Genomic DNA, 115,343 nt, shown 5'->3' with positions numbered 1-115,343 from the left:
ACCACTCCGTACCGCAGTCATCGGCTTCGGCCTCTCAGGCCGGGTCTTCCATACGCCGTTCCTCGAAGCCAGCGGCGAATACTCGCTGGACTTCATTGTCACCGGCAACCCCGAGCGCGCCGTCCTCGCCCGCGCAACCTACCCGGATGCGGAAGTCCTCGCTGGCACGCAGGAGCTGTTCGGCCGCGCCGCCGACCTGGACCTGGTGGTCATCGGAACCCCGCCCGCCAGCCACTTCGCGCTCGCAGGCACTGCACTGGAACTCGGGCTGAATGTAGTGGTGGACAAGCCGTTCGTTCCCACATCCGCCGAAGGCGAGACGCTGATTGAGAAGGCACGGCAGGCCGGCGTCGTACTCTCGGTCTTCCAGAACCGGCGTTGGGACTCGGATTTCCTTACCCTCAAAAAACTGCTTGCCGACGGCGGGCTCGGCCAGGTGCATATCTTTGAGTCGCGTTTTGAGCGGTGGAAGCCGGCGGGCCTGCGGGCTTGGAAGGCGACTGCCGGGACCGCCGAGGGCGGGGGCATCCTCTCGGATCTCGGCTCGCACTTGATCGACCAGGCGCTGCAACTCTTCGGTCCCGTCGCCACGGTCTATGGCGAGACCGCCCGACACACGGACGCTGGTGCCTCGGAAGCGGATGAGGACGCGTTTGTGTCCCTGCTGCACGAGTCCGGCGTGCGCTCGCGGCTGTCCATGAACCTGATCTCCGGGCTGCCGGCGCCGCGCTTCCATGTGCTCGGCTCCAAAGCCGCCTTCACCAAGTGGGGGACGGACGGGCAGGAGGCAGCGCTCGACGGCGGTATGTTGCCTTCCGCGGCAGGGTACGGCGAGGAGCCGGAAGAGACCTGGGGGGCCACCGGTGTGCCCGGCGAGGTGCGGCCGGTCAAGGCCGAGCGCGGGGCGTATCCGGAGTTCTACCGGCAGCTGGCCGCCAGCATCACGGCCGGCGCGCCGGTACCGGTGGACCCGGCGGAGTCACTCGCCGTCGTCAGGATTATTGAGGAGGTCCACCGGCAGAACCGGTCGCGCTAGGGCCGTCAGGTCAGCCGCTCTTTCGGGGCCCGGGTCTTGGCCGGGTCACGCTCGGCGAGGCCGCCGATGACGTCTTCAATCTTGCCCATCACGGCATCGTCCAGCCGCACGCCGGCAGCGGCCACATTGGAGACCACCTGCTCCGGCCGGGACGCTCCGATGATTGCGGAGGCGACATTGGGATTCTGCAGGACCCAGGCAATGGCCAGTTGGGCCATGGTCAGCCCGGCTTCCTCCGCCAGCGGCGCCAGTTGCTGGACGCCTTCGAGCACGTCGTCGGACATCCAGCGCTCGATCATCTGGGCGCCGCCCTTTTCATCCGTTGCGCGGCTCCCGGCAGGTGGTTCGGCGCCCGGCAGGTACTTGCCGCTCAGCACTCCCTGGGCCATCGGCGACCAGACGATCTGAGAGATACCCAGCTCCTCGGAGGCGGGAATGACCTCGCCCTCGATGACCCGCCACAGCATGGAATACTGCGGCTGGTTGGAGATCAGCTGGATGCCCAGCTCCTTCGCGAGCGCGTGCCCGGCGCGCAGTTGCCCGGCGTTCCACTCGCTGACACCGATGTACAGTGCCTTGCCCGCGCGGACCACGTCGGCAAAGGCCTGCATGGTCTCCTCAAGCGGGGTTTCGACGTCGTACCGGTGGGCCTGGTAGAGGTCCACATAGTCCGTTTGCAGCCGGCGCAGGGACCCGTCGATCGATTCCATGATGTGCTTGCGCGACAGCCCCGTGTCGTTGTGCCCCTTGGGTCCGGTGGGGAAGTACACCTTGGTGAAGATCTCCAGCGACTGCCGCCGTTCGCCCTTCAAAGCGGCGCCGAGGACTTCCTCCGCGGCGGTGTTGGCGTAGACGTCGGCGGTGTCGAAGGTGGTGATGCCGGCGTCCAACGCCGCCCGAACGCATTGCGTTGCCGTGTCGTTTTCCACCTGCGAGCCGTGGGTAAGCCAGTTGCCGTAGGTGATTTCGGATATTTTCAGGCCGCTGTTGCCCAGGTATCTGAATTCCATGCTGCCCAGACTAGTGCCAAAGTACGACGCCGGGCCGTAATTCAGGCGATATCGCCGGCTTTGTGAGGGAAGAGGACACGCGCCACTCTCCGCGCCGCGTCCTGCGGGTCGGCCGGCAGATCCGCCGGCAGGTTACCGCTGAGCCACAGGGAAGCGAATCCGTGCACCAGCGACCAGGCTGCCAGTGCAGCGTCCCGAGGCGTGGTGCCACCGTCCTGCGCGTACGGCGCGGCACCCTCGTAGAGCATCCGCGATGTTCTGGCCTGGGCCTCGAGCAGTTCCGGATCGTCCGCATGGTAGAGCTCAGGGCGGAACATTACCTCGAAGTGCGCGCGGTGCTCGACGGCGAAACCCACGTAGGCGACGCCAACAGCCAGATACCCGTCGGGCTGGCCCGCAGCCTTTTGCAGGACATCGCCGAGCAGGCCGAACCCCTGCGCGGCGACGGCGGTCAAGAGGCCGGCTTTGTCACCGAAATGGTGTGCCGGGGCCGCATGGGAGACGCCGGCGCGCCGGGCCAGATCGCGGAGGCTGACAGCGGCGGGGCTGGACTCGCGAATCGCCTCCAGCGCGGCATCGATGATGGCACGGCGCAGATCGCCGTGGTGGTAGGTCGAGGTTTCCATCCTCTTAGATTAGTTGCTATCTAGTCATTGACAAGTTCGATCATCAGAGTAATCTAGTCAGTGTCAAGATACGTAGAATGTCCGATGGAAGGACTTCCCATGGCACCGCTTATCACCCTGTTGGCCGTCACACTGCTGCTGCGCCTGGCCGGGGCTCTCGGCGTCAAGCCCCTCCGATCCTGGCTGGTGAGCCTGCGCGGCGGGTTGGCCGCCATGCTGGTCCTGACCGGAACGGCCCACTTCAACGGAATGCGCGCGGACCTCATCGACATGGTGCCCCCTGTGCTTCCTTACCCCGGGTTTCTGGTCACGCTGACTGGCGTGCTGGAGCTCGCTGCGGCCCTTGGTCTACTGCACCGGCGGACGGCTCCCTGGGCTGGAGCAGGATTGACGCTGCTGCTGGTGGTTATGTTCCCGGCCAACGTCTACGCGGCTGTTGCGGGAATCGAGTTCGGCGGGGAACCTGCCACCGCACTGCTGCCGCGAACTCTGATGCAATTGGTGTTCATTGCCGCTGCTGCCGCCGTGGCCCTGCCCGCTTTCAAGGCACTGCGCAATCGGCGGAAGACCGCTTCACATATTCGCAGGGACGGTCTTAACGCCCATTTTCCGGACAGCGGGCAATAGGGGCTTCCGCGCTACGGGCTCTCCGGCGGGACTTCCTGGACGGAAGTTCCGCCGATAGCCGTTGCCGGGGCTGCCGAGGGAACCATAGTCTTTCCACAAGCCTCGCCGTGCATACTTCCACCCAGATCCTCTTCGGTGTCTGCCGGCGGGAAAACTGGCGTGTCGGCAGGACGCCGCGGGGCGGCGTCGGGAGGCGGAGACGAGATGGACTGGGCAGGCTGGGCGGTGTTCGGACTGCTCGCAACAGGTGCACTCACGATGGTCATGATCGCCGCGCAGATGGCTGGCCTGACCCGGCTCGACCTGCCTTTGGTGCTGGGGACGCTGGTCACCCCGGATCCGGACCACGCGCGGGTGGCAGGCTTCTTTATCCATCTCGCGGCCGGCCAAATCTTCGCTTTGGGCTACGCGGCCACGTTCGCGCTGCTGGGGCAGGCGACCTGGTGGCTTGGGGGACTGCTGGGCCTGCTGCACGTGGCAGTCGCCCTGACAATAGTGCTTCCGCTGCTGCCCGGCGTCCACCCGCGGATGGCCTCGCACCGGGCAGGACCGTCAAACCGCGCCGCACTCGAGCCCCCGGGCCTGCTGGCTTTGAACTACGGCATCCAGACCCCCGCCGTGGCAGTGGCCGCGCATCTGGTCTACGGCGTCATGCTCGGGCTGCTCTTCCAGGTCCGCTGATGGAGGCGGAACAGCGGGGTCCAGAGAACGCCCGGCAACCGGACATCGGAGACTACGGGCTGATCGGCGATACCCGGACTGCTGCGCTGGTGTCCGGCGCCGGCGCGATCGACTGGATGTGCGTTCCCAGCTTCGACGGCGAACCCGTCTTCGGGCGCCTGGTCGGCGGGCCCGAAGCAGGGACCTACCGGCTGGGTCCGGCCGTGCCAACGGTACCCGCGCAGCGCCGCTACCGCCCGGAAACTGCCACGCTGGAAACAACCTGGGCGGTGGGCGAGGGCACGCTCGTCCTCACGGATGCCATGGTGGCCGAAGTTCGCGGACAGCTGCTGCCCACCACGTTGCTGGTGCGGCGGCTGACGGCCGTGGGCCAGCCGGTGGAAGCAGTGGTGGAGTTTGATCCGCGTCTTGGCGAAAGGCACGTCCGGCCGCGGGTCCGTTCCGGCCGGAGCCTGGTCTGCGAGTGGGGCCCGCTGGCGCTGAGTCTGGGCAGCGGTCCGGAACTGACGATCGAAACCGGCATCCCGTCGTCGTTCGTAGTAATCCCGGGCCAGCCCGTCACTCTGGTGCTGGCCGTGGCGTACGGGGAACCGCTGGTGCAAGTGGAGCCGGATGCGGCGGTGGAGTTGCTGACGGCGGACGAGGAGCTGTGGCGGGCTTGGGCAGCGGAGATCGACGGCGGAACACCCTACCGGGATGCGGTGGTGCGCAGTCTGCTGACGCTGCGGCTGCTGACCTATTCGCCTTCCGGGGCTCCCGTGGCTGCGCCGACAACCTCGCTCCCCGAGTTCCCGGGCGGGATCCGCAACTGGGACTACCGCTACGCCTGGCCCCGTGACGCCAGCATCGGGGTCGGGGCGTTCCTTGGCGTCGGGAAAGCCGGCGAGGCCCGCAGCTTCCTTCGCTGGCTGCTGCATGCGAGCCGACTGGAACGGCCCCGGCTGCCCGCGATGCTCACGCTGACCGGCAGACATGTTCCGCCGGAACGCACTCTGACGGGATGGCCGGGATACGCCGAAAGCACGCCGGTCCGCGTGGGTAACGGCGCGGCCACACAGCATCAGCTCGACGGTTACGGCTGGGTCCTCGATGGGGCTTGGGTGCTGGTGGAAGCAGGGCACAAGCTCTACTCGGAGACTTGGCGGGCCATGCGCGGATTCGCCGACCTGGTGGCCCGTCGATGGCAGGAACCCGATGCGGGAATCTGGGAGATCCGCGACGACGCCGCGCACCACGTGCACTCCAAGATGATGGGCTGGCTTGCCCTCGACCGCGCGCTGAACATCGGGCGTACCCACCGCGTCTCGCAGCGGCAGCAGCAACGGTGGCACGCAGCGCGGGAAGCCCTCGCCGCCGAGGTCAGGCTCAAGGGCTTCGACCCGGACGGGAACACCTATACCCGCAGCTACGGATCCAGCGACCTCGATGCGGCCGTGCTCATCCTGCCGCTTCTGGGTATCGAGGAGCGGGATTCGGAGCGGACCCGCGGCACCGTGGACGCCATCCGCCGCAAGCTCTCCGCGGGTGGGCCCCTGCTGTACCGCTACCCGCCCGGACGCGACGGCCTGCCCGGGGTGGAGGGTGCGTTCCTGCCGTGCTCCTTCTGGCTGGTCCAGGCGCTCGCCGAAACGGGCCGCCGTCCCGAAGCTGCGCAGCTGTTCGAGGAAATGCTCGGGCTGGCGAATGCTCTGGGCCTCTTCGCCGAGGAGATGGATCCGCAAACCCACGCCCAGCTGGGGAACTTCCCGCAGGCGCTGACCCATGCCGCGCTGGTCCAGGCCGCCTTGGCCCTGCGTGAGTCCGAAGGATAACCGTTCATAAGTTTTTCCCAACGCTCGCTCAGGAAGCTGGTTGCGGGGCACGCACTGACATCGCGCCTTTGACGAGGAAACTGTGCACGAGGGGGAACTCATGACATCCGATCCTGAAATCAAGCTGAGGCCGCCAAGCGGCCGTAAGCAACAACGACGGCGGGCGGTGGGGATGGCGGCGGCAGGCGCCGTCCTGCTCTCTGGCCTGTCCGTTCTGCCGCCGGCTTCGGCGGCTTCGCTTCCCGCAGGCGGCGCCGGGCTCTCGCAGTCCGCGCTCGCAGGCATGCTGCCAGCGGCTTTGCCGAAAGGCCCGACCGGGGTGGGCCCGATCAATCCGAACAACGGCTATCCGTACTGGTACGGCGACAGCGGAGACGCGGCCAAGGGGTTGGCGCCGATACGGCTGGAACTGTGCGTCACTGCCCAGGACTGCCCGGTCATCGGTGTTGACTATGATCCATCGGCGCCGCTGTCCATTCCGGAGAACTTCCCGGAAGAATCCTTCTGGTGGTCGGGTGAAGCGTCCCTGACCATGCCTGACGGGGCCGAGGCCCGGCTGATCATGGCCCAGGAAGCAGCCTTCGGCGGAGCCGGCGACGTGGCTGCCGGCCAGCAAAACGGGTTCGCCCGGCTGCGCATCCGGCTCGAAGACGGCGAACCAGGCCAGCAGTACACCTTCACGCACCCCTACGGTGTGGACGTCCTGACCGCCGATGACCGCGGCCGGATCCGCTTCACGGAGGACATCGGCTGCATGCAGCAACCATGTTCCTGGGAAGAGCCATCCGATGGCCGGATCGGCCCGTTCCTGCGCTGGGACCCAGCGGCTGGTCCCGAAGCGCCGGAGGGCTTCATTGGCGACCCGAACGTGGAACACGAGGTTGTGGGCAGCCCTCACGATACGAACTTCTTCCGGGTTTCAGGGCCGGCAGGGGGTGACGTCCAGACGGCAGAGACGAATCTGTTCGCCGTCCAAGGCAAGATCGCGACAGTGGAAGCCGGCGTGGACAAACCTGGCGGCCGCTACAGCTCCGCTCAAACGGTGAAGATTCACTCATCCTTCCCGGAAGGGAAGATCATTTACACCACGGATGGTTCGGATCCAACCGTCAACGCGGACGGGACCGTCAACGGTACCGAATACGTGCCGGAAGCCGGGGCAGCCGTCTCGGAAGTAGCCGTCGAACTGGGTACCCCCGGGGTCACAGCGCTGAAGTACATATCCATCGACCCGGCAACCGGGGACACCACGGAGGTCTACACCGAAGAGTACGACCTGGACGCCACACGCCCGTGGCTGGACGCAACTCCGGACGCTGCTGCCGGCCCGCTGGCAGGGCCGCAACTGGTGACACTGAGCGGGAATACCAACGATCCCGCTGTTGCTCCGGAGATTTACTACACCACGGACGGCTCCATGCCGTCGTTCTCTGAGGCGGGGGAGCCGCAGGGCAACACCTGGGAGTACACCGAACCGATGCAGGTCGGAACTTCCACCACTATTCGGGCCGTCGCCGTAGATCCAGCTACCGGAACAGCCGGTGAAATCCGGTCCTTCCCGTTCAAGATCCACAACCTGCAGGAAGTTGGTCCGACGAGCGAAGAGCATGGCTTCCCGGAGTGGCTGCGGGACAACGGCTGGGAAGGCCAGGAACCGGTCCAGCTGGACCTGTGCCTGGAGGACCCGCTGTGCCCCGTCGTCGAAGAACGGCCGAACCCGCTGGCACCAACCTCTTTCCCGGATAACTTCCCCGGAGAGGCGTTCTGGTTCGCTTCCGAGTCAGTGCTCGATGTCGATGGCGAAGAGGTCCAGCTGACCCTGGCCTCGGAAGCTGCCTTCGGCGCCGACATGGTACGTGACGGGGACCAGGTGGCCTTCGGCCGGATACGGGTCCGCGGTGATGGCGTCTTCGAGCCGGGTGCAACCTACAAGTTCACACATCCCTACGGCGTGCTGGAGCTGACGGCGGACGTCGATGGCAACATCAACTACACCGAGGACCTCGGCGCGCTGAACGGCACGGGCGACTTCTCCCATCTGCTGGAGGCCAAGATCGGGCCGTTCCTGCGGTGGGACGAGGGCGCTCCGGCAGGCTACCTCGGCGACGGCAACACGCCGCACGCCGTCGTCGGCAGCCCCTACGATACGAACTTCTTCAAGGTCGAGCAGGTGACCGAGGCCGACGGCGGTGAGATATTGACCCCGGAGGTACTGGGCGAGACCGATGAGTTCGTGGTGCAGGGCAAGATGACGAACGCAACTCCGCCGGAGGCGCCGACGGCAACCGCCGCGACCGCCGGAGGACTCTTCGCCGCCGACCAGTTGGTAACGCTGACGGCGACTCCGGACACCGCGCAGATCTTCTTCACCACTGACGGTACGGAGCCGACCGAGGACAGCACCTTGTACGAGGAGCCGATCGCCATCACTAATGAGGGGGTCACCACACTGAAGTTCATCGCGTTCAACTTCGGCATTCCGTCCGAGGTGGTCACGGAGACCTTCACGCTGGACAAGACCGCACCGGCGCTCACCGGTACCCCGGAGGGCGAGATGGCTGCGGGCACCGCGATTACCTTGACCGCGGATGGGAATGCGGCCATCTTCTACACGCTCGATGGAACTGAGCCGAGCAAGGCCAGCACCCTCTACGCGGCACCGGTGCAGCTCTCCGCAGGACAGACGCTGCGGGCCGTAGCGATCGATGAAGCCGGCAACACCAGCGCGATCGGCACCTGGACCACTGCGGCGAACGTGGAGACGCCGGGTGAAGAGACGCCGGGCGAGGAACCGCCGGTCGATACGGAGGAGCCGCCGGTTGATACGGAGGAGCCGCCGGCCGACTCGGAGACGCCGGTTGAGGAGGAGCCCGCTCAGACGCAGTCGAGCAATGATTTCACCTCTGACGGCAAGGCCGATCTGATCACCACGGACCGCTCCGGCAAGCTCTGGCTCTACGTGGGCAAGAACAACGGCGGCTACGAACCGCGGAAGCAGGTCGGAAGGGGTTGGAACAGCATGACCAGCCTGATCAGCACCGGCGATACCGACGGTGACGGCAAAGCCGACCTGGTTGCCCGTGACAAGGCCGGAAAGCTCTGGCATTACGCCGGCAAAGGAACCGGCTGGTTCGCACCGCGGAAGCAGATCGGGTGGGGCTGGAACATCATGACCAGCATCGTTGGACCCGGTGACTTCAACGGGGACGACAAGAACGACCTGGTTGCCCGCGACAAGGCAGGCGTTCTGTGGCTCTACGCCGGCCACGGTAACGGCTGGTACGCCCCGAAGCACAAGATTGGCTGGGGTTGGAACAGCATGACCATGATCGTCGGGCCGGGGGACTTCAGCGGTGACGGCAAGGCTGACCTGGTAACCCGGGACCGCAGGGGAGATCTGTTCCTTTACGTCGGCGACGGCAAGGGCAGCTACGAGCCGAAGAAGAAGATTGGCTGGGGTTGGAACAGCATGACCATGATCGTCGGGCCGGGGGACTTCAGCGGTGACGGCAAGGCCGACCTGGTAACCCGGGACCGCAGGGGAGATCTGTTCCTCTACGTCGGTGACGGCAAGGGCAGCTACGAGCCGAAGAAGAAGATCGGCTGGGGCTGGAACATGATGAACAACATCCTCTGAACCTGATCCGACCGGAACACCACAGCGAGGCCTCCTGCCACTACCGGCAGGGGGCCTCGCTGCGTGCCGGGGAGCAGCAGGGGCCAGCGCACCAAGGCAACGCCAGCCGGTGGTCCGTGGTTAGGGTCCCACCGGGCCATAGCGGTGTTCGGGGCGTCCGGTGCTGCCGTAGCGAAGATGGATTTCGACGGCGCCGTCGTCGGCCAGCGCGGAAAGGTAGCGTTGGGCGGTAGCCCGCGAGATGCCCACCTGCCGGGCCACGTCCGCGGCGGATTTCTGCGTTCCGGGCTCCAGTGCTTCCAGTACCGACGTCTCCGTGGCGGAACGGGCCCGGCCCGACCCCGGGGCCTCGCCGGGGTGGAGGGCATGCAGGGCGCGTTCCACCGTGTCCTGGTCCACGGCGCTTTGGTTGGCGAGCAGCCGGCGGTAGCGGGCATAGGCGCGCAGTTTCCGGGTCAGCTGCTCGGCGGTAAAGGGCTTGATCAGGTAGCCGAGCGCGCCGCGGCGCAGCGCCTTGCGGACCGAGGCGGCATCGGCAGCGGCGGTCAGCATGATGACGTCAACGTCCAGGGTCCGCAGTAGGTCCAGGCCGAGGGCATCGGGAAGGTAGACATCCAGCAGGATGAGATCCGGTTCCCTGGCGTGCACCACGCGCAGCGCCTGCTCCGCAGTGCCGGCCGGCGGCAGGGCGGTGAAGCCGGGGACGGCCTCCACGTAGCTGGCGTGCAGGCGGCCAACGTGGAAGTCGTCGTCGACAATGAGCACCTGCAGGTCATTCGTCATGCATCTCTCCTGGTTCCTTCGGGGCAACTGTTCCGGGCAGTCTGGCGCAGAAGACTGCGCCGGGGCCGCCGGGCTGGCCGGGTTCGGCCACCCAGACATCGCCGCCGCGGCGGCGGGCCAGCTGCCTGCTCAGCGGCAGGCCGAAGCCCTGGCCGTGCACATCCTGCAGGCTGTCTCCGCCGGTTTCGGTGGTGGAGAATCCCTCGGTGAAGATGCGCTCGAAGGCCGAGCCGCCGCCGTCGTTGTTTGACGCGGTTGCCTCCGCCAGGCCGTCGCCCGAGTCCGCGACCACCAGGTGCAGCACGCCGCCGTCCTCGGTCAGTTCGTCCAGCAGTTCGACCTCGGCCCAGCGCTCGGGGTTGCTGCCGTGCACCGCCGCCCGCACGGCATTGTCGATCAGGTTGCCAATCACCGTGGTCACGTCCTGCGGGTCAGTGATGCGGCCGCGGATCAGGGTCTCCGGGCCGATCCGCAGCGTGACGCCGCGTTCGGCCGCCTCCACGCTCTTGGCGCCGATGAATGCCTGCAGGTACGGGTCGCGCAGCAGCTCGGACTGCTCGGCCGGATAGTTCAGCGGCCCGGTTTTCATGATCGAGCCCATGTAGTTCTGCGCCGCGGCATAGTCGCCGATGCCCAGCAGACCCGAGACGGTGTGCAGGCGGTTGGCGAATTCATGCCGCTGCGCGCGCAGGGCCGTGGTGAGCGCACCGACCGCGTCGAGCTGGCGGGTGAGGGACTGCAGCTCGGTCCGGTCGCGCAGCATGATCACCCAGCCGAGCTCCGGCGCGGCGGCCCCCTGCGCAGCGGCCCCTTCTGCAGCGGCCCACGGGCGGTAGCCGCGGCGGCCCGGTTTGCGGCTGGGCTGTACGGCCCGGGCGGTCAGGATCAGCACCCGGGACCCGACCACCTGTTCCACCGTGGGGGACTGCGGCGTGGCAGCCTCCAGCAGCGCGGAGAACGACGGCGGGAGGCTGGCTTTGTCCAGCGGCAAGCCGACGATTTCCGCGGCGATATCCATCCCGAGCAGCCGCTTGGCCTCGCGGTTGAATACCGTGATGCGGCGGTCCGCGGAGACGCCGATGACGCCTTCGTCGACGCCGCGCAGCACCGCTTCCTGGTCCTGCGTCAGGGCGGCGATCTCCTCCGGCTCCAGACCGAGGGTCAACCGCTTCAGCCGGCGCCCCAGCAACAGCGAAGCCAGCGTACCCAGGCCCAGTGCCCCGGCTGCGGTGAGGGCGATGGGCAGGATGCTGCCGCCGAGACCTTCGAGAATGTCCTTGCTGGAGAAGCCCACGCTGACCTCCCCGACCACCCTGTCGGAGCCGGGCGCGTAGACCGGCACCTTGGCCCGGGCGGAATGGCCCAGTGTGCCCTGCTCCTGCTCCGTCACTTCGCGCCCGCCCAGCGCTTCGCTCGGGTCGGTGCTGACCCGCTGGCCCAACAGGTCCGGATCCGGGTGCGAGAGCCGCAGCCCGGCGTCGTCGGTAATCACTACGAACAGCGCGCCGGTCCGCAGCCGTACGTCCTCGGCAAGCGGCTGTAGCTCCCCGTCGGCCAGCACCTCGGCGGTGAGTTCTTCCGGACCGGCGTCGGCCAACGCCGAAACACCCGCGCGGACGTCTCCGGATGCGGCCACGGTGCGCGCGACAGCCAGCGCCTGGTCTTCCGCTTCGTCGCCGAGCCGCTCATACGTCAGCCAGCCGTAGACAACCGCCGAGAGCAGCACCACCAGCGCCACCACGCCCAGCTGCATCAGCAGCATGCGGGCCGAAAAGCCCGGCCGCAGGGTGCGTGTGGGGGAGGATTTCATCATTCCTCCTGTGGATCCGGTGGATGCAGCGCCTGCGGATCGGGCAGATCGGCAGGCCTGTGAGCTAAATGAGCAAAACGTGCGCAATAAGCAGTATGCACCTCAAGTGAACTAAAGCGCCATCCGTGATCCGGCCCACCCTACAGTTTGTAAGGCCGGTCACACCTACCCCGGCCTGCTGTTTTAAGGAGTTGTTGTGCTGGTATTCCTCGGATTCGCGATGATCGCGGTCTTTATGGCACTGATCATGACCAAGAAGCTGACGCCGGTGTTGGCGCTTATCCTGGTCCCCACCATCTTTGGTCTCTTCGCCGGCGCCGGCCTCGGCATCGGCGAAATGGTCCTGGAGTCGATGAAGTCCCTGACTTCCACGGCCGCCCTGCTGATGTTCGCCATCATCTTCTTCGGATTGATGATCGACGTCGGCCTGTTCGACCCGCTGGTGCGCTTCATTCTGCGCACGCTGGGCAACGACCCGGCCAAGGTAGTCCTGGGCACGGCCGTGCTGGCCGCCGTCGTGTCGCTGGACGGCGACGGTTCCACCACCTTCATCCTCACCACCGCTGCGATGCTGCCGATCTACCTGCGCCTTGGCCTGAGCCCGGTAGTGCTCACCTGTGTGGCCGGCCTGGCCAACGGCACCATGAACATCGTCCCCTGGGGCGGCCCCACCGCACGTGCCGCCGCCGCCTTGGACGTCTCGCCCACCGACGTTTTTGTCCCCATGATCCCGTCCCTGATCGCCGGCATTCTGGTAGTCATGGTCTTCGCCTGGACCCTCGGCCTGCACGAGCGCAAGCGCCTGGCCAACGTCAAGCCGGAGTTCTGGAACGCCGGCGGCAACGCCAAAGGCAGCGCCAAAGGCAGCGCAAACAACGGAGGCACTGCCGTCGTTGGTTCTTCGAGCGGTCAGGGCGGCGGCGGTTCCGTTGCCGTGCTCGACGCGCCGGAGCCGGCCATCGACGCCGACTTGGCACTGGTTGATTCCGCACTGGATCCCAACCGAGCCACCCTGCGCCCCAAGCTGTTCTGGTTCAACCTGGCCCTGACCACCGCTGTCATGGTGGTGCTTGTGCTGGACATCGTGCCGCTGGCCTTCGTCTTCATGGTTGGCGCCGCGATCGCCCTGCTGGTGAACTTCCCCAAGGTCAAGGACCAGGCGACGCAGCTGGTGGCCCATGCCCAGAGTGTGCTGGCCGTGGTGTCCATGGTCATGGCCGCCGGTGTGCTGACCGGCGTGCTGAACGGTACCGGCATGGTGGACGCGATGGCTGCCTGGCTGGTCGACATCATCCCCGACTCGATGGGCCCGTTCATGGCCGTGATCACCGGACTGCTCAGCATCCCGATGACCTTCTTCATGAGCAATGACGCGTTCTACTTCGGCGTGCTGCCGGTGCTGAGCGAAACTGCCAGCCACTTCGGCATCTCCCCGGCCGAGATGGCCCGCGCGTCCATCACCGGGCAGCCGGTGCACATGCAGAGCCCGCTGGTTCCGGCGATCCTGCTGCTGGTTTCACTGGCCAGCGTTGAGCTGGGCGACCACCACAAGAAGGTTCTCTGGCGTGCCGCAGTAGTCTCGCTGGTGATGCTCGCCGTGGGCATCCTGCTCGGCGCCATCCCGTGGAGCTAAGCCTCAGTAACTGATGAGCGGCACCCGGCCAAGGCTAAGAACCTGGCCGGGTGCCGCCGTCGTTAATCAGGTGTTTTATCCGGTGCGGCGGGCCAGCAGGACGCTGTCGGTCAGCGTGCCGATCTGTCCCTCCGGCCCGGTGATGTCGCGGACCACCGAGTCAACCGTTTCCAGCGACCAGTCCGGGGCCTTGAGCCCGAGTTCCACTGCAAGCTCCGCGGCAGTGGGCAGCGGTTCGTGGGGTTCGGGGTGCTTGGACCAGGACGGGAAGGATTCGTGGCCGACCACCAGCAAGGCGCCGCCGGGCGCCACCGCACGGGCCGCCGCAGCGAGAATGCTGTTACGCGGCAATTCGATCGGTGAATGCAGGAACTGCGCCGAAACCAGGTCGTACTGGGCCTCCGGCTCCCAACTGGACAGATCCCGCTTCAGCCACAGGATCTGCTCCGCCACTCCGGCGTCCTCGGCATGTTTCGCCGCCCGCTCGAGTGCCAGTGCGGAGACGTCGACGCCGGTAACCTGCCAGCCCCGGGCGGCCAGCCAAATGGCATCCGCGCCTTCTCCGCAGCCCAGCTCCAAGGCCTTGCCTGGCTGCAGGTCCGAGGCCTCGCGGACCAGCATCGCGTTCGGGTTGCCGCTCCAGATCTGGTCCCGTTCGGCGTAGAAGGATTCCCAAAAATCGTCCGGTACTTCCGTATCGCCATGGTTATGGCCAGCATGTTCGCTCATGTCTTCAGACTTTACGCCGCGCCACTGTCAGGGAGAACGACTCATGCAATCAGCGAACGGAGAGGCTGCTACACGCGCGTCGTTTCACTCAGAGCCCTGCGGCCGTGCACTGCGAAGTACAGCCCGATGCAGGCGACCATGATGACACCCGTGGCCACATACATGCCCTGATAGCCGGCGAACGGTACCAGGAGGCCCAGCAGTACCGGGCCGAAACCTGTGCCGACGTCGAACATCAGGTAGTAGGTGGCGATGGCCGTGCCCAGCCGCCGCGCCGGCACAGCGTTGACCACGATCGCCTGGCTGCAGGGGACCAAGGTGCCGAAGCCGAGCCCCGTCAGGATCCCGGCCGCGGTCACCGTGGCCGGCGAGGAACCGGCGGCCAGCATGGCGAGCCCGATCGCGAAGATCAGCAGTGCCGGATACATGACAACGTTGTCGCCCCTGCGGTCATGCAGCCGCCCCACGCACAGCCGCGAAACCAGTACCGCGGCGGCGAAAACCAGAAAATACAGGGCGGCAGACGAGGGCTCACCGCTTGATGCGGCATACGAGGTCAGGAAGGACAGCACGCCCGAGTATGCCAGCCCCGCCACCAGCACGATGCTGGCCAGCGGCAGAGCCCGTGGTTCGATGACGGCGGCCAGCATGCGGACTGCCCGCCCCTCCGGTTCCGGTTCTGCATCAATGGCGCCATCGTCGTCGTTCTCGGGCAGACGCAGGGCAAGGGCGACGGCGAAGGCTGCCGCCGAGCAGCCGGCGCTGAACCAGAACACGGCCTCGAAATCCGCTCCGTCGGCGAGCAGCACGGCCAGGAACGGACCCAGGGCGGTGGCGATGGTCGTCGAAGAAGCGAAATAGCCGGTGCCCTCACTGCGCCGGGCCTGTGGGATCAGGGCCTGCGCGCCGGTGGTTACGGCAGTGTGGGCCAGTCCGAAGGTGGCACCGTGGACGAGACGCAGCACGATCAGCAGTTGGAGCGATCCTGCGGGGATGTACAGGACGGACACGGCGACGAATACGAGCAGGGCCAGTACCAGGATCCGGCGCCGGCCAACCCTATCCATCAGCATGCCGGCGAAGAACCGTGACACGAGGGCCCCGACGATGAATGCGCTGGAGGCGAAGCCGGCGGCACTGTCCGCCGCCTGGAACCGTTCCAGTGCGTACAGCGCCATCGAGGTCATCAGCAGGTAGAAAACCATGTAGAGGAACAGGTTGGTACCGATGGCCAGCGTGAAATTCCTGGTCCACAGTTTCTCGCGCAAAGGCCCTCCCGCAGATTCCAGCGACACACCGGCCGGTCTGCGGCCGCACCCTTCGATTATGCCCCCTGAGGAACGACTGCCGGCGTGAAGGGGCATTGCGGGCAGCCAAGTTCTATGCAATTATCTGCGCATGAATGAAGATAAGCAGATATGCGGGCTTGATGTGGACAGCCAGTATGTCGAGCTGGCCGTCGAAGTGTTTTCCATGCTGGCCGATGCCACACGGGTCCGGATCATCCTCGCCCTCCGGGATAAGGAACTGTCGGTCAACGAACTGGCGGAAACGGTCAGCAAGTCACCGGCCGCCGTCTCCCAGCACTTGGCAAAACTGCGGATGGCCCGCATCGTCGCCACCCGCCAGGACGGGACCCGTGTGTTCTACCGCCTCGAGAACGAACACGCCCGGCAACTCGTCGCGGATGCAATCTTCCAGGCCGAGCATGCATTGGGCGACACGCCCCGCCATCATCGGATCAGGCCTGCGGAGGCCTCATGACACGCGTGACACCTGGCGATGTCGCCAGCCATCAGCATGGCCATGAAAACCCGGGCCATCACCACCCAACCGGCATCCGTGGCTTTTTCCATGATCTCTTCGTGCCGCACAGCCATGACGCCGCCGATTCCATCGACGATGCACTGGAGTCCAGCATCCGTGGCATCCGGGCGGTCAAGATCAGCCTGGTGGGACTGGGCATCACGGCCCTGCTGCAACTGGTCGTCGTCGTCATCAGCGGTTCCGTGGCACTGCTGGCCGACACCATCCATAATTTCTCAGACGCGCTGACCGCCATTCCTTTGTGGATCGCTTTCATCCTGGGGCGCCGGAAGGCCACCCGCCGCTATACCTTCGGCTACGGCCGGGCTGAGGATCTGGCGGGACTGTTCATCGTGGCCATGATTGCGCTGTCCGCCCTCGGCGCAGGGTGGCAGTCCGTCGACCGGCTCCTTAATCCGCAGCCGCTGCAGAACCTAGGCTGGGTCCTTGCCGCCGGACTGGTTGGTTTCGCAGGCAATGAACTGGTGGCGATGTACCGCATCAAAGTGGGCCGCAACATTGGGTCCGCTGCCCTTGTGGCGGACGGAATCCACGCCAGAACGGACGGCTTCACGTCGCTGGCCGTGGTCCTGGGCGTGATCGGAGTCTGGCTCGGTTTCCCGCTGGCGGATCCGATCGTTGGGCTGATCATCACGATCGCGATTGTCATCCTGCTCTGGGGCACGGCCCGCGACATCGGCCGCCGGCTGCTCGACGGCATCGATCCTGATCTCGTGGACCGCGCCGAGAGGATCCTGTTGGCGGACGAGGCCGTGCAGGAGCTGCCCGACTTGCGCCTGCGCTGGAGCGGGCACCGGCTCAACGTCAGCGCAGCCGTCCAACTGGATGCAGCGATGACAATCGACGGCTACTCCCAACTCGAAAGCCGGCTGGTAGCCAAACTGCAGCAAGGGCTGCCGGGCGTCGAGTACATTTCCCTCACTCCTGTCCCGGCGGGACGGGAACGCCCCTGAGCTGGCGGCGCGCACATATGGAAATGCAGCCGTGTCCCTTGGCGCCCCCGATCAGGACGGGTAAGGCAAAGGTCCGGCAGCGGGCCCGGTTGGGCGCCGCTGCCGGACCTTGGATCCGCGGTGGGGCCGGCGTCAGATGTCGGAAGAGGCTGACACAGCCTGGGACCGCGCCTCTTCCTCCTCGCGACGAGCCGCGATCGCGTAGATGTTGTCGCGGCAGCGGTACCAGCCCAGGATGAGCGCCGGGATGATGATGACCAGTGAGGCCACCGTCCAGGTTCCTACCGGGGAGTCGAAGGCCATCAGCACCAGCACTGCGGCGAGGAAGGCCAGTGTCAGGTAGCCGGTGAACGGCGCGCCGGGGAGCCGGAATGCCGGCCGGGAGAGTAGGCCCTTCTTCGCCCAGTGGCCCAGCTTCAGCTGGCACAGGATGATCATGCCCCACGCGCTGATGATGCCGATCGCGGCGGCGTTGAGAACAATCTCGAAGGCCTTCGCCGGCACGATCGCGTTCAGCGCCACGCCCAGCAGGGCCACGACGGCGGTCAGGGCGATGCCGCCGTAGGGTACGCCGGACTTGTTCATCCGGCCGGCGAATTTGGGGGCGGATCCGGACACGGACATGGAGCGCATGATGCGGCCGGTGGAGTAAAGGCCGGCGTTCAGCGAGGAGAGTGCGGCGGTGAGGACTACCAGGTTCATGATGGCGTCGACCCCGGCCACCCCGATGGTGCCGAAGAACGTCACGAACGGGCTTTCGCCGGCTTTGTAGGCGGTGTACGGCAGCAGCAGGGAGAGCAGCACGAGCGAACCGACATAGAAGACCGCGATGCGCAGGATCACGGTGTTGATGGCCCGCGGGATGACCTTGTCCGGGTTCTTGGTCTCGCCGGCGGCGGTGCCGATGAGTTCGATTGAGGCATAGGCGAAGACCACGCCCTGGATAACCACAATGGCCGGCATCAGGCCGTTGGGGAAGATCCCGCCGTTGCCCGAGATCAGGCTGAAGCCGACTTCTTGGCCTTCCAGCGGAGTACCGAAGATGACGAAGTAGATGCCCACCAGCAGGAACGCGACCAGGGAGACGACCTTGATCAGCGCGAACCAGAATTCCAGCTCGCCGAAGACCTTGACGGAGACCAGGTTCAGGCCCAGCACCAGCACCAGGGCGCCGAGGGCGAAGACCCACTGCGGCACGTCGCCGATGGGCGCCCAGTATTTGGCGAAGAAGTTCATGTACAACGCCACGGCCGTGACGTCCACAATGGCCGTCATGACCCAGTTGAGCCAGTACAGCCAGCCGGTGGCGAAGGCCGCTTTCTCGCCGAAGAACTCGCGGGCATAGGAGACAAAGGAGCCCGACGACGGCCGGTGCATAATCAGTTCGCCGAGGGCCCGGAGGATCAGGAAGGCGAAGAAGCCGCAGACGGCGTAGGTCAGGACCAGCGCCGGCCCGGCATTGGCCAAGCGGCCGCCGGCGCCCATGAACAGGCCGGTGCCGATGGCGCCGCCGATGGCGATCATCTGGATCTGCCGGGGTTTGAGACCCTTATGGTAGCCCTGGTCTTCGGCGTGCAGCGCGGTGTCCGAGGGGTGGTCGGTGTGAACGGGTTTGGCGTTCTGGAGTCCCTGGGGTGGGGGAGTCATAGTTGTCCTTCTGGATGGGGGACTTGGATTGCTGTTACGGATTGCGGGGAGGGGACTTAGTTGCTGAGGTTGGCGAGCCGCTCGGGTGAGAGCAGCTCGTCGAGTTCGGCGCCGGTGAGCAGCTGGTGCTCAAGGACGAGTTCGGCAACGCCGCGGCCGGTGGCCTGCGCTTCCTGGGCAATGGCCGTTGCGGCGGCATAACCGAGCCGCGGGTTCAGGGCGGTGACCAGGCCGATGGACTGCTGCACGGTGAGCCGGAGCCGTTCGGTGTTGGCCGTGATGCCGCGGATGCAGCGCTCGGTCAGGGTCCGGCAGGCGGCCTCGAGGTGGGAGATGCTCTTGTCCAGGCTGTGCACGATGATCGGCTCGAACGCGTTGAGCTGCAGCTGGCCGGATTCGGCCGCCATCGTGATGGTGACGTCGTTGCCGACCACCTCGTACGCTACCTGGCTAACTACCTCGGGGATCACCGGGTTGATCTTGCCGGGCATGATGGAGGAGCCGGACTGCACGGCCGGCAGGTTGATCTCGCCGAACCCGGCGCGCGGGCCGGAGGAGAGCAGCCGCAGATCGTTGCAGATCTTGGAGAGCTTCACGGCCACCCGCTTGAGCACGCCGGAGAGGTGGACGAAGGCGCCCACGTCCTGGGTCGCTTCGATCAGGTCCACCGAGGTAACCAGGGGCAGGCCGGTCACTTCTGCCAGGTGGCGGCAGGCCGTTTCGCTGTACCCGGCCGGGGCGTTCAGCCCGGTGCCGATGGCGGTGGCGCCGAGGTTGATCTCGTGGATCAGCAACGTGGCTTCGGCGAGGCGTTCCCGGTCTTCGCCAACGGTGACCGCATAGGTGCCGAATTCCTGGCCCAGGGTCATGGGCACGGCGTCCTGCAGCTGGGTGCGGCCCATCTTGACCACGGTGCGGAACTCCGCGGCCTTGTCAGCGAAGGATTCTTCCATCGTGGCCAGGGCGTCCAGCAGGCTGCGCACGCTGTTGATGGTGGCCACCCGGACCGCAGTGGGATACACGTCGTTGGTGGACTGGCTCAGGTTCACATGGTCGTTCGGGTGCAGCTGCGAGTAATCGCCCTTTGCGTGGCCGAGGATTTCCAGCGCGCGGTTGGCGATGACCTCGTTGGCGTTCATGTTCGAGGAAGTACCGGCACCGCCCTGCACCACGTCGACGACGAACTGCTCGTGCAGCTTGCCGTCGATGATTTCCTGGCAGGCCTGGGCAATGGCATTGGCACGGACGCTGTCCAGCAGGCCCAGTTCTTCGTTGGTGCGCGCTGCTGCGAGTTTGACGGCCGCTAGGCCCTTGACCAGGTGGGCGTTGCTCGAGAGCGGCTGGCCGGTAATGGGGAAGTTCTCCAGCGCCCGCAGGGAGTGGACGCCCCAGTAGGCGTCCGCGGGAACGTCCCGGTAACCCAGCAGATCGTGGTCGGTACGGAATGACGAAGCTGTCACTGTTTTCCTTTTTCCTTAGTTCGAGGTGCTGAAATCGATGGCGCGGAGCTCTCCCACCGGGCGTCCGCCGCCCAGGACGGGCGCGGGGGCAAGAGTTTGCAGCAGGCCGCCGTCGAGGCCCAGGGCTGCCAGCGCCTGGAGGGTGACCGGCATGCGGGCGCGGTCGGCGCCGTCCGAAATTTTGACGGCGACGGCACGGCCGTCGCGGAGCCCCACCAGCTGCAGGCCCTCAAAACCGTCCTTGGCCAGCAAACCGGGAACCAGCCGCATCAGCGCGGTGACATCCCGCCCGGCACCCGCGACCTGTTCCGGGTGCGCCATCATCGCGTTGGCCACGGCGGCCTCGGCCGTGTCCGGCCTAGCGGAGGCAAGCCGTCCAAACGCGCGGGCCATGCCGCGCAGGGTCAGGGCAAAGAGCGGCGTGCCGCAACCGTCCGTGCTGGTCAGCGGGGATTCCTCGCCGGTCAGCTCAAGAACGACGGCGGCAATCGCCACCTGCAGCGGATGTTCCGGATCGAGATACCCGGCTACCGGCCAGCCATTGATCACGCAGGTAGCCGCCATGGCGGCGTGTTTGCCCGAGCAGTTCTGGGCCAGCTGCGACGCTTCGCCGCCGGCGCGGAGCCAGCTCTGCCGCTCCGCATCCCCGTAGGGCAGGTCGACCGTATTCTCGAGCGCCGCTTCGGTGAGGCCGTGCAATTGGAGGATGCGCATCGCCCCTTCCTGATGCTCACCGGAGCCCGAGTGGCTCGCCGCGGCCAGGGCCAGCAGGTCCGGCGGCAGATCCAGGCCGGCACGGACCATCGCCACTGCCTGCAGGGGCTTGAGCGAGGAGCGCGGATAGAACAGCGCAAGGGGGTCGCCGGCAGAAAGCCGGGTGCCGCCGTCGTAATCCAGGGCGATGAGGGAACCATAGTGGACGCTTTCCACCAGTCCGTCGCGGGTCTGCTCGGCGAGCGGGACATGGTTTGGCCGGGGCACGGCGCAGGGCTGGCCGGGTTCAGCCTGGGACATCGAGGGCAGCATGGCAGCTTTCTGTTGGGAATGCGGTCAAAAAGAGCGAGGCGGAAACCGCCTGGGTGAATCAGTTGGCGTTCAGCAGCCGGTCCAGTGCGACGCCCACCGCGGCCAGATGTTCGCGCATGGCGGCGCTGGCCTCCTCGGCGGAACCCGCCTCGATGGCGTCGAGGATGCGGCGGTGCTCCACATCGGATTTCTGTTGGCGGCCGGCCACCATGTTCAGCGTCTCGGACTGGTGGGCGAGTGCGTCGCGGATGTCGGCCACCACCGACTCGAACACGCGGTTGCCGCTGGCGCGGGCGATGGCGGAATGGAAGCTGGCATCGAGGCTGACCCAGGCTTCCGGATCATCCTCGGTGCACATCGACTGGACCACGTCCCGCAGGAACGCGAGCTCCTCATCGCTCCGGCGTTCGGCGGCCAGCCCGGCGGCCGGAACTTCGATGTGCGGGCGGGCCTCGGTCAGTTCCCGGGCGGAGTACTGGCCAAGAGTGAGGTCCGAGGCCACACGGTCCGAGATCACGAAGGTGCCTTTGCCTGTCCGCGTCACGGTCAGCCCGAGGGACGCGCAGGACCGCAGCGCCTCGCGGATCACGGAACGGCTGACGGCGTACTGCTGGGCCAGCGCGGCCTCGGAGCTGAGCTTGGTGCCGACCGGGAGCTTGCCTTCTTCAATGGCGGCGCGGAGGGAGCGCAGTACGGCCTCGGCGGCACCGACGCGGACAATGGGCTGTCCTGCTGTCCAGCTGTCTGACAGGTTCACGCAGAGAAATATGTCACGGGTCACACACGTATGTCAATTCGGGAACCGTATGCACGATGAGGTCATCGAGGCGTTGTCTCACGGTCCGGTTCCATCCGGGCATGGCAGCGATGTAGTCCTGCACTGGGCCGGTCCCCTCACCCTTGAATTCGCGCGTTGCTACCCGAGAGCAGCTTCGGTCCTGCCTCGTTTTCCGGCGGTCGGTCACATCCGGAGCACCGCTTTGACCAGCGGGCGGCCATGATCGTCAGGCGCCCCTTCTGCCGTCAGGCGCAGCGCCTCCACGGCCTGCCCTATCGGATAGACGGTGATCAGGCGTTCGCCGAGGTCCGGCATGGTGGTCAGGAACGCGAGCGCATCGTCAAAGTCCGGGCGGGTAGAGGCATAACTGGTCACTACGGCGAGCTCCTTGCCGACGAGCGTGTTCACCGTCTGCCGGGCTCCCGTGGCGTACATGGCCACGAGTATCAGTTTGCCGCCCGGCCGGAGCACCTCCACGGCGGAAGCCAGCTGCTTGCCCGAACCGGACGCCTCGATCCAGACATCAACGCTCTCCGGCCCGGGGTCGGTGGTGCTGCGCAGGCCGAGGCTCGCGGCCAGTTCCTGCCGTTGCTGATGGTGGGGGCCGGACCGCCCCACCATCACGACGTCGGCGCCCAGGCTCCGGGCAATCAGGGCAGCAAGCAGCCCAACGGCCCGCGTGGTCGAGACCGCCACCCGGTCACCTGGACGGATCTGTCCCACGGTGGCGACGGCATGCCAGGCGACGGACGTGGGCTCGGTGAGTACAGCCGTCGTATCCGGGAGGCCCTCCGGCACCGCCAGCAGGTTCTGCCACGGAACCAAGGCCGTCCGCGCTGCCGTTCCGTCACGGTTGAGCCCCAGGGTGCTGGGCCGGGCGCACTGCTGCGGCCGGCCGGCCAGACATTCTTCGCAGTCGCCGCAGCTGAGCATGGATACGGGAACAACGCGCGTCCCCGGCGCCGGCCAATCCGGGACCAGCAGGCCGACGGCAGATACCACGCCCACAGCTTCGTGGCCGAGCACCGTGCCGGAACGGACCCAGTCAAAGGCCGGATCGGCATGATAAACAACGACGTCGGCGCCGGAGAGTCCGCACAGCGTTACCTTGACTTCCACCTCGTCGGGCCGCGGAGCGCGGGGCCGGTGCGGGACGAGGGCAACGCCGCCCGGTTCAAGGCTAACCCGGGCGAGGGCGAGACCAGCGGATTTTGGGCCAGGGAGGCCGGCGGCCGCTGGTGACGTTGCCATGACGCACTCCTCCTTGGTTGTTGCCCCTCCATCTTCTCGTCCGATCCTAGTCCCCGCTGGTTCTTACTTTGGAGTGCGGTGCGCCCCAAGCCAGAGGAAAGCACCAAGGACCGGGACAAGGAGGACCACACAGGCCCAGGCGGTTTTGGCGCCGGGCGGGAAGTCGCTGCGGAGCACGCTGACCAGCGCACCTGCGCTGAGGCAGAGGGCAAAAGGGCCGGCACACACAAGCCAGATCAGCTGGTCATATTCCATCCCGCATCCCCCGTTCCCTCGATCCGTATGGGGGCGCGGTATTGCCCTACGCCGGTCGGCCACGATTTTCCCAACCCCCGTTTGAGAGTCTAGATTTCCAGGATGACGGCCGGCATCAGTCCGAAGGATGAGATCGATAACCGACGCGTCAGCCCCAGGGATTGCACCCCGCGAGACGTTTAGGTCCACCTAATCCATTAACCATGAACATTGGCATTTCCCGGCGGGATTACGGGGTCCATACCCCTTGCTATTCCAACGGAGGGGCTCCTAACCTGAAGGAGTTGGGGTCAAGCAGAGACCGCGAGCGGGCCGGCTGGGAACCGGCGCGATCATCACCGCAAGCACCTTTGAGGGTCACCGCAGCGGAGGTAATGAGGTCCGCTGACATGCCGCATCCATGGCATGGATTTCTGCTTGGCTTATTGGGGAGCATCGCACTGCTCTGACTGAGGGCCCATTTACGGGTTGGGACGATCGAGTTCGATCGCGCATTGCTGGGGGAGTCCATGACCTTTGTACTTGGCATTGATATAGGCACGAGCTTTTCCGCCGCGGCGGTCGCGCGCCTGGACGGTGCAGGCCAGCCCGCGCCGCAGGTGCTGAACCTGGGCGTACGCGGCGGCGCGGTGCCATCGGTGATCTTCCTCGGCGAAGACGGCCAGGTCCTGGTTGGCGAGGCGGCCGAACGCCGCGGAACAACCCATCCGGACCGATTGGTACGTGAATTCAAGCGGCGTGTGGGCGATGCCGTCCCCATCGTTGTCGGCGAGCTGTGTGTGGCACCCGAGGATATCGTCGCCACCATGGCACGTTGGGTGGTCGACCGTGCCCAGGAGCGCGAGGGGGAACCGCCTGCCGCCGTCGCTATTGCGCATCCGGCCAGCTGGGGCGGCTATAAGAGGGACCTGATCCGGCAAGCCCTGGCAGGCGTGGGACTTTCAGACGTCACGCTGGTCAGCGAACCGGAGGCGGCGGCGGTCCACTACGCCTCGCAGGAACGGGTCGATGAAGGCAGCACCATTGCGGTCTACGACCTCGGCGGCGGGACGTTCGATGCCGCCGTGCTTCAGAAAAGCAGTGCGGAGACTTTCCGTACGTTGGGGCGTCCCGAGGGCATTGAACGCCTGGGCGGCGCCGATTTCGATGACGCTGTCTTCCGCCACGTTGCTTCCTGCGCAGCAGACGCTCTAGCCGGCCTCGATACCAGCGATCCAGGGGTGCTGATGGCGCTCGCGCGGCTCCGCCGGGAATGCACGGAGGCGAAGGAGGCCCTTTCCACGGATTCGGAGGCCTCCATCCCGGTACTTCTGCCGGGCGGCCAAAGCCAGATACGTTTGGTGCGCTCGGAGTTTGAAGCGATGATCGACGACGGCGTGCAAACGACCATTGAGGCGCTCAAGCGGGCGATGCAGGCGGCGGGCACTGATGCCGAAGACTTAAGCGCCATCCTCCTGATCGGCGGCTCTTCGCGCATCCCGCTCGTGGCCCAGTTGCTCTCGGCTGAATTCAACCGACCGATCGCTATCGACGCCGATCCCAAGGCCTCCATCTCGCTGGGCGCGGCGTTCTCGGCTGCGGCCATGCTGGCTCCGGCCGCTGCCGAAGCGGAGGGCGGTCCGGACAGTCCGGCCGCGCCCGGGGAGGTATCCGCAGGCCGAGCGGCCGCAAGGGAAACAGCTGGCCACGGCCAAGGCTTCGGGGCTGACACGGGGACAGGTGCGCCAGTGGCGTCCGTCAAACCGGCGCACCCGAGGACCGGCGCCCGGATGACGGCGGTAGCGGCAGCTGTCGCTACGCTGACCATCCTGACTGCCACAGCGGCCCAGAGCCCGGCGGAGATGAATTCGTTGGCGGCCGGGGCAACGGGGGCGCAGGCTCCGGAAGAGGAAGGCGAAGCAGGGACGGCATCACCGCCCGGCGGCGCTGCCGGACCACAGGGATCAGGCGCGGGTGGACCGGCAGAAATACCGGTCTTGGACGGCAGCGGCGGGACTCCGATCACTGATAACTGGCAGGCGACAGACGTCGACGGTGATACCGTCGCCGGGACGGTGCCCGCGGACGGGACCTCGGGAGCGGTAAATAACGACGGCGGCAGGGCCACACCGCCGAAGGGCTCCAACCCAGGCGCAAACGCAGCCCGACCGGACTCGTCGTCGAGTACAACGAAGCCTAGGACAGAGGGAACGGGCTCATCAGCTCCCGGACCAGCCGCCGAAACCAGCCAGACGGCACAAGAGCCGACCTCCCCGGCGCCGCAGCCGGAGCCGCCGGCAACCGGTCCCGCGCCGACACCGCCGGCCCAACCCCCAGCCACACAGCCGCCGACCACAGCCGAGCCGCCCGTCACGCCTGCTCCTGACATCCCGCAGACCCCGGTGCCCGAGCCACCCGCCCCTGAACAGACGGCTCCCGCCGCTGACCCGCCTGCCCCCGCACCTCCTGAACCTGCGCCGCCTGCGCCCACCGCGACCGAACCAGCAGCCGACCCGGTGCCGCCCGCGCCCGCTCCGGAAGCACCCTCGACCGCACCTGCTCCTGCGCCGGAAGGGTGACACTGTGGAGACAAGTCTTGCGGGCATCGGATCGTGCCCGCTTCGCCCTACTGTTGCTGCCTCTTTTCTGGCCGAGGTAGCTGCTGCCCCGGAATCGCGGTTGCTGGCCGGTATCGTCGGTGCCGGCGGAACCGGGAAAACCGTCCTGCTGGACGACCTTGAGGCACAGTACCGCGTCATGGGCCTCCATGTTCTGCGCAATTGCGTGGACCTCAGCCCGACGGATCTCGAGCTCTGCAGGGTCGATGCGCGCAGTGCGGTACTGGTCGATGATGCCCATGAGTTCAGTGATACCGCTTTGGCCCAGCTTGGCTCGCTGATCGAGGAGCGGGACGTGAACCTGGTGGTGGCGTACCGGCCCTGGCCGCAGCCGGCCGGATTACGGCGTCTGTCCGCCACTTTGGAGCAGCACCACGCACCGGTGGTCCTCGGTCCGCTGTCCAGCGAGGAGATCCGCGCGCGGGCTGCGGAAGTGCTGGAGGCTGCCCCCGCGACGTCGCTCGTGGACAAGCTGGCGGAGGCTACCGCCGGCATGCCCTGGCTGGTGCATCTGGTTATGGAAGCGATCGGCCAGCATGGCAGCAGCGTCTTGTCTGAACCGCTCCATGCACGCGGTCTGATGGAGCAGCTTGGCTACGAACTCGGCAAGATCGACGGCGGGCTGTCCGACCTGCTGCTTGCCCTGAGTGTCGGTTTCGATCTCGCAGGGCAAATTCCGCCAGCCCTGGACCAGGCCGGGGAAAGCCTCGACCATCTGGTCATCAGGGCGCGGGCCGCGGGTCTGCTGCGCGGAGACGGGAAGCTGGTCCCACTGGTGCGCCAGGCCGTGCTGGCGGCGATGCCGCCGTACCGGGTCCACGAAGCGCAGCGGGCTCTGGTGGATGCCCTTACCGCGGAGGGACGTTCACTCGGCGAGGTCGCCCGCGGACTGGCGCGCGGCGGATTGAGGGACCCACGAATCGCCCGTGCCTTGGAGCGCGAGGGCGATAACGTGCTGGCCGGGCAGCCCGCGCTCGCCTCTGCCCTCTATGACGAAGCGGGAGCCGCCGGCTCCGACGAACTTGCCACCGCGGCTCGCCGGGCCCAGGCCGCCTCTGCCGTCGGCGACCTTGACGGCGCCGGCCGGATACTGGACAACCTGCTCTCCAGCCAAGACGCACCAGACCTCGTCCGCGGGGTGGACGTAGCCGCCGCCACCTGGGCACAGCGCGGCATGCTGGCACGCAGCGCGGAAGTTTACCGGTGGCTTGGAGCGGACAGGGCCGGGCCATCGGCTGCGCTCGCCGCGGTGGCGATGATCGGCACCGGCGACCGCGACGGCGCCGAAACCATGCTCAAGTCGTGCGGACCAAGCGGTTCGCCCACGCTCGGCGCTGTCGCCGTCGGGCTCATGGGGGAGGGGATCAGCGCGTCCATTGCGGCGCAGCCGGACCGCGCCCTGCCCGCGCTGATCCGGGCTTCGGACATGATGACGGCGTCCGGCAACAGCATTCCGCTCCCGGACGTCCCAGCGGCGCTGGCTGCGCTGGTAGCACTGCACAGCGGCGAACCGGCCGTGGCCGACTCCGTTTTGGACGATGCCTTGGCCGGAGAGCAGGCCGGCCCGGCGGCTCGTCCCAGGCTGTTGCTACTGCGCGCGTGGACCGCCATGCAACTTGACCGTCCGGACCGGGCCCGTGCCGCCATCGCCGAGGCCGCTGCCTGCGAGGGCGGACTCGCACCCCGGGATGAACTGTTGTTCGACGCATTGGAGGTTGGTCTGGCCCGCCGGACCGATGACACCGCTGCCCTCGTCCACGCCTGGCAGCGCGCCCGCGAGCGGATCCTGCATGTCTCGGTGGACCTTTACAGCCTGCTGCCCTTCGGTGAACTGGCCGTCGCGGCCGCGCGGCTGCGTGATTCGGCCCGGCTGGAGCCGCAGCTCGCCGAGGCCCGGGCGTTGCTGGAGCGTCTCGGCGATCCTCCGCTGTGGTCAATTCCGCTGCGCTGGCATGCTGTCCAGGCCGCCATCCTGGCGGAGCGGCCGTCGGATCTTGCGCCCCATGCCTCGGCGCTGGTCCGTGCCTCCGGGAATAACCATCTGGCTTCTGTACTCGCGGCCGCCGGACGGTCCTGGGTAGCAGTCCTCTCCGGCCATATCGACGTAGACGCGGTCGAAGCTGCGGCACGCGCTCTGGCCTCGGTCGGGCTGACCTGGGACGGCGCCCGGTTGGCCGGCCATGCCGCCCCGCGTGCCGACGAGCGCAAGGACATGGCCAGGCTGCTCGCCTGCGCCCGGGACCTTCATCCCGGATCCGTGGTCTCGGTCAGCGCGGAAACCGAGCCCGTTCCCACGTTGCCGGCGATCCGGCCAGCAGTTCGGCCTTCGGCAGGGCAGCCGGCCGCCGCCGCCTCGGAGGGTACGGTCCTGAGTGCCCGGGAGCGTGAGGTGGCCCGGCTGGTGCTGGAAGGCAAAACGTACCGGGAAATCGGCGCCGCCATCTTCATTTCACCCCGCACTGCCGAACACCATATCGCCAGGATCCGTCGCCGGTTGGGCGCCGCCACCCGCTCGGAGTTGCTGGCGCAACTGCGGTTGCTCCTCGGCGAGGAAGCGTCCGGTCCTCCCTAATGCTGGGGGACGGCCGAACCCCTATAGGGGGTGGCCCCACAGGGGGAGATAACCCCGATGCAGGCACCGCCACCCCGGACCTACGTTTGAAGCAAGCCAGGCAACCAGCTCGGCGGATCCAAGCTCACACACCTTTCAGATTGAGGGAATACCATGCCTACACTTGCGAACACCCTTCTTGAATTCATCATGAACCTGCTCCGGGATCCTGATGCGGCGCACGCCTTCCGCGAGGATCCCGAGCGGGAGCTGGAGCATGCGGGCCTCAGCGACGTTTGCTCGGAAGATGTCGACGCCGTTATGCCGGTAGTCCTGGACTTTGCTCCGGTTGGCGTCGGCGCCTCCTTCGACCGCGAGTACAACACCGGGGATAACTCCTCGCGGATCGACCACAACAATCCGGACAGTGACGGGGGAAACAACAACGGCGGCGGCGGTGGTGGCGGCGGCCGTGACTGGAACAACGACAACGACAACGACAACGACAACCACCGTCCGGACCGGGATAACGACGACGACCACGGCCATCATCGGGACGACGATGACGACCACGGCCACGCCGTCCAGCAGTTGACCCACATCGTCAACGAGTATTCCTACACCTCCACGGTGGACGACCGGGACACCATCAACGACCAGTCCGTGAACCAGAACATCTGGGCTGACGGCGACGTCAACCAGTGGTTCGACAACGACGCCGTCATCGCCTCCGGTGACGACTCCGTGGCTGCCGGCGATGACGCGAACGTGGCCAACGGCGATGATTCCATCGCTGCCGGCGGCGATGTTGACCAGGACAACTCCGAGGACAACTCCACCAACGTCGACGTCAAGGCGGACGGCAACGCCGACGTCGAAATCGGCAGCGAGGACACCACCGTCATCGGCTCGTTCAACGAGGACAACGACGGCATCGACGGCGACCACAACGAAATCGGCAACGAGGACAACGACGGCATCGACGGTGACCACAACGATGTCGGCAACGAGGACAACGACGGTATCGACGGCAACAACAACCATGTTGATGTCGACAAGACCGATGTGAATGTCGAGATCGAGGACTCCTACCAGGACAACGACGGCATTGACGGCAACAACAACATCGTTGGCAATGAGGATTCCTTCCAGGACAACGACGGCATCGATGGCAACAACAACGAAGTCGGCAACGAAGAGACCCACCTCGACAACGTCGGTAACGAAACCAACACCGAGATCACGTTCGAGGACAACGACGGCATCGATGGCAACAACAACGAAGTCGGCAACGAGGAAACTCACCTCAACGACGTCGGTAACGAAGAAACCAACCTCAACAATGTCGGCAACGAATTCGACCTTGAAGCCGAATTCACCAACATCGAAGACAACGTGATCGTTACGGACAACGATGACAACGAGGTCGAGGAAGGCAGTTCGCTCGTCGAAGACTGATCATCGACTCAGGCTTCACGGCACACAGCCGGCCCGGCAGGAGGGGGACCTGCCGGGCAGGTATGTGCGTTAGGCCATTGACACGCAGGAGGAGGCAGGCATGGCAGAGCTGGTTAAGCTCGTGGAACAGAGCATCGCCTTGGCAGCGGATGCCGATCGGGCGGATCTGCGCCGCAGGCTGGAGCAAACCCGCCGGAGGGTGCTCGATCCGAATGTCCGCGTCATCGTCGTCGGTGAGTTCAAGCAGGGCAAGAGCAAACTGATCAACGCGCTCGTCAACGCCCCCGTCTGCCCGGTCGACGACGATATCGCCACCTCCGTGCCGACTGTGGTCCGGCACGGGGACCCGGCCTCCGCCACCATCATGGTCCCTCGGGAGGGCAGTCCGGACGGCGACGGCGAACCGGAACTCGAGCGCCGCCAGGTGCCCATCGAGGAGCTGGCCGGCTACGTGTCCGAGAACGGCAACCCCGGCAACCGCCGGCGCCTTGCCGCCGCTGAGGTCTCCCTGCCGCGGAAGCTTCTCTCCGGCGGTCTGACTCTGGTGGACTCCCCCGGGGTAGGCGGCCTGAATTCGACCCATTCGTTCACCACCCTGACAGCACTGCCGACGGCGGACGCCATGCTGCTGGTCTCCGACGCCTCGCAGGAGTACACCGAGCCGGAGATCCGGTTCCTGCGACAAGCCATGCGAATCTGTCCCAACGTGGCCTGCGTACTCTCCAAAACAGACCTGTACCCGCACTGGCGGCAGGTCGCGGAACTGGACCGGGGCCACCTGGATAATGTCGGTCCGGACATCCCGCTGCTGCCTGTCTCCTCCGAACTGCGCCTGCACGCTGCCCGGCATAACGACAATGAACTCAACGCCGAGTCCGGCTTTCCCGCGCTCGTGACCTACCTGCGCCAGGAAGTCCTTGGCCAGGCCGAACGGCTCCAGCGCCGTTCCGTCGCACACGACTTGCTCTCCAGCACCGAACACCTGCGCCTGTCGCTGCAATCCGAACTCAGCGCGCTTCAAAACCCGGAAGGCACCCCGCAGATGATCGCCGAGCTGGAAGCGGCCAAGGAACGCGCCGACGTGCAGCGCCAGCGTTCGGCGCGCTGGCAGACAACGCTCAACGACGGCGTCAGCGACCTCATCGCCGATATGGAACACGACCTGCGCGACCGCCTGCGCAGCATTCAGCGCGATGCCGAACAGGCCATCGATGCAGCAGACCCGGGACCGGTCTGGGAACAGTTCACCGAGTGGCTGGAACAACGCGTCGCCTCCGCCGTCTCGGACACATTCGTCTGGACCAACGAACGCGCACAATGGCTCTCCGGGCAGGTCGCCGAGCACTTCGCTCAGGACGAAGTGCCCCTGCCGGTCCTCCAGGTCGATGACACCGACGACGTGCTCGACCCGGTCGTTCCCGTCCCGACACTGGACCCCGGCAGGCTTGGCCCGATGCAGAAAATCCTCATTGGAATGCGCGGCTCCTACGGCGGCGTGCTCATGTTCGGCCTGCTCACCGGCATCGTCGGCATGTCGCTGATCAACCCGCTCTCCGTCGGCGCGGGCCTGCTGCTCGGCGGCAAAGCCTATCGCGAAGACAAGGAAGCCCGGCTCAAACGCCGCCAAAACGAGGCGAAGACGCTGGTGCGAAGGCAAATTGACGAAGTCGTCTTCCAAGTCGGCAAACAGCTCAAAGACCGGCTCCGGCTGGTCCAGCGCGCCACCCGGGACCACTTCACCGAGATCGCCGAGGAACACCACCGCTCCCTGTCGGACTCCGTGCTCGCCGCGCAAAAAGCCGCGGCCAGCTACACGCTCGAACGCGAACAGCGTATCCGGGACATCAAGGCCGCGCTCAAGCGCGTGGAGGCACTGCGCCAACAGGCACAGACCCTGGAGGCAAAGCCCGTCCCGGCCGGACGCGCATGAGCAGCACCGGCAACACCGACGTGACGGACTTGGTCCGGGAAGCCCTCGGGGCCTACAGCGACGACGCGGCAGCCCGCGCTGCGCTGGAGGGCTATGCCCGCCGGCTGGACGAACCGCTGCGCGTGGCCGTGGCCGGCATGGTCAAGGCCGGCAAATCCACCCTGCTCAACGCCGTCATCGGAGAGGAGATCGCCCCCACCGACGCCGGCGAATGCACCAAGGTGGTGACGTGGTACCGCTACCGGGACACACCGCGGATCACCCTGCACCCCGTCGATGGGGAACCCCGCGGGCTGCCTGTCAAACGTGCCGGAGGCAGACTGGTCTTCGACCTAGGCGCCACCCGCGCCGAGCAGGTTGAGCGGCTGGTGGTGGACTGGCCGGCCAAGGGCTTGCGGGATCTCACCCTGATCGACACTCCCGGCATCGCGTCCCTCTCCGGCGACGTCTCCGCCCGCTCCACGAACTTCCTCACGCCTCAGGATGCTCCCTCCGAAGCGGACGCCGTCGTTTACCTGATGCGGCATCTGCACGCCACTGACCTGAAGTTCCTGGAGGCTTTCAAGGACACCGCAGCAGGCAAATCGGGGACTGTCAACGCGCTCGCTGTGCTGTCCCGTGCAGATGAAATCGGCGCCGGACGGATCGACTCGCTGCTATCTGCGGGCGAGATCGCCGAGCGCTACCGGCGCGACGGCACGCTGCGGTCGTTGGCCCTGGGCGTCGTTCCGATCGCGGGCCTGCTGGCCCAGAGCGCGCGCACCCTCCGTCAATCGGAGTTCATTGCATTGCAGGAACTGGCCAAGCTGGACCGGTCGGAACGCGAACGCATGCTGCTCTCCGCCGATAGGTTTGCCCGTCCGACCGCAGGGCTGAAAGCCGGCCCCGAGGTCCGGGCGGCCCTGTTGGAACGTTTCGGCATGTTTGGGATCCGGCTGTCCGCAGCTCTCATCCGGGGCGGCATCAGTGAGCCGACGGCGCTGGCCCACGAACTCGCCCGCCGCAGCGGACTGGACGACCTGCTGGGCCTGATGTCCGGCCAGTTTCAAGCCCGCGCCGCGCAACTCAAGGCGCGTACCGCCTTGGCCGGCGTGGAGGCCCTTCTCCGCGAGCGGCCCCGGGCCGGAACGGAACGGGTGGCAGCATTGCTCGAACGGATCCAGGCCGGTGCCCATGAATTCCGGGAGCTGCGGCTGCTGGCTACCGCGCGGACCACAGGCCTCGACCTGCCCAAGGAGCTGGCGGCAGAGGCCGAACGCCTGATCGGCGGCCGGGGGATGCTGCCTGCGCTCCGGCTTGCCCTGCCCGAGGACACGCCATCCGAGACGCTGCGGGCCGAAGCCCTGGCCTGCCTGCGCCGCTGGCGCACACTGGCCGAGAACCCGATGACCGACCGCACTGCCGCGGAAACCTGCCAGATTGTGGTCCGCAGCTGCGAGGCGGTCCTCGCGGGGCTGCCGGACGCCTCAGCCCCGCGGCCTACCGTGCGTCTCGTGCTTGGCGCGGAACCAGGCGTCGGCGCCGGGCAGCAAGCTGATCAGCAACGCTGCACAGGCTAGCACCACCTGCGCTACCAGCCCCCAGCGGAGGTACATTTCGCCCTCGCCCGGAGCCACGAGGAAGGCGTCCGCCATGACCGCCGCTCCGCCATGGAGCAGCAGCACCACCAGCTGCACCCACCGGATCCCGCCGCGCCGGCGCATCAGCCCGCGCAGCAGTAGTGCCTCGACGACAATGATGAGTGCCAAGGCACCCAGGCTGCCCCAGTGCACCAGGGCAGCCACCGCATCGACCGTCGCTTCGTCCTGGCCTGGGTCAACCTCGGTCACGATCTCGCGGAGCCGTTCCAGCCGGTCGTCGCGGGACAGGTAGGCAAAGGCGATGGCAACCGCGCCGAGCAGGAAGCTAAGCAGCCACAGCGATCTCGCCGCCTTCACCATGCCGGTAGGTGGCAGGGACTGCCCTATCGGCGGTGGGGTCCGGTCGGACAACTGCGGTCTCGGCGGCCGTCCCGGCAGCGATGCGCCGGCTGACGCCGGAGCGCCGGCATCCGTCCGGCCACCGGCAGCGGCAGGATCGTTGGTTCCCCCGTCTTGAGCCATGCTCGTAATCTAGTGGCGGCCGCCACCCCGCGTCCACCCCTTCCCACCCTTCATTCCGGGTTCACCCTGCGTTGGCGTGCCGGATGCAACCACACGCCAGCATCGACCAAGGGGGATATCAACCACCAGGATGAAGGAAGTTCAATTCGTATGGCATCACGCATCACCACGCTTCTGACCGGATCCGCAGCGGCCACCGCCGTCGGGCTGTCCCTGCTCGCGGCGCCTGCCGCCGTCGCCCAGCAGGCAGCGCCGCAGACCGCGCCACAGCCCGGCACAGCCAACACCGCCGATGTGGCCGTGCAGGACACCGCGGCCAGCAGCCAGGCCGAAGCTCCGCTGCTCATCGGGCACCGCGGTGCCGCCGGCACGGCACCGGAGAACACCGTTGCCGCGTTCAAGGACGGCCGGGCCTCCGGTGCGGACTTCTTCGAGATCGACGTCCAGCTCAGCGCCGACGGAGTACCGTTCCTCTTCCACGATGACACCCCTGCCCGCACCACTAATGTCGAGGGCGTCTTCCCGGACCGCGCCCACGATCCGATCACGTCCTTCACCTGGGCGGAGCTGCAGCAGCTCGACGCCGGCGCGTACTTCGGCGAGGAATTCGCCGGCGAACGCATCCCGCACCTGGACGATGCCGCCAGGGTCGCCACCATCGAGACCGGCGTCTACATCGAGATCAAGTCCCCGAAGAACTCCCCGGGCATCGAGCAGCTGGTCGCCGAGGAACTGCGCACCGATAAGAAGTGGCAGAAACTGGTAGCCGCGGACAAGATCCAGGTGCTCAGCTTCGACGAGGCCTCCAACCGGACCTTCGCCTCCATCGCCCCGGAGATCGAACTGCAGCAGCTCTCCAGCACCGTTCCCGGATCGGAAACCCTGGCCCAGTGGGCCGAGTACGCCGACTCCGTGGGCACCAACTACCGCACGCTGACCGCGCAGAACGTTGCGGACGTGAAGGCGGCCGGTCTGGTCATCGGCGTCTACACCGCCAATTCGCCCGAGGCAGTCCAGCACTCCATCGACCTTGGCGTCGACGCCGTCACCGGCGACTTCCCGATCCAGACCGCCCGCTACCTCGCCGGCGGGAAGCCCTTCCCCTCGGCGAACGGCGTCGAAATCGTGGACTCGGTCAACAACCCGGCCGGCAGCGATGTCCAGGCGGAAACCGGCGAACATGTGCTTCTGCGCAACACCACCGGCCGCAGCATTGAGGTCAGCGGCAGCATCATCCGCGACGCGGCCAACAACATCCTCGCCATCGGGGACGGATACGTCCTGGCACCGGGCGGCGAACTGCGCGTCTACACCGGCCCCGGAACCAACACCGCGGAGAGCTTCTACAACGATGGCACCGCCTCCGTGCTGAACAACGGCGGCGACTCCGTGGCGCTGTGGACCCCGCAGGGCCAGCTGCAGGACGTCTTCGCCAACTGAAGAACCTGACCACGTACGACGTCGGCACTTCCGGTGGGAGGAAAATCCCACCTGGAGTGCCGCCGTCGTTGTTCTGGATCGTGTTCAGCAACAACCGCCGCCGCAGCAACTGCCGTCACAGGCAGGGTCATCGCAGCAGGGGCAGGCCCTTTTGATGTCCATCATCGGTCACCTCCTTCATGCTTTTCGGGTCGGGCGGACACCACGTGCCGGGATCCGGATCCGGACAGTCCGTGCCATGCAGTTGATCGGCCATGGCCTGCAGATCGGAGCGCAACCGGGAGAGGCGGTCCAGCTCCCTGTCCAGCTCGCCGATCCGCCGGCGGAGCAAAGACTCGGCCGGTTCACACGGGCACCGGCCCGTATCCCGGACATCCAGCAGATCGGCTATCTCGGCCAACCGGAGGCCCAGCCGCTGGCAACCCTGGATAAAGTGCACACGGTCTGTGGTGCTGGGCGGATACAGCCGGTAGCCCGCGGGGGACCGGTCCGGAGGTGGGAGCAAGCCCGCGCGCTCGTAGTAGCGGAGCGCATCGGTGGAGACACCGACAGCCTTCGCCAACTCGCCAACTTTCAGCGCCTGAGGCGCCTGTAAGCCAGTCATGGCTTCAGCTTAAACCTTGGAGCCCGCTCCAAGGTCAACAAAAATCGCGGTTCGTTCCAGCGGCTTTGGCAGCCCGGTTATTTCCCCGCGGCCGTCCACTCCAGCAGCCGGTCCAAAGGCCATGTATTAATGATCCGTTCAGCCGGGACACCGTTCCGCGCGGCGCGCTCCGCCCCGTACTGGAGGAAGTCGAGCTGGCCGGGCGCGTGGGCGTCGCTGTCGATGCTGAACAGGCAGCCGGCGTCCAGGGCAAGCTGGATCAGGTTGTCCGGCGGGTCCTGCCGCTCGGGACGCGAATTGATCTCGACGGCGACATCGTTCTCTGCACAGGCGGCGAACACCCGGTCGGCGTCGAACTCCGATTCCGGGCGGGTGCCCCTCGACCCCTTGACGAGGCGGCCCGTGCAGTGGCCCAGCACATTGGTGTGGGGATCGGTGATGCCGCCGAGCATTCTCTTAGTCATGGTGCGCTTATCGGAGCGGAGTTTTGAATGCACGCTGGCCACCACAACGTCCAGCTGCTGCAGCATTGCGGGCGTTTGGTCCAGGGTGCCGTTTTCGAGGATGTCGACCTCGATCCCGGCCAGCAGGCGGAAGCCGTCGGCCCCCTGGTTGATCTCGGCGACTACATCCAGCTGCTCGGTAAGCCGCTTGACGCTCAGACCATTGGCTATCGTCAAATTGGGGGAGTGGTCGGTCAACGCCAGATAGTCCCGTCCCAGCATCCTTGCTGTATCCGCCATGGTTTCGATGGGGGATCCGCCGTCGGACCAGTTGCTGTGGCTGTGCAGATCGCCGCGGAGGGCCGAGTTCAATTCCGCCCCGCCTTCCGCCAGCGGCTTGGCCGAACGTTCCCGCAGCTTCGCGAGGTAGTCGGGCACCCCGCCGTCGACCGCCTGGCTGATGACCTCGAAGGTTCTGCTGCCGATCCCTTTCATGTTCTTGAGCCGGCCGTCCCTGGCTCTGGCCGCGAGCTCCTCGGGCTCCAGGCTGCGAATGGCGCTGGCTGCCTTGCGGAATGCCTGAACCTTGAAACTGGGCGCAAGTTCACGTTCGAGCCAGAAAGCAATCTCATTGAGTGCGTCGACAGCATCCATGGCTCCATCTTCCACCAACCCGCATCGCTGTGCCGCTCCAAGGCGAAATCTCTCGCCGGCACTTGGGCCGCGAACCACTCAAATGGTGATGACAACCTTCCCGCAGACCTTGCCTGCCTCAAGGTAACGCAACGCGTCGGGGACCTCGGCCAACGGAAAGGTCCTGTCGATGCTTGGCTTGACCTTCCCCGCCTCGATAAGCCCGGTCAGCTCTTCGAGGTCGGCGGAACTCACCTTGCCGATAAACATGGTCAGCCGCTGGCCTACGAAGGGCGACAGGAGCAGGGCCCGCAGCTGCCGGTTCATGCCGCCGGTCAGGTTCCCGCCTTCTTCCCCGCCGGTGATGACGGCGGTTCCGGTCCGGTTCAGCGCGCGGCGCAGCCGCGCGAGCGAGGGGTTCCCTGCAATGTCGAGGATCAGATCGTAGCGGTTGGCGACGTCGGCAAAGTCTTCCCGGGTGTAATCGATGACGTCGTCGGCACCCAGGGAGCGAACGGCGTCGAGCTTTGCCGTGCTGGCCACGCCCGTGACTTGCGCACCGAAGGCTTTGGCCAGCTGAACCGCGAAGGATCCGACGCCACCGGACGCACCGATGACCAGCACCTTTTGCCCCGGCTCGATCCTGCCGGCGTCGCGCCAGCCCTGCAGAGCGGTGACCGCCGAGACCGGAACGGCCGCGGCCTGCTCGAACGTGAGGTTTGCCGGCTTGATGGCCAGCTGGTCCTCGCGTGCCACCGCGTATTCGGCAAAGGAGCCGCGGCCGCTGCCGAACACTGCGTCACCGACAGCGAACCTGGTCACTGCCGGGCCGGCCGCAACGACGATGCCCGCGAGGTCCATCCCGGGGACGGGGTTTTTCGGTTTGCGGAGCCCGAAGGCCAGCCGGGCCAGATAGGGCAGTCCCCTTGTCACGTGCCAGACGCCCCGGTCCAGCCCGGCCGCCCTCACCTGGACGAGCACTTCGTGCTCCGCGGGAACGGGGCGTGGAATCTGCGCAAGGTGCAGAACCTCCGCGGAGCCGTACACGTCCTGCGTGATCGCCCGCATGGTGCTTTCCCCCTGAGCCTGCCCAGTCTTGAAAGGTTCCTTATCCGGCTGTTCTGCATGAGATGTCATGGCCATTTCCTTTGCTCCTGAAGCGCCGAACCCCGGTTAGGAGGCAAGCGGCAGTTGGTCCAGCCGTGCTGGGTCGGCGAGTACGTCTATCGCCACGATCTTTCCGTTCATGACGGTGAAAGCCATGACTGAAACCGCCTGTTTGCGCCGAACCGCCACGGCTCCAGCGCTCCCGTTATTGGGTCCTGTCCACGATTATGCCTGACGCTCTAGTCAACGCCCGGCGGAGGTTCTACTGTTTTCTTATCTGCTCCATCTTGGCAAAGGAGGGGTGTGGGAAAACCAGCGGCGCCCGCGGGGTGCCTTCCCAACGGCCCCTGACAATGCGCGGTAGCGGCCGGTTGCGCAACAGGTGTAACCGGCACCGGAATTCCCCCACAAAAAATCATGCGGCTATGGGGACGCAACAAACCGGAACCTGTTAATCTCGATGAGCTGTTGGCTGAGGCGAACCCCGGCCGAACCCCGAAGAGACGCGCCGGACAGCGGCGCATCGACCTGTGGCTGGCAAGCGTGGCTGTCGCAGCCTTGGGCGTCGGCCTGATCGTGGCACCCGCTGCGGTGGGCTTGTCTGTCGCCGGCAACACCGTGCTGGACATGTGGGAGGAGCTGCCGACTGATCTGCCGGTGGACCGCCCGCTGCCGCAGCATACGGTGCTGCTGGACAAGGACGGCAAGGAATTTGCCCGCATCTACAGCGAAAACCGGACAGATGTGAAGCTGGACCAGGTGTCCGAGGCGTTCAAGGAAACACTGATTGCAACCGAGGACGCGCGGTTCTACGAGCATCGGGGCGTGGACCCCCTCGGCGTCACCCGCGCGCTGATCAACAATGTGACCAGCGAGAACGTCCAAGGCGCATCCACGATCACGCAGCAGTTGGTCCAGAACATGCTGGTCAACCATGCACGCGACGAAGTCGAGGAGCAGGTGGCAGTCGGCGTCACCTACAACGCCAAGATCCGCGAGGCCAAATACGCGCTTGCGCTGGAGAAGCAGCTGACCAAGGACGAGATCCTCACCCAGTACATGAACGCTGTCTACTTCGGCAACGGCGCTTACGGGGTGGAGGCAGCCGCCCGTATCTACTTCAGCACGACGGCGGCGAAGCTGAACCATGTCCAGTCGGCCGTGCTGGTCGGCATGCTCAAGGCACCCGTTGATCTAGACCCCTTTACCAACCCCGAAGGTGCCATAGAACGGCGCAACACCGTGTTGACGGTGCTCGAGCAACGAGGTGTCCTGACTGCCGAAGAGGCGCAGGCGGCCAAGGACTCGGAGCTGGCCGTGAAGCGCGGCGCGGCCCCGTCCAGCTGCGGCGAATCCAAGTACCCCTTCTACTGCGAGGTTGTCCGCGAGGAAGTCCTGACGAACAAGGCGTTCGGGAAGACACCCGAGGTCCGTCAGGAACGCTTCCACCTAGGCGGTTTAACGCTAACGACGACGTTGGACCGGAAAGCGGCAGACGCTGCGCAGGCTGCGGTTGAGAAAGCCCTGGGCAATACCAATCGAGCGGCCCTCGGTACCGCGATCATCGTTCCGGGCAAGGGCCATATCGCGACCATCGCGCAGAACCGGGACTGGGGCGAGGGCAAGGGCAAGACGGAAGTAATCTACGCCAGAAACGCCTTTCAGGTCGGGTCTGCCATGAAACCCATTATCCTGGCCGAGGCGCTGGCCCAAGGTATTCCGACCTCCACCCGGCTACGCGCTGACGGACCCTACCGATCGGCGAAGCTCGATAACCCGCGTGGCGGCTATGTCAACTACGGCAACCGCGACTACGGAGTCATCAACGCCTACCAGGCGATCCGCAGTTCGGTGAATGTGTACTTCGTCCGTCTCATTGAACGCGTCGGGGTCATCAACGCGGCAAAGATGGCCGAAAGGCTGGGAATCACGTCCATCCCCGTCGATCAGCTGGTAGGGCGGGAAGCCTCGCTTGCCCTGGGCGCCTATGAGGTCTCCCCGCTGGAGATGGCCAACGCCTACTCCGCCTTCATGGGCGGGGGAGTGCTTTGCCAACCGGTGACGGTCATCAAGGCGGTGCGCACCGGCACCAAGGAAGAACTGCCGGTCCCGGACCCTGACTGCCACCAGGCGATCGATGAGGACGTAGCCAACACCGTGGCCGATGTGCTCAAGGAACCGTTCAAACGAACCGGTACCCTTGGCCCGCGGCTCCGCCCCGAGGGCCGAGAAGCGGGAGCCAAGACGGGCACCACCAACGATTTCGCCGCCAACTGGATTGTGGGCGGCACGCCTCAACTCGTGGCAGCAGTATGGCTGGGCGACCCGAGGGGTGGGGCACAGTATCCGCTGACCCGGCTGGAGGCCTACGGCAACACCTATCGGGACCTGACCGGTTCGGAAGTGGCTGGCCCGGTCTGGCAAGACACCATGGAGGGCGCACTCAAGGGCGAGAAGAAAGTCCGGCTACCCGACGCGCCCTGACCGGGTACAGCTTACGCCGCTCGTCGGCTTCGGGCAGAAGGCCATCCGACCTTCGCGGACGGTTCAAACAGGGTGTCCCGTTCCTATTTCCAATCTACAACGCGGTCGGGGGCTTGCGGCAAGCCCCCGGCCCGGCCGCATAATCGGCAGACGCGGGAACTGAGGGAATGGGGACGCAAATGTCGATGACCGAGCATGCGGTGGTGATCGCCGGAGGCGGCCCGACAGGGCTGATGCTGGCGGGTGAGTTAGCGTTGGCGGGGGTTGATGTGGCCATCGTCGAGCGGCGTCCCCGCCAAGAGCTTGCCGGCGCTCGTGCTGGTGGCTTGCACTCGCGCACCATTGAGGTCCTGGACCAGCGGGGGATAGCCGATCGGTTCCTGTCGGAGGGGCAGGTGGCGCAGGTCGCCGGGTTTGGCGGCACCCATCTGGACATCAGCGACTTCCCCACCCGGCACAACTACGGGCTCGGGCTGTGGCAGATCCATATTGAGCGGATCCTGGCTGGCTGGGTCAACGAGCTGGAGGTGACGACCTACCGAGGACGCGAGGTGACCGGTTTCGCTCAGGGCGGCACCGGCGTCGACATCAAGTTGGCCGACGGCGGGCAGCTGCGGGCGGAGTACCTCGTTGGCTGCGATGGCGGGCGCAGTCTGGTTCGTAAGGCGGCCGGCATCGAGTTCCCCGGAAGTGATCCGACCGTCAGCAACCTGATCGCCGAAGTCGAGATGGCCGAGGAGCCGGAGCTTGGCATTCGCCGCGACGCTTTCGGCCTCCACGCCTTAGGGAAGTTAAAGTACGAAATTCACGACGGCGAGGTGGTCTTCCTGGACGGCGGGCCCGTGCAGGTCATGGTGACTGAAGCACATCTCGGAAACACGACAGAACCCACATTGAGTGATCTCAGCGAGGCCCTCATCGCTGTTTACGGTACGGACTACGGGGCCCACAATCCAACGTGGATTTCCAGATTCACCGACATGGCCCGGCAGGCCGCAACCTACCGGGACAGGCGCGTCCTGTTGGCTGGCGACGCCGCGCACGTGCACTCCCCGGACGGCGGACAAGGTCTCAACACGGGCATACAGGATGCGGTGAATCTGGGATGGAAGTTGGCCCAGGTCGTCAAGGGAACATCACCGGTGAGCCTCCTGGACACCTATCACGCCGAACGGCATCCGGTTGCTGCTCGTGTGCTGCGCAACTCGATGGCGCAAGTCGCGCTCCGCCGCGCCGACGAGCGCACTGCGGCCCTGCGCGACACCGTCTCCGAGCTCCTGAGTATGGACGAACCGCGGAAGCGATTTGGAGCCATGATGTCGGGCCTGGACGTCCACTATGACCTCGGCGAGGGGCACCCCCTGCTCGGACGGCGGATGCCGGATCATGACCTGGCGACCGCCGACGGTCCGCTCCGCGTGTGCACCCTGCTGCACCGGGCCAAGCCCGTGCTCCTCAACCTCGGCGAGCCCGGGCGCTTCGACATCACGTCATGGGCAGATCGGGTCCGGCTGGTCGACGCGGAATATGTCGGTGCGTGGGAGCTTCCCGCAATCGGGGCGGTCACTGCACCCACCGCGGTGTTGATTCGGCCTGATGGATACGTGGCCTGGGTGGGAGAGCCGACTGACTCAGGGCTCCCCGACGCACTCAGCACCTGGTTCGGTGGGTCTACCTCGGAATAGCGCACCAAAGAAGGGCGTGCCACCGGTAGTTCCTACGAGATCGATTTCCCTCCAAAGCTGATGTTGCGCTGCTGGGGGACGCTTGTCTTCTTTTAAGGGTGGACGAATAAGAGCGCAGAAAGCAGGATGGAGCCATGAGCTCCCACAACGCACTTCTTAAGCACGTATCCATCGCAGCCAAGGAATCCACGTTGGTAGCGAAATTCGATATAGACGGCAACATTCCCGGCTCGGGGCCCTACGTGGTCGGTCTCGTGGCTGCCACCCCGGATCATTCCCACCAGCGCAGAATGGGAATCGAGTTTATTAATGGCGAAGCTGTCTCGTTCTACTGCTTCAGTCATGACGGCACCGAGGAGAACTTCGACCTCAGCGGCGTGGAGCATTCAGGGAATACTATTACCGGCCACTTCCCCTTAAGCACGGTACTGGGACTGGAAAAAGGGCACCTAATGACGGCGTTTAGTGAGGCCGAGGGACGAGAATATCAGGCCAATGTCCCAGTGGAGGAAGCGCTCTAGTCCAGACCACAGAGGGGCCGAGCGCAGTGCGCTCTGCCCCTCAGTGCTTAGGCCCGAAGGGCTCCTTCAGTTATCCATCCGGCCGAGACTTCCCGCGTGGCGGTGGCGCGGCGGTTCATCCGGATTACTGCGTCACCTTCGGTCTGGCGGGCCGTAGCTCTGCCCGGGGCATCCGGGCGTCAGCGTTGCACGGGGTCTCCAGCTCCCAGTAGCCGCGCGATCGCGGCACGGTCGGCGGCCGCTTCCCAGTCGCCAGGCGCCGTGCAGGCGATCGCGCCGCAGGCAGCGGCCGTGCGCAGACGCTCGGTTAGCGAGGCGCCGGCGAGGAGCTCGGCCAGGTAGCCAGCGACGAACGCGTCCCCGGCGCCGACTGTGTCGACAGCTTGCACGGGGAAGGCTGACTGTTCCACGGCCTGGCCATCGGCAAGCGCGTACGCGCCTTCAGCTCCGCGCTTCACGATCGCGTGCGTTGGGCCCAGTTCGATAATCGCCGCGGCCTGCGCGGCCGGGTCGCGCTCGCCGGTGAGTAGTTCCGCCTCATCATCGCCAGCGAAGACGACATCGGCACGGGCCGCGATCTCGCGGTACGCGAAGGCTGCCGTTGCGTGGCTCCACAGCCGCGTGCGGTGATTTACGTCGAACGAGACGATAGTGCCGCTATCGTTCGCGGCGTCGACCGCGGCGTCCAACGCAGCGCGCGGACCGGCACCAAGCGCGGCCGTGATGCCGGTGATGTGCAGGATACGAGCCTCCCGGATGCGGGCGATGTCGAGGTGCTCCGGCGTGAGCCGGGAGCCTGCACTGCCTGCACGGTAGTACGAGACGGCGCTGGAGCCGGCCGCCGGACGTTCCTTCAGCATGAGGGCGGTGGGTGCCGTCGGATCGAGGGTTGTCGCGGCGCTGACGCCCTCGGCCCGAAGCTGTCGCTCGATGAGGCGGCCGAGCGCGTCGTCACCGAGGCGACTCATCCAAGTCACGGGCACGCCCAGGCGCGCCAGACCAATCGCGACGTTGCTCTCGGCACCGCCGAAGCCCAGGTCCATCGCAGGCACGAGCTCAAGCCTGCCGATGCGGGAGGCGACAAGCAGCCCCAGCGACTCACCGAGCGTGACGACGCTCATCGCCCGGCCCTCAGGCCTGCCTCGGCTCGAACCGCGACCGCCTCCCGCGCTGCCTCGGCGACTGCTTCGGCGCCTGCCGCGATACGCGCGGGCGCCGCGATCCACGAGCCACTTGCCGCGAAGACGGCCGGATGCGCCAGGTACTCGCCCAGATTCGCGGTGCTCACTCCTCCGCTGGGCATGAAGCGGACTCCTGGAAAGACCGGGGCCAGCGCGTTGACGAGGGCGAGCCCGCCCGCGGCGCCGGCGGGGAAGAGCTTGAGCCGTTCAAGTCCGAGGCGGATGCCGCGTTGGATGTCGCTTGGCGTTATCACCCCCGGCAGCACCGGCACACCTGCGGTGAGCGCGGCTTCGACGATTTCCTCGTCAAGACCCGGCGCGACGACAAATGCTGCGCCGACGTCGAGTGCCTGGCGCAATTGCTCACGATCGAGGACGGTACCGGCGCCGACAAGCACGTCACCCCGCGCGGCAATGCGCTCAATCGCTGCCATCCCGTGAGGGTTGCGCAGCGCGACCTCGAGCACCGGCAGGCCGCCGGCGACGAGGCCGTCGGCGATCACATCGGCGGCCGCGTCGTCGTCGACGGTTGCGAGCGGGACAACGCCGCTTAGCTCGAGCATCATCGTGCCATCCATCCGCCGTCGACCGGCAGCGTGACGCCGGTGACGTAGGCGGCCGACGGGCTGGCGAGGAAGACCGTCGCGCCCTGCAGATCCTCGGCACTGCCCCAGCGTCCGGCGGGGATGCGATCGAGGATAGCTTGCGAACGGTCCTCATCGGCGCGGAGTGCAGCGGTGTTGTCGGTGGCGATGTAGCCCGGTGCGATCGCATTCACCGTGACGCCCCGCGCGGACCATTCATTGCTGAGCGCCTTCACAAGACCTGCAACGCCCGACTTCGCCGCGGTGTACCCCGGCACGGTGATGCCGCCTTGGAAGCTCAACAGGCTCGCAGTGAAGACAATACGACCGTAGCCGCGCTCAAGCATCCCGGCCGCAACTGCCTGTGTGAGGACGAATTGGTTGCGCAGGTTCACGTCGAGCACCTCGTCCCACCATTCGAGCGGATGCTCGGCCGCGGGCGATCGGCGGATGGTACCGGCATTGTTCACCAGGATGTCAGCGCGATCCTGCACAGCCGACCCGAAGGCGGCGACGGCATCGCGGTCACGGAAGTCGACGGTGTATCCCTCAAAAGTGCGTCCTAGTTCGCGCACTCGCGCACCGATTGCACCGCCGTCGGCCTCCTGGCTCGCGGATGCCGCGATGATGTCGGCGCCGGCCATTGCGAGCCCCTCAGCCATTGCGAAGCCGATGCCTCGGCGGGCGCCGGTGACAACGGCCGTCGTACCGGTCAGGTCAAATGAGATACTCACGCGCGCACCCCCTGCACGTCGACAAGAATCTTCATTGCGGATGCCGCGAGCAACGCGTCGAACGCTTCCGAGGTGTCGTCAAGTGCCACGACGCGCGTAATGAGCGCATCTGCCGGTACCACGCCGGAGGCGAGCAGTTCGATAGCGCGCTCGAAATCCTCGCGCTCGTAGACACGAGCGCCAAGCACCTCGAGTTCGCGCCAGAAGATGCGGTGGAGATCCACGGGCACCGGCTCCGGATGAATGGCGACGAATACCACGCGCCCACGAGTGCGAGCGTGCCGGGTGGCATCAAGCGCGGTGCCGCGGGTCCCCGCGACCTCGAACACGACATCGGCCCCGGCGCCGCCGGTGTGTTCCTCGACGACCGCGGCGAGGTCGCCTTCGATGGGATCGACGACGATTGCGCGCTGTTCGGCGAACGCGCGGCGGTCGGCGTCCGGCTCAGCCAGGATTACCTCTGCGCCTGCTGCGCGGGCCACGATGGCGATGAGCTGGCCGATGGGTCCGCCACCGATTACGACGACGGTCTCGCCCGCCGCGAGCCGCGAGCGCCGCACGTCGTGCACAGCAACTGCGAGCGGCTCGACGAGCGCGGCGTGCTCAAGGGAGACGCCTTCGGGAAGTGGAACCACGAGGGAGGCTGGCACCGTCCACTGCTCCTGCAGTGCGCCGGGCGAGTCGATACCTACGAAGTCAAGGTGCTGGCAGATGTGCTGGTGGCCGGCGCGGCAGGAGGCGCATTCCCCGCACCAACGCAGTGGCATCACAGTGACAGGCTGCCCCGGTGTCAGCGATTCCACCTCCGGGCCGATTGCGCTGATGATGCCGCTCATCTCGTGGCCGATCACTGCCGGCAGGGCCACGCGTGTATCCATGTGGCCCTGCACGATGTGCAGGTCGGTGCCGCAGATTCCGTTGTATGCCACGCGGATGGTGACCTCCCCGGCTGCAGGCGGGCTGGCTTCAACGTTGCCCACCTCGATCCGCTGATCGCCGATGTATCTAGCTGCTCGCAATGTCATCTCTCCTTCTTCGGTCCGTGTAGGCCTGATGGAACCATGTTCCGTCATAAGTTCCATCTGGCGCAACTAAGTTCTATCTGGTTATAGTAGTCTTCCATCGCGCCGGTGGTGCAAATCACATCGATCAAAATGACTCGACGAGGAGAATTTCATGCAGGGAAAAAGGATTCTGGGCGTACTGAGCGCCGCCGCAATCACCACAATGGCACTTGCCTCGTGCTCCGCCTCCGCGGAAGACGGCGGCGGTGAGACCGTCCTCCGCGTTGCCTTCAACCAGGACATCAACCACCCGCAGGCTCAGGCGCTGTTGCAGCTCTCGGAAGAGCTCAAGACTCAAACCGACGGCCGGTATGCGCTCGAGCTTTACACCGATGAGACGCTCGGCGACCAAGCGGCCACCATAGAACAGGTACAGTCCGGCACCATCGACTTGGCCGTCGTCGCCGGCAGTTTGCTCGAGAACTTCGAGCCGGACTTCTCGGTCGTGAACCTGCCCTACCTATACGAGTCGCCCGAGCACCAGATGAGCGTGCTCAACCACCCTGAGGTTGCGGGCGGGCTGTATGACACCCTGCAGGACGACAACATCCAGGTGCTTTCCGCGTATCACGGTGGTGTCCGCAACGTGTACTCAAGCGATGGCCCGGTTGAGACGCCTGCCGACCTCTCGGGCCAGAAGATCCGCGTTATCGGTTCGGATACGAACGTACGCATGATGGAACTTATGGGTGGCGTCGGTTCCCCAATGGCACAGGGCGAGGTCTACACTGCAATACAGTCAGGCGTGCTTGACGGCGCAGAGAACAACGAGCTTATCTACTCGACGCTTTCGCATGACGAGATTGCGCCCTACTACTCGCGCACTGAGCATCTGATGATGCCCGACTACCTGGTCACGAGCCCGACCGTATGGGATGGCATCTCCGAGGAGGACCGTGCGATCTTCGATGAGCTGTTGACGGCGTCGGTCGACACCGAACTCGAGCTGTTCGGTGCCGCCGTCGAGGAGGCAACCGCCGCAGCCGAGGAAGCCGGTGCGAAGTTCAGCGAGGTCGACACCGAGGTATTCCGTGAGGCGACGCGCCCGCTGCATGAGGAGCTCGTCACATCCGAGGTCGCACAGACGGTTTACGACGCCATCGAGGCGGCGCGCAGCTAATGGCAACAGCGAAGCTCATGAAGACTGCGCGGGCATGGCTCGATGGCACGCTCCGAGCAACCTGCGTCACCCTCTTTGCGCTGCTGGTGCTGCTCGTGGCCTGGCAGGTCTTCACCCGCTTGGTGCTCGGACAGCCAAGCGCATGGTCGGAGGAAGCGGCGCGGCACACATTCGTGTGGGTCAGCCTGATCGGAATCGCCATCGCGGTCGGCGAGAAGGCTGATGTCATCATGGACTTCCTGGTGGCACGACTGCCCGTGTCGCTCCAACGAGTCGCCGACATCATCGCCTACCTCACTACGCTCGCGTTCGTGCTGTACGTGATGGTATTTGGTGGCCTCCAGCAGTCCGCCCTCGCGTGGGGGCAGCAGAATCCGCTGCTGCCTCTCACACAGGGCCAGCTCTACCTGGCTCTGCCGATCTCCGGCGTGCTGTTGACCATTTACCTGACCATCCACATCGTCGGAACCTTCTCCGGCCGTTATGCCGGACACGTGGATCACGACGAGGACCTCGAGGCGGCATCGCTGTGATTGAGCCCGGTACCATCAGCGTCATCCTTATCGGCGGCCTCGCTTTGCTGCTCGCGATTGGCGCCCCTGTCTCCATAGCGATCGCGCTGCCGTCGGCCCTGTGCCTGCTGCTGATCGTAGACTTCGAGCGAGGCGCCATAACCTCCGCCCAACAGATGATCGGCGGTGCTGACTCGTTCGCGTTGCTCGCCATCCCGTTCTTCATTCTGGCTGGCGTGATCATGAACAACGGCGGTATTGCCGAGCGGCTCATCAATCTCGCACGGGTGCTCGTAGGCCGTACGCCGGCGCCGCTCGTGCAGACGAACGTCATCGCCAACGCAATCTTCGGCTCGGTTTCCGGTTCCGCCGTCGCCAGTGCCGCCGCCATCGGCTCCACGATGTCTCCGATGCAGCGGAAGGCGGGCTATGACCGCGCCTTCAGTGCGGCGGCGAATATCGCTTCTGCACCGGCTGGAATGCTGATCCCGCCGAGCAACACGCTTATTGTCTACTCACTTGCTGCTGGCGGCACGTCGCTTGGCGCGCTGTTCGTCGCGGGCTACATTCCCGGCATCCTGTGGGCTCTCGTATGCGCAGTGGTCGGGTTGGTCTACGCTCGTCGGCACCCCGAGCTGCGGGGAGAGCCATGGCCCAAGTTCCCGGTCTTCCTGGCTACGTTCGGGCGCGCTGTACCGTCGCTCGGCTTGATCGTAGTAGCGATCGGAGGCATTGTCGCTGGCTTCTTCACCCCGACCGAGGGCTCGGCCGTGGCCGTGATCTACTCGCTGCTGCTCTCGTTTTTCTACCGCACCATCTCGGTCAAGGACCTGCCGCGAGTCTTGTTCGACGCCTGCCGCACCAGCGCGATCGTCATCTTCCTGATCGCGGTGTCGACGATCATGTCTTATGTTATGACTTACGCCCGGCTGCCGCAGTTGATCGCCGAGTCACTGTTCGGGTGGACTGACTCGAAGGTTGTCGTGCTGCTGATCATGATGCTTGTTCTACTGTTGATCGGCATCCCGCTTGATCCGACGCCGGCGATCCTGATTTTCACTCCGATCTTCCTGCCGATCGCTGTCTCCTACGGCATCGACCCGGTGCACTTCGGAATCGTGATGGTCTTTAATCTCTCGATCGCGGTGATCTCGCCGCCGTCGGCACCCGTGCTGTTCGTCGGAACCCAGGTGGCGAAGGTCAAGCTTGAACCGGTTATCGCGAAATTGATGCCGTTCCTTGTCGTGCTCATCGCGCTGCTGTTCGTGATCGTCTTTGTCCCCCAGCTTTCCCTGTGGCTCCCTGGCCTCATGGGCCTGCTCTGACTCTCCAATGGAAGGAAATACCATGACCGCCGTTTACGGCCCCACTTCTCCCGAGCAGATCCCCGGGGTCACGCAGCAGCAGTTGCGTGACCGCTATCTCGTCGAGGATCTCTTCATTCCCGGTACTGTGCGCACGATCGTTACCCACTACGATCGCGTGGTCGCGGTCGGGGCCATGCCGACTGACGCACCGCTCGCGCTCGAGGCAGTGCCGGAGATTCGTAGCGAGCAATTCCTCGATCACCGCGAGATCGGCATCGTCAATATTGGAGGCGCGGGTGCCGTCCATGCCGATGGCGAGCGCCATGTGATGACTACCGGCGCTTGCCTGTACCTGGGCCGCGGCGTGAAGGACGTTTCCTTCGAGTCCGACGATGCCGCGACACCTGCCCGTTTCTACGGCTTCTCGGCACCCGCGCATGCCACCTGCCCGACGGCGCTCGTCGAACCCGGCCAGGGCACCGTCCGGGAGCTTGGCGATCCGCTGACCTCGAACCGCCGGACGATCAACCAGTACATTCACGAAGACGGCGTGCGCAGCTGCCAGGTGGTCATGGGCGTCACGCAACTGCACGCCGGCAGCATGTGGAATACGATGCCGGCGCACACTCATGACCGCCGCACCGAGTTTTACGTCTACTTCGATGTACCCGAGGAAGCCCGCGTCGTTCACCTCATGGGCGAACCGTCCGAGACCCGTCACATGCTTGTCGGCGATGGGGGACTGGTGCTTTCGCCGTCGTGGTCAATCCACTCCGGTGTCGGAACGTCGAACTACTCGTTCGTGTGGGCGATGGCCGGCGAGAACCAGGCCTTCGACGACATGGATGGCGTCGCGATTGTCGACATGAGATGATGCGGACCATGACCGGGGAACCCAAGGACCTTGACACAAGCCCGGCGCCATCTATGGGCGCGAGTGAGAAGACATTGCGGGTGCTTGAGGCCGCGATTCTCTACGACCGCTTCACTGACATCGTCGAGGAGACCGGTCTGCCCAAGGCGACTGTGCACCGTATTCTCGCGACGCTGGCTGAGTTGAAGTTCATCACCGGCGATAGCGATCGCGGTTATCACCCCGGCTCCCGTCTCCTCGGCATTGCAGGCCGGGCCATCTCCCGGCTCGACATCTCCTTCATCGCGGAGCCGATCGTCGAGAAGCTCGTACGCGAAGTCGACTGCACGGTTCACGTCGGCGTCGTGAACGGTTTCGAGATGGTGTATGTCATCCGCAAGGACTCGTCGAAGCCCTATCGGATGGCTTCGCGCGTGGGGTTGCCGATGCCGATGCACTGCTCGGGCATGGGAAAGGTTGTGCTCGCTAGCTGGACGCCCGAACAGGTGGCCCAGTTGGTAGCCGAGGTCGGGCTGCCGCCCCGCACGGACAAGACCATCACCGATCCGGAGCAGTTGCGTACAGAGCTTGCGAACGTGCGTCAACGCGGTTACGCGCTCGATCTCGGCGAGAATGAGCGCGGCACGGTGTGCGTCTCAGCTCCAATCCGGGATCACCTCGGACGAGTGATGTATGGCCTGTCGATCTCATCGCTTGAGCTTGAGTATCCGGGCTCCACAATCGAGCAGTTTGCCCCGCAGGCAGTCGCCGCCGCGGACGCGATCTCCCGGGCGCTCGGCTCTACGGTCGACCGCGCGAGCGCCTAGGGCCTAGGTTCTCTGCACAGGGGCGGTCCGCCCGCAGTTTCGCCTGCTGAAGCCTGGATAATGGTCACTTCACCAGACGAGCCGATACCGCAAATGAGCGATATCGTCACCGATCGCGCGCGCCTTGAGGTCGGTTAGTCGGAAAACAGGAACCGCATGCCCTCCGCCCCACCAAGGACGACGATGCATATCGGCGACGAGGGCGGGATGCACGAGCAAACTGATTTCGTCGACGAGGCCTCCGGCCATCAGGGCGCCAACCAAGTTGCCGCCGCTATCAACGCGGAGTCTCTGCACAGCGTGCAGGCTCCGCAGTTCAGCCAGTGCGGCCGGAAGATCGACTCGTTGGCCGCCGGTGACGATTTCTTCCACGCCGTGTGTCGGCCTGGGATTGCCCCTCAAAGCAATCACGCGCGACCAATGGCCCACGTTGCGGAGCGCATTCCAAGCGCTCACCCGATACCCGCTATCCACAACAGCAAGTATGGGGCCGCCCTCCTTCGGTCCTGGCAGGCCGGCATCCGCCAACTCGTTCTCCTGAGCCAATATCGTGTCGGCGCCTACGAGCGTGGCATCCTCTTGCCACTCGGCCGCCAATGAATAGAACCGAGCGACGTCCGGTTGGAACCCGGAAACGGAGCCATCGAGCGAAACGGCCATATGTACGAGTACGTACGGACGATGATCACCGGTCGGCGTAGCCATAGATTAAGGAAAGCACGTCTACGGAACCGCCTCCCGTCGACACTGAACTTCGGATACTCAGAGCGGCCGCAGCCCTCGGGCATGCAGCGAAGTGGCGGGAAGCCCTTACAGGTCTTCCCGCCACTTCGCCGTTACGCAGCCTGAGCCGCGGGCGATCTAGCGGGCCGAGGTGCGGACCAGCTTCTTGTTGACGAACTCGTCCATGCCGTACTTGCCCAGTTCACGGCCGACGCCGGAGCGCTTGACTCCGCCGAAGGGCAGTTCAGCCGCAGTGCCGCCCGGTTCATTGATGTAGACCATTCCGGCCTCGATCTGCTCCGCGATTCGCTGGGCCTTCTCGTCGTCGTTGGTGTGAATCGAGGCGCCGAGACCGAACGGGGTATCGTTGGCCAGCCGGATGGCTTCGTCCTCGGAGGTCGCCTTGAAGACCATGGCGACGGGGCCGAAGAGCTCCTCGCGGAAGGCTGCCATGTCGGGGGTGACGCCGGTCAGCACAGTCGGCTGGAAGAAGGCGGAATCGTCGCTGACCTTGCCGCCGCCGGTGCGGACCACGGCACCTTCGGCGACCGCGGAGTCAACCTGCTTGGCGAGGTTGTCGGCTGCAGCCTGTGAGGACAGCGGGCCCAGGTAGGTCTTGGGATTGGTCGGATCGCCGGGGGTAATCGCGGCGAAGGCGCTGCTGAACTTCTCCACGAACTCGTCGTAGATGTCCTCCATCACGACGAAGCGCTTGGACGCGTTGCAGGCCTGGCCGCCGTTCGTCATACGGCCAAAAACAGCGGTCTTGACGGACTTGTCCAGGTCCTTGGTGTCCAGCAGCAGGAACGGGTCCGAGCCGCCGAGTTCCAGCACGACCTTCTTGAGGTTGCGGCCGGCGATTTCGGCCACGGCAGCGCCGGCGCGCTCGGAACCCGTGAGCGAGACGCCCTGGACGCGCGGGTCGGCGATGATGTCCGCGACCTGCTCGTTGGTGGCGAAGACGTTGACGTAGGAACCCTCGGGAGCGCCAGCGTCCTTGAAAATCTGCTCCATGGCCAGGGCGGACTCCGGGCACTGGGGTGCGTGCTTGAGCAGGATAGTGTTGCCGTTCATCAGGTTCGGTGCGGCGAACCGGGCCACCTGGTAGTACGGGTAGTTCCAGGGCATGATCCCCAGCAGTACGCCGAGGCCTTCCTTGCGGACCACAGCCTTTCCGCCAGCAACGACGTCGAGCTCTTCGTCCTCGAGGAACTTCGGGCCGTTCTCGGCGTAGTAGCGGTAGATCGAGACGACGATGTCGACCTCGAAGCCGGCCTGGCGGATGGGCTTGCCCATTTCGCGGGTGATGATGGCGGCCAGCTCGTCGCGGCGCTCCGCATAGAGTTCGGCAACGCGGTTGAGCAGCTTCACGCGCTCTTCCAGCGGGCTCCGGGTCCACTGCCGGAACGCGCTGTCCGTGCGCTCCAAGGCTGTCTGGATTTCGACGTCGGTAGCCGTGGGGTACTCCTTGACGGTTTCACCGGTGGCCGGGTTCGTGACGGCATAAAGAGTCATATGTTCTCCTGCTGGTTGGTGAGGACGTGGAAGGTGGCGCCGGGGACGGCAACAGCCGCCCGAACATTCGAGTTTACGGATTTAGCGTCGGCATCGAAAGCCCGGGCGTGGCGGGCGACACAAAGATTTTCACAGTTCACCATGGATCACAGCGCCGCCGACCACGGTGGCGGTGACGACTACGTCTCTGATGTGTTCCGGGGCGACCTCGTACAAGTCTTCGGAGAGGGTGACGAAATCGGCGAGCTTGCCGTGTGTCAGGGTGCCCTTGTAATGGTCTTCGTGGACGGCATAGGCACTGCCCACCGTGTAGGCGTAAACCGCCTGTGCCACCGTGATCCGTTCGGCGGGAACGAAGTCGGCGCCCGAAGCCGTCTTACGATTGACCATGTCGTGGATGTTCAGGATCGGGTTCACCTCCACCACAGGGGCGTCCGTGCTTGCCGGTACCTCCAGCCCGGCGTCAAGCAGACCCTTCATCCGGTAGGTCATCTTCACCCGCTCCGGTCCCATCGCCTTGGCCGCACCGTCGCCCAGTTCGAAGACGAACCGGCCCTGTGGCACCGGGATCAGGCCCAACTCCTTGATCCGGCGTATCTGCGCGTCGCTTGCTACTGACACATGCTCGATTCGGTGTCTGGCGTCGTCACGGGGAAAGAGCCGCTGGGCTTCCTCGAAGATGTCCATCACGACGTCCAGGGCGGCGTCGCCGATAGCGTGGGTAGCCACTTGCCAGCCCGCGCGGTGGGCGCCGATGATGCGTTGCCGCAGCATCTCCTGCGGGAACTGCAGCAGCCCGCGGTTGCCGTCCCCGTCGGGGGAGTCCAGTGCGTAGTCGCGGCTCATGAAGGCACTGCGGCCGATCAGCGACCCGTCGGAGAGGATCTTGGTGGGCCCGATCCGCAGCCATTCGTCGCCCAGGCCGCTGCGGATGCCCAGGTCGAGACCCCACGGTGCTCCTGTCCCACCTGAGCCGTCCAAGGGATGCAGCGTGGTCAGATAGGGCATCACTGTGGAGCGCACGCCCAGCTTCCCGGCGTCGTGCGCGGTTTGGTAACCGGCGATGTCGGTGGGGCTCTGGCCGATGTGTGCGGGAGCGCCGAGGCCGGGCTCGGTGATGCTGGTGACGCCGAGCGGCAGCACCTTGCGGCTGCCGGCTTCGACCATCGCGGCGACGTCGTCGACGGTCGGGATAGGGATGTGGTCCGTGACCAGTGCCCGTGCCGTTTCCTGCAGCAGCCCGACGGCACGGCCGTCCGCATCGATCGGCACGGCACCGCCGTCGGGCGCTTTTGCCCCACGGCGTCCGCTGAAGCCGGCGGCTTCGAAAGCGGCAGTGTTGGCCACGCCCATATGGCGGGAGTTGTGGATCAGCCAGACCGGATGGCCGTTGCTAACGGCGTCAAGCTGCTCCGCCGTGGGATGCTGGCCGTTCAGATAGTTCTGGTTGTAGCCGGCGCCCTGAACCCAGGCGCCCGCGGGCGCGTCGGCACAGGCAGAACCAACGGCGGCGAGCAGGTCTTCCATCGTCGGGCAAGCGGACGGCCGCAGGTCCACCTGCAATTCGGCCAGCCCCACCATGGACAGGTGGCAGTGGGCATCATTAAAACCCGGAACGACGGCGGCACCTCCGAGGTCGTAAACCTTGCGGAAGTGCGTGGCCTGCAGTTCATCGTCCAGGCTGATGATCCGGCCGGCATGGACGCCAAGCGCATGGGCGCGGGGACGGGACGGATCCTGGGTGTGGATGACCCCGTTGATGAAGAGTGTCTCGAATAGCATGGCGCCTCCGATAGCTGAAAGTGCTTCCTCGCGTGACTCCAGCTACCAGTGTTCCACGCCTCTCTGCTGCCGAGGATGCTCCGGCGCCTCCCGGTCGTCGAAAACATGGAGAGGCGGGGCCGCACACCTCAGGGTTGACACCGGATGGTGACCTGTTTCATACTCATGGAAACGATTTCATGGAATCGATTCCACCGACGGGTGCAGGGCAAATTTGCCGTGTTTCAGTGGACAGACAAACAAGGGAGCTGGGTGTGCCGGGTGTGACGATCCGCGATGTCGCGGCCCGTGCGGGTGTTTCCCCGGCCACGGCTTCCCGCGTACTGTCCGGCCATCCGGCAACTTCCGTACTATCGCGGGAACGCGTGGAGCAGGCTGTCGCCGAGCTCGGTTTTCGCCCGAACGCGCAGGCACGCTCGCTGCGCTCCACCCGCACCAGCACCATTGGACTGCTGATTTCCGACGTCCGGAACCCCTTCTTCGCCGACCTCGCCCATGCCGCTGAGCAGCAGGCGCTTGAACTTGGACTGATCACCCTGCTGGCCAACGCCAATGAAAGCGTCGAGCAGCAGAACCGCTACCTGGACGTACTGTTGGCGCAGCGGGTCGACGGGTTGATCCTGGTGCCGCAGGGCGGGGACAACGCCAATGTCGAGATGCTGGCTTCGAGCGGACTGCCGGCGGTATTCGTGGACCGGGTGATCGACGATATCGATCTGCCCAGCGTGACCGCGGATAATTCCAGCGGCATGGGCGAGGCGGTGCAGCATCTGGCGGAGCTGGGCCACCGCAGGATCGGTTACATATCCGGGCCGCGGTCCGCTTCCACCGGCAGGGAACGCTTCGCCGCGTTCCAGGCTGCGACCTTGGCGTGCGGACTGGAGCAGGATCCGGAACTGGTGGTGTTCGGTGACTTCAAGGCGGGCAGCGGGGCCGCGGGTGCCCGGCAGCTCCTCGACCTCGCCAACGCGCCCACCGCCTTGATCGCCGCGGACGGCCTGATGACCATGGGGGCCGTCAGGGTCTGTCAGGAACTGGGCATCCGCATCGGCGAGGACTTGTCCCTGGTCGGCTACGACGACATCGACGCCTTCGCCATCATGCGTCCGGCGCTGACCCTGATCGCGCAGGATGCCGACGAGATGGGCCGCACGGCCGTCCGGTTGCTGCATCAAGTGATTGCCGGAGAGAAACCGGAGCCGGTTGTCCTACCCACCCGCCTGATGGTGCGCGAATCAACCGGACCTGCAACGACTGGAGAGAACCGATGAATGGACAGCCGATTCTGACGCTGGAAAAAATCAGCAAATCCTTCGGGCCTGTGCAAGTCATCGACGAGGTGACCGTCAGCGTCCACCCGGGCAAGGTCCAAGTGCTGCTCGGCGAAAACGGTGCCGGCAAATCCACGCTGATCAAAATGATGGCCGGGGTTTACCAGCCCGACGGCGGCCGGATCCTGCTCGACGGTGAACCGGTCAAGTTCCGGGACACCAACGCATCGGAAGCTGCCGGCATCGCCACCATCCACCAGGAACTGAACCTCGTGCCCACCATGTCGGTTGCGGAGAACATCATGATGGGGCGGTTCCCGAAGAGATTCGGCATGGTGGACCGCCCGGCACTGCGCAAGCAGGCACGCGCAGCCCTGGGCCTGATCGGCCTGGACATCGACCTGGACCAGCCGGTGGGGGAGTTGGGCATCGCCCGGCAGCAGTTGGTGGAGATCGCCAAGGCCCTGAGCCTCGATGCCCGCATGCTGATTCTGGACGAACCGACGGCGGCCCTCACGCGGCGCGAGATCGCCGCGCTGTTCAGCGTGGTGCACGATCTGCGCGAGCGCGGCGTGGGCATGGTGTTTATTAGCCACCACCTTGATGAGATCGCCGAAGTGGGCGATTCCGTCTCGGTCCTGCGCGACGGCAAATTCGTGGCCGAGGTGCCCGCGGACACGGCCGAGCCGGAATTAGTCCGCCTCATGGTGGGCCGCGATATCAGCCAGCAGTTTCCACGCCGCCGCGAGTACACCGGTCCGTCCGAACCGTTGCTGGAGGTGGAGGGGCTGTCCATCAAGGGCCTGGTCAACAACATGAGCTTCACCGTGCACGCCGGTGAGGTGGTGGGTCTTGCCGGACTGGTGGGTGCAGGCCGGACGGAAGTAGTCCGCGCCGTCGCGGGCGTAGATCCGTACGACTCAGGCGCCGTCACTATCAAGGGCCGGAAAATCCCGCGGCACAACATCAGCGCCGGAATCAAGGCCGGACTGGGGCATGTGCCCGAAGACCGCAAAGTCCAGGGCCTGGTGCTGGACGCCTCCGTGAACGAGAACATTGGCTACGCCACGCTGGCCAGCACAGCCAAGGCCGGTCTGGTGGACTTCAAGGGCCAGCGGGACAAGGCGCAGGATGTAGCAGGAAAATTGCGCATCCGGATGAGCGGGCTGGACCAGACGGTGCGCTCGCTCTCCGGCGGCAACCAGCAGAAGGCAGTATTCGGGCGCTGGATCGCGGCCGGCGCCAAAGTGCTCCTGCTCGACGAGCCCACCCGGGGCGTCGACGTCGGCGCCAAGGTGGAAATCTACGAACTGATTAACTCGGTGACCGCTGCCGGCGGCGCCGTGCTTATGGTCTCCAGCGAACTGCCGGAAGTGCTCGGAATGAGCGACAGGATCCTGGTGATGAGCGGAGGGCATCTCTCCGGCGAACTGGCAGCAGAAGACGCCACGCAGGACAAGGTCATGACACTGGCCGTCCGGGACGTGGTGCGGGACTTGGAAGACAAGGGTTAAGGGACTATGAACATGACTACTGCTGTGAAGGCCGAGAAGCGCCAAGGCCTGGACATCAAGAAGTTCCTGGCGAACAACGGTGCGCTGGTCGGGCTGCTGGTGCTCTGCCTGGCGCTGTTTATTGCGACGCCGGACTTCCTCACCGCCGGGAACATGCTCAACATCGGCATTCAGGCTTCCACTATTGCCGTGCTGGCTTTCGGCATGACCTTCGTCATCGTGGCTGCCGGGATCGACCTCTCGGTGGGATCGGTGGCGGCGCTGTCCGCGATGGTCTCCGCCTCGATGTTTACCACTGCGGGCTTGAACGGCTGGGTCGCCCTGCTGGGCGGGTTTCTGACCGGTGCTGCATGCGGTGTCGCCAGCGGGCTGGCCACTGCCTACGGCCGGCTGCCTTCCTTCATCGCCACCCTGGCGATGCTCAGCGTGGCCCGCGGGCTGACGCTGGTGATCTCCGAAGGCAGGCCAGTGCGGACGGCCGACCAGGTCTCGTTTCTGGGCGGCAACATCGGGCCGATCCCGATGCCCATTGTGGTGCTGGTGGTCGCCGGTTTGGTTGCTGCCTTCCTGCTCAACCGCACGGTCATCGGCCGGTACATGTATGCGGTGGGCGGCAACAAGGAGGCGGCGAGGCTCTCCGGTATCCCGGTTCAGAAGGTGCTGGTCATTGTCTTTGCCTTGTCCGGCCTGTTTGCCGGTCTGGCCGGAATGCTGCTCTCCGGACGGCTGGACTCGGCCCAGCCGCAGGCAGCGGTGGGCTATGAACTGGACGCGATTGCCGCCGTCGTTATTGGCGGTGCTTCCCTGGCCGGCGGCGTCGGCCGGATCTCCGGTACGCTCGTGGGCGCCCTGGTCCTGGTGGTCATCCGCAATGGTCTGAATCTGCTCAACGTGTCCTCCTTCTGGCAGCAGGTAGTGATCGGCCTGGTCATCGCGCTGGCCGTGGGCATTGACGTCCTGCGCCGTAAAAACACCATCCACTGACATCCGAACAAACCGAACAAATTACTAGAGAAGGATCCAAAACAATGAAGTTCACATCTTTCAAGCGCAGCACAGCCGTGCTGGCCTTGGGCCTGACCGTGGCGCTGGGAGCGACCGGCTGCAACCGCGGCGAAGAAGGCGCGTCCGGTGGCCAGGTCACCCTGGCCGTCTCCACCCTCAACAACCCGTTCTTTGTGGACCTGCGTGACGGCGCCACCGAGGCCGCGGAGGCCGCGGGCATGACGCTGGAAGTGGTCGACGCGCAGAACGATTCGGCCACCCAGACCAACCAGCTGGCTACCGCCGCCACCAGCGGTGTGCAGGGCGTCATCATCAACCCGGTGGACTCCGACTCGGCAGCCGCCGCGGTCAGCCCGCTGCTGGAAAATAACATCCCCGTCATCGCGGTCGACCGCGCGGTCAACGACGCCGAAATCGCCTCGCTGGTTTCCAGCGACAATGTCGCCGGCGGCAAGCAGGCCGCTGACGAGCTGGCCAAGGCCATGGGCGAAAAGGGCAAAGTGATCGTGCTCCAGGGTGTGGCCGGCACCTCCGCCAGCCGCGACCGCGGCGCCGGTTTCGAAGAGGGCATCAAGGCCTACCCGGACATCGAGGTAGTGGCCAAGCAGACCGCCAACTTCGACCGTGCGCAGGCACTGGACGTCGCCACCAACCTGCTCCAGGCGAACTCCGACGTGACCGGCATCTTCGCCGAAAATGACGAGATGGCCCTCGGCGCCATCCAGGCGCTGGGCGACAGGGCCGGCACGGACGTCAAGGTGGTCGGCTTCGACGGCACCGAAGACGCCCTCGCCGCCATCCAGGCCGGCACCATGACCGCGACCATCGCGCAGCAGCCCTCCGAACTGGGCAAGCGCTCGGTGGAACTGATGGCGCAGCTGCTGGCCGGCGAGACCGTCGAGTCCAACGTGCCCGTCCCGGTGACCACCGTGACCGAAGAAAATGCGGAGGAATTCATCAAGTGAGCGGCCTGACCGTCGTCGTAGGATCCATCAATGCGGATCTGCTGATCCGCCTTGACCGCCATCCGAGCCCCGGCGAAACGCTGCTGGGCGAATCGATGGCAGTTCTGCCCGGCGGTAAGGGCGCCAACCAGGCCGTTGCCGCGGCCCAGCTGGGAGCGGCAACGGCGCTGGTAGGCGCCGTGGGCAATGACGCCTATGCGGACATTGCCCTCTCCGGACTCCGTGCCGCCGGCGTGAACCTCACAGGCCTGGTTCACCCGGACGGCTCCACGGGGGTGGCCCTGGTGGAGGTGGACCGGCACGGCGAAAACACCATTGTGGTGATCCCCGGTGCCAACGGAACTATGGACAGGGCAGCCGTCAAAAGCCAGCGCGAGCTGATCGCCTCGGCGGACATCGTGCTGTTGCAGGGTGAGATCCCCCGGGACGGCATCGAGGCTGCGGCCGCGCTCGCCACCGGACGGGTTTTGCTGAACCTGGCCCCCGTGGTTGAGCTGGATCCGGCGGTGGTCCGCGCCGCGGATCCGCTGGTGGTCAACGAGCACGAAGCCGAACTCGCGCTGTCCGGTTTGTGCGGACAGCCCGCAGGCACCGGCCACGAGGACCTGGTCCGCGGGCTGCTCGACGCGGGCGTGCGGTCCGTCGTCATGACCGTCGGTGCCGCGGGTGCCTTGGTCGGAGAAACCACGGACGACGGCGGCGCTTCCGTCACCGTTATACCGGCGCCAACGGTTAGGGCTGTGGATACGACGGGGGCCGGCGACGCGTTCACCGGAGCCCTTGCCGCCGCCCTGTCCCGCGGCGAGGACCTTGCCACGGCCGCCCGCTTCGCCGCGCGCGTCGGAGCCTTCGCGGTGCAGGCAGCCGGTGCGCAGCCTTCCTATCCGACGTTGGTCGATGAGCTGCCGGCCGTCAGGCAAGGCATTGACCCCGAAGAAGCGGAGCAGCGGTGAAGAAGACAGGCATCCTGAATCCGGCGCTCAACGCCGGGTTGTCCCGGCTGGGCCACGGGCACTTGGTCGTTATCGCGGACTGCGGGTTGCCCCTGCCGGCAGCCGGTCCCGTGGTCGACCTCGCACTGGTGCAGGGCGTTCCCCGGTTCACCGAGGTCCTGGACGCGGTGCTGGTCGAGCTCGAAGTGGAGGCGAGCACCGCAGCGGCGGAAACCGGTCCCAAGGTGCTGGGCTGGCTGGAGCAACGCGGCCTGCAGCCCGGGCTGATAAGCCACGAGGAACTGAAGGCGCTGCTCCCGCAGGCGGCCCTGATCATTCGCACGGGGGAAGCCACACCCTACGCCAACGTGATGCTGCGCTGCGGCGTCCCGTTCTAAGGAACGGCGCCTGCTGAAACCAACGACGGCGGGTGAGCCGCCGCCGTCGTAAATGTCCGGGTTGGCTAGGGCAATTGCCTAGGATGTTACGCGGATCCGCGGGATCGGCCGGGCAGTTGTTGGCCGCGCCACAGCCGTCGGATAGTGTCTGCAACATTATGGCGCTGGCAAACACTAAGACTGATTCTTCCCGCCTGACCCACCGCTCCGCGATGTCCCTCTCTGCTGTCCTGGCCGGGCTGATCGCTGTGGCCGTCTCCTACGCCGGGCCCCTGCTGGTGGTGCTCGAAGCGGCGAAAAGCGCGGGACTGACACCCGAGCAGACCATCTCCTGGGTCTGGGCGGTTTCCATTGCCAGCGGGCTGGTGTGCACGGTGCTGAGCCTGTTCACCCGCCAGCCGGTGATGGTGGCCTGGTCCGTTCCAGGCGCCGCGCTGCTGCTGACTGCCTTGGGCGACTACTCCTACTCCGACGCGGTTGGCGCCTACATCGTTGCGGGCATCCTGGGGACCGTCCTCGGGGTCACCGGGCTCTTCGGCAAGCTGCTGTCCGCGGTGCCGAAGCCTATTCTCGCCGGCGTCCTGGCCGGCGTGCTGCTGCCCTTCGTGGTCAATGCGGCCCCGGCCGTGATCGCCTCCCCCTTGGTGGCCGGCGGCCTGGTCCTGGCCTATTTGGCAGGCAAGCGCTTCCTGCCGCGGTATGCGGTATTCGTGGCGCTGTTTGCCGGCGTCGTTCTGGCCATCTTCACCGGGGAGCTTGCCGCGCCGCAGCTGTCCCTCTCGCTGGCTGGGCCGCTGTGGACCATGCCCACTTTCAACGCGACGGCGATCATGGGCATTTCGATACCGCTGCTGATTGTCACTATGGCAGGCCAGAACGGGCCGGGGCTGGCGATGATGCACGCCAGCGGTTATGAGCCGAACGACAAGCTACTGCTGGGCGCGTCCGGCGTGGCGTCGGTGCTGTTCGCCCCGTTCGGCTCCCACGCCATCAACCTCGCCGCCATCACGGCCGGTATCTGCGCCGGTCCGGAGGCCCACCCGGATCCGCGGCGCCGTTACGTTGCCGGAGTTTTCTGCGGTTTGTTCTATCTGGCGTTCGGCACCTTCAGCACGGCGATCGTGGCGTTGTTTGCGGTGATCCCGGGGGAGATGCTCACCGCCCTGGCCGGGGTGGCCCTGATCGGGGCGCTGCAGGGATCCTTCAAGGACACCGTGACGGCGGACCACACCTCGCCTGCTGTCCTGGAAGCTGCGCTGATCACCCTGGTGGTGACGGCGTCGGGCGTTGCGCCGTGGGGCATCGTGTCGCCGTTCTGGGGATGCCTGGCCGGAACAGTGTCTTACCTGGTCCTGCGCAGAGGCGCCAAGGTCTGAAGCCTGGACTCACCGTGGCGGGCCCCGGAAGCTTCGGCAGCCGGGGTCCGTTGGTTCTTTCGGCCGCGGATGGGCCCGGTTTCCGCGGAAATCCGGGGCAAAAGGATTCAGACAATCGAGGGTGGTTTTAGGACGCCGGGAGTCTTGCTGCACCCCCTAGCCGTGACTAGGCAAATGTCTGGTGCGACGCAGGTCACAGTACTGCGAGGGTGGAATATCTGATTTGGACCGGCTGCCAAGTGGCCTGCCGGGCAACGACGCCCAACGTTGAATGGAGTGACCATGACCGAAACCTTGGACAGCATCCGCACCCACCTTGAGGACGCCCTGATCGAGGATCATGAGAACGGGATCCACCGGGCGAAACGGAGCATCTTTACCGATGAGGAGATCTTCGAGCTCGAGATGAAGCACATTTTCGAGGGCAACTGGGTGTACCTGGCGCATGAGAGCCAGATCCCGAATGTGGGCGATTACTTCACCACCTACATCGGCCGGACCCCGGTGGTCATTTCCCGGTCCAAGGACGGCGAGCTGAACTGCCTGGTCAACGCGTGCAGCCACCGCGGCGCGATGCTGTGCCGGCGCAAGACCGATAACCGCAACAACTTCACCTGCCCGTTCCACGGCTGGACGTTCAACAACAAGGGCAAGCTGCTCAAGGTCAAGGACTCCCGCGACGCCGGCTACCCCGAGCAGTTCAACAAGGACGGCTCGCACGACCTGACCAAGGTCGCCCGTTTCGAGTCCTACCGCGGCTTCCTCTTCGGCTCGCTGAAGGAAGACGTCAAGCCCCTCGAGGAACACCTCGGCGACAGCACCAAGATCATGGACATGATCGTGGACCAGTCGCCGGAGGGCCTCGAGGTGCTGCGCGGCGCCTCCACGTACACCTATGACGGGAACTGGAAGGTCCAGGCCGAGAACGGTGCCGACGGCTACCACGTCTCCGCCACGCACTGGAACTATGCGGCGACGACGGCTCGCCGGACCGCGGGCGAGTCCAGCAACGAGACGAAGGCCATGGACGCCGGTACCTGGGGCAAGCAGGGCGGCGGCTACTACTCCTTCGAGCACGGCCACCTGCTGCTGTGGATGTGGTGGGGCAACCCCGAAGACCGCCCGCTGTACGAGCGCCGGCAGGAACTGGCCGACGAGCACGGCGCGGACAAGGCAGAGTTCATGGTCGGCGCCTCGCGCAACCTGTGCCTCTACCCGAACGTCTACATCATGGACCAGTTCTCCTCGCAGATCCGCCACTTCCGGCCCATCTCCGTGGACCAGACCGAGGTCACCATCTACTGCATCGCCCCGAAGGGCGAGTCCGACGCCGCGCGGGCGAACCGGATCCGCCAGTACGAGGACTTCTTCAACGCTTCCGGCATGGCCACCCCGGATGACTTGGAAGAGTTCCGCTCCTGCCAGAAGACGTACCTGGCCGGCACGGCGAAGTGGAACGACCTCAGCCGCGGCGTGACCCACCAGCTCAACGGCCCGGACGAGCAGGCCAAGAAGATCGGCCTGAACCCGATCTCCAGCGGCGCCAAGACCGAAGATGAGGGCCTCTACCCCGTCCAGCACGGCTACTGGCTGCAGAGCATGAAGGCCGCGGTCGAGGCCGAAGCCGCCGAGAAGAACAACGCCTAAGGAGCATCGACGATGACTGCAACCGCTGAACAGCCCACCACCGCCGTCGCCCTTGAGGACATCCAGCAGTTCCTCTACCGCGAGGCACGGTTTCTGGACGACCGTGAGTTCGAGAAGTGGATCGACTGCTACCACCCCTCGGCCGAGTTCTGGATGCCGGCCTGGGATGACAACGACGAACTCACCGAAGATCCGCAGCGCGAGATCTCGCTGATCTACTACTCCAACCGCGGCGGCATCGAGGACCGGGTCTTCCGGATCCGTACCGACCGCTCCAGTGCCACCAGCCTGCCCGAACCGCGCACCGGCCACAACATCACCAACGTCGAAATCATCGAACAGCGGGATGACACCGTGGATGTGCGCTTCAACTGGTTCACCCTGTACTACCGCTACAACAACGTGGACACCTACTTCGGCACGTCCTTCTACACGCTTGATTTCTCCGGTACGCAGCCGGTCATTATGAAGAAGAAGGTCATCCTGAAGAACGACTACATCCACCACGTGGTGGACGTCTACCACATCTGATCGAGCGGCTGCCGGACCGGGAATCCCGTCCGGCAGCCGAAGGCACCGCCCCCACGACAGCCCCGGTCCCGATGGAAACGAGTTCCCCATGTCCTATCAAGTTGCCCTCACTTTCGAAGACGGCCTCACCCGGTTCATCAAGTGCAACACCTATGAAACGGTGGCAGACGCCGCCTACAAGGCCCGTATCAACATCCCCTTCGACTGCCGCGACGGCGCCTGCGGCACCTGCAAGGCTTTCTGTGAATCAGGTAATTACGATGCCGGCGAGTACATCGACGAAGCGCTTACCGAGGACGAAGCGGAAAAGGGCTTCTGCCTGCCATGCCAGATGGTCCCGGAGTCGGACCTGGTGCTGCAGATTTCCGGCACGGCAGAAATGGCGAAAACCGGAGCCCAGACCTTCCAGGCGAGGATCGCGGACCTGCACTGGTTCGCGGACAACACCGCCGGCTTCACGCTGGACATCGAGAACCGCGACGAGCTGTCCTTCCTGCCGGGCCAGTATATGAACGTGGCCGTGCCGGGTACGGACGCGGTCCGGTCCTACTCCTTCAGCAGCGGGCCCGGCTCCGAACAGCTGAAGTTCCTGGTCCGCACCGCCCCGGACGGAGCGATGACCGGCTACTTGAAGGACCGCGCCCAGACGGGTGACGTGCTGGAACTGACCGGCCCGATGGGCAGCTTTTTCCTGCGCGACATCAAACGCCCAACTTTGATGCTCGCCGGCGGTACCGGCATCGCACCGCTGCTGGCCATGCTGGAAAAGCTCGACACCACCGAACTGGGCCATCCACTGCACCCGATCCATCTGGTTTACGGCGTGACCTTCGACAAGGACCTGGTGGAGCTGGACAAACTGGAGTACTACGCGGAGCGGATCAAGGAGTTCACCTTCGATTACTGCGTCGCCGACCCCGACAGCTCCGCGGAGAACAAGGGCTATGTCACCCAGCACATCGCCGAGGAGCAGCTCAACGGCGGCGACGTGGACGTCTACCTCTGCGGTCCGCCGGCCATGGTCGACGCCGTGCGCAAGTACTGGGACGGTCAAGGCATAGTGCCGGAGAACTTCTACTACGAGCGCTTCGCCGTCGGCTCCACGAGTTCCGTCAAGGAGACTGGGGAGGAGCACGAAGGTCAGCCCGGCCACACCGAAGTCTCCGGTGACAACCGATGAGCGCCACGATTCCCCCCGGCCGCTTCAAGAGCTAGTTTCCTGCAGGCCGCATCAGGGGCCGATTCTTGCCAGCCGCTCTTCGCGGCTAAATCCTGCCGGCCATGGACGGCCGCGCAATCCCCATCCCGACACGAATCCCTATCGCGCCCTGTCTCAAAACAGGCCGCCGGACAAAGGAGTCTGTACATGAGTGTTCTTTCCGAATCCGCCGCGACAGCAGCACGCGGCCGCAAAACAGTCCGCTGGGTGGTGCTGATCGCCGCCCTCGCACTGGTCTTCGATGGCTACGACCTGGTGGTGTACGGCACCGTGGTCTCCAGCCTGCTGGACGATCCCAGCCAGCTCGGTCCGCTCGATGCGGCCCAAGCCGGTGCCTTGGGCAGTTATGCCCTGGTCGGCGTCATGGTCGGTGCCCTCGTGGTCGGCGCCGTCGGCGACTTCCTCGGCCGCCGCAAAGTCATGCTGATCAACATCGCCTGGTTCTCCATCGGCATGGCGCTGACGTCCATGGCCACCAGTGTCTTCGCCTTCGGCGTCCTGCGCTTCCTCACCGGCATCGGCGTCGGCGCCCTGGTGGCGACGGCGGGAGCGGTCGTGGCCGAGTTCGCTCCGGCGGGCAAGAAGAATTTCTACAACGCGATCGTCTACTCGGGCGTCCCGGCCGGCGCCACACTGGCCTCGGTGCTTGCCATCGTTTTCAACGGCATTCTCGACTGGCGCGGATTGTTCATGATCGGCGCCCTGCCCATTGTGTTCCTGCTACCGGTGGCCCTGTTCAAGCTGCCCGAGTCCCCCCGCTGGCTGCAGGCCCGCGGACGCCAGCACGAAGCGGAACTGCTGTCGGTAAAGACCGGTATTCCGCTGCTCGCGGCTCCCGCCTCGACGGCGACCGCAGCATCGGCGGTGCAGCAGAAGGCCGGATTCGCCGGTCTCGCCAGCCGGCGCTACGCAATTCCCACCGCGTTCCTGGGCATCATGAGCTTCTCCGGGCTGCTGCTGACCTACGGACTGAACACCTGGCTGCCGGAAATCATGAGCCAGTACGGGTACGACAAGAACTACTCGCTGATGTTCCTCGTGACGCTCAATGCCGGTGCCGTGGTCGGCGGGTTGATCGCATCCCGGTCCGCGGATAAATTCGGGGCCAAACGGATTGTGTCGACAACCTTCGCGCTGGCCGCCCTGTCCCTGGTCCTGCTGACCTTCGGCTTCCCGCTGCCGGTACTGCTGACGGCCATCGCCATTGCCGGCGTCGGTACATTGGGCACCCAGGTGTTGATCTACGGCCTCGTCTCGAACTACTACGCCACCTCGGTGCGCGCCGCAGGCGTGGCCTGGTGCGCCGGTTTCGGCCGCCTCGGCGGCATTTTCGGCCCGTTGCTCGGCGGTTTCCTCATCGCCGCCGGAGTGCAGACCGCGACGGCGTTCTACGTCTTCGCCGGGGTGGCACTGGCCGGAGCGCTGGTGACACTGTTCCTGCCCAAGCGTCCGGTCACCGAGGAGAGCTCCGGCCTGGCCGAAGACCGTCAGGCACCCGCGATGGCCACGGCAGCTAACATTGTCGGGAATGACTGAGACCAAAACCGAGCCCCTGGCGGGGCGTTCCGCGGAACTGGCGGCGCTGGCAGCAATGGCCGGCGCCGCCAGTTCCGCCGACCCGCAGATCGCCATCATCCACGGTGCTGCGGGCATGGGGAAGTCCAGCCTGGTGGAGCACTTTGTGTCCCGGCCTGCTACCGGCACGGTACTGCGGGCAGCAGGGACCCGCTGGGAAACGAGCGTGGACGGAAGCGTCCTGGCCCAGTTGCAGCGAGGTTACGACGGCGGCTCAACGGCACCTTCCTCCGTTCCCGCTGATCCGGCGGAGGCCGGACAGCTGCTGCTGGCCCGGCTCCGGTCTGCCTGTGCTTACGCTGCCGCGCACGGTGCGGACACCGACCACCCGCCGCTCGTGGTCTGGATCGACGATGTGCAGTGGGCCGATGAATTTTCGCTACGCGCGCTGGTCTTCGCCCTGCGGCGCCTCGATGCCGAACGCGTGCTGGTCCTGCTGGCAGTGCGGGATGAGCAGTGGGGGCAGCTGCCGGCGGGTTTCCGCGAATTCGCTGGCTCAGCAGCCGTGCAAAAGCTCCGGCTCCGTCCGATGGTCCCCGAACACGTCGTTTCGCTCGCCTGGTCGGTGCGGGCGCTGGAACTTCCGGCGCCGATGGCTTTGCGGCTTTGCGCCCATGCCGGCGGTAATCCGGGCTATCTCCTTCAGTTGCTGCAGGAACAGCCGGACGACTACTGGAACCAGTGGCACGAGCATCTGCCGGCGCCGCTGCGCCTGCGAGACGAAGTTGAAACCGCGCTGGCCGGTGCCGGGGCGGCAACCCGTGCTCTGGTGCAGGCCGCTGCGGTGCTGGAATCCGGCTGCCTGCTCGCCGATGCCGTCGCCTTGGCCGACGCTGCCGGAACGGACAGCATCCAGGATCCGCTGGCAGCCCTGGACGAGGCCCGTGCACTGGGACTGTTGAAGATCGGTGCCGACCTCCAGGTGCTGAACTTCCCCTATCCCTTGCTCCGGGCTGCCGTCTACGCCTCCCTGACCGCCACCGAGCGGGCTGCATTGCACCGCTCCGCTTCGACGATGGGGGACGATGAAGGCGAACAGTTGTTCCACCTGGCCGCCGCCGCCGCTCTGCCGGACATCGGTCTGGCCAGGCAACTCGACGCGTACGCTGCGCACCAGGCGGAGCGTGGCGCGTGGTTGTCAGCGGCGGCTGCCCTGCTGCGCGCCGGTCATGTCTGGCCCGATGCCACGGGCCGGCAACAGCGTTTGCTCCAGGCACTCGACGCCCTTGTCGCCGCCGGTGACCTGCCCCGGGCCAGCGCCTACGCGCAGCAGGTCGCAGGTTTCCGGCCCGGCCCGTTGAAGGAAGCCGTACTGGGCTACCTTGCCGTCCTCCGCGGCAGGGAGACCGAGGCGGACATGCAGCTGGACAAGGCCTGGCAGCAGTGCAATCCGGCATCGTCGCCGGACATCGCGGCGATGATCTGCCAGCGGCGCGTTCTGCATGCCTTGGCCGCGCAGAACGGAGCCGATCTGGTGCTCTGGGCCGAGCGCGCCATCGAACTGGCCCCTGAGGATTCCCCCGCCTTTATCGAATCGCGCTCCATCATGGGCCTGGGTCTGGCCGGGCTCGGCCGCATCGAGGAAGCGCACGCCCAGTACGGGAAGTTCCCGTCGCTGAAAGCCCTCGGCGCCCAGCGCCAGCGGGTACAGCTGGGCCGCGGCTGGCTGCTGCTGGCCCAGGACGAGCACTATCTGGCCCGGGACCAGCTCGCTGCCGCCGTCCCCACCGAATACCATCTGGGTTCAGGCCGGATCGCGCAATGGGCCCAAGGCTGGCTGGCCCGCGCGGAGTTCGAGCTCGGGGACTGGGACGAAGCCCTGCGCACGGTGGAGCGGGGGCTGCTCCAGCAGGAACGCCTGCAGATCCAGTTGGCCCGCCCGCTGCTTCATCTGACCGCCGCCCAGATCCATGCCCTGCGGGGAGATGCGGACAAGGGCGCACTCCACCGGGATGCGGCCAGGGCGCCGGCGGACAGCTACGCCATCATGCAGTTGCCCGCCGCGATGGCCGCCGCCTTCGTGGCGGAAGCCGCTGCGGATTACGAGGGCGTGCTGCGCGCCCTGGGACCGCTGCTGCAGTTGGACCGCGCCAACGGGATGGACGAGCCCGGGTTCTGGCCGTGGCACGATGTCTATGCCAACGCGTTGGTGATGACCGATCGGATGGCGGAAGCTGCAGATTTCCTCGTGCCGCATGAAGAGCTGGCAGCCAAGCGTGGCCACCGTACCGTGTTGGCCCGGCTGGCGGTACCCCGCGGCAGGATCCTCGGGGCCGAGGGCAGGCTGGATGAAGCCCGCGCGGTCTTCGAAACGAGCCTTGCCGGAATCAAGGACCTGCCGACGCCGTACGTCAGGGCGCGCGGAAACTTCGCCTATGGCCAGATGCTGCGCCGGGCCGGCCAGCGCCGGGAGGCCGCTGACATCCTGGCCCGGGCGCGGGACCTTTATCTGGCCCTCGGCGCCAGCGTCTACGTGGAGCGCTGCGACCGCGAGATCCAGGCCAGCGGACTGCAGAGCACTGGCCGCCGTGGCGCCCTGGACTTCTCTGTCCTGACGGCGCAGGAAATCGCTGTGGCCCGGCTGGTGGCAGAGGGCCGGACCAATAAGGAGACCGGTCTGGAGCTGTTCATCGCGGCCAAAACGGTCCAGTACCACCTGACGCGCATCTATTCGAAGCTGGGCATCAGTTCCCGCAGCGAACTGGCCGCCCGCTACCGGGCCGAAACCGAGGAAGGTTAGTGCCGGCGTCGTTCTTGGGATTTCCTGATTATCTGTGACGCAGGCTACATTCCTACTCGGCAGTACGGATTTCGGCGCTTATGCTTCTGGATTGGGGAACAGCTTCGACCGCTCAACGGAGAGCAGGGCGCCCCATGATTTCGGGAGAATGCGATTGTTTGAAATTTTCAAGGACCGCAACAAGCAGTACCGTTTCCGGCTCCTCGGGGCCAAGAACAAGGTCATAGCAGTCTCGGAGGCGTACGCGGAGAAATCTGCCGTGGTTGCGGCGATCAACGCGACGCGCGAGTACGCTGCCACCTCACGGATCAAGGACAAGTCTGTCCTGGCCGAGGTGCCCGAGCTGGCGCAGGCCGCAAGCTGAAGTAGCCTCGGGCTGCCGTCGGGCCCGGACCACGGCGGCCCAAATGCCCGACGGGCAGGTCCCGGCCGAATGCCGGCGGCACGAGCGGCTGCCGGCATTCCGCCGCTAGGGGCGCCGGCTACGTGAGCCGGGAGCGCTCCTTCCACTCCTGCAGCAGCCTGGCCAGCTCGGGGCGGGACATGTTCTTACGCAGACCCAAGGCGACGTTTTGCGGCCGCTGCATCTCGCCCTCCTTGGCATTGAGCACCATGACCCAGCCGGCGAAAACCGGAATGGTCCACTGCAGGATCTTCAGCTGCCGCTGCGCCTGTGCCAGCTCTTCCGACGACGTCGGACTCGGCTCGGTGGCTCCGGCAGCGCCTTCGTTCGAGAGTTTTTCGACCTTCCGGCCCAGCAGCCCCGCGTACGCGGTCACGCCGGCGCCGGTCAGCGTCACGATGGCTTTGTAGACGGAGAGCCGGACCACGCCGTGCTGGCTGCCCAGCCGGTCCGCGTTCTTCAGGACGAGCGGAATGCCGGAGAGCAGGTGTGCGCCGAAGGCTCCGGCCTGGACGGGAGCCCATTTTTTCCAACCCAGGCTGGACAGCCTGGCCCGTTCTCTGGGGTCCTTCGCCTGTGCGGCGGCGCCGTTCAGTCCGATGGCTCCCATCAGGGAGCCGCCGAACCAGGCGCCGGCGGTCAGATCATGGACGGACCGGGCGATAAGATTTCCTGACATTGTGAACTCCTGGAAAGACGGCTTGCAGGGAAGGTTATAAGCATACTTACTGTCTGCGTTCAGGTCGACCCCTAGTCCTGATCCTCCAGTGACTTCCGGGCGCGTTGCAGTCCGCGCCGCGCCTCCGCGGCGGAGCGTGTGGCTTCCTCGAGCCGGTCTTCGGCGGCCGCGGCTTCCGTGTCCACCGCCGTGATGCTCCGCTCCAAGGTGCGGATCCGGCTTTTCAACTCCGCCAGTTCCGCTGCGAGGTCCTCCCGCTTAGCGGAGATCTGTTCCACCTCGGCATCGGCCGCCTGTTCGCCGGCTTCCGTCTCGGCCAGCCGGCGGGCAGCCTTGTCCACATCCGCCTGGGCCTTTTGGCGGCGTCGTTCCGCTTCCTCGGCACGGCGCTGCTTCTCCCGGTCCGTCCGGGCGGCCCGTTCGGTACGGCGCTTGGCCAGCTCATCCACCGGTTTCTGCCTGGCCTTCGGCGCCGTCCCGGAGGCCTCGCCGACGGCCTCCGGGACGGCCACCTTGCCGTCCAGTTCCACCGGTTCCAGCCCGTTGGACGACAGCGAATCGGTCAGCAGGCCGCTGGCCACCGCGGCCGCCGCCGCCGGATCAGCCATGGCAGCCCGCAGTGTCTGCTCCACGTCCGTGGCGATGGTTTCGCTGACCGGATGCCCGAGCTCTTTCGCCAGCTTCCGGCCTTGTTTCGCGATCGCCGCCAACAACCGGTGCCGCTGGTCGCTCAGCTCGCGCAGCTGCTGTGGATCCAGCTCGTCCTGCGCCTCACGCATGGCCGCCCCGAGCCCGATGACGCCGTCGATCCCTTCTCGCCGGTGCGCGGCCAGCATGTTGACGAGCCAGGCCGCGGTGGACGGTTTCGGCAGGCCGCGGACCTGCTTGGACAGACCCCTGTCGGTCTTGCTCAACTCCTTGGCCCGCTCGTTCCGGGCGGCCGTGAAGTCCTTGGGCAGGAGGGCATAAAGTTCGACGGCGATGCCCGCCAGATCCGTGTCCGCGGTTTCCTGGTTCATGGGCAGGCGTGTCCGATGCCGGTGTTGTCCTCCACAATGCCACTGTAGCCCTCGACAATGCCGTTACCGCCGGGTAAGCATGGAGGGTGCCTGTGATCGGATTCCATGCGTCCCACGAACAGATCAGTCCCGCGCGGCTGTTGACCGATGTCCAACTCGCCGAGGCCGCGGGGTTTGACGCGGCCATGTGCTCGGACCATATTGAACCCTGGTCTGCCCGGCAGGGGCACTCCGGCTTCGCCTGGTCCTGGCTTGGCGCGGCGCTGGCGTCCACCGCGCTGCGCTTCGGCGTGGTGACTGCGCCCGGCCAGCGCTACCATCCCGCCATCATCGCGCATGCATCCGCTACCCTGGCAGTCATGTTTCCCGGACGGTTCTGGCTGGCGCCGGGCAGCGGCGAGAACAGCAACGAGCACATCACCGGTGACGCCTGGCCGTCCAAGGACGTGCGCCAGCAGCGGCTCGAGGAATCGGTGGAGGTGATCCGCCGGCTGCACGACGGCGAGGAAGTCACCCACCGCGGCCTGGTCACTGTGGAGCACGCCCGGGTCTGGGAGATGCCCGAGCCCAAACCCGAACTGATCGCCCCGGCCATCAGCGTCGACACAGCCCGCCGCGCGGCTGCCTGGGCAGACGGCTTGATCACGGTCAACCAGCAGCCGGCCCAGCTGAAGAAGGTCCTGGCCGCCTACCGGAACAACGGCGGGCGCGGCAAGGCCGCGCTTCAAGTGCACCTGTCCTGGGCCCCCTCGGAGGAGGCCGCCGTGGAAATAGGCCTGGACCAGTGGCGGACCAACGTCTTCCCGCCGCATGTGGCCGCGGACCTGGCGACGGCGAAGCATTTCGACGCCGTCAGCGAGCACGTGGGCGAAGACCAGCTGCGGCAGGCGGTCAACGTTTCGGCCGACACCGGCCGGCACGTTGAGTGGCTGCAGGAATACCTGGACCTGGGCTTCGACGAGTTGTACCTGCACTTTGTCGGCCAGGAGCAGGAGCCTTTCATCAACGCCTTCGCGGAAAAAGTGCTACCGCAGCTGCGCTGAGCGGACTTGCATCGGGAAAACGCCACCTCAGCAGGACGAAGAGAGGAAGTTCGCGTGAGGATCACGGACACATCGGACCTGTGGTGGAAGACCGCCGTCGTCTATTGCCTGGATATTGAAACGTACTTTGACAGTGACGGCGACGGCATCGGAGACATCGCCGGACTCGCCCAGCGCGTGGACTATCTGGCGGACCTCGGCGTCACCTGCATCTGGCTGATGCCGTTCTACCCCACACCGGACCGCGACGACGGGTACGACGTCACCGACTTCTACGGCGTGGACCAACGGCTGGGCGACCACGGGGACCTGGTGGAGTTCCTGCGCACCGCCAGGGACCGGGGGATGCGGGTCATCGCCGACTTGATCGTCAACCACACGTCGGACCAGCATCCGTGGTTCCAATCCGCCAAGCAATCCAAGGACAGCCCGTACCGGGACTACTACGTGTGGCGTTCAGATCCGCCCCCGCCTACCTCGAAGCAGGTGGTGTTTCCGGATCAGGAAGACTCCATCTGGACCAAGGAGGAAACCACGGGCGAGTGGTACCTGCACCGCTTCTACAAGCACCAGCCGGACTTGAACGTCACCAATCCGGCCGTCCGGGACCATATTGCCAAGGCCATGGGATTCTGGCTGGAACTCGGGGTTAACGGCTTCCGCGTGGACGCCGTGCCGTTCTTCCTCGAGACCACGGGAGAGGAACCGGAGGAGCTGCCGGATCCGCATGAATTCCTCCGGGACCTGCGCCGCTTCCTGAACCGGCGCTCGGGCGAGGGGATCCTGCTCGGCGAAGTCAACCTGCCCTACAAGGAGCAGACCGACTTCTTCGGTGGCAATGAAGGGGACGAACTCAATGTCATGTTCGATTTCATGGCCATGCAGAATATGTACCTTGCGCTGGCGCGGCAGGACGCCCGGCCTCTGGCAGAGACGCTGGCCAAGCGCCCGGCCATCAATCCGGACAACCAGTGGGCCACCTTCGTCCGGAACCACGATGAGCTGACGCTGGACAAACTCTCCGAGGAGGAACGCCAGGAGGTCTTTGCGGCGTTCGGGCCCGAAGAACGGATGCAGCTGTACGGGCGGGGGCTCAAACGCCGGTTGCCGCCGATGCTGGGCGGGGATCCGCGCCACGTCAAGATGGTCTACTCGCTGCTGTTCTCGCTGCCCGGCACGCCGGTGCTCTATTACGGCGAGGAGATCGGGATGGGCGAGGATCTGGAGGCGGAGGGCCGAATGGCTGTCCGGACCCCGATGCAGTGGACCGACGACGCGAATGCCGGGTTCTCCACCGCACCGCCCGGGAAACTTGTGTCGCCCTTGGTGGACGGCGGATGCGGGCCGCAGTTCGTCAACGCTGCCCAGGCCAAACGTGACCCGGACTCGTTGTGGAGCTTCATGGCTACGTTGATCCGGCGCTACCGCGAATGTCCGGAACTCGGATGGGGCCGGTTCGAGTTGCTGCGGCAACCCGCCTCATCGGTACTGGCCCATCGCTGCACGTGGGAAACGGCCAGCCTTGTACTGGTCCACAACCTGAGCCCGGAACCGGCCACCGTGACAATCGATCTAGCTACCGAAGATGAACCCGAGGACAAGTTTGTAGGTTCGGTGCTCCTGGATCTGCTCGGCGACGAGAACGTGGAACTGGCCGACGGCGGCAGGTGCGAACTGCCGCTCGGCGGTTACGGCTACCGCTGGCTGCGGGTGCTGCACGCTGAGGACCGCCGGCTGCCCTAGGCATACTCCCTGGGTAGGGGTGGGGTACGCAGCCTGACCTAACGGCTGGTCCGCAGCAGCCCTGCTCTGGCCATCGCGTCTGCATAGGCCGCATGGACTTCGTCGAGCCACTTCTGCTGGTCGGCCGGTTTGCCCGCAAAGGCCCGGCCGCCGAGCGCGCGGACCTTGTAGGTCTTGAAACCGCGCTTCTGGATGTCCGGAATCTTCGATTTCAGCAGCAGGTCGGCCAGTTTTTGGGCCTCACCTCCGTGGGCCACCAGTGCAGAAGCCCGCGGGACCAATCGCAGGAACTTCAGCAGCGGCTTAAGCCCTTCGGAAATCTGCGCGGCGGTGAGCTTGCCGTCCTGTTCATCGAAGACGTACCAGGGGTACGCGTTCCACGGCATGACGTGCTCGGGACGAAGCCCGACTGCCTCGTAGACTTCCAGCGTCCGGATGGCCGTTTCGTCGTCGTTCTCGATGGAAATGAAGCGGGAGCCGGTGCCTGGTCCGGGACTGGCGAACAGGCTCACGATCCGGCACTCGTCCACATCGTGCACCGGGTCAACGAAGGGTACCTCGCTGCCGGGCTTGCGCTCCACGAGGGACTCGCACAGTTGGTTCACTTCGGCGATGTTCGGGTCGAACCGCCTGCTCCATTGTTGTTCTCGGTATGCCGGGTCTGTCATGCGTCGCATCAGAATTCCTTTGTGCCGGATCTACGATGAGCAGCTGTTGCTCTCCGACGGCGGCCGTCCAGCAGGGGACGACCGTCCATCTCCTGCTCCTCAGCCTACTACCGTCCGGCGGTCCCGGTCAGCGCCCCTCTGCGGAGCGGCCGAGGTTACTGGCCGCGGCGCGGCAGCCCGGTGCGCGCCATGGCGTCGCCGTAGGCAGCCTGCATGTCCTCGAGCCACTGCTGCTGCTTCTCGGGCGAGCCGGCGAACGGGCGGCCGCTGAGGGCGCGGACCTTGTAAGTCTTGAAGCCGCGGCGGTAGATCATCCGGTTCTCGGTCTTGAGGAACAGATTGGCCAGCTTCTGTGCTTCGGTGCCGTGGGCCACCAGCGCCGAAGCGCGGGGCACGAGCGCCAGGAAGCGCAGCAGCGGCTTGACGCCTTCGGCGATCTGGGCCGGCGTGAGCTTGCCTTCGGCACCGGGCACCAGCCACGGGTAGGCGTTCCAAGGCATGACGTATTCGGGTCGCAGGCCGACCTGCCACTGGACGCCGAGAAGCCGTGTCACCGCGTCATGGTCTCCGGCCGTGATGAAGCCGGAGCCCGTGTCGGGCGTGGGGCTGGAGAAGAGGCTGATGATCCGGCACTGGTCCGTGTCGTGCATCGGATCGATGTAGGGAACTTCACTGCCCGGCTTGAGTTCCTTCAGGGAGTCGCACAGCTGGTTGACGTCGGCGACGTTCTCATCGTAGCGGCGGTTCCAGAGCTGTTCCTGCTGAGTTTCTACTGCCAGACTTTGCATTGAGTGCGGTGTCTCCTACGGGATGCGAACGGAAGATAACGACGACGGGGTCTCGTCGAGTGGCTTGGATGCCTCGCCGGAGAGCCCGGCTGCTACTCCAGCGTACCAAGTGTTCATCCGGCATTTTTCTAGCCGTTACCAATCCCCGGGGCGAACGGGGGACAGGTGTGATCAAGACCTCCTGCCCGGGTCCCGGTCATGCCCGTGCCGAGGCTGTAATGACGGGCCCGGTCGGCTCAATGCTCCACCGGCATTTCATCGGCCAGCACCGAGGATGCATCCGGCAGGGTCTGCGCGTTGTAATCGATGATCTGCCAGCCGCGTTCGGCATGCCTTTCCAGCACTGTCCAGGCACAGTTAGCCATGCCCGCGAACATTTCCCGCAGGTGGGACGGGGCTTCGAAGAACGCAAGCAGGCCGCTTCGCAGGGCGGCTCCATGGCCGACCAGAACACCCGTCTCGCCGTCGTTCACTGCGGCGGCAGCTTCATCGATGACAGCCTTCATCCGCTCATTGACTTCCGAGGGGAGTTCGGCGCCCGGAACGCGGTAGTTGTCCTCGGAGAAGAACTTTTCGTAGATGTCCGGGTGTTGCGCCCGGAACTCGGCGAACGTCGTTCCCTGCCGGATGCCCACGTGGTACTCCCGGAGCCGGGCGTCCAGCTCAAGGTCCCGGCCGGTAAGCACAGCCAGTTCCTGCGCGGTATCGCGGGCACGCTGCAGGTCGCTGGACCAGATGAAGGCCGGGTCGAAGGTGGCCAGCATCGCCGCGGCCTGCTTCGCCTGGGTGCGGCCCGTGTCATCCAAAGGCACATCCGCCTGCCCCTGGGCTTTCTCCAGCACATTCCACTCGGTCTGGCCGTGGCGCCACAGCACCAGCCGGGGCCGCTGCCGCCCCGGGGACGGATGTCCGTTCTGCATCAATTTTCTCCGTTCTGGTGCCGTTTCGTCGGAGGCGCCGAACCGCCGTCCTGACTTGAGCGAGCTCCGTCCGGATCTCCTCCGGGACATCGATCGACGGAGCTGCCATCTCCTTTCAGGGTATTCACACGGGCAGGACAGAAACGTAGGCTTCGTCTAGATCCTATCGACAGCCGGGACGGGGAATCCGGCCTCAGCACGAAAAGAGATCGGCATGCGCGAAGACCTGCGGCGGTGGTTTGCCAGCGGAAGCTACCAGGGCTCCCGGTATGAGCCGGAGCGATTGGCGGCACAAAAAGACGGCCAGAAAGTGAGCGTCGTCCTTCCTGCAAAGAACGAAGCGGCCACGGTGGGGCAGATCGTTTCGGCGCTGCGCACCCGGCTGGTTGAAGCCGTGCCGCTGCTGGACGAAATCATCGTTATCGACTCCAACTCGACGGACGCCACGTCCGCCGTCGCGGCCGCCGCCGGCGCGAAAGTCGCCCGCCAGGAGCACATCCTGCCGGAGTTGGGCAACGTCCCGGGCAAGGGCGAGGCGTTGTGGAAATCCCTCACGGTGGCCACCGGGGACATCGTGGTGTTCATCGACGCGGACCTGCACGATTTCGATCCCCAGTTCGCCGTCGGAATGCTGGGCCCGTTGCTGACCGAACCGCGCGTCCACTTCGTTAAGAGCTGCTACGACCGGCCGCTCAACGACGGGGTCACGGTGATGCCCGCCGGTGGGGGCCGCGTGACAGAGCTCGTGGCCCGGCCGCTGCTCAACCTCTTCTGGCCCGAGCTCGCCGGGATAGTGCAGCCGCTCGCCGGTGAATACGCGGCCCGCCGCTCACTGCTCGAGCGCATCCCGTTCGTTTCGGGCTACGGGGTGGAGATCGGCATGCTGGTCGACGTGCTGGAAGCGGTGGGGCTGGAGGGAATGGCGCAGGTGGACCTGGGCGTGCGCTGCCACCGCAACGCCACGGATGCGGACCTGTCCCGGATGGCGATGCAGGTGCAGCTGACCGTCCAGTCCCGGCTTTTCCGCCGCGGGCTGGTCGCGGCCGCGCCGGCGTCGGCGCCGCTGACCCAGTTCCTGCGCGAGGGCGACCGGTTCATCGAGGAAACCTGCGATGTCGAAATTTCCGAACGTCCGCCCATGATTGAGATCCCCGACTACCGGCTGACCGCGGCCAAGGCCAGTTAGGCCATGCGGATTCTGGTCAATGCCGGCCCTTGGCTCCCGGTTCCGCCCGAAGGCTACGGCGGAATCGAAACCGTCCTGGCCACGCTCGTTCCGGAACTGCGCCGCGCCGGCGTCCATGTCACCCTTGCCACCGTGGGACCGAGTTCCCTCGAGGCGGATGCCTACCTGCGGCCGCTGGCCGAGCCGCAGTTCCGCTCCATCGCCATGCCCTACAACCAAGTTTCCGGGATTGCCCACGCGCATATGCATGCCTTGGTGAATGCAATGTACGACGGCGGCAGCTGGGATCTCGTGCACGATCACCTTGAGGTGGTGGGGCCGGCCGTCTTCGCCGCGATGGGCATCTCGGCGCCGCCGGTCCTGCAGACGCTGCACTGGGACCTGGCCAAACATGCGGCGTTCTATTCGACGTTCAACGGCCGCGGCCGGGTGCGGTTCGCGGCCGTCTCGCAGTCCCAGTTGGACCGCGCTCCGGAGCAGTTGCGGCGCCAAGCCATCGGCGTGGTCCCGCTGGCCCCGGCCCCGGCACTCGAGGTGCAGGTGGATCCGGGCGACCACGCACTGCTGCTCGCCCGGATCACCAGGGACAAGGGCCAGGACACCGCGGTGCGGATCTGCGCGGCGGCGAACATCCCGCTGGTCCTGGCCGGTCCGGTGGCCGGAATCAACGACCCGCAGGAACTGGACCGCCGGCTCGCCGAGGGGGACAACGCCCTTGCCGCCCACCCCGATGTGAAGTACTTCCTGGCCGAGGTCAGTCCGCTGCTGGACGGGCGCCGCGCACGCTGGATCGGCGGCGTGGCGGGAGAGGCGAAGGAGCGGGTGCTGCGCTCGGCCCGGGTGCTGCTGGCTCCGAACCGTTGGGCCGAACCCGGGGCAACTGGAGTGGTTGAGGCGCTCTCCCGGGGCGTACCTGTGGTCGGCACGCCGCTGGGCGTGCTGCCCTCGTTGGTGGACCACGGCCGCACCGGATACCTGGCCGCCAGCGAGCCGGATCTGGCGCAGTACCTGCAGAAGCTGGACGGCATTGATCCGCAGGACTGCCGCGCCGCCGCAGCGGCCTGGACTCCGCACGCCATGGCTGCGCACTACATCGATCTGTACGAGAAGCTCATCCGGGAGGCCGCATGACCATCAGCATCGCCCTGATCGGAGCAGGATCGGTGGGCCGGCGCCATGCCGGCGTCCTGAACTCGCTGCCCGGTGTCAGGCTCGCCAGCATTACCGACGCCCACGAGCCCGCCGCCCAAGCGCTGGCAGACGAGCTCGACCTGCCCGCCTTCACCAGCCCGGACGAAGCGCTCGACGCCGTCGACGTGGACGCGGTGTACGTCTGCGTACCTCCCTTTGCCCATGGTCCCGGGGAACGCGCGGCGCTATCCAGAGGCCTGCCGCTGTTTGTGGAAAAGCCTGTGGGGCTTGGTCGGGACGTGGCCGAGGAGATCGGTGCCCTGGTGGAAGAGAGCGGGGTGGTGACCGGAACGGGCTACCACTGGCGCTGCATGGACTCCGTTGAACATGCCAGGCGACTGCTGGCGGACGCCCCGCCTCTGCTGGCCAACGGCTACTGGCTGGACAAGCGTCCACCTGTGCCATGGTGGGGACGGATGGACCGCTCCGGCGGACAGGTGGTCGAGCAGCTCACGCACGTGCTGGACACCGCACGCTTCCTGCTCGGTGAAGCCGTGGAAGTCTACGCCGCCGGGCTCCGCCGTGGTCTGGAAGACCCGGATCCCTCCGGCCGAGTGCCAACGCCGGAGGACTACGAAGAGGTCGATGACGCCACTGCGGCGACCGTGCGTTTTGCCTCCGGGACCGTGGCAACGCTGGCGGCCACCTCTGTGCTGGCCGCCAAACACCGGGCAGCCCTGCACACGGTCAGCCGAGGCTTGTATTTAGAGCTGTCGGAGGACGGCTTGAGCAGCTTCGACGGCTCGGCCCGGACGGACATGAAGTGCGGGGAAGACCCGCGGATCGCCGTCGACCGGGAATTCATTGAAGCCGTGCGCGGTGAACGCGAATCCACCCGGGTGCCTTACGCCGAAGCCCTCCGGAGCCATCGGCTGGCGTGTGCCATTGCCGAATCTGCACGGACCGGACGCTCGGTAAAGCTCCAGCCGGAGGCAGCGCCGGAACTGAGGGCGGATCTGAGGCCGGAACCGGAACCTGTCCGGCCTTCCGCAATACTGCTTACGGGCCTGCCGGCGGCCGGCCAAGCAGCGGGTCCGCGTTCCCTAACGGTGATGAACCGGCGTCGTAATTTGATTGTTGCCGCTGCCGGAAACGTCGAGATTGTCGACGAGGAGCTGCCCGAAGTGCCCGACGGCGGTATCCTGCTGGAGACTTTGGCCACTGGGCTGTCGGCCGGCACCGAACTGGCCTTCGTCAAGGGCAACCACCCCGGGCTGAGCTCCCGGCTGGATCCCGAGCTCAGCCTCTTCCTAACCGGATCTCCCGGCACGGGTTACCCGGTGCGCCGGCTCGGGTACATGGAAGTGGCGAAAGTGGTGCGGTCCCGCACCGACGCGTTCGCCGAGGGGGACGTGCTGGCCTCGGCCTACGGGCACGCCACCGCACATGTAGCCGACCCGATGACCGAGCACCTGGTGCCGCTGCCCGCGCAACTGGATCCGCTGCTGGGCGTTTTCGTCGCGCACTTCGGGCCGATCTGCGCCAACGGGCTCCTCCACGCGGCCGCTGATGCCACCGGCGGCATGGTGCGCGGGCTGCAGGACGGCGTCGAAGGGCGGCTCGTCCTGGTGACCGGAGCCGGTCCCATCGGCCTGATGACCGCGCTGTTCGCTTCGTCCCTGGGCGCGCGCGAAGTGGCGGTGGCGGACTCCGATCCCCGACGCCGGCAGCTGGCCGAGGACCTCGGCTTCCTCGCCGTGGACCTCGACGACGACCCGGGCAAGCTGCTCAAAACCCGCTGGCGGCACGGCCCCGGAGACCGCGGCGCCGACATCGTCTTCCAATGCCGCGGCCGCGCCGAAGCCCTCCACGCCGCCCTCCGCGCGGTCAGGCCGCAGGGCACAGTCGTGGATCTGGCCTTCTACACGCAGGGTGCGGACGCGGTGCGGCTCGGGGAGGAGTTCCACCACAACGGACTGAGCTTGCGCTGCGCCCAGATCGGCCGGACGCCGCGCGGCCTGTCCGCGCAGTGGGACCGCGGCCGGCTGTCCGCCGAGACGATCAAGCTGCTGCGCTCGCATGGTGACCTGATCCGCAAGCACTTCGTGACGGACGTTGTCCCGTTCGACGACGGCCCCGGCCTCATGCACCAAGTGGCGCGGCGCGAACGGCACGTGATTACCGCAGTCTTCGCCGTGTCGCCGCTGCTGCTCTGAGGTTTTGATCAGGAAGACAGGTTGCCTCTGACGATGCTGATTCCGGAATGTGCGGGATCACCGTCCACTGGTTCATCGGAGACGTCAACGATGGGGTACTGGTCCAGGCTGACCTCCGCCGGGATCGTGAAGGTCTGGGTCTGCTGTTCCATGGTTCCGAGGCTGATCAAGCCCGAAAGGTCAGGTTTGATCAGCCAGACTTCCTGGTAGCCCTGTGCCACGTCCTCACTGAGCTCGACAGTCAGCTGGCGCGCACCCTCATCGGTCCGGACCACCTGCGCGGTGCCGGTCACCGAGAACTCCTCCAACGGTTCCAGTTCCGTTGCTGCCAACGGGGCGGGTTCCGGTGCCTGCCGTGTCACGGCCCAGGTGATGCCTGCCGCTGCGATGATGACTGCGGCCGCAGCCGCCAGCCACAAACCCGCTCCCGGAGTCCGTCCAGGGCGTTTGGCACGGAGCATGCCGGGTTTCTGCTGCTCGGTGCCTGGTTGGTCTACGTTCCCAGGCTGCCCGGCTGCAAGCGGATCCTGGGCCAAGGATTCGTCCAGTCCCAGTTCGCCATGAATAGCCGCCCACACGTGGAGTCCGGGAGGTACCAGGGCGGAACGGGCGGGGTCGGCCCGGACGGCATCGGCCGTCCGTCGGAGGGCCGCGTATTCCGCGGCGCAAGTGCCGCAGGTGCGGAGGTGTTCCATGTCGGTTGCGTCGCCGGCGCGCTCATCGAGGGCAAGCAGGCTAAGTAACTCCGGATCAAGATGATGCATGGTGTACCTCCAATCTGTTCCGCAGGTGGGTAAGGCTTCGGCGGATGTGGCTCTTGACGGTACCAAGCGGCAGGTCGAGCTGCCGGGAGATCTGGTCATGCGTCAGGTCTTCGTAGAACGCCAGCCGCATGATGGAACCCTGTGGTTCGCCAAGCCGTTCCAGTTCTCCGTCCAGAACCAGCCGGTCGGCGAGAAGGTCGGCTTCGGCCGCGCCCTGAGGCTGTTCCGGGTCCGGCACGGTCAGGGACACGGCCCGCAGCTTGCGGAACTCCCGCTGGGACGCTGTCTGTGCGTCAGAGATGGCGTTGCGGGTGATACCGATAATCCAGGCAGGAAGCCGCGCCCGATCAGGGTCGAACGTGTCGCGGGAACGCCAGGCGCGGATAAAGACCTCCTGGGTTACGTCGTCCGCGACGGTCCGGTTACCGAGGGCCCGTGCGGCCAGCGCGTGGACCAGTGGCGCCAGCTGACGGTACACCTCGGCGAGCGCGGCTTCGTGCCCGTGGGAAAAGGCAGCGTCGAGGTCCGTGTCCCAGATGCGGGAAGCAGCGGGCATTCGGCGCTCCTTCCGGTCAGCAGACCGGGTGGGGACCACGGACTGCGGTTGGGCTGCCTGCGGAATCATTCCGGCAATGCAGTAACAACGACATTGTCGCTGTAGTCCTGCCGATCGTCCAGCCATTCGCCGCCACAGGTCACAAGCTTGAGTTGGTGCCGGCCACTACGGCGGAAGAGCCCTGCGCCGTCGAAATCGTCTTTGTCCATATTTGCCACCTCGCTGACTCGGTAGGAGAGCACAGTCCCGTCGGATTGTTCCACCAGAATCCGGGTTCCGGACTGCAGGGACTGCAGTTGCGAGAAGGGCGCCAGATCGCTCACCGTATCTACGTGCGCGGCGATCACGGCGTTTCCTTCGGCGTCACCCGGTGCCGGACCGTAGCGGTACCAGCCAGCCTCGTCGAAGGAGTCGGGAATCTCCATCGCATTCCCATCGCCGAGCCCGACATCCACCACGTCGACGGCGATAGTGGTTCCTTCGATGCTCAGGAACCGGGGCGGCGCTTGGCTTGGAGTGGACGGGGGAGGAGTGGCCTGCCGGACAGGAATCTCGGGTAAAGCTGATAAATCGAGCGGAGCGTCCGTTGTATCGCGAACCTGGGAGGTAGGGGAGGCAGGGGAGGTCTCGGGCGAGGGTGCAGACTGGCTGGGCGATGTGGCAGCCGAGCATCCGACCTGGCTCAGCAAGAGGCCCGCCAAGAGCAGAGCGCTGGCTCCCCTCCGCCAGTGAACCATTCTCATCTCAGTGGTCATGATGTTCGCCTAAGAAAGATGCGAGGGATGCGGATAGTCCGTGAGAGGGATGTGCTCCTCCGGACTTTTCGAGCCGGAGGAGCAGGGCGGCGCCCTGGCGAGGAAAGCAGGGCGCCGCCAGATCGGTTATTTATTGCGGGTTGCCGCGGTTCGCTGGCGCAGCGTCATTGCGGTGGCACCGAGTACGAGGAACCCAGCGGCCGCCATCCCGCCGAGGGCGATGGCTGAACTGTCGTTGTCCGCGGCGCCGGACCGTCCACCGGGTACGGAACCGGGGTTCGAGTGCAGCCCTTCGATGTTTTGAACGGCGAGTTGCAGAGTTCCGTCATCAAGGCTGCCCCAGGCATAAACAACGGTGTGGGTTCCCTCCGCTACGGTCAGGTCTGCCGGACCGATCACAGGATCCGTGGTTCCGGCGGCTGCGACCGCGGCGGAAATTGTTCCCGGATCCAGCGTCAAGGTTTGCTCGTCCGGATTCGCCAGCCCTTCGATCACCGGGGCGTCACCGGCGAGCACGTCCACCTCCGGGGCGGCGGCGGCATGGCGGACCGTCAACCTGCCCTTGCCCGCCTCAATGGTGGATACGTCGTTGGTGTAGAAATTGGCGGTGGGGTTGCCCTCGACGTCCAGATTGGCAACCGCGGTGTAGTTTCCGTTGGCTTCCAACTCCACGTCTACGGGGCCAATGACCGCGTCATCCGCGCTGGTAGCGTCCGCGGCCGTGATGGCCAGCGAGTAGCCTCCTGCGGGGAGCGGCAGAGGGCCGGCCAGCGTTCCTGGAGCGAAATCGTCGAGCGTGAGGGCTCCGTCCACCCACACGTCCACGGTTAAGCCGGGCACGCCGTGCAGTACGGACAGGTGCGCCTCGCCTTCGGCGGCGGAGGCGGGGGCTGCGAATCCTGCTGCGGCGACCAGTCCGGCTGCTCCGGCTGCTGCAAAAATTGACTTGCGCATTGCGGTTCTCCTTGAACGGCCCGGGATGGGCAGATTTTGCTTACACCCCTAATACCGCCTGAAGCTTCCGCTTGGATGCAGTTGCATGAAAATTATTTGCAGAACTTACATAGACTCTTCCACCGCGGCCAGCAGGCGGTTGAACCGGGCGTTGCCTTCCAGCTCGTCCAACAGGACCGCCTTGCCGGCGGAATCCGCCAGCGGCACCTGCCAGTTGGGGTAGACCTGCGCAGTGGTGCCGGGCTGGTTCTGCACCCGGCGCTCGCCGACCGCGTCCACCAGCGCCACGCCGAGCAGCACCGACGGCGACTGTGCCAAAAGCCGGTGCAGCGCCTCGATCTGCTCTTCCTCGTCGGCCGGCCTGTCCGCCGGCAGCAGCCCGCGGCTGCGCGCCAACTCAAGGAAGGACGCCAGCGAGGCGTCATGTTCGGCACGCTCCTCGGCGACCGGCCGCTCCAGCAGCCCAAGCGATTCGCGCAGGACCACGTGGTCCCCGGCGAGGAATCCCGCTGTTGGCGGCAAGTCGTGCGTGTTGACGCTGGCGAGGCAGTGCACCCGGTACTTTTCCGGTGGCAGGGGAGCGCCGCCGTCGTTCTCAAACCAAAGAATGGAGGTGCCGAGAATGCCCCGTTCCGCCAGATAATCCCGCACCCACGGCTCGAAAGTGCCAAGATCTTCACCGATTACGGCGGCGCCGGCTCGCTGGGCCTCGAGCGCCAGAATGCCGATCAGCGCCTCGTGGTCATACTGCACGTACGCGCCGCGGGCCGGACCGTTGCCGGCCGGTACCCACCAGAGCCGGAAGAGTCCCAGGATGTGGTCCACCCGGACGCCCCCGGCATGCCGGAGCACGGTGCGAAGCATGTCGCGGAACGGCGCGTAGCCGGCCTCGGCCAGCCGGCGCGGGTGCCACGGCGGCTGCGACCAGTCCTGGCCCAACTGGTTGTACATGTCCGGCGGGGCCCCGACGCTGACGCCCGGCGCCAGCGCATCGCGCAGCATCCATGCGTCCGCGCTGGAGAGATCCGCCCCCACGGCCAGATCGTGCACCACGCCGAGGCGCATCCCGGCCAGTTTGGCGGCGCGCTGTGCGGATTCGAGCTGCTCGTCGCATAGCCACTGCAGCCAGCGGTGGAAATCGATCCGGCCGGCGAGCTCGCGCCGCCTGGCGTCCATCACCGCGGTGCCCGGGGCCGCCGCGGGATCATGCCAGAGCGGGTGGTCCGCGGGCAGGTCCTCGCGCAGCGCGCACCAGAGGGCAAAGTCCTCCAGCCCCTGGCCGGCCTCGGCGCAGAAATTCTCGAAGGCACGCTGCCGAGCCGGCGACCGCTTCGCCCGGTACAGCAGCTCCAGCGCCTCCAGCTTCGCCGCGTAGGCGGCGTCCCGGTCCAGCCGGTCCGCCTGCTCGTTCAGCCGGCGGCACTCTGCCGCCAGCGCATCGATCCGCGCGCGCTGGTCCGCGGCCAGGTAGGCCAGCTCCGGCACGGCCTCGATCCGCAGGTACAGCGGGTTGAAGAACCGGCGGGTGGACGGCGAGTACGGTGACGGCTGCACCGGCGGCGCGGGCTCGGCGGCGTGCAGCGGGTTCACGAGGACGTAGTCCGCGCCGCGGTCACCGCTGATCGCGGCCAGATCCGCCAGATCCTCGAAGTCGCCGATGCCCCAGGAGCGCGTGGACCGCGACGAGTACAGCTGGGTGGCCAGCCCCCAGCCGGGGCGCTGCTCCAGCGGATCCGCAGTAGTCAGCCGCGCGGGCGTCACCACTAGCGACGCCTCCGCGCGAACGCCTTTCGTGCCGCCGCCGACCGGGTCTGTCCCACTGCCGATCCCGCCGCCGGTCTCGGCGACCAGGGTGTGCCAGCCCACCGGCAGCTCGGACGGAACGGCGAACATGATCCGGTCGGTGAGCGCGCCGTCCACCATCCGCGGCTCCGTCGGAACGGTCCGTTGTTCGGGCAGCAGCACAACCCCGTCCTCGGTCACGATCCGCACCCGTACCTCTGCACCGTGCGGCACATGGACCGGAACAAGCGTCTCCCCGCCGTCGCTGGCCCCGCCGTCGTTGTTGGTGCTTCCGTCCTTAACCACGACGGCGGGCGGCAGCATCCGCCGCCACGGCCCCAGCTCCGCGTCTGCTAGGGAGCCCTCCACCTGCTCGCCGGTCCCGGCCGGAACGCCGAGCGCGCCCAGCACCTTAACCAGGGTTTCGGGGTCCACGTCATAGGGCAGCCCGTCCCACCCAGTGAACTTCGTGCCCACACCGTGGGCCTGGGCGAGCTGGTGCAGCTTCGCGTTGCTCGTCGGGTCTGCCGTCTTTTGGGTCACTGTCATCTAGTCCGCCTCGTTCGCCCGGCTACGTCAGGATCAGGTGCGCTGCCACGGGGGCAGCCTGGTCTGATTATTGCAGTGGCGCCGCATTCTTGCAGGGGGCGCGCGGTCTTGGGCTGCAGGTTACGCGGGGCAACAAACCCGCCTCAGGGGGTCTTACAGCCGAGGCCTGCCGGCCCAGCGCGCAGCCTTCATCGCCAGGTGGAGCTCGAGCCGCACCCTTCCCTTAAGCGGGTCCGCGCCGATGATCGAGCGCACGCGCGCCAGCCTGTTGTAAACGCTGCTGCGGTGCAGGTGCAGCTGGGCGGCCACGTCCGCGACCGAGCCGTCCGTGTCATAGAGCAGTTCCAGCACCGGCAGCAGTTCGGCATTGCGGTCCTGCTCCTGCAGATCGGCGAAGTTCACCGAGCGCCCCGGCAGTCCGCCCTTGCCAGTGGCGAGGAACTGGTACACCCCGGTATCCCGGTACTCGGACAGCGGACCGATCTGCGGATCCACGGCAGCGGCCTGCACCGCGGTCTTCGACTGTTCGTAGGCTTCCGGCAGCCGGCGCAGGTCCGTGAACGGCTCGCTCAAGCCCAGCATGTCCGGCCGTTCCGGATGCCCGCCGCGCAGCGAAATCTCCGCCCCGTACCGCTTGAGCACCTCTGCGTGCTCGGCCCGGCCCGGCAAATCGCGGAAGAGGATGACCGCATGCTGCTGCGAACCCGCGCTGAACAGCGCCGGCCTGATCCCGACAGTGGCCTGCAGCGCCGAAATCCGCTGCAGCAGCACCGCGGCCTCCGGATCGGCCTGCTCCGCCAGCGCCGTGTCCGGATCCTCGATCCGCTCCATCATGCTGCCCACCGTCCACGGCGAACGGCCCTGGACCTCGGGCCAGCCCGCCACACTTTCGACGGCGGCAGCGTCACCTTCGCAGGCGGCAAGGAACTCGGCTTCGCGCCGGCGTCGGGCATCCGATTCCGGCGTATTCGTATCCAGCAATTGCTCCGCCAGCCTGTCCAGCAGCGGGCGGACCCCGGGCAGCGCCGCGAGGATGGCGTCCGGCGCCTCCTCGTCCTGCTCGTGCAGCACCCACAGGTAGCCCACGCGGAAGCCGCGCACCAGCAGCGGAACGCAGACCCGGCCGTGCATGCCCAGCGACGCGTTGGCCGGAACCACCACCGGCCGCACCGCCGTCGCAATCCCATGGCTCAGCTGCCAGGCACTGACGTCGGCCGGCACTTTCTTGCTCAGCAGGAAGTTCACCCGCACCTGGTCCGCCGAGGCCTGATGGCTGCTATAGGCGATGAGGTCGCCGTCGAGATCCTCAACGGAAACCCCGTGGCCCAGCGCCGTCGCAATCTCCTCCACTGCGCGTTCGGCATCGGGACTTTGCATCGGGCCTCCTGGTAGCGGTTGGTCTGCTGCTTCCAGTCTAGGGAAGCCGGACAGACACGGGGCGACACTTGGCGCGCGCCAATGCGACATTTGTCGATTGCTGCGGGTGCGAAAGGTGTGGTAGCGGTCACACTAGTGGCTGGGGTCGGGGAATATCCGTTTGCCTGCTGTTCCCTGTCGTGGCGCGGATCAGAGGGTTCATGACCGCTGGCTGTGTCCGCGTCGCCGGGAAAAGCTGGCGACGCGTGCGGCGACGTCGTTGCGGAAGGCGAGGAACGGCGTCGTAAAGCGGGTCGTACAGTTGTCTCATCGCCGGTTCAGGCACAGTTTCAAACCCTTTCGATAGCCTGTCTGGCTATTTCGCATACCTAGATACGGAGGCTCCCGATGATCGTCGGCGTTCCCAAGGAAATCAAAAACAACGAATTCCGCGTGGCTATCACGGCTTCCGGCGTCCACGAACTGCGCAGCCGCGGACACGTTGTCCTGATCGAAGCCGGCGCAGGTGCCGGCTCGCGGATCGATGACGCCGAGTACGCAGCAGCCGGCGCCGAGATGGTCGCGACGGCCGACGAGGTCTGGTCCCGCGCCGACATGGTCATGAAGGTCAAGGAGCCCATTGCCTCGGAATACCGCCACTTCCGCGAGAGCCTGGTTCTCTTTACCTATTTGCATCTGGCGGCCGAGCCGGAGCTGACCCGGGCACTGCTGGATTCCGGCGTTACCGCCATCGCCTACGAGACCGTCCAGACGGCCAACGGCGCCCTGCCGCTGCTGGCCCCGATGAGCGAAGTTGCCGGACGCCTCTCGGTGCAGGTGGGCGCGCAGTCCCTGACCGTTCCCGCCGGTGGCCCCGGTATCCTGCTCGGCGGCGTCCCCGGTGTCCGTCCGGCCAAGGTCACCGTGCTCGGTGCCGGTGTGGCAGGCACCAACGCCGCCGCCATGGCCGTAGGCATGGGAGCCGATGTGACCATTCTCGACATCAACATCAACCGCCTGCGCGAGCTCGACGCCCAGTACGCGGGCAAGCTCAAGACCCTCGCCTCCAACAGCCTGGAGATCGAGCGCGCCGTCGTTGAATCGGACCTGGTGATCGGTTCCGTGCTCATTCCCGGAGCCAAGGCGCCGAAGCTGGTTAGCAACGAACTCGTGGCCAAGATGAAGCCGGGCAGCGTCCTCGTCGACATCGCCGTCGACCAGGGCGGCTGCTTCGAGGACAGCCGGCCGACCACCCATGCCGAGCCAACGTTCCGCGTCCACGGGTCCCTGTTCTACTGCGTGGCCAATATGCCCGGCGCCGTGCCCAACACCTCCACCTACGCGCTGACCAACGTCACGCTCCGCTACGCCGTCGCCTTGGCGGATCTGGGGGTTGACGCCGCGCTGGCGAAGGATCCGGCTCTCGCCGCAGGCCTGAACGTCGCCGCAGGGCACGTTACGCACCGCTCGGTTTCCGAGGCGCACGGGCTGCCGCTGGCCGACGCCACGCGCGAGTTCGCTGCCGTCTAGCGCGACGCTTCAAAACTGCATAACAACTGCCATAGGGGCGGTGGGTCTTGGACCTGCCGCCTCTTTGTCATACCTATGGTCGTTCGGCAGGAGCGGTTGTAAGATTGTCTGCAATGGGACAGGCGCCCCGTCCGGGGTTGCCTGCCGATTGGTTAATGCCGAAAGCAAGGAAGCCCATGGCAAAGAACAGATTTATCGAGCCCCTGGTCCAGGAATCCACGCCTGCCATCATCGCCCGCAAGCTCCGCTACGCCATCGGCCACGGCGAGCTTGAGCCGGGGCAGCAGCTCGGCGAGGCGGATCTGGCCCGCGAACTCGGGGTCAGCCGCGGCCCGCTCCGGGAAGCCATGCAGCGGCTGACCCAGGAGGGCCTGCTGGTCAGCATCCGCAACCGCGGAATCTTCGTGACCGAGTTGGGCCCCTCCGACATCGAGGACATGTATCTGGCCCGCACCGCGGTGGAGCGCGCGGCTGGCCTGAAGATCATCGAACTGGAAGGCAGCCACAGGGAAGTCAGCGCCGCCCTGCGCGAAGTGACGGACCGGATGGCCCGGGCCGTGGCGGCCGGCGAGCACGGCGCAAGGCTCAGCGACCTGGACATCGAGTTTCATGAACTGCTGGTCGCCATGGCGCAGAGCAGCAGGCTCTCGCGCATGCACAACACGCTGATCACAGAGACGCGCATGTGCATGGCCGCGCTGGAGGACACCGGTTATACCCCGGAGGCGCGGCTCGCCGAGCACGAGGCCATCGCCGATGCCATCGGCAACGCGGACGTGCCGCGGTTCCACAAGTTGCTGGCCGACCATATGGATGATGCGGTGGAGAAGATCTCGCGCAGCATGATCGTGGCGGCCGCCGCTGATGCCGGGGAAACCCTTGAAACGTACGACGACGACACCGCACCGCCCGCGGTCCGCGCTGCCGAGCCCGTCGGTGCGGCAGTTCCTGCCCTGGAGCAGGCCGCCGGCTGAGCTGCCGCTGCGGTTCCTGGTTTTCCGTGGCGTCAAGAAGCAACTCGTGTTCCTAAGGTGGACTCCATGAGGGTAATACCTCACTCTTTTTGCTTCGATGCGGCCATTAACGAACAGAGTGGCCGCTCCCCTGGGGGAACGGCCACTCCCTTTCGCTATGTGCCTGGCGAGATGGTGCCAGAGGCTCGGGTGCCTCCCGGCGGGTTACTTCTGGAAGGCCGCGCGGCGGACCTCAGCGTCCTGCCGGTTCAAGTCGACCGCGCCTGCGGTGGGCAGGCCGACCGACTGTTCGACGCCGGGCAGCTCCTCGCCGCGCAGGGTGGCCTGCGACGTTTCCCGCATGCAGAGGATGCTGATGAAGCCGATGACGCCGGCGATGGCCATGTACCAGCCCGGGACGAGCTGGTTGCCGGTGGTTTCGATCAGCTGGTTGGCGATGGTCTGCGAGGGGCCGGCGAAGAACGCCGTCGAAATGTTGTAGCCGATCGCGAAGCCGGTGTACCGCACATAGGTGGGGAAGAGCGCAGGCAGTGTGGACGAAACTGACGAGACCAGGATGACCAGCAGCAGGCCGAGCACGGCCAGGCCCAGGAACTGCAGCAGCAGGTTGGGCACGGCCAGCAGCATGATCGCCGGCACGGAAAGCAGGGCATATCCTGCTGCGGCCGTGAGCAGCAGCGGTTTGCGGCCGATCCGGTCGGACAGGGCGCCCATAGGCGGAATGGCGAACAGCATCAGACCCATGATGGCGACCAGCATCCAATTGCCCTGCGCGGTGCTGTGTCCCAGCTGGCTGCTGAGGTAGGTCGGCATGTAGCCAAGGATCAGGTAGAAGGCCACATTGAGCAGGACCACGAAGCCCATGAGGACCAGGATCTGGCGCCAGTTGTTCTTCAGCACATGACGCAGCGGGGAGCGGGTGGTTTCGGAGTGCTGCGAGGCCTCGGAGAAGACCGGTGCCTCCGTGAGGCGGGTCCGGATCCACAGGGCGGTGAGGCCCAGCGGGATGGTCAGCAGGAAGGGCAGGCGCCACCAGCCGGCTTCCATGCCCGCATCGCCGACGAGGGAGATCAGCACGGTGCAGACGATCGCGGCGAGCATGAAGCCTACGGTGGTGCCGAATTCCAGAAAGGAGCCGAAGAAGCCGCGGCGGCGGTCGGGAGCGGACTCGGCCATGTAGACGGCGGCGCCGCCGTACTCGCCACCGGCGGAGAAGCCCTGGACCAGGCGGCAGATGAGCAGCAGGATCGGGGCGAGCATGCCCACGGTTTCCAGCGTGGGGAGCAGCCCGATGCAGCCGGTGGCCAGCGTCATCAGGGTCACGGTCAGCACCATGACCTTCTGCCGGCCGACTTTGTCCCCGAGCGGGCCAAGGATGATGCCGCCGAGGGGGCGGACCAGGAAGGACAGTGCCAGGGTGGCCAGCGTCAAGGTCACGCCGAGTCCGCCGTCGCCCTCTTCTGAGCCGAAGAAGTTTACGGCCATGTAGATGGTCAGGTAGCCGTAGACGCCGTAGTCGAACCACTCCACCGCGTTGCCGAGTGCGGAGCCGAGGATGGACTGGTGCAGCGTCCGCTTCTGGTCTCGCGTGACGGGTTCGGAGCCGGGGGCGACCGGGGGGCCGGGACGTTCGTTGCGCAGTGACGGAGAACTAGTCACGGGGTTCCTCCTTGAGGAGTGTGGGTCCGAGGGAATTTATTGACGGCGGAACATGGTGTCCGCCGTCGAGGGTTCGAAGGCAGAGCAGTGCGTAGGTACGCGCTGCGGTGAGCAGCTCATCGACGCCGACGGACTCGTCCACCTGGTGTGCCTGGTCGTTCAGGCCGCCGGGGCCGAGGACGATCGCCGGGATGCCGTGGTCCCTGGCGATGAAGCCGCCGTCGCAGGCAGCGGTCCAGCCGCCCACCTGGGTGGTGCCGCCGGCGGCCGCCACGCTGGCCACGGCATTCGTGACGAGCGGATGGTCCTCCGGGGTGCGGAAGCCGGGCATCTGCATGGTCAGTTCGGCATCCACGCTGATGCCGTCGGTGTCGATTCCGGCTTTGCGGATGTCGGCGAGGAGGACGGCGAGGATCGCGTCCGGATCGTCGTCGGGCATGAGGCGGCGGTCGATGGACAGGTGGCAGGACGGCGCGACCACCGACGTGCCCTGCCCGCCCTGGATGAGGCCGACATTCCAGGTTCCGCTGCCCAGCAGCGGGTCCAGCTTCTGCTGCATGGCCTCGTGGTCCGCGCGGAGCAGTTCGCAGATGCGGGCGGCGGCGCTGATGGCGTTGCGGCCGTCGGCGGGCCGGCCGGAGTGCGCGGGCTTGCCCGTGATCTCCAGCTCGATGTAGCTGTCGCCGCGGCAGGCGATGACGGTCTCCATGTCCGTGGGTTCGGCGACGACGCAGCCCGCGTAGCTGTAGGGCAGTCCGGCGGCGGCCAGGGCGCGGATGCCGAGGCCGAGATCCTCTTCGTCGACGGTGCAGACCAGGGTTACCGGGCCTGTCAGCTCGGCGCCGGAGTCCTTCAGTGCCGCCATCGCGCCGAGCACCGCAGCGAGTCCGCCCTTCATGTCCGTTGAGCCGCGGCCGTAGAGCCGCCCCTCCTCCACCGCTGCCCGGAAGGGCTCCCGGTTCCAGCCGGGACCGGCCGGAACCACATCGGAGTGGCCCAGGAACATCAGGCCAGGTGCCATTCCGGCAGCAGGTGCCGGAGAGATCGGCAGCAGCGTGACGAGGATGTTCGGCCGTTCCGGCTCCACCGGCTGGATCTCGACGTCGAAACCCAGCCGCCTGGCTTCCGCCTCGAGGACGGCGACGGTTGCCGCCTCGGTGCCGCCCGGGTTCTCCCCGCCGGCCTCGACGAGGCGGGCCGTCAGGGCGACGATGTCCTCGAGCCGGATCGCGTCCAGCGCTGTCCGTTCCGCCTCGGTGAGGCTGGCGGCCGGGCCGTGGCCAGTGGTGTTGACGGCACCGCCGATACCAGGGGCGCGGCCCACTAACGGACTCCCGATGCTGTGGCCGTACCGAAGGGAAGCTCTGCGCGGGCCTTGTCCAGAGCCGCGGCGAGGCGCTGGATGCCGACCTCGGTCCGCTCCGGGCTGGTGGAGGCGAAGCAGAGCCGGAAGGCATCCGTGAACCGGCCGGTGGGGGAGAGTGCCGGGCCCGGGATGAAGGCCACGCCTTCCGCCAGGGCGATGTCGAACAGCCGCTGGGAGTTGACCTCGGCATCTTCGCCGAGCAGCGTGACCCACAGGAAGAAGCCGCCCTCGGGATTGGTGGTGCGCACGCGCCCGCCGAGGTGGCGGTCGATGCTGGCCAGCATGGCCTCCTTGCGGCTATGGTATTCGCGGCGGAGCCAGTTCAGGTGGTCGTCCAGCCCGCCCCGGAGGATGAACTCGGCGACCAGGTGCTGGGCCGGCACGTTGGTGCAGGTATCCATGGCCTGCTTGGCGTTGATGACCAGCTGCTGCAGCTCCGGATCCGTCTCCACCCAGCCGACCCGCAGGCCCGGGGCCAGGATCTTGGAAAACGTGCGGACCGAGAAGATCAGCGGATCATTGGGGCTCAGCTGGTTGAAGCTGGGCAGGTCCTCGCCCTCGAAGCGCAGCAGGCCGTACGGATCGTCGTCGATGATGATGGCGTTCCAGCGGTGCGCCAGCTCCAGCAGGCGGATGCGGCGCTCGGTGGACATGGTGGTGCCGGAGGGGTTCTGGAAGTTGGGGATCGTGTAGATCGCCTTGGGCGTGCGGCCCGATGCCTCCACAAGAGCCTCAAGCTCGGCAACATCCATGCCGTCGTCGTCCACCGGAACTTCCAGCAAATCCGCTCCGTAGCTCAGCGCGGTGGCGGAACCGTTGGTGTACGTAGGGCTTTCCACCACCACCAGGTCGCCCGGGTCCACGAAGATCTTGCAGGCCAGGTCCAGGCCCTGCATCCCGCCCGAGGTAATGGTGATGCGTTCGCGGGCGGTGGGGTCCGCCGTCGTTGCCAGATAATCGGTCAGCGCGTTGAGCAGGTGCGGTTCGCCCTCGGTTGCGCCGTAGGTGTAGGACGACGCGTCGTAGACGGCCGCGGGAACACTGTTGAACAGCTCTACCGGTACGGCTTCTTCCGCGGGCGCGCCCATGGCGAACCGCACGATGTCGTGCGTCTGCTTGGCCAGGAGCGAGGTGCTGGAGTCGATGATCGAGCCGACCAGGTGGTCTGCCCGCTGGGCGAGAGGAAGGTCGCGAAGAGTCATGGGAAGGGTTCCTAGCTGTCGATGGGAAGTAGGCCGCGCTTGTAGGTGGTGAACGTCTCCACCCCGGTAGCAGTCACGCGGATGGATTCGGAGAGGCCGTAGCCGTAGTTGTCCATCCACATACCGCAGATCAGGTGGAAGGTCATGTTTTCGGCCAGGACGGACTCTTCCTCGCTGCGGATGCTGATGGTCCGCTCGCCCCAGTCCGGCGGGAAGCCCACGCCGATGGAGTAGCCCAGGCGGGAATCCTTCTCGTAGCCGTATTCGAAGATGGTGCGGTTCCAGACGGCGGCCACCTCGCGGACCGGAACGCCGTCCTTGATGACGTCGAGCATGGCATTCAGGCCTTCGCCCGTCGCCTCGGCGAGTCGGCTCAGCGCGGCCGAGGGCTTGCCCAGCGAGAAGGTCCGGTTCAGCGGCACGTGATAGCGCTGGTAGGCCCCGGCCAGTTCGACGACGACGGGCTCGTTGTCCTTCAGCCGATCCTCGCTCCAGGTCAGGTGCGGGGTATCGGCAGATTCGCCGGTGGGCAGCAGCGGCACGATCGCCGTGTAGTCGCCGCCGAATTCCTCGGTGCCGCGGATCTGCGCCTCAGTGATGGCTGCAGCGATATCGCATTTGCGGGCGCCGGGCCTAATGGCCCCTTCGGCGGCGGCCATGGCGTTGTTGGTGATCACGGCGGCCTTGTGCATCAGCTGGATTTCCGCGGGGGACTTGATGGAGCGCACCCAGTTGACCAGTTCAAAGGAATCCACCAGCGTCCACTCGGGAATGGCGTTGACCAGTGCGCGGTAGGCCTTCGGCGCGAAGAAATGCGAGTCCATTTCGAGCCCCACGCAACCCTTGGCGGCTGGGGCAATCAGGTGGCGCTCGCGCAGGGCGAAGGCCACCCAGTCGAAGGGGTGGAGGTGCGGGCGGTGCACGTAGCTCTCCGGGTAGCCCACGATGCTCTCTTCTGGCAGCCAGCTGGTCCGGAAGGCGCCGCTGGCGTCCATCTGCCGGCTGAAGAGGATCATGTCGCCCTCAGCCGGCACGAAGACCATCTGCGGGGTGTAGAAGGACCAGGCGTTGTAACCGGTCAGGTAGTAGATGTTCGCCGGGTCAGTCACGAGGAGGGCGCTCAGGCCCTGCTCAGCCATGCGCAGCCGGACTGCTGCGAGGCGTGCCGCGTACTCTTCGGCGGTGAAGAGCATGCGGGCCGTGCCGTTTACGTTCACTGAAGCTCCTTGCAAGCGTGGGTGGTCCACGTCACAGTAATTAGTAGATTGTCAACAATATACAGGGAAGGGTGGCCGGGAACAAGGGTTTCTCCGTCCCCCGTCCCCGGCCGTTTTGCCCGAGGTGGCATGTCCTGGCGGACATGCCTCAGGCGATCTTTGACTAGCCGCGGGGGACGGCCATGTACTTGTATTCGAGGAACTCCTCGATGCCCACCCGGCCGCCTTCGCGGCCCAGCCCTGAGGCCTTCACGCCGCCGAAGGGTGCGGCCGGGTTGGAGACGATGCCGGTGTTAAGGCCAACCATGCCGACCTCGAGGGCGTCGCCCATCCGGAAGCCGCGGTCTACGTCCTGCGTGAAGACGTAGCCCACCAGGCCCCACGGGGTGTCGTTGGCCATTGTGGTCACTTCCTCTTCCGTGTCGAACGGAACCACGGGGGCCACCGGGCCAAAGATTTCCTGGCTCATCAGGTCCGCGGTGGGGCTGACGTCGGAGAGCACCGTCGGCGTGTAGAAGTAGCCGGGCCGCTCGGGGCGGGAGCCGCCGCAGACCACCGTGGCGCCCTTGGCCACGGCATCGTCCACGAGTTCCTGCACCTTGACGAGTGCCTTTTCCTCCACGAGCGGGCCCACCTGCGTGCCGTCCTCGGCGCCGTCGCCCACGGACAGGGCGCTGAGGCGCTCGGCCAGGCGGCGGGCGAACTCGGCCGCCACCGGGCGCTGTACGAAGAGGCGGTTGGCAGCGGTGCAGGCCTCGCCCATATTGCGCATCTTGGCGGCCAAGGCGCCCTCGACCGCACGGTCCAGGTCCGCGTCCTCGAAGACGATGAACGGGGCGTTTCCACCCAGCTCCATGGAGGAGCGCATGACGTGTTCCGAGGCCTGCTGCAGCAGCTTCACGCCCACTTCGGTGGAGCCGGTGAAGCTGACCTTGCGGGCGATGCCGCTGGCCATCCAGGGCGAGACCACCGAGGAAGCCTTGGTGGTGCAGACAACGTTGACCACGCCCTTGGGCAGCCCGGCTTCCACCAGGATGTCCACCAGCGCCAGCGAGGACAGCGGGGTCAGGTTGGCAGGCTTGAACACCATCGTGCAGCCGGCCGCGATGGCGGGGCCGATCTTGCGGGTGCCCATGGCCAGCGGGAAGTTCCACGGGGTGACGAGGACGCAGGGGCCCACGGGCTCCTTGGAGACCAGGATGCGGTTTTTGCCGTCGCCGGTGGTGGTGACGTCGCCGCCGATCCGCACGGCTTCCTCGGAGAACCAGCGGAAGAACTCGGCAGCGTAGGCAACCTCGCCCTTGGCCTCGGCGAAGGGCTTGCCCATTTCGGTAGTCATGACCAGGGCGAGCTCGTCCTGGCGGGTCATGATCAGGTCATAGGCGCGGCGCAGGATCTCGCTGCGTTCACGGGGCGCCGTCTTGGACCATTCCTTCTGGACCCGGCCGGCGGTTTCGATGGCGCGGCGGGCGTCCTCGGGACCGCCGTCGGCAACGGTGGCGATGACTTCTTCGGTGGCGGGATTGACGACGTCGAAGCGTGCGCCGGATGCGGCTTCGGTCCATTCGCCGTCGATGAACAGGCCGGTGCTGACCTTCGCGATCGCGTCAAGAGCCTGCTGCGAGGTGCGGGCTGCGCCGGCGGAACGGTCAGGGGAAGTAGTCTGGGTGGTCATGCCTAGTCCTTGTCTGTGGTTGTTGCGGGGGTGTCTGTCGTGCCGGGGTCGAGCAGCTGGGCCAGATGCCGCCCGGGTCTTGAGGGTTCGAGCTGGTTCACCTGCATGGCGCAGGAGAAGCCGTCCGTGAGGACCACTGCCTCAGGTCCGGTGCCCCGCAGGGCCGGTGCCAGGGCGCTCTCGGCGACCTGCATGCTGACCTCGTAGTGTTCCTTCTCGAAGCCGAAGTTGCCTGCCACGCCGCAGCAGCCGGAGGCGTCCACCACTTCGGGGACCCCGATGGCGGCCAGGGCCGTTTTCTGGGTGCCGGCGCCGAACACGGAGTACTCGTGGCAGTGCGTTTGCAGCACCACTCTTTCGGGCAGCGGTTCGGCTGGTTCCGGCTGCCATCCCGCCGCGGCCAGTCCGCCCACGTGGGCGGCGAAGCTGCGGACGCGGGCGGCTACGCGGCGTGCCTGGTCGGTGTGGACCAGCTCGGGCAGGTCCTTGCGCAGTGCGGCTGCACAGCTGGGTTCGACGACGACGATCGGGCGGTCCGTGCCGTCGTCGAGTGCCTCGGCAGCCTTGCCCAGGAGCGACTTCGCGGTATCGAGCTGGCCGGTGGAGATCCAGGTCAGACCGCAGCAGGCGTCGGCGGAGCATTCCGTCGTCTCGCCCGCTCCTGCCAGCACCCGGGCTGCGGCGCCGGCCACCTCCGGGCGGAAACCGCGTGTGAAGGTATCCACGAACAGCACCACCCCGGCATCGGCACCCGGACGCGTGCCGCCGTCGTTGTTCGACGCCGGACGCACGCCCGCGGCCGCTACCTCGCGGTGCCACTCGCCCGCGCCGGCAAAGCGCGGCAGGGCCCGTTTGGTGGTCAGCCCGCCGAGCGCGGCGGCCACTTTGCCCAGCGGCGTGGCCAGCACGGCGTTGACCAGCGGCGCGATCCGTCCGGTGAGCTTGAGCCAGCGCGGCAGCCAGCCAAGCGAGAAGTGCGAGAGCGGACGCAGCCGGCCCTTGTAGTAGTGGCTGAAGAACTCGGACTTGTAGGTGGCCATGTCCACGCCCGCGGGGCAGTCGCTGGAGCAGGCCTTGCAGGACAGGCACAGGTCCAGGACTTCGCGGACCTCCTCGGATTTCCAGCCCTCGTCCACAGTGCGGGCGCCGCGGACCATCTCCTGCAGCACGCGGGCGCGGCCGCGGGTGGAGTCCTTCTCGTCGCGCGTGGCCTTGTAGCTGGGGCACATCACGCCGGCCGAATCGGTGCGGCACTTGCCTACGCCGATGCAGCCTTGGACTGCGTGTACCCAGGGATCCGTTCCGGCGCCGCCGGCATTGTGCGGGTTATCGGTCTCGGTGAGGGAACCGCCGCCGCTGCCGAGCGGACGCAGGTCGAAGCTTGTGCGCCATTGCCGCTGCGGCACGCCCTCGAGCGCCAGATTGGCGTCCATCGGGTCCGGGGCGGTCATCGAACCGGGATTGAGGATCCCGGCCGGATCCCACAGCCGCCGGAAATTCGCGAACGCGGTCAGCATGCGTGCCGAGTACATTACCGGCAGCAGCTCCGAGCGGGCGCGGCCGTCGCCGTGCTCCCCGGAGAGCGAACCGCCGTGGCCAACCACCAGCTCGGCCGCCTCGCGGGAGAAGACCCGGAAGACTTCGCGGCCGGCTTCGGTACGCAGGTCATAGGTGATGCGGATGTGCATGCAGCCGGCACCGAAGTGCCCGTACATGACGCCTTCCAGACCGTGCTTGGCCAGCAGGCCGCGGAAATCCGCCAGGTAGCCGGCGAGTTTTTCGGGCGCGACGGCGGAGTCCTCCCAGCCGGGCCAGGACTCGCCGCCGGTGGACAGTCGGGACGAGAGGCCGGCGCCGTCTTCGCGCACCCGCCACAGCGATGTCCGCTCGGCCGTGTCGGGGACCAGACGGCCTGCGATGAGGCGGCCGTTCTCCTTGAGCCGGGCCAGCAGCCGCTCGGCCTGGATACGGACCTCGTCCGGATCCTCCCCGTCCAGGTCCACGTACAGCCAGGCCTTGCCCTCGGGCAGCCCGCGGACGGAATCGTTGCCGCGGCGGAACCGCATGGTGTCCACGATCTTCTCGTCAATCCCCTCCACCGCGGCGGGGGAGAACTCGAGGATCGTCTCAATGTCGCGGGCAGCCTCCACCACATCCGCATAGCCGAGCGAGACCAGCAGCGCGCTGGCGGGCTTGTGCACCAGCTTCATCCGGGCGCCGGTGATGATGGCGCAGGTGCCCTCGGAGCCCACCAGGGCCCGGGCCACGTTGAAACCGTTCTCCGGCAGCAGGTTGGCCAGGTGGTAGCCGGAGACCTGGCGCTGGATGCGGCCAAGCTCGGTGCGGAAATCGGCCAGGCTGGCGTGGGCCAGCTTCGTCAGGGACTCCGCCAGCTCAACCGCCCGAGCCGCGGAGGCCCGGTCCTGCGGATCGGTGGCCCGCAGTCCGGTGGCAGTGGCGGTGAGCCGGGCGCCGTCGGAGGTGATCACGTCGAGCTCCGCCACGTGGTCCGAGGTTCGGCCGTAGCGCACCGAATGGTTGCCGCACGCGTCGTTGCCAAGGGCGCCGCCGACCGTGGCCCGGTTCTTCGAGGACGGGTCCGGGGCAAAGGTGGACCGGTTCCCGGTGGCTTTCTCCACCTCGCGGGAGAGCACGGAGAGCACCACGCCGGGATCCACGGAGACCGTGCCGGCGGCCTCGTCGACGGAGTGGATGCGGTTCATGTGCCGGGAAAAGTCCAGCACCACGCCGGGGCCGATCGCGTTGCCGGCCATGGACGTACCGCCGCCGCGCCCGATCAGCGGGGTGCCGGTATCGCGGCAGGCTGCCATTGTGGCGGCGACGTCCTGCGCGGAACGCGGGAACACCACGGCCAGCGGCGGCACCCGGTAGTTGGACGCGTCGTAGGAATACTCGGCCAGCCGACGGGGCGAGCTGTCGGCGTCAATGCCGGCAGCGGCCAGGCGCGCCAGCACCGCCGGCGGGGTATCGGCTGCCGCAGGGCTGCCGGCGGGACGGTGGTCCGCCGGCAGCCCGGTAGCGGGGAGAACAGTTTCGCTCATGCGTTGGCTCAGGCTCCTGCAGTGGCGGGGACAACGCCGACGACGGCGCCCACGGCGGCCTCGAAGCGCTCGAGTCCGGTGGTGATTTCCTCAGCGGTGACCACCAGGGCGGGGATCAGGCGGACCACGTTGCCGGCGGGGCCGCAGGTCAGGGTCAGCAGGCCCTGTTCGGTGGTGGCCTGCTGGACCGCGGCGGCCGTCGCGGCGTCCGGCTTGCCGTCCTCGCCAGTGAACTCGATGCCCTGCATCAGGCCCAGGCCGCGAACGTTGCCGATCACCGGGAAGCGGGCCTGGATTTCCTTCAGGCCGGCCTGCAGCTGCTCGCCGCGGATGCGGCTGTTCTCCACGAGGCCTTCTTCGTGGACCACTTCCAAAGTGGCCACGCCGGCCGCGGCGGAGACGGCGTTGCCGCCGTAAGTGCCGCCCTGCGAACCGGGCCATGCCTTGGACATGGTCTCCGTGGAAGCGGCGATAGCGGAGATGGGGAAGCCGGAGGCGATGCCCTTGGCGGTGATGAGGATGTCCGGAGTGGCCGTGGAGTACTGGTGGCCCCAGAACTTGCCCATCCGGCCCACGCCGGCCTGCACCTCGTCGAAGATCAGCTGGATGCCGTGCCGGTCAGCGCGTTCCCGCAGCCCCTCGAGGAAGGCCGGCGGGGTGGGCAAATAGCCGCCGTCGCCGAGCGCGGGCTCGATCAGGAACGCTGCCGTGTCATTGGGAGCGGTGCGGGTCTGCAGCAGGTAGTCCAGTTCCTGCAGTGCGAATTCGACGGCGGTGGCCTCGTCCCAGCCGTAGCGGTAGGCGTACGGGAAAGCGGACATGTGGACGCCGGCCATCAGCGGGGCGAAGCCGGCGGAGAACTTGGTGCCGGCGGTGGTCAGGGACGCGGCGGCAACGGTGCGGCCGTGGAAGCCGCCCTGGAAGACGACGATGTTCGGCCGGCCGGTGGCCATGCGGGCCAGGCGGATGGCGGCCTCGACGGCCTCGGACCCGGAATTGGCGTAGAAGACGGAGTCAAGGCCGGCGGGCAGTACCTCTCCGAGCTTCTCGGTCAGGGCCAGCAGCGGCTGATGCATCACGGTGGTGTACTGGGCGTGGATGATCTTGCCCACCTGCTCGCGGGCGGCGGCGACTACCTTCGGGTGGCAGTGGCCGGTGCTGGTGACGCCGATGCCGGTGGTGAAATCAAGGTAATCCTTTCCATCGGTGGCATGGATCCAGCTGCCGAGGGCGTGGTCGACGACGAGGGGCGTTGCTTGCTTGAGCGCGGGGCTAAGAGAGGTCATGCCACCTATGGTGCGGGTCACACCTGTTTATTGTCAACAATCCTAAAATCACGTACCGTTGTGGCGTGACTTACACCGATTCCAATCGTCGTCCCCGGGTCGTGATCCTCACCGCCGAGGGCCAGCCCCGTCCCTACAATTTGGACGCAATCAAGGCTCGTGCCGACGTCGTAGTAACCGATGCAGCAGGCCTTCCCGAAGCCGCCCGCGGAGCCGACGTCCTGTTCCTCTGGGACTTCTTCTCCTCGGCGCTGGGCGAGGCCTGGCCGAATGCGGACAAGCTGAAGTGGGTGCATGTGGCGGCTGCCGGGGTGGACGCAATGATGTTCGACGAGCTGCGCGCCTCCGAGGTGGCCGTGACCAATGCCCACGGCACCTTCGATACGCCGATCGCCGAGTTCGTACTGGCCTCCATCCTTGCCCACGACAAGCAGCTGCACCGGAGCAAAGAGCTGCAGCAGCAGTCCGTCTGGAAACATCGCGAGTTGACCCGGACGGGTGGCTCGCGGGTGCTGGTGGCCGGGACCGGCGGGATCGGCCGGGCCACTGCCCGGTTGCTGCGCGCCGTTGGGCTTGAGGTTCGCGGCGTTGGCCGCACGGCACGGGATAACGACGGCGACTTCGGCACCGTCGTGCCGAGCGCGGACCTGGCCGAGCATGCCGGCTGGGCGGACCACGTCGTGCTGATTGCGCCGCTGACCCAGCAGACCCGCCACATGATGAACGCCGAGGTGCTGGCGGCCATGAAGCCTACCGCGCACCTGGTCAACGTCGGCCGCGGTGCGCTGGTGGACGAGGCGGCGCTGGTTGAGGCGTTGCGCAAGGGGAAGGTCGCGGCCGCTTCACTGGATGTCTTCGAGGAAGAGCCGCTGCCGGCCGAGCACCCGTTCTGGGAGATGGACAACGTCCACATTTCGGCCCACATGTGCGGGGACGTGATCGGGTGGCGCGATGCCTTGGCGGATCAGTTCCTGCAGAACCTGACCCGCTGGACCGCCGGAGAACCGCTGGCCAACCTGGTGGACAAGGAGCGCGGCTACGTCAGTTCGAACCCCTGACGCCGGCAGGCCAGTGCGGGCGGCCGGGGAAGTCCCTGCCGCCCGCACTGCTTACCGAGTGGACCTCTCTGTCAGCAGGCCTCAGCGGAGCCGGCCGCCGTCATCGCCGTCGGTCTCGATCTGCTCCTTGCGGACTTCCTCGCTGACCGTTTCCTGATCCGTGACGGTCTCCTTCTCGAGACGGACCCGCTCCACCGGCACTGTTTCCTTTTCGACAACAGGACGTTCCTCGCGCAGGACAACCTCGTGCTCTTCCTCGCTGAGGTCCGGCCCGGACAGTGCAGCGCCGGCGTTCGCGTCCGTGATGGGTTCACGCTCTATGCGGACTTCCTCCCGGCTGACGGGCACGGTCTGCGTTACGTTCTCCGTGACAATGTACTTCCGCAACCGGGCGCGGCCGGTCTCACGGCTTTCGGTGCCGACATGGAGCTGCTCTTCGGAGCGAGTCATGGCGTCGTCGGTGGTGGGGCCGGACGTGTCATGTCCGACTGCGCCGCGGGAACCCGCTGCGTCATCGTAGTCGGCCGTTCCGAAGGTGGCGGAGCCCCTGTCGGTTCCGGTGGTTCCGGTGTAGCTGTCCGTGCCCACGTCTGCAGTTCCGGTGGTTCCGGTGTAAGCGCCGTTTGCGCCGAGGCCGTAGTGCTCGAAGAGGCGGTCCTCATCCGTTTCACTCAGGTGCCCGTCCGGATCCAGGCGGGGGGCGTCCTTGACCTGGTCTTTGGTGTAGGGTACCCGGATGTCGTCGCCGTCCACTGTGGCTTCGGCCAGCGGGACGAAGGACTCCGATGTGCCGAACAGTCCCGTTTTCACGGTCGCCCAGCTCGGATTTTCGGTCCGGTCATCCAGGTACAGCTGCCCGATCGAACCGATCTTGTTCCCCTCGGAATCAAGAATGTTGGAACCGTTGTTGGCCAGTCGGTCAATGTTTGCTTTGGTGATCATGCCATTTCCTTTGTTTCCGCCGGGCACAGTTGTCCTGCGCCCGGATCTATGGGCGGTTCTTGGGAGATGTCGTTTTAGAATCCGGTAGGGAGCGTAGAACCTGCACCCGCGGGGGAGGCTGACTGCGTGTCCTGGACATTGGACTTAGCGTCCTGGGCTCGCTCCTTAATGTCGGCAGCGGCGCCCGCGCTCTCGTCCTTCACCCTGGCGGCAGCATCCTGCGCGGAGCTCTTGACGGACTCCATTGCTTCCTGGGCCGGACCCTTTATGTCCTGCGCTACCTGCTTGGCGGCATCGGTGAGCTCGGTTTTCAGTGGTTCTGCCTTCTCCTTTAGGGCAGTTGCCGCTTGCTGTTCCTTCTGGCTCGCGGGGATCAGGGAGGAAATCAGCATGCCGGCACCAAAGGCTATGAGCCCGGCAGCCATGGGGTTGCCGCGGGTCTTCTCCGCGACCTGATGCGGAGCGTTCTGGACCGTTTCGCCGGCGTGCTGGGCAGTATGGGAAACGGATTCTCCAGCTTGGTGCATCCCGGATTTGGCCGACCCTGTGGTGTTGTCGGCCGCACCCATGATGCTGGTCTTGACGTGGTTCATCTTGTCCCGGACTTTCTGTCCTTGCCGGTGCGCTATCCCGGAGGGGCTGACCTTTTCCGCCAGCGCGTCGACATCGGAACCGAGTTCTGCACGGGTCCGTTCAATTTCTTCGCGGATTTCTTCCGGTGACTGGCTCATGGGGTCTCCTCACCTGGTTTAAACGTCGGGGGAATTTCCTTGATGGTTTCCGCGGTCTGCGGCATGCCGCGAACCGTCTTCATTTCCTTCTTGCCCTTGGCAGCGAGAACGGCGGCAACAATCGCCCAGATCACGGCGACGATCACCGCCGACCATCCAAGGCCGATCAGGGCGCTAAGGGCGTACATCAGTGCGAGGGAGAGGAAAACCAGGACAAAGTGTCCTGCCACGCCCGCGCCGGCAAACATGCCTGCGCCTTTGCCTGCCTTGGTGCCTGACTCCTTGAGTTCCGCTTTGGCCAGTTCGACTTCCTGGCGCATGAGGGTTGAAACGTCACGGCTGACTTCGCTCAGAATGTCGCCCAAGGACGAGTTCTGTGCCCTGGTCTCAGCTTCCGTTGGCGGAATCTCGTAGGCGTGCGAGCCGGCGGAGTTAGATTGTGTCATTAGAGCGCATGCCTCCGTTCGGGGTCGGTACTGACCGGCGGGGTCCCGGGACGAAGGGTGGGCTCGTTGTCCCAAGGATCGCTGAAGGGATCTCCGGTCACCGGTGCCGAAGCGCCGGTGGTGCCGACTGTGGGTTCGGCTGCCGGCGGGGCGGGGGTGGTCATCGGACTCTGTGCGGGAGTCCCTGTTCGCGGGCTGGACTGCGAATCCGATTGTGCCCCGGTGATGCCACGCGTCAGCCGGCCTGCCAAAAGGCCTGCTCCGGCGGCGATTGCCAGAAAGGCACCCGGACGGTTCCGAGCGAAAACCTTGACTTCCTGAAGCAGCGACCCCGGATCGCGTGCTTCGAACCAGCCCGCCGCATCGCCTGTCCTTTGGGCTGCTTGGCCAACCAGGTTCGCCGCGGTGCCCGAATTTTCCGAGGCCTGGGACATGGAGCGCAGTTCGTCGCTCAGCGAGCGCAGTCCCTCGGCGACCCTTTGCTGCTGAGTTCCGGCCTGGTCTTTCAGGGTGGAACCCAGTTCGTTCACGAGGTTCTTGGCGCGCGTGCCGGCCTCCTGGGCCACGGCCTTGGTCTCTTCAACCGCGGTGCCTGCAACCTGTTTACCGGCGCTGGCCCCCTCTTTGGCGACGTTTTTCGCTTCGTCTTTGGCCGCCGTCGTTGTGGAAGAGCTGCCGGTTGATGCGTAGCCGGTGGCCGTTTGGCTGTTCTGAATCGCTAGATTCTCTGTGCCGGGCGCCGCCGGATCCTGCCAGTTCTGCGTTGTCATAGTTTGTACTCCAATGCTTGATGCGAACTAGTTGCCGTCAGTCCCGATCAGGACTCCTACCGTGCCGTTCTCTGAGCTCACGTCCGTCGTTGATGTCCTCCTTTTCCTTCTCGAGTTTCTTATCGCTCGCCTTGGTATCCCGAGGCGGCAGCTGGATGGTGTCCTCGGCTTCGATGCCGCCCTGGAGCTGGCGGCCGCGTTCCATCTCGGCGTCGAACTCCGCGCCGAAGAGCAAGGAAATATTGGCAATCCAGATCCACAGCAGCAGCACGATCATGCCGCCGATGGCACCGTAGGTCTTGTTGTAGTTGCCGAAGTTGGACACGTAGAAGAAGAAGCCCAGGGAAGCGAGCGCCAGGACGAGCAGCGCAATGAAAGCACCCACACTCATCCAGCGGAACTTCGGCTGCTTCACGTTCGGCGTCGCGTAGTACAGGACGGCGATGATGAGGATCGCAAAGATTACCAGCACCGGCCACTTGGCGATGTTCCATACCGTTACTGCTGTCTCGCCAAGTCCGACGGCGTCGCCGATCGCTTGGGCCACGGGGCCGGAGACGACCAGCAGCACAGCCATCACAACGGCCAGCAGCAGCATGATGAGCGTGATGACCAGCATGACCGGGCGCAGTTTGTAGAACGGCCGGCCCTCTTCGACTTCATAGATCCGGTTCATCGCCCGGCTGAAAGCGCCGACATAACCGGATGCGGACCAGAGTGCGCCGGCCAGGCCTGCGATCAGGGCAAAACCTGCAGCGGGCGCACTGGCCAGCTGCTGGATCGGCTGCCGCAGAGTCTGAACAACTTCCGGGCTGGCGACGCCTTCCACGACCTGCAGCAGCGTCTGCGTGGTCTGTTCGGCCTGCCCGATCACGCCCAGCAGGGACACCATGGCCAGCAGTGCAGGGAACAACGACAGCACCCCGAAGTACGTCAGCGCCGCGGCAAGGTCGGTGCACTTGTCCTTCGAGAACTCCCGGACCGTCCGCTTGAGAATGTACTTCCAGTTGGGCTTCCGGACGTCACTGGGCTTGTCCGGCTTCCGGGAATGATCCGGAGCCGGAGCCTCGTGGCTCTTGCCTGCGCTGTTTTGGTTTTCTGTGGTCAGGCCGCTGGAAGGCACATCATTTCTGGACATTGGTACCTCCGGTCGTGTGCACTGACGTAAGCATGGCAATGTGGATGGGTCCTTGCTGGACGTTGCGGAGCTTCCTCCGCCCACCTGCCTTACGGTGTAAATCCATGCTAAGCATGCTTACTAAGCGCCTGCAATGGCGGTTGCCAAATTGGTTCTCAGGTTTTTTGCCGAGCAGCGGCGCAGGATCAGCCCGGAGCGTGCTTGCGCCGGTCATTCGGGAACCGCTGGGAACGACGGCGGCGGGGGCGCCGGCCGGGCTCTTTGGCCCGGCGGACACCCCCGCCAATTCATTGTGATCCTCCTACTCGTCAGGCGGTTCCCGAACGCCAGACGAACTCCGGGACGGAGCCGTTGATCTTCCAGTCACCGACCACGCGCGACTTGTAGACCACCGGGTTGTGGGAGGAGATGACCCGGGCGTTGCGCCAGTGGCGGTCCAGCTGCAGTTCGGACTGCGTGGCGGACGCGCCCAAGGCATCAAACAACGACGACGACGCGCGCTGCGCAAGGTCAGTTACCACGATCTGGGCCTGGGAGGAACCGAACTCCACCTGCAGAACGGCTTCCTCGAATGCCGAGGCGCCAGCTGCCGGCGGCGCGGCATCGCTCGCGGTCGCTGCAGTGCCATCCGTTCGAATCCCGGGGCGCAGGTCGAAGGCTTCCTGCAGCAGTTCGGCGACACGCAGGGTGGCTGCCTCCGCGGCGAAGGCCTGCGCCGCAATCTCGCCGACGATCTGCTGGATCTGGATGTCCTCGCTGGGGCGGACGCCATTACCGTGGCTGAACACGCGAGTGCGCTCGCGGACCGCTTCGGAAACGTCGCGGACCACGCGCTGGGTGATACCGGCCAAGGTAGCGACGTGGATGAGCTGGTAGACGCCGGTGGCGTACGGCGCCTGCTCTGTTTCCACCAGGATGTCGGAGGCCGGGACTGCTACATTCTCGAAAACCGCGGTTCCGGAGGCGGTCAGACGCTGCCCGAAGCCGTCCCAATCATCGTGGATCGTGACGCCCGGCGCATCCGCGCGGACCAGGGCGATGATGTCGCGGCCGTCCGCGGTCCGGGCACCGGTCTGAATCCAGTCCGCATAGAGGCTCCCCGTGGTGTAGTACTTCGTGCCATTAACACGGAAATTCCCGCCGTCGGGCTCAATGGTGGTGCCCACGCCGCCCACAGTGACCGCACCGGTTTCGGTCCAAGCGTTGCCCAGGATCTGGCCTTCGCCCACCCGACGCAACCACTCGGCGTCGTTCGCGTAGAGCCGGCCCTCCACAAAGGCGATGTGCGAGCGCAGGGCCTGGGCGAGGTTGGACTCTGCGGCGGCCAGCTCGATCAGCAGCCGGAAGAGCTGCACCGCAGTGGCCCCGTCGCCGCCGAACTCCCGCGGTACCCGGGCCGCGCCGAAACCGGCCGCCGCCAGTTCGCCGATCTGCTCGTGCAGCAGCACCCGGTCCGTTTCCCGCCCGGCGGCCCCTGCCGCGATGGATTCGAAGGCCGGCCGGTACTTGGCCGCCAACTCGGCGTAGGTCGGAGACCCATTGTCCGGTCCGGGGGCGACCCGAGCCGCGGAAGATGGTGCGGTTGTCTCGATGGTACTGCTCATACAGTGATCTCCTCATGGCGGAACGCGCCGCGGTAGGCGGCGCCGGGGTGGGTGGCGGGCAGCAGCGGGCCGTTGCCCGGGAACAGCCGTTCGCGCAGCGTGCGCTCGGACTCCGAGTACGCCGTGCGGTAGCGGCCGCGCTTCTGCAGTTCCGGGACCAGCAGTTCGACGACGTCGGTGAACGTCCCGGGGGAGAGGAACTGGACAATGTTGAAGCCGTCCACGTCCGTGGCGTCCACGATCTCCTCGATCCGATCCGCGACTTGCTCCGGCGTGCCGGCAATGAAGAATTCGTCGTTGCGCGGGTCGGAGAGCGTGTCGATCAGTTCGTGCGCGCGCTTGCGGCCAGCGCCGGAGGCGAACTCGGCCTCCATGGACTGGGCATGGTCGCGGCCCACATACTGCAAGTACTCGTCCGTCTCCAGCGAGGCAACGTCGATCCCGGAGGAACCGCCGAAGTGCACCAGATGGCCCTCGACGTCGCGCAGCCGCACGACCTCTTCGACCTTGCGCGCCACCTCGGCCTCGGTCTCGCCGAGCACGATGTTCAGCGAGGCCAGCGCCTTGACCGCGTCGCGTCCGCGTCCGGCGGCCTCGGCCCGCTCGCGCAGGTCCCGCACATCCGCGGCCACCCGCTGCACGGTCCGCGAGCTGACGAAGACGGCTTCGGCGTGCCGGGCGGCGAAGTCCTTGCCGCGTTCAGAGGATCCGGCCTGGTAGATTACCGGCGTGCGCTGGAGCGAGGGTTCGGACAGGTGCGGCCCGTCCACCGTGAAGAACCGGCCGGCATGGCCGATCTCGTGCACGCCGTCGGTCTCGGTGTAAACCCGCCGCTCCCGGTCGCGGACCACTGCGCCCTCGTCCCAGGAACCTTCCCACAGTTTGTAAGAGACGTCGAGGTATTCCTCCGCAATGTCGTACCGGTCATCGTGCTTGATGTGCGCCGGCAGGCCGAAGTTGCGTGCGGCATCCGGCAGGTAACCCGTGACCACGTTCCACGCCACCCGTCCCTTCGTCAGATGGTCCAGCGTGCTCAGCCGCCGCGCGTTGCCGAACGGCGGCTCATAGGTGGTGGAAAACGTGACTGCGAAACCGAGGTTCCGGGTCACGGCCGCCATCGCCGGGACCAGCAGGTACGGATCGTTGTTCGGCACCTGCAGTCCACGCTCGACCGCGGGGCCGCGGCTGCCGCGGTACACGTCGTACGTGCCGACCACATCGGCCAGGAAGATGGCGTCGAACAGGCCGCGTTCCAGCAGCTGCGCGGTTCCGGTCCAGTACTCGATGTCCGTGTACTCATGCCGGCGGTTGTCCGGATGCACCCACAGCCCGTGGTTGATATGGCTGACGGTGTTCATCTCGAACCCGTTGAAGTGGATCTCTTTGCTCATGGTGCTTCCTTGGCGGCGAGTTCGCGGGCGGGTAGTTCCGGCACAGCGGCCAGCAGCTGCCGGGTGTAGTCGGTCTGCGGGATGGTGAAAACGTCCGCGGCGGTGCCGGCTTCGACCACCTTGCCGTCCTTCATGACCAGGACATCGTCGCTGACATGGTGGATTACGCCGAGGTCATGGCTGATGAACAGGTAGCTGAGCCCGAGCTGTGACTGCAGGTCCGCCAGCAGATCCAGCACCTGCGCCTGGATGGAAACGTCCAGGGCGGAGACCGGCTCGTCCAGCAGCAGCACGCGCGGCTGGAGCGCGAGCGCCCGGGCGATGGCCACGCGCTGGCGCTGCCCGCCGGAAAGCGTGAGCGGGCGTCGGTTGAATAACGACGGCGGTAGCCCCACCTGGTCGAGCAGCGTCACCGCCCGCTCTGTGCGGTCGGCGGACGTGCCGATGGAGCCGGCCTCCAGCGCGTCGGTGATGACCCGGCCGACGCTGAAGCGGGGGTCGAAGGAGCTCAGCGGGTCCTGGTTGACCAGCTGGATGTCCGGGCGGTGCCGGCGTCGTTGGTCTTCGGAGACCTGGTCCGCACCGGTGCCGGACCAGGCGAACCCGCCGAGGTTCACACTGCCCGCATCCGGCTGGGTCAGCCCCAGGGCGATGCGCGCGGTGGTGGACTTGCCGGAGCCGGACTCGCCCACGATGCCCAAGGTTTTGCCGTGCTCCAGCGTGAAGGACACCCCGTCCACGACGGTACGGCGGGTGCCGCCGGGGCCGGGGTAGGACTTGACCAGGTCGCGGGCGACGATGGCCGGCGCCGTTTCGGAAAATTCCGTGGTCCGGCCGGGACCGCCGGAACCGGCTGCAACGGAGACGGGAGCGCCGACGGAGAGCCTGCGGCCCTTGGCCGCGCCGGAAGGGATGGCGTCGATCAGTGCCTGCGTGTATTCGTGCCGCGGATTGGACAGCACCTCGGCAGCGCGGCCGGACTCGACGATCCGTCCGCCCTGCATCACCGCAATCTCGTCCGCCAGATGGGAGACCACGGCCAGGTCATGCGAGATGAAAACCAGCCCGCGGCCCTGCTCCTTCAGCCCCGCCAGCAGCTCCAGGATCTGCGCCTGCACCGTGGCATCCAGCGCGGTGGTCGGCTCGTCGGCGATCACCAGCTGCGGATTCAGCACGGTCGCCTGGGCGATCAGCGCGCGCTGGCGCAAACCGCCGGAGAGCTCCCCGGAACGCTGCTTGGCGCGCACTTCCGGATCCGGGATGCCGGCATCGCGCAGCGCCTGGTGTACCCGCTCCAGCCGTGTGGCCCTGCCCCGGACGCCGTGGGCCCGCAGTGCTTCATCGATTTCCTGGCCTACAGTGCGCAGCGGATCGAGTGAGACCAGCGCATCCTGCAGCACGTAGCCGATGTCCTTGCCTCGCAACCCGCGCCACTGCCGCTCGGACAGCTTGAGTGCGTTCCTGCCCAGCACGTCCAGCCGCCCGGCAGCGACCTTGGCATTCGCCGCGTTCAGGCCCACCAACGTCCGGGCGGTGACGGTCTTGCCGGAGCCGGATTCGCCTACCAGCGCCAGCGCTTTGCCCGGCGCCAGCGCCAGCGAGACGTCCTTGACTACGTCCACGGTGCCGCGTGGCGTAGCGAAGGAGACGTTCAGCCCTCCGATGTTGAGCAGCGAGTTGGCTTCAGCTACGGAAGCCGCGCTCCCGCCGTCGTTGTTTGTTTGGTAATCAGTCATGTCCTAAACCTCTGCTTCGAGCCGCTGCTGCAGGTGACGCCCCACCACGGTAGTGGTCAGCGCGGCGAGGGTGATGAAGATGCCGGGGAAGGCGGCGATCCACCAGGCAATCTGGATGTAGTTGCGCCCATCCGCCAGCATCGCGCCCCACTCGGCCGCCGGCGGCTGCGCGCCCAGACCGAGGAAGCTCAGCGAGGAAGCCCAGACAATCGCCTGGCCCACGCCCAGGGTGGCGAGCACAAACAGCGGCCGGATCACGTTGGGAACGATGGTGTGCCACAGGATGTGCCGGCGGGAGCGGCCGAGCGATCGCGCGGTCTCTACGTAGGGCGCGGCGATGACCTGCAGCGTTTGCGTGCGGAGCATGCGGGCGTAGCCCGGGGCCGTGCCCACGCCGACGGCGATCGCCGCGGTGACCACGCCGGTTCCCGAAACCGCGATGACAATCAGCGCCAGCAGCAGGCCGGGGAAGGCGAAGAGGATCTCTACGAAGCGGCAGATCGCCGAGTCCAGCCACTTGCCGGAGACCCCGGCAGTGATGCCGAGCAGCCCGCCGAACACCAGCCCGATGGCGGTGGCGGCCAGCCCCAGCAGCAGCGACTGTCCGGTGCCGGTGATCACGCGGGAGAAGACGTCGCGCCCGTTTTGGTCGGTGCCGAAGAGATGCTCCGCATTGGGGGCGGTGAACGCGCCGGCCGGGTCGATGATGTAGGGATCCTTGACCGTCAGCAGTGAAGGAACGACGGCGGCCAGCACCAGGAAGGACAGGACCGCCGCGGCGATCCACACGCCAATCGGGGTGCCGCGGAGGCCCCGCAGCACGGCGGTGGTGCGGGTCCGGCCGCGTCTGCCGTCGGGCTTGTTGCCGGGCTGGTCGCCGCCGGGCAGCGGCGTCCGGGTGGTAGTGGGTTCAAGTGCCACGCTCATGCGCCGGCCCCCTTGTCATTGGTGCGGGGATCGATCACGCGGTACAGCACGTCGACCACCAGGTTCACGAGGATGTAGACCGTGGCGATGATGAACACCACGGCCAGGGTGATGGGCAGGTCCCGGTTGATGATGGCGTCCACCAGGGAGCGGCCCAGGCCGGGGCGGGCGAAGATGATCTCCGCGACCACGGCCGAACTGACCAGCGAGCCGACCGCCCAGGCGGAGAGCGTCAGACCCGGCAGGATGGCATGCCGCAGGGCATGGCCCACACGGACGGCCAGATCGGACAGGCCGCGGGCCCGTGCGGAGAGTACGAACGGCTGGGCCAGCGCTTCCTCGAAGGAAGAACGGGTGACCTGGGCGATGAAGCCGGCCAGCGGAATGCCCAGCGCCATGGCCGGGAGCACCAGGGACTTGAAGCCGTCGTCACCGGCCACGGGGAACCAGCCCAGGATGACGGCGAAGACCACGGCCAGCATGATGCCCACCCAGAACGGCGGCAGCGCGGCGAAGAAGACTTCGATGCCGCGGCCGACGCCGTCCAGCACCCGTCCGCGTCCCACGGTCAGCAGGGTGAACGCCAGTGCGATGGCCCAGGCGAAGACCAGCGCAAGGCCGGCCAGCTGGAAGGTCGGCTGGATCTGCGGTCCGAGGATGTCCAGCACCGGAACCTTGAACACGTACGAGGTGCCGAAGTTGCCGGTGGCAAGTCCCGCCAGGTAGTTGACGTACTGGATGAGGACCGGCTGGTCCAGCCCGTACTGCGCCTCGACCGCGGCCACGGTTTCGGCGGACGGGGCGGCGCTGTGTCCGCCCAGAATGGTGGTGACCGGATCGCCGGGCACCAGCCTCAGGACAAAGAACGTCAGCGTCACCGCGGCCCAGAGGACAAACAGGCTCCCGGCCGCGCGCTTGAGGATCACCTGCCCCGTGGAGCCGGCGGTCGCCGTCGTTCGTGGAATTTCGGTATGCGAAGTGCGGGCTTGCGTTGCCGTACTCATGATGCGTTCACCGCCGTGACGTCGTAGATGTAGGGGAGGGACAGGCTCGGTTCCAACGTCAGGTTGGCGAACCGGTCCTGGCGCAGGGCCAGCTGGCTGGTCTGGTTGTAGAGCGGAAGCTGGAGGGCGTTCTCGCTGACAATCTGCTGGGCCCGGTAGTACAGCTCGGCGCGGATGTCCGGATCATCGGTGGCCAGGGCCTCGTTCACGATCCGGTCGAACTCCTTGTTGCTGAAGCCCGAGCCGTTGGGGACGAAGCCGGCTGACTTCATGTACTCGGTGGAGAAGACAATCCGCAGCACGTCCGCCGTGTTGGTGTTCCAGTAGCCGGCGCGCAGGTCGTATTCGAAGTTGTTGTACTTTTCCGACGACGACGCGAAGTCCTGGTTCTCGATCCGCACATCGAACCCGCGCTGCTTGGCGCTGGCCTGGATCTGCGTGACCAGCGCCGCGTGCGCCGTGGGCCACGCAGCCGGGGTGTAGGGCAGGACCACGGTCAGCCGCTTGCCGTCCTTGGTCCGGTAACCCCGCTCGTCCCGGCCGGTCCAGCCGGCCTCGTCCAGCAGCCGGTCCGCTTCTGCGGGGTCCGGGAGGTACGCGTCC

General features: G+C 66.3%; 95 protein-coding genes (2 of these 95 running past the window's edge). 43 read left to right on the top strand and 52 right to left on the bottom strand.

Annotated features, from left to right (window positions below; translation table 11 throughout):
- Positions 1-1,036, top strand: the 3' portion of a protein-coding gene (locus J5251_RS01880; RefSeq protein WP_240793218.1) for a Gfo/Idh/MocA family protein. Its footprint begins 14 nt before the window's first position; the window shows 1,036 of its 1,050 coding nt (coding positions 15-1,050); its start codon lies beyond the left edge, outside the window; the stop codon is at positions 1,034-1,036.
- 5 nt (positions 1,037-1,041) lie between these two features.
- Here J5251_RS01880 and J5251_RS01875 read toward each other — a convergent pair whose 3' ends face one another.
- Entirely contained in the window at positions 1,042-2,046 is a 1,005-nt protein-coding gene (locus J5251_RS01875) for an aldo/keto reductase family protein (RefSeq protein ID WP_139006676.1), read from the bottom strand.
- 41 nt (positions 2,047-2,087) lie between these two features.
- A complete protein-coding gene (locus J5251_RS01870; protein ID WP_139006675.1) occupies positions 2,088-2,672 on the bottom strand; it encodes a TetR/AcrR family transcriptional regulator in 585 nt (194 codons plus the stop codon).
- A gap of 99 nt (positions 2,673-2,771) precedes the next feature.
- Between J5251_RS01870 and J5251_RS01865 the strand changes: the two genes are divergently transcribed.
- The 4 genes from J5251_RS01865 (at position 2,772) to J5251_RS01850 (ending at position 9,428) form a co-directional block, all read left to right on the top strand.
- The gene (locus J5251_RS01865) at positions 2,772-3,299 is read left to right on the top strand and encodes a DoxX family protein (protein WP_205676853.1); all 528 of its coding nucleotides are present in this window, start codon (positions 2,772-2,774) and stop codon (positions 3,297-3,299) included.
- Between the two features lie 159 nt (positions 3,300-3,458).
- Positions 3,459-3,980 carry a hypothetical protein gene (locus J5251_RS01860; protein ID WP_240793217.1) on the top strand — a complete coding sequence of 174 codons (522 nt, stop codon included), beginning with the start codon at positions 3,459-3,461 and terminating at the stop codon, positions 3,978-3,980.
- Entirely contained in the window at positions 3,980-5,791 is a 1,812-nt protein-coding gene (locus J5251_RS01855) for a glycoside hydrolase family 15 protein (RefSeq protein ID WP_139006674.1), read from the top strand. The genes J5251_RS01860 and J5251_RS01855 overlap by 1 nt, the downstream gene beginning before the upstream one ends.
- Before the next feature lie 100 nt (positions 5,792-5,891).
- Positions 5,892-9,428 (top strand): chitobiase/beta-hexosaminidase C-terminal domain-containing protein, encoded by a 3,537-nt coding sequence (locus J5251_RS01850; protein ID WP_139006673.1) that lies wholly within the window; start codon positions 5,892-5,894, stop codon positions 9,426-9,428.
- Positions 9,429-9,548: 120 nt separating this feature from the next.
- Here the strand turns inward: J5251_RS01850 and J5251_RS01845 are convergent, their stop codons facing one another.
- The gene (locus J5251_RS01845; RefSeq protein ID WP_139006672.1) at positions 9,549-10,211 is read right to left on the bottom strand and encodes a response regulator; all 663 of its coding nucleotides are present in this window, start codon (positions 10,209-10,211) and stop codon (positions 9,549-9,551) included.
- The gene (locus J5251_RS01840; protein ID WP_139006671.1) at positions 10,201-12,024 is read right to left on the bottom strand and encodes a sensor histidine kinase; all 1,824 of its coding nucleotides are present in this window, start codon (positions 12,022-12,024) and stop codon (positions 10,201-10,203) included. The genes J5251_RS01845 and J5251_RS01840 overlap by 11 nt, the downstream gene beginning before the upstream one ends.
- Positions 12,025-12,217: 193 nt before the next feature.
- Here J5251_RS01840 and J5251_RS01835 point away from each other — a divergent pair, with 193 nt between their 5' ends.
- Complete coding sequence (locus J5251_RS01835) at positions 12,218-13,654, top strand: CitMHS family transporter (protein WP_139006670.1); 1,437 nt, start codon at positions 12,218-12,220, stop codon at positions 13,652-13,654.
- 75 nt (positions 13,655-13,729) lie between these two features.
- Here the strand turns inward: J5251_RS01835 and J5251_RS01830 are convergent, their stop codons facing one another.
- Positions 13,730-14,383, bottom strand: a complete 654-nt coding sequence (locus J5251_RS01830; protein ID WP_139006669.1) for an SAM-dependent methyltransferase — start codon at positions 14,381-14,383, stop codon at positions 13,730-13,732.
- 68 nt (positions 14,384-14,451) lie between these two features.
- The gene (locus J5251_RS01825) at positions 14,452-15,651 is read right to left on the bottom strand and encodes an MFS transporter (protein WP_240793216.1); all 1,200 of its coding nucleotides are present in this window, start codon (positions 15,649-15,651) and stop codon (positions 14,452-14,454) included.
- Positions 15,652-15,781: 130 nt separating this feature from the next.
- On the opposite strand from J5251_RS01825, the gene J5251_RS01820 reads away from it, so the two are divergent.
- On the top strand, positions 15,782-16,147 hold the full coding sequence (locus J5251_RS01820; RefSeq protein WP_139006667.1) for an ArsR/SmtB family transcription factor: 366 nt from the start codon (positions 15,782-15,784) through the stop codon (positions 16,145-16,147).
- A complete protein-coding gene (locus J5251_RS01815; RefSeq protein ID WP_139006666.1) occupies positions 16,144-17,163 on the top strand; it encodes a cation diffusion facilitator family transporter in 1,020 nt (339 codons plus the stop codon). Before J5251_RS01820 ends, J5251_RS01815 begins: the two co-directional genes overlap by 4 nt.
- A gap of 132 nt (positions 17,164-17,295) precedes the next feature.
- On the opposite strand, the gene J5251_RS01810 is transcribed toward J5251_RS01815, so the two are convergent.
- From J5251_RS01810 to J5251_RS01785, 6 genes are all read right to left on the bottom strand, one after another.
- Complete coding sequence (locus J5251_RS01810) at positions 17,296-18,810, bottom strand: amino acid permease (RefSeq protein ID WP_139006665.1); 1,515 nt, start codon at positions 18,808-18,810, stop codon at positions 17,296-17,298.
- Positions 18,811-18,866: 56 nt separating this feature from the next.
- The gene (locus J5251_RS01805) at positions 18,867-20,270 is read right to left on the bottom strand and encodes an aspartate ammonia-lyase (protein WP_139006664.1); all 1,404 of its coding nucleotides are present in this window, start codon (positions 20,268-20,270) and stop codon (positions 18,867-18,869) included.
- A 15-nt stretch (positions 20,271-20,285) separates the two neighbouring features.
- Positions 20,286-21,284: an asparaginase gene (locus J5251_RS01800; RefSeq protein WP_139006663.1), complete on the bottom strand. Its 999-nt coding sequence runs from the start codon at positions 21,282-21,284 to the stop codon at positions 20,286-20,288.
- Between the two features lie 70 nt (positions 21,285-21,354).
- Positions 21,355-22,053, bottom strand: a complete 699-nt coding sequence (locus J5251_RS01795; RefSeq protein ID WP_139006662.1) for a FadR/GntR family transcriptional regulator — start codon at positions 22,051-22,053, stop codon at positions 21,355-21,357.
- 204 nt (positions 22,054-22,257) lie between these two features.
- Positions 22,258-23,325, bottom strand: a complete 1,068-nt coding sequence (locus J5251_RS01790) for an alcohol dehydrogenase catalytic domain-containing protein (RefSeq protein WP_139006661.1) — start codon at positions 23,323-23,325, stop codon at positions 22,258-22,260.
- 63 nt (positions 23,326-23,388) lie between these two features.
- Positions 23,389-23,580, bottom strand: a complete 192-nt coding sequence (locus J5251_RS01785) for a PLD nuclease N-terminal domain-containing protein (RefSeq protein WP_139006660.1) — start codon at positions 23,578-23,580, stop codon at positions 23,389-23,391.
- Between the two features lie 509 nt (positions 23,581-24,089).
- Between J5251_RS01785 and J5251_RS20450 the strand changes: the two genes are divergently transcribed.
- The 5 genes from J5251_RS20450 to J5251_RS01760 all read left to right on the top strand — a co-directional run bounded on the left by J5251_RS20450 (position 24,090) and on the right by J5251_RS01760 (position 33,675).
- A complete protein-coding gene (locus J5251_RS20450) occupies positions 24,090-26,138 on the top strand; it encodes an Hsp70 family protein (protein ID WP_139006659.1) in 2,049 nt (682 codons plus the stop codon).
- Between the two features lie 4 nt (positions 26,139-26,142).
- Positions 26,143-28,749, top strand: a complete 2,607-nt coding sequence (locus tag J5251_RS01775; RefSeq protein ID WP_240793215.1) for a LuxR family transcriptional regulator — start codon at positions 26,143-26,145, stop codon at positions 28,747-28,749.
- A 153-nt stretch (positions 28,750-28,902) separates the two neighbouring features.
- Complete coding sequence (locus tag J5251_RS01770) at positions 28,903-30,186, top strand: IniB N-terminal domain-containing protein (RefSeq protein WP_208575019.1); 1,284 nt, start codon at positions 28,903-28,905, stop codon at positions 30,184-30,186.
- Positions 30,187-30,286: 100 nt separating this feature from the next.
- Entirely contained in the window at positions 30,287-32,116 is a 1,830-nt protein-coding gene (locus J5251_RS01765) for a dynamin family protein (RefSeq protein WP_139006657.1), read from the top strand.
- Positions 32,113-33,675 carry a dynamin family protein gene (locus tag J5251_RS01760; RefSeq protein WP_139006656.1) on the top strand — a complete coding sequence of 521 codons (1,563 nt, stop codon included), beginning with the start codon at positions 32,113-32,115 and terminating at the stop codon, positions 33,673-33,675. Before J5251_RS01765 ends, J5251_RS01760 begins: the two co-directional genes overlap by 4 nt.
- On the opposite strand, the gene J5251_RS01755 is transcribed toward J5251_RS01760, so the two are convergent.
- On the bottom strand, positions 33,583-34,218 hold the full coding sequence (locus J5251_RS01755) for a hypothetical protein (protein WP_139006655.1): 636 nt from the start codon (positions 34,216-34,218) through the stop codon (positions 33,583-33,585). The two genes, J5251_RS01760 and J5251_RS01755, sit on opposite strands and share 93 nt — an antisense overlap.
- A 150-nt stretch (positions 34,219-34,368) precedes the next feature.
- Here J5251_RS01755 and J5251_RS01750 point away from each other — a divergent pair, with 150 nt between their 5' ends.
- Positions 34,369-35,658, top strand: a complete 1,290-nt coding sequence (locus J5251_RS01750; protein ID WP_139006654.1) for a glycerophosphodiester phosphodiesterase family protein — start codon at positions 34,369-34,371, stop codon at positions 35,656-35,658.
- Positions 35,659-35,785: 127 nt separating this feature from the next.
- On the opposite strand, the gene J5251_RS01745 is transcribed toward J5251_RS01750, so the two are convergent.
- The 3 genes from J5251_RS01745 to J5251_RS01735 all read right to left on the bottom strand — a co-directional run bounded on the left by J5251_RS01745 (position 35,786) and on the right by J5251_RS01735 (position 38,475).
- Entirely contained in the window at positions 35,786-36,262 is a 477-nt protein-coding gene (locus J5251_RS01745) for a heavy metal-responsive transcriptional regulator (RefSeq protein WP_139006653.1), read from the bottom strand.
- Positions 36,263-36,339: 77 nt separating this feature from the next.
- Positions 36,340-37,359, bottom strand: a complete 1,020-nt coding sequence (locus J5251_RS01740) for a PHP domain-containing protein (RefSeq protein WP_139006652.1) — start codon at positions 37,357-37,359, stop codon at positions 36,340-36,342.
- A 78-nt stretch (positions 37,360-37,437) separates the two neighbouring features.
- A complete protein-coding gene (locus J5251_RS01735; protein WP_346764140.1) occupies positions 37,438-38,475 on the bottom strand; it encodes an NAD(P)-dependent alcohol dehydrogenase in 1,038 nt (345 codons plus the stop codon).
- Between the two features lie 438 nt (positions 38,476-38,913).
- Between J5251_RS01735 and J5251_RS01730 the strand changes: the two genes are divergently transcribed.
- From J5251_RS01730 to J5251_RS01720, 3 genes are all read left to right on the top strand, one after another.
- Positions 38,914-40,929 carry a transglycosylase domain-containing protein gene (locus J5251_RS01730; RefSeq protein WP_244250760.1) on the top strand — a complete coding sequence of 672 codons (2,016 nt, stop codon included), beginning with the start codon at positions 38,914-38,916 and terminating at the stop codon, positions 40,927-40,929.
- A gap of 167 nt (positions 40,930-41,096) precedes the next feature.
- The gene (locus J5251_RS01725) at positions 41,097-42,614 is read left to right on the top strand and encodes an FAD-dependent monooxygenase (protein WP_240793213.1); all 1,518 of its coding nucleotides are present in this window, start codon (positions 41,097-41,099) and stop codon (positions 42,612-42,614) included.
- A 134-nt stretch (positions 42,615-42,748) separates the two neighbouring features.
- A complete protein-coding gene (locus J5251_RS01720) occupies positions 42,749-43,135 on the top strand; it encodes a hypothetical protein (protein ID WP_139006651.1) in 387 nt (128 codons plus the stop codon).
- A 179-nt stretch (positions 43,136-43,314) separates the two neighbouring features.
- Here the strand turns inward: J5251_RS01720 and J5251_RS01715 are convergent, their stop codons facing one another.
- From J5251_RS01715 to J5251_RS01700, 4 genes are read right to left on the bottom strand one after another with little or no spacing between them, the layout of a single operon-like run.
- Entirely contained in the window at positions 43,315-44,256 is a 942-nt protein-coding gene (locus J5251_RS01715; RefSeq protein WP_139006650.1) for a sugar kinase, read from the bottom strand.
- The gene (gene eda, locus J5251_RS01710; protein ID WP_240793212.1) at positions 44,253-44,882 is read right to left on the bottom strand and encodes a bifunctional 4-hydroxy-2-oxoglutarate aldolase/2-dehydro-3-deoxy-phosphogluconate aldolase; all 630 of its coding nucleotides are present in this window, start codon (positions 44,880-44,882) and stop codon (positions 44,253-44,255) included. The genes J5251_RS01715 and eda overlap by 4 nt, the downstream gene beginning before the upstream one ends.
- Positions 44,879-45,634, bottom strand: a complete 756-nt coding sequence (locus J5251_RS01705; protein ID WP_139006649.1) for an SDR family oxidoreductase — start codon at positions 45,632-45,634, stop codon at positions 44,879-44,881. Before J5251_RS01705 ends, eda begins: the two co-directional genes overlap by 4 nt.
- Positions 45,631-46,659 carry a zinc-dependent alcohol dehydrogenase gene (locus tag J5251_RS01700; RefSeq protein WP_139006648.1) on the bottom strand — a complete coding sequence of 343 codons (1,029 nt, stop codon included), beginning with the start codon at positions 46,657-46,659 and terminating at the stop codon, positions 45,631-45,633. The genes J5251_RS01705 and J5251_RS01700 overlap by 4 nt, the downstream gene beginning before the upstream one ends.
- Before the next feature lie 151 nt (positions 46,660-46,810).
- On the opposite strand from J5251_RS01700, the gene J5251_RS01695 reads away from it, so the two are divergent.
- Genes J5251_RS01695 through J5251_RS01675 form a run of 5 tightly spaced genes read left to right on the top strand, consistent with a single transcriptional unit; the run spans position 46,811 to position 51,317 of the window.
- Positions 46,811-47,818: a TRAP transporter substrate-binding protein gene (locus J5251_RS01695; RefSeq protein WP_208575018.1), complete on the top strand. Its 1,008-nt coding sequence runs from the start codon at positions 46,811-46,813 to the stop codon at positions 47,816-47,818.
- Positions 47,818-48,351, top strand: a complete 534-nt coding sequence (locus J5251_RS01690; protein ID WP_139006646.1) for a TRAP transporter small permease — start codon at positions 47,818-47,820, stop codon at positions 48,349-48,351. Before J5251_RS01695 ends, J5251_RS01690 begins: the two co-directional genes overlap by 1 nt.
- Positions 48,348-49,655, top strand: coding sequence for a TRAP transporter large permease (locus tag J5251_RS01685; protein WP_346764139.1), 1,308 nt, complete (start codon positions 48,348-48,350; stop codon positions 49,653-49,655). The genes J5251_RS01690 and J5251_RS01685 overlap by 4 nt, the downstream gene beginning before the upstream one ends.
- Before the next feature lie 22 nt (positions 49,656-49,677).
- Positions 49,678-50,511 (top strand): 5-dehydro-4-deoxy-D-glucuronate isomerase, encoded by an 834-nt coding sequence (kduI, locus tag J5251_RS01680; RefSeq protein ID WP_139006645.1) that lies wholly within the window; start codon positions 49,678-49,680, stop codon positions 50,509-50,511.
- An 8-nt stretch (positions 50,512-50,519) separates the two neighbouring features.
- On the top strand, positions 50,520-51,317 hold the full coding sequence (locus J5251_RS01675) for an IclR family transcriptional regulator (RefSeq protein WP_171059466.1): 798 nt from the start codon (positions 50,520-50,522) through the stop codon (positions 51,315-51,317).
- Positions 51,318-51,386: 69 nt separating this feature from the next.
- Here J5251_RS01675 and J5251_RS01670 read toward each other — a convergent pair whose 3' ends face one another.
- The 3 genes from J5251_RS01670 to J5251_RS01660 form a co-directional block, all read right to left on the bottom strand.
- The gene (locus J5251_RS01670; RefSeq protein ID WP_139006643.1) at positions 51,387-52,022 is read right to left on the bottom strand and encodes a RibD family protein; all 636 of its coding nucleotides are present in this window, start codon (positions 52,020-52,022) and stop codon (positions 51,387-51,389) included.
- 156 nt (positions 52,023-52,178) lie between these two features.
- Positions 52,179-53,555 carry an NAD-dependent succinate-semialdehyde dehydrogenase gene (locus J5251_RS01665; RefSeq protein ID WP_139006642.1) on the bottom strand — a complete coding sequence of 459 codons (1,377 nt, stop codon included), beginning with the start codon at positions 53,553-53,555 and terminating at the stop codon, positions 52,179-52,181.
- 129 nt (positions 53,556-53,684) lie between these two features.
- On the bottom strand, positions 53,685-55,337 hold the full coding sequence (locus J5251_RS01660) for an amidohydrolase (RefSeq protein ID WP_139006641.1): 1,653 nt from the start codon (positions 55,335-55,337) through the stop codon (positions 53,685-53,687).
- A 254-nt stretch (positions 55,338-55,591) separates the two neighbouring features.
- Here J5251_RS01660 and J5251_RS01655 point away from each other — a divergent pair, with 254 nt between their 5' ends.
- From J5251_RS01655 to J5251_RS01595, 13 genes are all read left to right on the top strand, one after another.
- Entirely contained in the window at positions 55,592-56,608 is a 1,017-nt protein-coding gene (locus J5251_RS01655; protein WP_244250759.1) for a LacI family DNA-binding transcriptional regulator, read from the top strand.
- Positions 56,605-58,122, top strand: a complete 1,518-nt coding sequence (locus J5251_RS01650) for a sugar ABC transporter ATP-binding protein (protein ID WP_139006639.1) — start codon at positions 56,605-56,607, stop codon at positions 58,120-58,122. Before J5251_RS01655 ends, J5251_RS01650 begins: the two co-directional genes overlap by 4 nt.
- A 12-nt stretch (positions 58,123-58,134) precedes the next feature.
- Positions 58,135-59,106: an ABC transporter permease gene (locus J5251_RS01645; protein WP_244250758.1), complete on the top strand. Its 972-nt coding sequence runs from the start codon at positions 58,135-58,137 to the stop codon at positions 59,104-59,106.
- A 44-nt stretch (positions 59,107-59,150) separates the two neighbouring features.
- Entirely contained in the window at positions 59,151-60,092 is a 942-nt protein-coding gene (locus tag J5251_RS01640; RefSeq protein ID WP_139006637.1) for a substrate-binding domain-containing protein, read from the top strand.
- Complete coding sequence (locus J5251_RS01635; RefSeq protein WP_139006636.1) at positions 60,089-61,045, top strand: ribokinase; 957 nt, start codon at positions 60,089-60,091, stop codon at positions 61,043-61,045. The genes J5251_RS01640 and J5251_RS01635 overlap by 4 nt, the downstream gene beginning before the upstream one ends.
- A complete protein-coding gene (gene rbsD, locus J5251_RS01630) occupies positions 61,042-61,422 on the top strand; it encodes a D-ribose pyranase (protein ID WP_208575015.1) in 381 nt (126 codons plus the stop codon). The genes J5251_RS01635 and rbsD overlap by 4 nt, the downstream gene beginning before the upstream one ends.
- Positions 61,423-61,580: 158 nt before the next feature.
- Positions 61,581-62,798 carry a benzoate/H(+) symporter BenE family transporter gene (locus tag J5251_RS01625; protein WP_208575014.1) on the top strand — a complete coding sequence of 406 codons (1,218 nt, stop codon included), beginning with the start codon at positions 61,581-61,583 and terminating at the stop codon, positions 62,796-62,798.
- A gap of 282 nt (positions 62,799-63,080) precedes the next feature.
- On the top strand, positions 63,081-64,445 hold the full coding sequence (gene benA, locus J5251_RS01620) for a benzoate 1,2-dioxygenase large subunit (RefSeq protein WP_208575013.1): 1,365 nt from the start codon (positions 63,081-63,083) through the stop codon (positions 64,443-64,445).
- A gap of 12 nt (positions 64,446-64,457) precedes the next feature.
- Complete coding sequence (gene benB / locus J5251_RS01615) at positions 64,458-64,976, top strand: benzoate 1,2-dioxygenase small subunit (protein ID WP_208575012.1); 519 nt, start codon at positions 64,458-64,460, stop codon at positions 64,974-64,976.
- 88 nt (positions 64,977-65,064) lie between these two features.
- Complete coding sequence (gene benC / locus J5251_RS01610) at positions 65,065-66,156, top strand: benzoate 1,2-dioxygenase electron transfer component BenC (RefSeq protein WP_208575011.1); 1,092 nt, start codon at positions 65,065-65,067, stop codon at positions 66,154-66,156.
- A 186-nt stretch (positions 66,157-66,342) separates the two neighbouring features.
- Positions 66,343-67,731 (top strand): MFS transporter, encoded by a 1,389-nt coding sequence (locus tag J5251_RS01605; RefSeq protein WP_208575010.1) that lies wholly within the window; start codon positions 66,343-66,345, stop codon positions 67,729-67,731.
- The gene (locus J5251_RS01600; RefSeq protein WP_208575009.1) at positions 67,724-70,510 is read left to right on the top strand and encodes a helix-turn-helix transcriptional regulator; all 2,787 of its coding nucleotides are present in this window, start codon (positions 67,724-67,726) and stop codon (positions 70,508-70,510) included. The genes J5251_RS01605 and J5251_RS01600 overlap by 8 nt, the downstream gene beginning before the upstream one ends.
- Before the next feature lie 154 nt (positions 70,511-70,664).
- Positions 70,665-70,874 (top strand): YegP family protein, encoded by a 210-nt coding sequence (locus tag J5251_RS01595; protein ID WP_205676781.1) that lies wholly within the window; start codon positions 70,665-70,667, stop codon positions 70,872-70,874.
- Positions 70,875-70,992: 118 nt separating this feature from the next.
- Here J5251_RS01595 and J5251_RS01590 read toward each other — a convergent pair whose 3' ends face one another.
- Both J5251_RS01590 and J5251_RS01585 read right to left on the bottom strand, forming a co-directional pair.
- Positions 70,993-71,592: a hypothetical protein gene (locus J5251_RS01590; RefSeq protein ID WP_240792966.1), complete on the bottom strand. Its 600-nt coding sequence runs from the start codon at positions 71,590-71,592 to the stop codon at positions 70,993-70,995.
- A gap of 71 nt (positions 71,593-71,663) precedes the next feature.
- Positions 71,664-72,611, bottom strand: coding sequence for a hypothetical protein (locus tag J5251_RS01585; protein WP_208575008.1), 948 nt, complete (start codon positions 72,609-72,611; stop codon positions 71,664-71,666).
- 86 nt (positions 72,612-72,697) lie between these two features.
- Between J5251_RS01585 and J5251_RS01580 the strand changes: the two genes are divergently transcribed.
- Positions 72,698-73,654 carry a TIGR03885 family FMN-dependent LLM class oxidoreductase gene (locus J5251_RS01580; RefSeq protein ID WP_208575007.1) on the top strand — a complete coding sequence of 319 codons (957 nt, stop codon included), beginning with the start codon at positions 72,698-72,700 and terminating at the stop codon, positions 73,652-73,654.
- Between the two features lie 54 nt (positions 73,655-73,708).
- Complete coding sequence (locus tag J5251_RS01575) at positions 73,709-75,397, top strand: alpha-amylase family protein (protein WP_208575006.1); 1,689 nt, start codon at positions 73,709-73,711, stop codon at positions 75,395-75,397.
- Positions 75,398-75,435: 38 nt separating this feature from the next.
- Here J5251_RS01575 and J5251_RS01570 read toward each other — a convergent pair whose 3' ends face one another.
- From J5251_RS01570 to J5251_RS01560, 3 genes are all read right to left on the bottom strand, one after another.
- A complete protein-coding gene (locus J5251_RS01570) occupies positions 75,436-76,074 on the bottom strand; it encodes a uracil-DNA glycosylase (protein WP_139004259.1) in 639 nt (212 codons plus the stop codon).
- Between the two features lie 146 nt (positions 76,075-76,220).
- Positions 76,221-76,853, bottom strand: coding sequence for a uracil-DNA glycosylase (locus tag J5251_RS01565; protein ID WP_139004260.1), 633 nt, complete (start codon positions 76,851-76,853; stop codon positions 76,221-76,223).
- Positions 76,854-77,089: 236 nt separating this feature from the next.
- On the bottom strand, positions 77,090-77,773 hold the full coding sequence (locus J5251_RS01560) for a histidine phosphatase family protein (RefSeq protein WP_171059285.1): 684 nt from the start codon (positions 77,771-77,773) through the stop codon (positions 77,090-77,092).
- 214 nt (positions 77,774-77,987) lie between these two features.
- On the opposite strand from J5251_RS01560, the gene J5251_RS01555 reads away from it, so the two are divergent.
- From J5251_RS01555 to J5251_RS01545, 3 genes are read left to right on the top strand one after another with little or no spacing between them, the layout of a single operon-like run.
- Positions 77,988-78,959, top strand: coding sequence for a glucosyl-3-phosphoglycerate synthase (locus J5251_RS01555; protein ID WP_139004262.1), 972 nt, complete (start codon positions 77,988-77,990; stop codon positions 78,957-78,959).
- Positions 78,960-78,962: 3 nt separating this feature from the next.
- Entirely contained in the window at positions 78,963-80,090 is a 1,128-nt protein-coding gene (locus J5251_RS01550; protein ID WP_244250757.1) for a glycosyltransferase, read from the top strand.
- On the top strand, positions 80,087-82,306 hold the full coding sequence (locus tag J5251_RS01545) for a Gfo/Idh/MocA family oxidoreductase (protein ID WP_208575005.1): 2,220 nt from the start codon (positions 80,087-80,089) through the stop codon (positions 82,304-82,306). Before J5251_RS01550 ends, J5251_RS01545 begins: the two co-directional genes overlap by 4 nt.
- A gap of 8 nt (positions 82,307-82,314) precedes the next feature.
- Here J5251_RS01545 and J5251_RS01540 read toward each other — a convergent pair whose 3' ends face one another.
- The 6 genes from J5251_RS01540 to J5251_RS01515 form a co-directional block, all read right to left on the bottom strand.
- A complete protein-coding gene (locus tag J5251_RS01540) occupies positions 82,315-83,070 on the bottom strand; it encodes an anti-sigma factor (protein WP_208575004.1) in 756 nt (251 codons plus the stop codon).
- On the bottom strand, positions 83,057-83,626 hold the full coding sequence (locus tag J5251_RS01535) for an RNA polymerase sigma factor (protein ID WP_208575003.1): 570 nt from the start codon (positions 83,624-83,626) through the stop codon (positions 83,057-83,059). The genes J5251_RS01540 and J5251_RS01535 overlap by 14 nt, the downstream gene beginning before the upstream one ends.
- Positions 83,627-83,691: 65 nt before the next feature.
- Positions 83,692-84,381, bottom strand: a complete 690-nt coding sequence (locus tag J5251_RS01530) for a class F sortase (RefSeq protein ID WP_244250756.1) — start codon at positions 84,379-84,381, stop codon at positions 83,692-83,694.
- A 126-nt stretch (positions 84,382-84,507) separates the two neighbouring features.
- Positions 84,508-85,335 (bottom strand): DUF4397 domain-containing protein, encoded by an 828-nt coding sequence (locus J5251_RS01525; RefSeq protein ID WP_208575002.1) that lies wholly within the window; start codon positions 85,333-85,335, stop codon positions 84,508-84,510.
- 105 nt (positions 85,336-85,440) lie between these two features.
- Entirely contained in the window at positions 85,441-87,666 is a 2,226-nt protein-coding gene (gene malQ / locus J5251_RS01520) for a 4-alpha-glucanotransferase (RefSeq protein WP_208575001.1), read from the bottom strand.
- 153 nt (positions 87,667-87,819) lie between these two features.
- Positions 87,820-89,043 carry a PucR family transcriptional regulator gene (locus tag J5251_RS01515; RefSeq protein ID WP_139004269.1) on the bottom strand — a complete coding sequence of 408 codons (1,224 nt, stop codon included), beginning with the start codon at positions 89,041-89,043 and terminating at the stop codon, positions 87,820-87,822.
- A gap of 387 nt (positions 89,044-89,430) precedes the next feature.
- Between J5251_RS01515 and ald the strand changes: the two genes are divergently transcribed.
- Together ald and J5251_RS01505 are read left to right on the top strand one after the other, a co-directional pair.
- Positions 89,431-90,552 (top strand): alanine dehydrogenase, encoded by a 1,122-nt coding sequence (gene ald / locus J5251_RS01510; RefSeq protein ID WP_208575000.1) that lies wholly within the window; start codon positions 89,431-89,433, stop codon positions 90,550-90,552.
- Between the two features lie 176 nt (positions 90,553-90,728).
- Complete coding sequence (locus tag J5251_RS01505; protein WP_139004271.1) at positions 90,729-91,526, top strand: GntR family transcriptional regulator; 798 nt, start codon at positions 90,729-90,731, stop codon at positions 91,524-91,526.
- Between the two features lie 204 nt (positions 91,527-91,730).
- Here J5251_RS01505 and J5251_RS01500 read toward each other — a convergent pair whose 3' ends face one another.
- The 7 genes from J5251_RS01500 to J5251_RS01470 form a co-directional block, all read right to left on the bottom strand.
- A complete protein-coding gene (locus tag J5251_RS01500) occupies positions 91,731-93,185 on the bottom strand; it encodes an MFS transporter (RefSeq protein WP_139004272.1) in 1,455 nt (484 codons plus the stop codon).
- Entirely contained in the window at positions 93,178-94,509 is a 1,332-nt protein-coding gene (locus J5251_RS01495) for a M20 family metallopeptidase (RefSeq protein ID WP_432264409.1), read from the bottom strand. Before J5251_RS01495 ends, J5251_RS01500 begins: the two co-directional genes overlap by 8 nt.
- Complete coding sequence (locus tag J5251_RS01490; protein ID WP_208574999.1) at positions 94,509-95,753, bottom strand: PLP-dependent aminotransferase family protein; 1,245 nt, start codon at positions 95,751-95,753, stop codon at positions 94,509-94,511. The genes J5251_RS01495 and J5251_RS01490 overlap by 1 nt, the downstream gene beginning before the upstream one ends.
- A gap of 11 nt (positions 95,754-95,764) precedes the next feature.
- On the bottom strand, positions 95,765-96,946 hold the full coding sequence (locus J5251_RS01485; RefSeq protein WP_208576012.1) for a M24 family metallopeptidase: 1,182 nt from the start codon (positions 96,944-96,946) through the stop codon (positions 95,765-95,767).
- A 187-nt stretch (positions 96,947-97,133) separates the two neighbouring features.
- A complete protein-coding gene (locus J5251_RS01480; protein WP_208574998.1) occupies positions 97,134-98,645 on the bottom strand; it encodes an NAD-dependent succinate-semialdehyde dehydrogenase in 1,512 nt (503 codons plus the stop codon).
- Between the two features lie 2 nt (positions 98,646-98,647).
- The gene (locus J5251_RS01475; RefSeq protein ID WP_208574997.1) at positions 98,648-101,707 is read right to left on the bottom strand and encodes an FAD-binding and (Fe-S)-binding domain-containing protein; all 3,060 of its coding nucleotides are present in this window, start codon (positions 101,705-101,707) and stop codon (positions 98,648-98,650) included.
- Between the two features lie 8 nt (positions 101,708-101,715).
- The gene (locus J5251_RS01470) at positions 101,716-102,993 is read right to left on the bottom strand and encodes an aspartate aminotransferase family protein (RefSeq protein ID WP_139004276.1); all 1,278 of its coding nucleotides are present in this window, start codon (positions 102,991-102,993) and stop codon (positions 101,716-101,718) included.
- A gap of 65 nt (positions 102,994-103,058) precedes the next feature.
- On the opposite strand from J5251_RS01470, the gene J5251_RS01465 reads away from it, so the two are divergent.
- Positions 103,059-104,051 (top strand): D-2-hydroxyacid dehydrogenase, encoded by a 993-nt coding sequence (locus tag J5251_RS01465; RefSeq protein ID WP_208574996.1) that lies wholly within the window; start codon positions 103,059-103,061, stop codon positions 104,049-104,051.
- Between the two features lie 81 nt (positions 104,052-104,132).
- On the opposite strand, the gene J5251_RS01460 is transcribed toward J5251_RS01465, so the two are convergent.
- From J5251_RS01460 to J5251_RS01410, 11 genes are all read right to left on the bottom strand, one after another.
- Positions 104,133-104,993: a DUF2382 domain-containing protein gene (locus J5251_RS01460; protein WP_139004278.1), complete on the bottom strand. Its 861-nt coding sequence runs from the start codon at positions 104,991-104,993 to the stop codon at positions 104,133-104,135.
- A 74-nt stretch (positions 104,994-105,067) separates the two neighbouring features.
- Positions 105,068-105,724, bottom strand: coding sequence for a DUF3618 domain-containing protein (locus J5251_RS01455; protein WP_139004279.1), 657 nt, complete (start codon positions 105,722-105,724; stop codon positions 105,068-105,070).
- A complete protein-coding gene (locus tag J5251_RS01450) occupies positions 105,721-106,170 on the bottom strand; it encodes a phage holin family protein (RefSeq protein ID WP_139004280.1) in 450 nt (149 codons plus the stop codon). Before J5251_RS01450 ends, J5251_RS01455 begins: the two co-directional genes overlap by 4 nt.
- Positions 106,170-106,940, bottom strand: coding sequence for a hypothetical protein (locus tag J5251_RS01445; RefSeq protein ID WP_139004281.1), 771 nt, complete (start codon positions 106,938-106,940; stop codon positions 106,170-106,172). Before J5251_RS01445 ends, J5251_RS01450 begins: the two co-directional genes overlap by 1 nt.
- Before the next feature lie 37 nt (positions 106,941-106,977).
- A complete protein-coding gene (locus J5251_RS01440) occupies positions 106,978-108,078 on the bottom strand; it encodes a YihY/virulence factor BrkB family protein (RefSeq protein ID WP_139004282.1) in 1,101 nt (366 codons plus the stop codon).
- A gap of 308 nt (positions 108,079-108,386) precedes the next feature.
- Entirely contained in the window at positions 108,387-109,682 is a 1,296-nt protein-coding gene (locus J5251_RS01435) for an acyl-CoA dehydrogenase family protein (RefSeq protein WP_139004283.1), read from the bottom strand.
- Positions 109,679-111,073: an LLM class flavin-dependent oxidoreductase gene (locus J5251_RS01430; RefSeq protein ID WP_139004284.1), complete on the bottom strand. Its 1,395-nt coding sequence runs from the start codon at positions 111,071-111,073 to the stop codon at positions 109,679-109,681. Before J5251_RS01430 ends, J5251_RS01435 begins: the two co-directional genes overlap by 4 nt.
- Positions 111,070-112,809, bottom strand: a complete 1,740-nt coding sequence (locus tag J5251_RS01425; protein WP_208574995.1) for a dipeptide ABC transporter ATP-binding protein — start codon at positions 112,807-112,809, stop codon at positions 111,070-111,072. The genes J5251_RS01430 and J5251_RS01425 overlap by 4 nt, the downstream gene beginning before the upstream one ends.
- 3 nt (positions 112,810-112,812) lie before the next feature.
- Complete coding sequence (locus J5251_RS01420) at positions 112,813-113,736, bottom strand: ABC transporter permease (protein ID WP_244250755.1); 924 nt, start codon at positions 113,734-113,736, stop codon at positions 112,813-112,815.
- Positions 113,733-114,740 carry an ABC transporter permease gene (locus tag J5251_RS01415; protein WP_244250753.1) on the bottom strand — a complete coding sequence of 336 codons (1,008 nt, stop codon included), beginning with the start codon at positions 114,738-114,740 and terminating at the stop codon, positions 113,733-113,735. Before J5251_RS01415 ends, J5251_RS01420 begins: the two co-directional genes overlap by 4 nt.
- Positions 114,737-115,343, bottom strand: the 3' portion of a protein-coding gene (locus J5251_RS01410; protein WP_208574994.1) for an ABC transporter substrate-binding protein. The gene runs 1,028 nt beyond the window's last position; the window shows 607 of its 1,635 coding nt (coding positions 1,029-1,635); its start codon lies beyond the right edge, outside the window; its stop codon occupies positions 114,737-114,739. The genes J5251_RS01415 and J5251_RS01410 overlap by 4 nt, the downstream gene beginning before the upstream one ends.

It is taken from the genome of Arthrobacter crystallopoietes (genome assembly GCF_017603825.1).
In the GTDB taxonomy this organism is placed as follows: domain Bacteria; phylum Actinomycetota; class Actinomycetes; order Actinomycetales; family Micrococcaceae; genus Crystallibacter; species Crystallibacter crystallopoietes_B.
Note: the sequence above shows the minus strand (reverse complement) of the source record. Positions and strands in the feature narration are given on the sequence as shown.

Excerpts from the sequence above, each read along its gene's own strand:
- J5251_RS01875 (WP_139006676.1), bottom strand. The coding sequence starts at position 2,046 with ATGGAATTCAGATACCTGGGCAACAGCGGCCTGAAAATATCCGAAATC.
- J5251_RS01870 (WP_139006675.1), bottom strand. The coding sequence starts at position 2,672 with ATGGAAACCTCGACCTACCACCACGGCGATCTGCGCCGTGCCATCATC.
- J5251_RS01865 (WP_205676853.1), top strand. The coding sequence starts at position 2,772 with ATGGCACCGCTTATCACCCTGTTGGCCGTCACACTGCTGCTGCGCCTG.
- J5251_RS01855 (WP_139006674.1), top strand. The coding sequence starts at position 3,980 with ATGGAGGCGGAACAGCGGGGTCCAGAGAACGCCCGGCAACCGGACATC.
- J5251_RS01850 (WP_139006673.1), top strand. The coding sequence starts at position 5,892 with ATGACATCCGATCCTGAAATCAAGCTGAGGCCGCCAAGCGGCCGTAAG.
- J5251_RS01845 (WP_139006672.1), bottom strand. The coding sequence starts at position 10,211 with ATGACGAATGACCTGCAGGTGCTCATTGTCGACGACGACTTCCACGTT.
- J5251_RS01840 (WP_139006671.1), bottom strand. The coding sequence starts at position 12,024 with ATGATGAAATCCTCCCCCACACGCACCCTGCGGCCGGGCTTTTCGGCC.
- J5251_RS01830 (WP_139006669.1), bottom strand. The coding sequence starts at position 14,383 with ATGAGCGAACATGCTGGCCATAACCATGGCGATACGGAAGTACCGGAC.
- J5251_RS01820 (WP_139006667.1), top strand. The coding sequence starts at position 15,782 with ATGAATGAAGATAAGCAGATATGCGGGCTTGATGTGGACAGCCAGTAT.
- J5251_RS01815 (WP_139006666.1), top strand. The coding sequence starts at position 16,144 with ATGACACGCGTGACACCTGGCGATGTCGCCAGCCATCAGCATGGCCAT.
- J5251_RS01810 (WP_139006665.1), bottom strand. The coding sequence starts at position 18,810 with ATGACTCCCCCACCCCAGGGACTCCAGAACGCCAAACCCGTTCACACC.
- J5251_RS01800 (WP_139006663.1), bottom strand. The coding sequence starts at position 21,284 with ATGTCCCAGGCTGAACCCGGCCAGCCCTGCGCCGTGCCCCGGCCAAAC.
- J5251_RS01790 (WP_139006661.1), bottom strand. The coding sequence starts at position 23,325 with ATGGCAACGTCACCAGCGGCCGCCGGCCTCCCTGGCCCAAAATCCGCT.
- J5251_RS01785 (WP_139006660.1), bottom strand. The coding sequence starts at position 23,580 with ATGGAATATGACCAGCTGATCTGGCTTGTGTGTGCCGGCCCTTTTGCC.
- J5251_RS20450 (WP_139006659.1), top strand. The coding sequence starts at position 24,090 with ATGACCTTTGTACTTGGCATTGATATAGGCACGAGCTTTTCCGCCGCG.
- J5251_RS01770 (WP_208575019.1), top strand. The coding sequence starts at position 28,903 with ATGCCTACACTTGCGAACACCCTTCTTGAATTCATCATGAACCTGCTC.
- J5251_RS01765 (WP_139006657.1), top strand. The coding sequence starts at position 30,287 with ATGGCAGAGCTGGTTAAGCTCGTGGAACAGAGCATCGCCTTGGCAGCG.
- J5251_RS01760 (WP_139006656.1), top strand. The coding sequence starts at position 32,113 with ATGAGCAGCACCGGCAACACCGACGTGACGGACTTGGTCCGGGAAGCC.
- J5251_RS01755 (WP_139006655.1), bottom strand. The coding sequence starts at position 34,218 with ATGGCTCAAGACGGGGGAACCAACGATCCTGCCGCTGCCGGTGGCCGG.
- J5251_RS01750 (WP_139006654.1), top strand. The coding sequence starts at position 34,369 with ATGGCATCACGCATCACCACGCTTCTGACCGGATCCGCAGCGGCCACC.
- J5251_RS01745 (WP_139006653.1), bottom strand. The coding sequence starts at position 36,262 with ATGACTGGCTTACAGGCGCCTCAGGCGCTGAAAGTTGGCGAGTTGGCG.
- J5251_RS01740 (WP_139006652.1), bottom strand. The coding sequence starts at position 37,359 with ATGGATGCTGTCGACGCACTCAATGAGATTGCTTTCTGGCTCGAACGT.
- J5251_RS01735 (WP_346764140.1), bottom strand. The coding sequence starts at position 38,475 with ATGACATCTCATGCAGAACAGCCGGATAAGGAACCTTTCAAGACTGGG.
- J5251_RS01725 (WP_240793213.1), top strand. The coding sequence starts at position 41,097 with ATGGGGACGCAAATGTCGATGACCGAGCATGCGGTGGTGATCGCCGGA.
- J5251_RS01720 (WP_139006651.1), top strand. The coding sequence starts at position 42,749 with ATGAGCTCCCACAACGCACTTCTTAAGCACGTATCCATCGCAGCCAAG.
- J5251_RS01715 (WP_139006650.1), bottom strand. The coding sequence starts at position 44,256 with ATGAGCGTCGTCACGCTCGGTGAGTCGCTGGGGCTGCTTGTCGCCTCC.
- eda (WP_240793212.1), bottom strand. The coding sequence starts at position 44,882 with ATGATGCTCGAGCTAAGCGGCGTTGTCCCGCTCGCAACCGTCGACGAC.
- J5251_RS01700 (WP_139006648.1), bottom strand. The coding sequence starts at position 46,659 with ATGACATTGCGAGCAGCTAGATACATCGGCGATCAGCGGATCGAGGTG.
- J5251_RS01695 (WP_208575018.1), top strand. The coding sequence starts at position 46,811 with ATGCAGGGAAAAAGGATTCTGGGCGTACTGAGCGCCGCCGCAATCACC.
- J5251_RS01690 (WP_139006646.1), top strand. The coding sequence starts at position 47,818 with ATGGCAACAGCGAAGCTCATGAAGACTGCGCGGGCATGGCTCGATGGC.
- kduI (WP_139006645.1), top strand. The coding sequence starts at position 49,678 with ATGACCGCCGTTTACGGCCCCACTTCTCCCGAGCAGATCCCCGGGGTC.
- J5251_RS01675 (WP_171059466.1), top strand. The coding sequence starts at position 50,520 with ATGACCGGGGAACCCAAGGACCTTGACACAAGCCCGGCGCCATCTATG.
- J5251_RS01670 (WP_139006643.1), bottom strand. The coding sequence starts at position 52,022 with ATGGCTACGCCGACCGGTGATCATCGTCCGTACGTACTCGTACATATG.
- J5251_RS01665 (WP_139006642.1), bottom strand. The coding sequence starts at position 53,555 with ATGACTCTTTATGCCGTCACGAACCCGGCCACCGGTGAAACCGTCAAG.
- J5251_RS01660 (WP_139006641.1), bottom strand. The coding sequence starts at position 55,337 with ATGCTATTCGAGACACTCTTCATCAACGGGGTCATCCACACCCAGGAT.
- J5251_RS01650 (WP_139006639.1), top strand. The coding sequence starts at position 56,605 with ATGAATGGACAGCCGATTCTGACGCTGGAAAAAATCAGCAAATCCTTC.
- J5251_RS01645 (WP_244250758.1), top strand. The coding sequence starts at position 58,135 with ATGACTACTGCTGTGAAGGCCGAGAAGCGCCAAGGCCTGGACATCAAG.
- J5251_RS01640 (WP_139006637.1), top strand. The coding sequence starts at position 59,151 with ATGAAGTTCACATCTTTCAAGCGCAGCACAGCCGTGCTGGCCTTGGGC.
- J5251_RS01625 (WP_208575014.1), top strand. The coding sequence starts at position 61,581 with ATGGCGCTGGCAAACACTAAGACTGATTCTTCCCGCCTGACCCACCGC.
- benA (WP_208575013.1), top strand. The coding sequence starts at position 63,081 with ATGACCGAAACCTTGGACAGCATCCGCACCCACCTTGAGGACGCCCTG.
- benB (WP_208575012.1), top strand. The coding sequence starts at position 64,458 with ATGACTGCAACCGCTGAACAGCCCACCACCGCCGTCGCCCTTGAGGAC.
- benC (WP_208575011.1), top strand. The coding sequence starts at position 65,065 with ATGTCCTATCAAGTTGCCCTCACTTTCGAAGACGGCCTCACCCGGTTC.
- J5251_RS01605 (WP_208575010.1), top strand. The coding sequence starts at position 66,343 with ATGAGTGTTCTTTCCGAATCCGCCGCGACAGCAGCACGCGGCCGCAAA.
- J5251_RS01600 (WP_208575009.1), top strand. The coding sequence starts at position 67,724 with ATGACTGAGACCAAAACCGAGCCCCTGGCGGGGCGTTCCGCGGAACTG.
- J5251_RS01590 (WP_240792966.1), bottom strand. The coding sequence starts at position 71,592 with ATGTCAGGAAATCTTATCGCCCGGTCCGTCCATGATCTGACCGCCGGC.
- J5251_RS01585 (WP_208575008.1), bottom strand. The coding sequence starts at position 72,611 with ATGAACCAGGAAACCGCGGACACGGATCTGGCGGGCATCGCCGTCGAA.
- J5251_RS01570 (WP_139004259.1), bottom strand. The coding sequence starts at position 76,074 with ATGCGACGCATGACAGACCCGGCATACCGAGAACAACAATGGAGCAGG.
- J5251_RS01565 (WP_139004260.1), bottom strand. The coding sequence starts at position 76,853 with ATGCAAAGTCTGGCAGTAGAAACTCAGCAGGAACAGCTCTGGAACCGC.
- J5251_RS01560 (WP_171059285.1), bottom strand. The coding sequence starts at position 77,773 with ATGCAGAACGGACATCCGTCCCCGGGGCGGCAGCGGCCCCGGCTGGTG.
- J5251_RS01555 (WP_139004262.1), top strand. The coding sequence starts at position 77,988 with ATGCGCGAAGACCTGCGGCGGTGGTTTGCCAGCGGAAGCTACCAGGGC.
- J5251_RS01550 (WP_244250757.1), top strand. The coding sequence starts at position 78,963 with ATGCGGATTCTGGTCAATGCCGGCCCTTGGCTCCCGGTTCCGCCCGAA.
- J5251_RS01545 (WP_208575005.1), top strand. The coding sequence starts at position 80,087 with ATGACCATCAGCATCGCCCTGATCGGAGCAGGATCGGTGGGCCGGCGC.
- J5251_RS01540 (WP_208575004.1), bottom strand. The coding sequence starts at position 83,070 with ATGCATCATCTTGATCCGGAGTTACTTAGCCTGCTTGCCCTCGATGAG.
- J5251_RS01535 (WP_208575003.1), bottom strand. The coding sequence starts at position 83,626 with ATGCCCGCTGCTTCCCGCATCTGGGACACGGACCTCGACGCTGCCTTT.
- J5251_RS01530 (WP_244250756.1), bottom strand. The coding sequence starts at position 84,381 with ATGACCACTGAGATGAGAATGGTTCACTGGCGGAGGGGAGCCAGCGCT.
- J5251_RS01525 (WP_208575002.1), bottom strand. The coding sequence starts at position 85,335 with ATGCGCAAGTCAATTTTTGCAGCAGCCGGAGCAGCCGGACTGGTCGCC.
- malQ (WP_208575001.1), bottom strand. The coding sequence starts at position 87,666 with ATGACAGTGACCCAAAAGACGGCAGACCCGACGAGCAACGCGAAGCTG.
- J5251_RS01515 (WP_139004269.1), bottom strand. The coding sequence starts at position 89,043 with ATGCAAAGTCCCGATGCCGAACGCGCAGTGGAGGAGATTGCGACGGCG.
- ald (WP_208575000.1), top strand. The coding sequence starts at position 89,431 with ATGATCGTCGGCGTTCCCAAGGAAATCAAAAACAACGAATTCCGCGTG.
- J5251_RS01505 (WP_139004271.1), top strand. The coding sequence starts at position 90,729 with ATGGCAAAGAACAGATTTATCGAGCCCCTGGTCCAGGAATCCACGCCT.
- J5251_RS01490 (WP_208574999.1), bottom strand. The coding sequence starts at position 95,753 with ATGACTCTTCGCGACCTTCCTCTCGCCCAGCGGGCAGACCACCTGGTC.
- J5251_RS01485 (WP_208576012.1), bottom strand. The coding sequence starts at position 96,946 with ATGCTCTTCACCGCCGAAGAGTACGCGGCACGCCTCGCAGCAGTCCGG.
- J5251_RS01480 (WP_208574998.1), bottom strand. The coding sequence starts at position 98,645 with ATGACCACCCAGACTACTTCCCCTGACCGTTCCGCCGGCGCAGCCCGC.
- J5251_RS01475 (WP_208574997.1), bottom strand. The coding sequence starts at position 101,707 with ATGAGCGAAACTGTTCTCCCCGCTACCGGGCTGCCGGCGGACCACCGT.
- J5251_RS01470 (WP_139004276.1), bottom strand. The coding sequence starts at position 102,993 with ATGACCTCTCTTAGCCCCGCGCTCAAGCAAGCAACGCCCCTCGTCGTC.
- J5251_RS01460 (WP_139004278.1), bottom strand. The coding sequence starts at position 104,993 with ATGATCACCAAAGCAAACATTGACCGACTGGCCAACAACGGTTCCAAC.
- J5251_RS01455 (WP_139004279.1), bottom strand. The coding sequence starts at position 105,724 with ATGAGCCAGTCACCGGAAGAAATCCGCGAAGAAATTGAACGGACCCGT.
- J5251_RS01450 (WP_139004280.1), bottom strand. The coding sequence starts at position 106,170 with ATGACACAATCTAACTCCGCCGGCTCGCACGCCTACGAGATTCCGCCA.
- J5251_RS01445 (WP_139004281.1), bottom strand. The coding sequence starts at position 106,940 with ATGACAACGCAGAACTGGCAGGATCCGGCGGCGCCCGGCACAGAGAAT.
- J5251_RS01440 (WP_139004282.1), bottom strand. The coding sequence starts at position 108,078 with ATGTCCAGAAATGATGTGCCTTCCAGCGGCCTGACCACAGAAAACCAA.
- J5251_RS01435 (WP_139004283.1), bottom strand. The coding sequence starts at position 109,682 with ATGAGCAGTACCATCGAGACAACCGCACCATCTTCCGCGGCTCGGGTC.
- J5251_RS01430 (WP_139004284.1), bottom strand. The coding sequence starts at position 111,073 with ATGAGCAAAGAGATCCACTTCAACGGGTTCGAGATGAACACCGTCAGC.
- J5251_RS01425 (WP_208574995.1), bottom strand. The coding sequence starts at position 112,809 with ATGACTGATTACCAAACAAACAACGACGGCGGGAGCGCGGCTTCCGTA.
- J5251_RS01420 (WP_244250755.1), bottom strand. The coding sequence starts at position 113,736 with ATGAGCGTGGCACTTGAACCCACTACCACCCGGACGCCGCTGCCCGGC.
- J5251_RS01415 (WP_244250753.1), bottom strand. The coding sequence starts at position 114,740 with ATGAGTACGGCAACGCAAGCCCGCACTTCGCATACCGAAATTCCACGA.